At 34.9% G+C, this 115,343-nt stretch carries 122 protein-coding genes and 1 riboswitch (1 of these 123 running past the window's edge); of the genes, 13 read left to right on the plus strand and 109 right to left on the minus strand.

Annotated elements, in window-relative coordinates:
• Nucleotides 1–504, plus strand: the 3' end of a protein-coding gene (locus ACTSKG_RS04750) for a PBP1A family penicillin-binding protein (protein WP_464756997.1). It extends 2,133 nt beyond the left edge of the window; 504 of the gene's 2,637 nt are visible here — the last part of the coding sequence; the start codon falls outside the window, past its left edge; it ends in the stop codon at nucleotides 502–504.
• A gap of 162 nt (nucleotides 505–666) precedes the next feature.
• Here the strand turns inward: ACTSKG_RS04750 and ACTSKG_RS04755 are convergent, their stop codons facing one another.
• From ACTSKG_RS04755 to ACTSKG_RS04765, 3 genes are read right to left on the minus strand one after another with little or no spacing between them, the layout of a single operon-like run.
• Nucleotides 667–1,974: a cyanophycinase gene (locus ACTSKG_RS04755; protein ID WP_464756998.1), complete on the minus strand. Its 1,308-nt coding sequence runs from the start codon at nucleotides 1,972–1,974 to the stop codon at nucleotides 667–669.
• A gap of 18 nt (nucleotides 1,975–1,992) precedes the next feature.
• Nucleotides 1,993–3,165, minus strand: coding sequence for a beta-aspartyl-peptidase (iadA, locus tag ACTSKG_RS04760; protein ID WP_464756999.1), 1,173 nt, complete (start codon nucleotides 3,163–3,165; stop codon nucleotides 1,993–1,995).
• Between the two features lie 46 nt (nucleotides 3,166–3,211).
• The gene (locus ACTSKG_RS04765) at nucleotides 3,212–4,630 is read right to left on the minus strand and encodes a YfcC family protein (RefSeq protein WP_464757000.1); all 1,419 of its coding nucleotides are present in this window, start codon (nucleotides 4,628–4,630) and stop codon (nucleotides 3,212–3,214) included.
• A 181-nt stretch (nucleotides 4,631–4,811) separates the two neighbouring features.
• On the opposite strand from ACTSKG_RS04765, the gene ACTSKG_RS04770 reads away from it, so the two are divergent.
• Entirely contained in the window at nucleotides 4,812–6,857 is a 2,046-nt protein-coding gene (locus ACTSKG_RS04770; RefSeq protein WP_464757001.1) for a sigma 54-interacting transcriptional regulator, read from the plus strand.
• 1,012 nt (nucleotides 6,858–7,869) lie between these two features.
• Here ACTSKG_RS04770 and ACTSKG_RS04775 read toward each other — a convergent pair.
• The 11 genes from ACTSKG_RS04775 to ACTSKG_RS04825 form a co-directional block, all read right to left on the minus strand.
• On the minus strand, nucleotides 7,870–8,172 hold the full coding sequence (locus ACTSKG_RS04775) for a YpoC family protein (RefSeq protein WP_464757002.1): 303 nt from the start codon (nucleotides 8,170–8,172) through the stop codon (nucleotides 7,870–7,872).
• Nucleotides 8,165–8,815, minus strand: a complete 651-nt coding sequence (nth, locus tag ACTSKG_RS04780; protein WP_464757003.1) for an endonuclease III — start codon at nucleotides 8,813–8,815, stop codon at nucleotides 8,165–8,167. Before nth ends, ACTSKG_RS04775 begins: the two co-directional genes overlap by 8 nt.
• Nucleotides 8,816–8,826: 11 nt before the next feature.
• Nucleotides 8,827–9,537, minus strand: a complete 711-nt coding sequence (locus tag ACTSKG_RS04785; protein ID WP_464757004.1) for a DnaD domain protein — start codon at nucleotides 9,535–9,537, stop codon at nucleotides 8,827–8,829.
• Nucleotides 9,538–9,580: 43 nt separating this feature from the next.
• Nucleotides 9,581–10,876, minus strand: a complete 1,296-nt coding sequence (gene asnS / locus ACTSKG_RS04790) for an asparagine--tRNA ligase (RefSeq protein WP_464757005.1) — start codon at nucleotides 10,874–10,876, stop codon at nucleotides 9,581–9,583.
• A 28-nt stretch (nucleotides 10,877–10,904) separates the two neighbouring features.
• Nucleotides 10,905–11,393 carry a cell wall elongation regulator TseB-like domain-containing protein gene (locus ACTSKG_RS04795; protein ID WP_464757006.1) on the minus strand — a complete coding sequence of 163 codons (489 nt, stop codon included), beginning with the start codon at nucleotides 11,391–11,393 and terminating at the stop codon, nucleotides 10,905–10,907.
• Between the two features lie 3 nt (nucleotides 11,394–11,396).
• Nucleotides 11,397–11,567 carry a YpmA family protein gene (locus ACTSKG_RS04800; protein WP_464757007.1) on the minus strand — a complete coding sequence of 57 codons (171 nt, stop codon included), beginning with the start codon at nucleotides 11,565–11,567 and terminating at the stop codon, nucleotides 11,397–11,399.
• 29 nt (nucleotides 11,568–11,596) lie between these two features.
• The gene (gene dinG, locus ACTSKG_RS04805; protein ID WP_464757008.1) at nucleotides 11,597–14,347 is read right to left on the minus strand and encodes an ATP-dependent DNA helicase DinG; all 2,751 of its coding nucleotides are present in this window, start codon (nucleotides 14,345–14,347) and stop codon (nucleotides 11,597–11,599) included.
• 146 nt (nucleotides 14,348–14,493) lie between these two features.
• Nucleotides 14,494–14,877: an aspartate 1-decarboxylase gene (gene panD / locus ACTSKG_RS04810; protein ID WP_387580190.1), complete on the minus strand. Its 384-nt coding sequence runs from the start codon at nucleotides 14,875–14,877 to the stop codon at nucleotides 14,494–14,496.
• A 3-nt stretch (nucleotides 14,878–14,880) separates the two neighbouring features.
• On the minus strand, nucleotides 14,881–15,726 hold the full coding sequence (panC, locus tag ACTSKG_RS04815) for a pantoate--beta-alanine ligase (protein ID WP_464757009.1): 846 nt from the start codon (nucleotides 15,724–15,726) through the stop codon (nucleotides 14,881–14,883).
• Nucleotides 15,704–16,558, minus strand: coding sequence for a 3-methyl-2-oxobutanoate hydroxymethyltransferase (gene panB, locus ACTSKG_RS04820; RefSeq protein ID WP_464757010.1), 855 nt, complete (start codon nucleotides 16,556–16,558; stop codon nucleotides 15,704–15,706). The genes panC and panB overlap by 23 nt, the downstream gene beginning before the upstream one ends.
• 273 nt (nucleotides 16,559–16,831) lie before the next feature.
• Complete coding sequence (locus ACTSKG_RS04825) at nucleotides 16,832–17,806, minus strand: biotin--[acetyl-CoA-carboxylase] ligase (RefSeq protein ID WP_464757011.1); 975 nt, start codon at nucleotides 17,804–17,806, stop codon at nucleotides 16,832–16,834.
• A gap of 560 nt (nucleotides 17,807–18,366) precedes the next feature.
• On the opposite strand from ACTSKG_RS04825, the gene ACTSKG_RS04830 reads away from it, so the two are divergent.
• The gene (locus ACTSKG_RS04830) at nucleotides 18,367–18,711 is read left to right on the plus strand and encodes an ATPase (protein ID WP_464757012.1); all 345 of its coding nucleotides are present in this window, start codon (nucleotides 18,367–18,369) and stop codon (nucleotides 18,709–18,711) included.
• Nucleotides 18,712–19,058: 347 nt separating this feature from the next.
• Nucleotides 19,059–19,208 carry a YjcZ family sporulation protein gene (locus ACTSKG_RS04835; protein WP_464757013.1) on the plus strand — a complete coding sequence of 50 codons (150 nt, stop codon included), beginning with the start codon at nucleotides 19,059–19,061 and terminating at the stop codon, nucleotides 19,206–19,208.
• A 268-nt stretch (nucleotides 19,209–19,476) separates the two neighbouring features.
• On the opposite strand, the gene ACTSKG_RS04840 is transcribed toward ACTSKG_RS04835, so the two are convergent.
• From ACTSKG_RS04840 to ACTSKG_RS04860, 5 genes are read right to left on the minus strand one after another with little or no spacing between them, the layout of a single operon-like run.
• Nucleotides 19,477–20,661 (minus strand): CCA tRNA nucleotidyltransferase, encoded by a 1,185-nt coding sequence (locus ACTSKG_RS04840; RefSeq protein ID WP_464757014.1) that lies wholly within the window; start codon nucleotides 20,659–20,661, stop codon nucleotides 19,477–19,479.
• Nucleotides 20,658–21,791: an N-acetyl-alpha-D-glucosaminyl L-malate synthase BshA gene (gene bshA, locus ACTSKG_RS04845; RefSeq protein ID WP_464757015.1), complete on the minus strand. Its 1,134-nt coding sequence runs from the start codon at nucleotides 21,789–21,791 to the stop codon at nucleotides 20,658–20,660. Before bshA ends, ACTSKG_RS04840 begins: the two co-directional genes overlap by 4 nt.
• Nucleotides 21,792–21,803: 12 nt before the next feature.
• Complete coding sequence (gene mgsA / locus ACTSKG_RS04850) at nucleotides 21,804–22,211, minus strand: methylglyoxal synthase (RefSeq protein WP_464757016.1); 408 nt, start codon at nucleotides 22,209–22,211, stop codon at nucleotides 21,804–21,806.
• 10 nt (nucleotides 22,212–22,221) lie between these two features.
• The gene (dapB, locus tag ACTSKG_RS04855; protein ID WP_464757017.1) at nucleotides 22,222–22,998 is read right to left on the minus strand and encodes a 4-hydroxy-tetrahydrodipicolinate reductase; all 777 of its coding nucleotides are present in this window, start codon (nucleotides 22,996–22,998) and stop codon (nucleotides 22,222–22,224) included.
• Between the two features lie 2 nt (nucleotides 22,999–23,000).
• Nucleotides 23,001–23,333 carry a nucleotide pyrophosphohydrolase gene (locus tag ACTSKG_RS04860; protein WP_464757018.1) on the minus strand — a complete coding sequence of 111 codons (333 nt, stop codon included), beginning with the start codon at nucleotides 23,331–23,333 and terminating at the stop codon, nucleotides 23,001–23,003.
• 108 nt (nucleotides 23,334–23,441) lie between these two features.
• Between ACTSKG_RS04860 and ACTSKG_RS04865 the strand changes: the two genes are divergently transcribed.
• Nucleotides 23,442–24,311 (plus strand): YitT family protein, encoded by an 870-nt coding sequence (locus tag ACTSKG_RS04865; RefSeq protein ID WP_464757019.1) that lies wholly within the window; start codon nucleotides 23,442–23,444, stop codon nucleotides 24,309–24,311.
• Nucleotides 24,312–25,283: 972 nt separating this feature from the next.
• Here the strand turns inward: ACTSKG_RS04865 and ACTSKG_RS04870 are convergent.
• From ACTSKG_RS04870 to prsW, 34 genes are all read right to left on the minus strand, one after another.
• Nucleotides 25,284–25,964, minus strand: a complete 681-nt coding sequence (locus ACTSKG_RS04870; RefSeq protein WP_464757020.1) for a zinc metallopeptidase — start codon at nucleotides 25,962–25,964, stop codon at nucleotides 25,284–25,286.
• 55 nt (nucleotides 25,965–26,019) lie between these two features.
• Nucleotides 26,020–26,616 carry a lipoprotein heptaprenylglyceryl N-acetyltransferase LhaT gene (lhaT, locus tag ACTSKG_RS04875; protein WP_464757021.1) on the minus strand — a complete coding sequence of 199 codons (597 nt, stop codon included), beginning with the start codon at nucleotides 26,614–26,616 and terminating at the stop codon, nucleotides 26,020–26,022.
• Nucleotides 26,617–26,693: 77 nt separating this feature from the next.
• A complete protein-coding gene (locus tag ACTSKG_RS04880; RefSeq protein ID WP_464757022.1) occupies nucleotides 26,694–27,482 on the minus strand; it encodes a c-type cytochrome in 789 nt (262 codons plus the stop codon).
• Between the two features lie 41 nt (nucleotides 27,483–27,523).
• Entirely contained in the window at nucleotides 27,524–28,198 is a 675-nt protein-coding gene (gene qcrB / locus ACTSKG_RS04885; RefSeq protein ID WP_464757023.1) for a menaquinol-cytochrome c reductase cytochrome b subunit, read from the minus strand.
• Between the two features lie 20 nt (nucleotides 28,199–28,218).
• Nucleotides 28,219–28,722 carry a Rieske 2Fe-2S domain-containing protein gene (locus ACTSKG_RS04890; protein WP_464757024.1) on the minus strand — a complete coding sequence of 168 codons (504 nt, stop codon included), beginning with the start codon at nucleotides 28,720–28,722 and terminating at the stop codon, nucleotides 28,219–28,221.
• A 158-nt stretch (nucleotides 28,723–28,880) separates the two neighbouring features.
• A complete protein-coding gene (locus ACTSKG_RS04895; RefSeq protein ID WP_464757025.1) occupies nucleotides 28,881–29,327 on the minus strand; it encodes a YpiF family protein in 447 nt (148 codons plus the stop codon).
• An 11-nt stretch (nucleotides 29,328–29,338) separates the two neighbouring features.
• Nucleotides 29,339–29,890: a ReoY family proteolytic degradation factor gene (locus ACTSKG_RS04900; RefSeq protein ID WP_387580146.1), complete on the minus strand. Its 552-nt coding sequence runs from the start codon at nucleotides 29,888–29,890 to the stop codon at nucleotides 29,339–29,341.
• A gap of 137 nt (nucleotides 29,891–30,027) precedes the next feature.
• A complete protein-coding gene (locus ACTSKG_RS04905; protein ID WP_464757026.1) occupies nucleotides 30,028–31,269 on the minus strand; it encodes a tetratricopeptide repeat protein in 1,242 nt (413 codons plus the stop codon).
• An 89-nt stretch (nucleotides 31,270–31,358) separates the two neighbouring features.
• A complete protein-coding gene (gene aroA / locus ACTSKG_RS04910; RefSeq protein WP_464757027.1) occupies nucleotides 31,359–32,645 on the minus strand; it encodes a 3-phosphoshikimate 1-carboxyvinyltransferase in 1,287 nt (428 codons plus the stop codon).
• Between the two features lie 14 nt (nucleotides 32,646–32,659).
• On the minus strand, nucleotides 32,660–33,760 hold the full coding sequence (locus tag ACTSKG_RS04915; protein WP_464757028.1) for a prephenate dehydrogenase: 1,101 nt from the start codon (nucleotides 33,758–33,760) through the stop codon (nucleotides 32,660–32,662).
• The gene (gene hisC / locus ACTSKG_RS04920; RefSeq protein ID WP_464757029.1) at nucleotides 33,760–34,857 is read right to left on the minus strand and encodes a histidinol-phosphate transaminase; all 1,098 of its coding nucleotides are present in this window, start codon (nucleotides 34,855–34,857) and stop codon (nucleotides 33,760–33,762) included. Before hisC ends, ACTSKG_RS04915 begins: the two co-directional genes overlap by 1 nt.
• Before the next feature lie 21 nt (nucleotides 34,858–34,878).
• Complete coding sequence (aroH, locus tag ACTSKG_RS04925) at nucleotides 34,879–35,244, minus strand: chorismate mutase (RefSeq protein WP_464757030.1); 366 nt, start codon at nucleotides 35,242–35,244, stop codon at nucleotides 34,879–34,881.
• Nucleotides 35,245–36,333: a 3-dehydroquinate synthase gene (gene aroB / locus ACTSKG_RS04930; RefSeq protein WP_464757031.1), complete on the minus strand. Its 1,089-nt coding sequence runs from the start codon at nucleotides 36,331–36,333 to the stop codon at nucleotides 35,245–35,247.
• A gap of 3 nt (nucleotides 36,334–36,336) precedes the next feature.
• A complete protein-coding gene (gene aroC, locus ACTSKG_RS04935) occupies nucleotides 36,337–37,518 on the minus strand; it encodes a chorismate synthase (RefSeq protein WP_464757032.1) in 1,182 nt (393 codons plus the stop codon).
• Between the two features lie 104 nt (nucleotides 37,519–37,622).
• A complete protein-coding gene (locus tag ACTSKG_RS04940; RefSeq protein WP_464757033.1) occupies nucleotides 37,623–38,393 on the minus strand; it encodes a CheR family methyltransferase in 771 nt (256 codons plus the stop codon).
• Between the two features lie 374 nt (nucleotides 38,394–38,767).
• Nucleotides 38,768–39,214: a nucleoside-diphosphate kinase gene (gene ndk, locus ACTSKG_RS04945; protein WP_387580125.1), complete on the minus strand. Its 447-nt coding sequence runs from the start codon at nucleotides 39,212–39,214 to the stop codon at nucleotides 38,768–38,770.
• A gap of 209 nt (nucleotides 39,215–39,423) precedes the next feature.
• The gene (gene hepT / locus ACTSKG_RS04950) at nucleotides 39,424–40,398 is read right to left on the minus strand and encodes a heptaprenyl diphosphate synthase component II (RefSeq protein ID WP_464757034.1); all 975 of its coding nucleotides are present in this window, start codon (nucleotides 40,396–40,398) and stop codon (nucleotides 39,424–39,426) included.
• Nucleotides 40,399–40,417: 19 nt separating this feature from the next.
• On the minus strand, nucleotides 40,418–41,122 hold the full coding sequence (locus ACTSKG_RS04955; protein ID WP_464757035.1) for a demethylmenaquinone methyltransferase: 705 nt from the start codon (nucleotides 41,120–41,122) through the stop codon (nucleotides 40,418–40,420).
• A gap of 3 nt (nucleotides 41,123–41,125) precedes the next feature.
• Nucleotides 41,126–41,887 (minus strand): heptaprenyl diphosphate synthase component 1, encoded by a 762-nt coding sequence (locus ACTSKG_RS04960; protein WP_464757036.1) that lies wholly within the window; start codon nucleotides 41,885–41,887, stop codon nucleotides 41,126–41,128.
• Nucleotides 41,888–41,933: 46 nt separating this feature from the next.
• A complete protein-coding gene (mtrB, locus tag ACTSKG_RS04965; protein WP_464757037.1) occupies nucleotides 41,934–42,158 on the minus strand; it encodes a trp RNA-binding attenuation protein MtrB in 225 nt (74 codons plus the stop codon).
• 67 nt (nucleotides 42,159–42,225) lie between these two features.
• On the minus strand, nucleotides 42,226–42,795 hold the full coding sequence (gene folE, locus ACTSKG_RS04970) for a GTP cyclohydrolase I FolE (RefSeq protein ID WP_464757038.1): 570 nt from the start codon (nucleotides 42,793–42,795) through the stop codon (nucleotides 42,226–42,228).
• Between the two features lie 182 nt (nucleotides 42,796–42,977).
• The gene (locus ACTSKG_RS04975; RefSeq protein ID WP_144536905.1) at nucleotides 42,978–43,250 is read right to left on the minus strand and encodes an HU family DNA-binding protein; all 273 of its coding nucleotides are present in this window, start codon (nucleotides 43,248–43,250) and stop codon (nucleotides 42,978–42,980) included.
• 509 nt (nucleotides 43,251–43,759) lie between these two features.
• Nucleotides 43,760–45,238 carry a stage IV sporulation protein A gene (gene spoIVA, locus ACTSKG_RS04980; RefSeq protein ID WP_464757039.1) on the minus strand — a complete coding sequence of 493 codons (1,479 nt, stop codon included), beginning with the start codon at nucleotides 45,236–45,238 and terminating at the stop codon, nucleotides 43,760–43,762.
• 77 nt (nucleotides 45,239–45,315) lie between these two features.
• Nucleotides 45,316–46,026 (minus strand): hypothetical protein, encoded by a 711-nt coding sequence (locus ACTSKG_RS04985; protein ID WP_464757040.1) that lies wholly within the window; start codon nucleotides 46,024–46,026, stop codon nucleotides 45,316–45,318.
• 13 nt (nucleotides 46,027–46,039) lie between these two features.
• Nucleotides 46,040–46,246, minus strand: coding sequence for a DUF2768 domain-containing protein (locus tag ACTSKG_RS04990; protein WP_464757041.1), 207 nt, complete (start codon nucleotides 46,244–46,246; stop codon nucleotides 46,040–46,042).
• Between the two features lie 218 nt (nucleotides 46,247–46,464).
• Nucleotides 46,465–47,484 carry an NAD(P)H-dependent glycerol-3-phosphate dehydrogenase gene (locus tag ACTSKG_RS04995; protein WP_464757042.1) on the minus strand — a complete coding sequence of 340 codons (1,020 nt, stop codon included), beginning with the start codon at nucleotides 47,482–47,484 and terminating at the stop codon, nucleotides 46,465–46,467.
• A gap of 218 nt (nucleotides 47,485–47,702) precedes the next feature.
• Entirely contained in the window at nucleotides 47,703–49,013 is a 1,311-nt protein-coding gene (der, locus tag ACTSKG_RS05000) for a ribosome biogenesis GTPase Der (protein ID WP_464757043.1), read from the minus strand.
• Nucleotides 49,014–49,468: 455 nt separating this feature from the next.
• Nucleotides 49,469–50,617 carry a 30S ribosomal protein S1 gene (gene rpsA, locus ACTSKG_RS05005; RefSeq protein ID WP_464757044.1) on the minus strand — a complete coding sequence of 383 codons (1,149 nt, stop codon included), beginning with the start codon at nucleotides 50,615–50,617 and terminating at the stop codon, nucleotides 49,469–49,471.
• Between the two features lie 97 nt (nucleotides 50,618–50,714).
• Entirely contained in the window at nucleotides 50,715–51,299 is a 585-nt protein-coding gene (locus tag ACTSKG_RS05010) for a lysophospholipid acyltransferase family protein (RefSeq protein WP_464757045.1), read from the minus strand.
• A 1-nt stretch (nucleotide 51,300) separates the two neighbouring features.
• Nucleotides 51,301–51,975 (minus strand): (d)CMP kinase, encoded by a 675-nt coding sequence (gene cmk, locus ACTSKG_RS05015; RefSeq protein WP_464757046.1) that lies wholly within the window; start codon nucleotides 51,973–51,975, stop codon nucleotides 51,301–51,303.
• A gap of 77 nt (nucleotides 51,976–52,052) precedes the next feature.
• Complete coding sequence (locus tag ACTSKG_RS05020; protein ID WP_464757047.1) at nucleotides 52,053–52,700, minus strand: flagellar brake protein; 648 nt, start codon at nucleotides 52,698–52,700, stop codon at nucleotides 52,053–52,055.
• 146 nt (nucleotides 52,701–52,846) lie between these two features.
• Entirely contained in the window at nucleotides 52,847–54,127 is a 1,281-nt protein-coding gene (locus tag ACTSKG_RS05025; protein WP_464757048.1) for a PepSY1/2 domain-containing protein, read from the minus strand.
• A 9-nt stretch (nucleotides 54,128–54,136) separates the two neighbouring features.
• Nucleotides 54,137–54,925 carry a spore cortex-lytic enzyme gene (gene sleB / locus ACTSKG_RS05030; RefSeq protein ID WP_464757049.1) on the minus strand — a complete coding sequence of 263 codons (789 nt, stop codon included), beginning with the start codon at nucleotides 54,923–54,925 and terminating at the stop codon, nucleotides 54,137–54,139.
• Between the two features lie 66 nt (nucleotides 54,926–54,991).
• Nucleotides 54,992–55,687 (minus strand): glutamic-type intramembrane protease PrsW, encoded by a 696-nt coding sequence (gene prsW / locus ACTSKG_RS05035; protein WP_464757050.1) that lies wholly within the window; start codon nucleotides 55,685–55,687, stop codon nucleotides 54,992–54,994.
• Between the two features lie 178 nt (nucleotides 55,688–55,865).
• Between prsW and ACTSKG_RS05040 the strand changes: the two genes are divergently transcribed.
• A complete protein-coding gene (locus ACTSKG_RS05040; RefSeq protein ID WP_464757051.1) occupies nucleotides 55,866–56,837 on the plus strand; it encodes an asparaginase in 972 nt (323 codons plus the stop codon).
• A 230-nt stretch (nucleotides 56,838–57,067) separates the two neighbouring features.
• Here the strand turns inward: ACTSKG_RS05040 and ACTSKG_RS05045 are convergent, their stop codons facing one another.
• From ACTSKG_RS05045 to ACTSKG_RS05070, 6 genes are all read right to left on the minus strand, one after another.
• A complete protein-coding gene (locus ACTSKG_RS05045; protein ID WP_464757052.1) occupies nucleotides 57,068–58,042 on the minus strand; it encodes a YpdA family putative bacillithiol disulfide reductase in 975 nt (324 codons plus the stop codon).
• Nucleotides 58,043–58,068: 26 nt separating this feature from the next.
• The gene (locus ACTSKG_RS05050; RefSeq protein WP_464757053.1) at nucleotides 58,069–58,845 is read right to left on the minus strand and encodes a metallophosphoesterase; all 777 of its coding nucleotides are present in this window, start codon (nucleotides 58,843–58,845) and stop codon (nucleotides 58,069–58,071) included.
• Nucleotides 58,846–58,919: 74 nt separating this feature from the next.
• Nucleotides 58,920–59,552, minus strand: coding sequence for a CBS domain-containing protein (locus tag ACTSKG_RS05055; protein WP_464757054.1), 633 nt, complete (start codon nucleotides 59,550–59,552; stop codon nucleotides 58,920–58,922).
• Between the two features lie 72 nt (nucleotides 59,553–59,624).
• Nucleotides 59,625–60,221 carry a LysM peptidoglycan-binding domain-containing protein gene (locus ACTSKG_RS05060; RefSeq protein WP_464757055.1) on the minus strand — a complete coding sequence of 199 codons (597 nt, stop codon included), beginning with the start codon at nucleotides 60,219–60,221 and terminating at the stop codon, nucleotides 59,625–59,627.
• An 81-nt stretch (nucleotides 60,222–60,302) separates the two neighbouring features.
• On the minus strand, nucleotides 60,303–61,718 hold the full coding sequence (locus ACTSKG_RS05065) for a RecQ family ATP-dependent DNA helicase (RefSeq protein ID WP_464757056.1): 1,416 nt from the start codon (nucleotides 61,716–61,718) through the stop codon (nucleotides 60,303–60,305).
• Nucleotides 61,711–62,745, minus strand: a complete 1,035-nt coding sequence (locus tag ACTSKG_RS05070) for a YpbB family protein (RefSeq protein ID WP_464757057.1) — start codon at nucleotides 62,743–62,745, stop codon at nucleotides 61,711–61,713. Before ACTSKG_RS05070 ends, ACTSKG_RS05065 begins: the two co-directional genes overlap by 8 nt.
• Before the next feature lie 111 nt (nucleotides 62,746–62,856).
• Between ACTSKG_RS05070 and ACTSKG_RS05075 the strand changes: the two genes are divergently transcribed.
• Nucleotides 62,857–63,105: a ferredoxin gene (locus ACTSKG_RS05075; RefSeq protein ID WP_464757058.1), complete on the plus strand. Its 249-nt coding sequence runs from the start codon at nucleotides 62,857–62,859 to the stop codon at nucleotides 63,103–63,105.
• Between the two features lie 744 nt (nucleotides 63,106–63,849).
• On the opposite strand, the gene ACTSKG_RS05080 is transcribed toward ACTSKG_RS05075, so the two are convergent.
• The 12 genes from ACTSKG_RS05080 to ACTSKG_RS05135 form a co-directional block, all read right to left on the minus strand.
• Entirely contained in the window at nucleotides 63,850–64,443 is a 594-nt protein-coding gene (locus ACTSKG_RS05080; protein ID WP_464757059.1) for an ECF transporter S component, read from the minus strand.
• Nucleotides 64,444–64,602: 159 nt separating this feature from the next.
• Nucleotides 64,603–64,736, minus strand: a riboswitch (FMN riboswitch).
• 144 nt (nucleotides 64,737–64,880) lie between these two features.
• Nucleotides 64,881–66,140, minus strand: a complete 1,260-nt coding sequence (locus ACTSKG_RS05085) for a hypothetical protein (RefSeq protein WP_464757060.1) — start codon at nucleotides 66,138–66,140, stop codon at nucleotides 64,881–64,883.
• Entirely contained in the window at nucleotides 66,133–66,669 is a 537-nt protein-coding gene (sigX, locus tag ACTSKG_RS05090; protein WP_464757061.1) for an RNA polymerase sigma factor SigX, read from the minus strand. Before sigX ends, ACTSKG_RS05085 begins: the two co-directional genes overlap by 8 nt.
• Before the next feature lie 50 nt (nucleotides 66,670–66,719).
• On the minus strand, nucleotides 66,720–68,495 hold the full coding sequence (locus tag ACTSKG_RS05095) for an ATP-binding protein (RefSeq protein ID WP_464757062.1): 1,776 nt from the start codon (nucleotides 68,493–68,495) through the stop codon (nucleotides 66,720–66,722).
• Nucleotides 68,488–69,204, minus strand: coding sequence for a response regulator transcription factor (locus tag ACTSKG_RS05100; RefSeq protein WP_464757063.1), 717 nt, complete (start codon nucleotides 69,202–69,204; stop codon nucleotides 68,488–68,490). Before ACTSKG_RS05100 ends, ACTSKG_RS05095 begins: the two co-directional genes overlap by 8 nt.
• A 106-nt stretch (nucleotides 69,205–69,310) precedes the next feature.
• On the minus strand, nucleotides 69,311–70,495 hold the full coding sequence (gene ccsB / locus ACTSKG_RS05105) for a c-type cytochrome biogenesis protein CcsB (protein ID WP_464757064.1): 1,185 nt from the start codon (nucleotides 70,493–70,495) through the stop codon (nucleotides 69,311–69,313).
• A gap of 4 nt (nucleotides 70,496–70,499) precedes the next feature.
• On the minus strand, nucleotides 70,500–72,149 hold the full coding sequence (resB, locus tag ACTSKG_RS05110; protein WP_464757065.1) for a cytochrome c biogenesis protein ResB: 1,650 nt from the start codon (nucleotides 72,147–72,149) through the stop codon (nucleotides 70,500–70,502).
• A 14-nt stretch (nucleotides 72,150–72,163) separates the two neighbouring features.
• A complete protein-coding gene (resA, locus tag ACTSKG_RS05115) occupies nucleotides 72,164–72,700 on the minus strand; it encodes a thiol-disulfide oxidoreductase ResA (RefSeq protein ID WP_464757066.1) in 537 nt (178 codons plus the stop codon).
• Between the two features lie 98 nt (nucleotides 72,701–72,798).
• Nucleotides 72,799–73,533, minus strand: coding sequence for a pseudouridine synthase (locus tag ACTSKG_RS05120; RefSeq protein ID WP_464757067.1), 735 nt, complete (start codon nucleotides 73,531–73,533; stop codon nucleotides 72,799–72,801).
• A 106-nt stretch (nucleotides 73,534–73,639) separates the two neighbouring features.
• Complete coding sequence (locus tag ACTSKG_RS05125) at nucleotides 73,640–74,602, minus strand: D-alanyl-D-alanine carboxypeptidase family protein (RefSeq protein ID WP_464757068.1); 963 nt, start codon at nucleotides 74,600–74,602, stop codon at nucleotides 73,640–73,642.
• Between the two features lie 44 nt (nucleotides 74,603–74,646).
• Nucleotides 74,647–75,228: an SMC-Scp complex subunit ScpB gene (gene scpB / locus ACTSKG_RS05130; RefSeq protein WP_464757975.1), complete on the minus strand. Its 582-nt coding sequence runs from the start codon at nucleotides 75,226–75,228 to the stop codon at nucleotides 74,647–74,649.
• A complete protein-coding gene (locus ACTSKG_RS05135; RefSeq protein ID WP_464757069.1) occupies nucleotides 75,212–75,991 on the minus strand; it encodes a segregation/condensation protein A in 780 nt (259 codons plus the stop codon). The genes scpB and ACTSKG_RS05135 overlap by 17 nt, the downstream gene beginning before the upstream one ends.
• Before the next feature lie 54 nt (nucleotides 75,992–76,045).
• Here ACTSKG_RS05135 and ACTSKG_RS05140 point away from each other — a divergent pair, with 54 nt between their 5' ends.
• Entirely contained in the window at nucleotides 76,046–76,552 is a 507-nt protein-coding gene (locus tag ACTSKG_RS05140; RefSeq protein ID WP_464757070.1) for a DUF309 domain-containing protein, read from the plus strand.
• 2 nt (nucleotides 76,553–76,554) lie between these two features.
• On the opposite strand, the gene ACTSKG_RS05145 is transcribed toward ACTSKG_RS05140, so the two are convergent.
• The 15 genes from ACTSKG_RS05145 to ACTSKG_RS05215 all read right to left on the minus strand — a co-directional run bounded on the left by ACTSKG_RS05145 (nucleotide 76,555) and on the right by ACTSKG_RS05215 (nucleotide 90,987).
• A complete protein-coding gene (locus tag ACTSKG_RS05145) occupies nucleotides 76,555–76,914 on the minus strand; it encodes a GNAT family N-acetyltransferase (protein ID WP_464757071.1) in 360 nt (119 codons plus the stop codon).
• 172 nt (nucleotides 76,915–77,086) lie between these two features.
• Nucleotides 77,087–78,403: a diaminopimelate decarboxylase gene (lysA, locus tag ACTSKG_RS05150; protein ID WP_464757072.1), complete on the minus strand. Its 1,317-nt coding sequence runs from the start codon at nucleotides 78,401–78,403 to the stop codon at nucleotides 77,087–77,089.
• A gap of 72 nt (nucleotides 78,404–78,475) precedes the next feature.
• Nucleotides 78,476–79,891: a spore germination protein gene (locus ACTSKG_RS05155; RefSeq protein ID WP_464757976.1), complete on the minus strand. Its 1,416-nt coding sequence runs from the start codon at nucleotides 79,889–79,891 to the stop codon at nucleotides 78,476–78,478.
• 32 nt (nucleotides 79,892–79,923) lie between these two features.
• The gene (locus ACTSKG_RS05160) at nucleotides 79,924–80,709 is read right to left on the minus strand and encodes a SigF/SigG family RNA polymerase sporulation sigma factor (protein WP_464757073.1); all 786 of its coding nucleotides are present in this window, start codon (nucleotides 80,707–80,709) and stop codon (nucleotides 79,924–79,926) included.
• Nucleotides 80,709–81,155 carry an anti-sigma F factor gene (spoIIAB, locus tag ACTSKG_RS05165; RefSeq protein ID WP_387580024.1) on the minus strand — a complete coding sequence of 149 codons (447 nt, stop codon included), beginning with the start codon at nucleotides 81,153–81,155 and terminating at the stop codon, nucleotides 80,709–80,711. Before spoIIAB ends, ACTSKG_RS05160 begins: the two co-directional genes overlap by 1 nt.
• Nucleotides 81,145–81,501, minus strand: coding sequence for an STAS domain-containing protein (locus ACTSKG_RS05170; protein ID WP_464757074.1), 357 nt, complete (start codon nucleotides 81,499–81,501; stop codon nucleotides 81,145–81,147). Before ACTSKG_RS05170 ends, spoIIAB begins: the two co-directional genes overlap by 11 nt.
• Before the next feature lie 1,472 nt (nucleotides 81,502–82,973).
• A complete protein-coding gene (locus ACTSKG_RS05175) occupies nucleotides 82,974–83,378 on the minus strand; it encodes a VOC family protein (RefSeq protein ID WP_464757075.1) in 405 nt (134 codons plus the stop codon).
• A gap of 286 nt (nucleotides 83,379–83,664) precedes the next feature.
• Nucleotides 83,665–84,612, minus strand: coding sequence for a helix-turn-helix transcriptional regulator (locus ACTSKG_RS05180; protein ID WP_464757076.1), 948 nt, complete (start codon nucleotides 84,610–84,612; stop codon nucleotides 83,665–83,667).
• Between the two features lie 128 nt (nucleotides 84,613–84,740).
• Nucleotides 84,741–84,965, minus strand: coding sequence for an RNA polymerase sigma factor (locus ACTSKG_RS05185; RefSeq protein WP_464757077.1), 225 nt, complete (start codon nucleotides 84,963–84,965; stop codon nucleotides 84,741–84,743).
• Between the two features lie 760 nt (nucleotides 84,966–85,725).
• Entirely contained in the window at nucleotides 85,726–87,015 is a 1,290-nt protein-coding gene (locus ACTSKG_RS05190; protein ID WP_464757078.1) for a thymidine phosphorylase, read from the minus strand.
• Nucleotides 87,016–87,043: 28 nt separating this feature from the next.
• On the minus strand, nucleotides 87,044–88,222 hold the full coding sequence (gene deoB / locus ACTSKG_RS05195) for a phosphopentomutase (protein WP_464757079.1): 1,179 nt from the start codon (nucleotides 88,220–88,222) through the stop codon (nucleotides 87,044–87,046).
• Nucleotides 88,223–88,351: 129 nt separating this feature from the next.
• Nucleotides 88,352–89,254 carry a site-specific tyrosine recombinase XerD gene (xerD, locus tag ACTSKG_RS05200; protein WP_464757080.1) on the minus strand — a complete coding sequence of 301 codons (903 nt, stop codon included), beginning with the start codon at nucleotides 89,252–89,254 and terminating at the stop codon, nucleotides 88,352–88,354.
• A 136-nt stretch (nucleotides 89,255–89,390) separates the two neighbouring features.
• Nucleotides 89,391–89,834: a ferric iron uptake transcriptional regulator gene (gene fur / locus ACTSKG_RS05205; protein ID WP_387580012.1), complete on the minus strand. Its 444-nt coding sequence runs from the start codon at nucleotides 89,832–89,834 to the stop codon at nucleotides 89,391–89,393.
• Between the two features lie 86 nt (nucleotides 89,835–89,920).
• A complete protein-coding gene (locus ACTSKG_RS05210) occupies nucleotides 89,921–90,388 on the minus strand; it encodes a hypothetical protein (RefSeq protein WP_464757081.1) in 468 nt (155 codons plus the stop codon).
• A gap of 50 nt (nucleotides 90,389–90,438) precedes the next feature.
• Nucleotides 90,439–90,987 (minus strand): NUDIX hydrolase, encoded by a 549-nt coding sequence (locus ACTSKG_RS05215; RefSeq protein ID WP_464757082.1) that lies wholly within the window; start codon nucleotides 90,985–90,987, stop codon nucleotides 90,439–90,441.
• A gap of 69 nt (nucleotides 90,988–91,056) precedes the next feature.
• On the opposite strand from ACTSKG_RS05215, the gene ACTSKG_RS05220 reads away from it, so the two are divergent.
• Nucleotides 91,057–91,959 (plus strand): aldo/keto reductase, encoded by a 903-nt coding sequence (locus tag ACTSKG_RS05220; RefSeq protein WP_464757083.1) that lies wholly within the window; start codon nucleotides 91,057–91,059, stop codon nucleotides 91,957–91,959.
• Nucleotides 91,960–92,394: 435 nt separating this feature from the next.
• Here ACTSKG_RS05220 and ACTSKG_RS05225 read toward each other — a convergent pair whose 3' ends face one another.
• From ACTSKG_RS05225 to ACTSKG_RS05240, 4 genes are all read right to left on the minus strand, one after another.
• Nucleotides 92,395–92,889 (minus strand): hypothetical protein, encoded by a 495-nt coding sequence (locus ACTSKG_RS05225; RefSeq protein ID WP_464757084.1) that lies wholly within the window; start codon nucleotides 92,887–92,889, stop codon nucleotides 92,395–92,397.
• Between the two features lie 24 nt (nucleotides 92,890–92,913).
• The gene (locus tag ACTSKG_RS05230) at nucleotides 92,914–93,594 is read right to left on the minus strand and encodes an HAD family hydrolase (protein ID WP_464757085.1); all 681 of its coding nucleotides are present in this window, start codon (nucleotides 93,592–93,594) and stop codon (nucleotides 92,914–92,916) included.
• Between the two features lie 451 nt (nucleotides 93,595–94,045).
• Nucleotides 94,046–94,297, minus strand: coding sequence for a YqkE family protein (locus ACTSKG_RS05235; RefSeq protein WP_464757086.1), 252 nt, complete (start codon nucleotides 94,295–94,297; stop codon nucleotides 94,046–94,048).
• Between the two features lie 18 nt (nucleotides 94,298–94,315).
• Nucleotides 94,316–95,497, minus strand: a complete 1,182-nt coding sequence (locus tag ACTSKG_RS05240) for an acetyl-CoA C-acetyltransferase (protein ID WP_464757087.1) — start codon at nucleotides 95,495–95,497, stop codon at nucleotides 94,316–94,318.
• Between the two features lie 142 nt (nucleotides 95,498–95,639).
• Between ACTSKG_RS05240 and ACTSKG_RS05245 the strand changes: the two genes are divergently transcribed.
• The gene (locus tag ACTSKG_RS05245) at nucleotides 95,640–96,536 is read left to right on the plus strand and encodes a hydroxymethylglutaryl-CoA lyase (protein ID WP_464757088.1); all 897 of its coding nucleotides are present in this window, start codon (nucleotides 95,640–95,642) and stop codon (nucleotides 96,534–96,536) included.
• Between the two features lie 11 nt (nucleotides 96,537–96,547).
• A complete protein-coding gene (locus tag ACTSKG_RS05250; RefSeq protein ID WP_464757089.1) occupies nucleotides 96,548–97,477 on the plus strand; it encodes an alpha/beta hydrolase in 930 nt (309 codons plus the stop codon).
• Between the two features lie 21 nt (nucleotides 97,478–97,498).
• On the opposite strand, the gene ACTSKG_RS05255 is transcribed toward ACTSKG_RS05250, so the two are convergent.
• The 5 genes from ACTSKG_RS05255 to yneA form a co-directional block, all read right to left on the minus strand.
• A complete protein-coding gene (locus tag ACTSKG_RS05255) occupies nucleotides 97,499–97,720 on the minus strand; it encodes a YneF family protein (RefSeq protein WP_464757090.1) in 222 nt (73 codons plus the stop codon).
• 149 nt (nucleotides 97,721–97,869) lie between these two features.
• Nucleotides 97,870–99,870 (minus strand): transketolase, encoded by a 2,001-nt coding sequence (gene tkt / locus ACTSKG_RS05260; RefSeq protein ID WP_464757091.1) that lies wholly within the window; start codon nucleotides 99,868–99,870, stop codon nucleotides 97,870–97,872.
• Between the two features lie 85 nt (nucleotides 99,871–99,955).
• On the minus strand, nucleotides 99,956–100,189 hold the full coding sequence (locus tag ACTSKG_RS05265) for a DUF896 domain-containing protein (RefSeq protein ID WP_464757092.1): 234 nt from the start codon (nucleotides 100,187–100,189) through the stop codon (nucleotides 99,956–99,958).
• 65 nt (nucleotides 100,190–100,254) lie between these two features.
• A complete protein-coding gene (locus ACTSKG_RS05270) occupies nucleotides 100,255–100,902 on the minus strand; it encodes a YneB family resolvase-like protein (protein WP_464757093.1) in 648 nt (215 codons plus the stop codon).
• Complete coding sequence (yneA, locus tag ACTSKG_RS05275; RefSeq protein WP_464757094.1) at nucleotides 100,899–101,216, minus strand: cell division suppressor protein YneA; 318 nt, start codon at nucleotides 101,214–101,216, stop codon at nucleotides 100,899–100,901. The genes ACTSKG_RS05270 and yneA overlap by 4 nt, the downstream gene beginning before the upstream one ends.
• A 174-nt stretch (nucleotides 101,217–101,390) precedes the next feature.
• Here yneA and lexA point away from each other — a divergent pair, with 174 nt between their 5' ends.
• Nucleotides 101,391–102,011: a transcriptional repressor LexA gene (gene lexA / locus ACTSKG_RS05280; RefSeq protein WP_464757095.1), complete on the plus strand. Its 621-nt coding sequence runs from the start codon at nucleotides 101,391–101,393 to the stop codon at nucleotides 102,009–102,011.
• A gap of 215 nt (nucleotides 102,012–102,226) precedes the next feature.
• On the opposite strand, the gene ACTSKG_RS05285 is transcribed toward lexA, so the two are convergent.
• The 6 genes from ACTSKG_RS05285 to ACTSKG_RS05310 form a co-directional block, all read right to left on the minus strand.
• Nucleotides 102,227–102,796 carry a manganese efflux pump MntP gene (locus ACTSKG_RS05285; RefSeq protein WP_464757096.1) on the minus strand — a complete coding sequence of 190 codons (570 nt, stop codon included), beginning with the start codon at nucleotides 102,794–102,796 and terminating at the stop codon, nucleotides 102,227–102,229.
• A gap of 185 nt (nucleotides 102,797–102,981) precedes the next feature.
• Nucleotides 102,982–103,401, minus strand: a complete 420-nt coding sequence (locus ACTSKG_RS05290) for an OsmC family protein (protein WP_464757097.1) — start codon at nucleotides 103,399–103,401, stop codon at nucleotides 102,982–102,984.
• Nucleotides 103,402–103,421: 20 nt separating this feature from the next.
• Nucleotides 103,422–104,168 (minus strand): amino acid ABC transporter ATP-binding protein, encoded by a 747-nt coding sequence (locus tag ACTSKG_RS05295; RefSeq protein WP_464757098.1) that lies wholly within the window; start codon nucleotides 104,166–104,168, stop codon nucleotides 103,422–103,424.
• A gap of 13 nt (nucleotides 104,169–104,181) precedes the next feature.
• Nucleotides 104,182–104,823 carry an amino acid ABC transporter permease gene (locus ACTSKG_RS05300; RefSeq protein WP_464757099.1) on the minus strand — a complete coding sequence of 214 codons (642 nt, stop codon included), beginning with the start codon at nucleotides 104,821–104,823 and terminating at the stop codon, nucleotides 104,182–104,184.
• Nucleotides 104,824–104,841: 18 nt separating this feature from the next.
• A complete protein-coding gene (locus ACTSKG_RS05305; RefSeq protein ID WP_464757977.1) occupies nucleotides 104,842–105,660 on the minus strand; it encodes a substrate-binding periplasmic protein in 819 nt (272 codons plus the stop codon).
• A 410-nt stretch (nucleotides 105,661–106,070) separates the two neighbouring features.
• Nucleotides 106,071–106,667 (minus strand): peptidoglycan DD-metalloendopeptidase family protein, encoded by a 597-nt coding sequence (locus tag ACTSKG_RS05310; RefSeq protein WP_464757100.1) that lies wholly within the window; start codon nucleotides 106,665–106,667, stop codon nucleotides 106,071–106,073.
• 487 nt (nucleotides 106,668–107,154) lie between these two features.
• Between ACTSKG_RS05310 and ACTSKG_RS05315 the strand changes: the two genes are divergently transcribed.
• Nucleotides 107,155–107,547, plus strand: coding sequence for a DUF1259 domain-containing protein (locus ACTSKG_RS05315; RefSeq protein WP_464757101.1), 393 nt, complete (start codon nucleotides 107,155–107,157; stop codon nucleotides 107,545–107,547).
• Between the two features lie 394 nt (nucleotides 107,548–107,941).
• On the opposite strand, the gene ACTSKG_RS05320 is transcribed toward ACTSKG_RS05315, so the two are convergent.
• The 8 genes from ACTSKG_RS05320 to ACTSKG_RS05355 form a co-directional block, all read right to left on the minus strand.
• A complete protein-coding gene (locus ACTSKG_RS05320) occupies nucleotides 107,942–108,316 on the minus strand; it encodes a hypothetical protein (protein WP_464757102.1) in 375 nt (124 codons plus the stop codon).
• Nucleotides 108,317–108,509: 193 nt separating this feature from the next.
• The gene (gene glnA, locus ACTSKG_RS05325) at nucleotides 108,510–109,844 is read right to left on the minus strand and encodes a type I glutamate--ammonia ligase (RefSeq protein WP_464757103.1); all 1,335 of its coding nucleotides are present in this window, start codon (nucleotides 109,842–109,844) and stop codon (nucleotides 108,510–108,512) included.
• Between the two features lie 22 nt (nucleotides 109,845–109,866).
• The gene (locus tag ACTSKG_RS05330; protein WP_464757104.1) at nucleotides 109,867–110,265 is read right to left on the minus strand and encodes a MerR family transcriptional regulator; all 399 of its coding nucleotides are present in this window, start codon (nucleotides 110,263–110,265) and stop codon (nucleotides 109,867–109,869) included.
• A 1,197-nt stretch (nucleotides 110,266–111,462) separates the two neighbouring features.
• A complete protein-coding gene (locus ACTSKG_RS05335; protein WP_464757105.1) occupies nucleotides 111,463–112,713 on the minus strand; it encodes a methionine gamma-lyase family protein in 1,251 nt (416 codons plus the stop codon).
• A gap of 82 nt (nucleotides 112,714–112,795) precedes the next feature.
• Entirely contained in the window at nucleotides 112,796–113,095 is a 300-nt protein-coding gene (locus tag ACTSKG_RS05340; protein ID WP_464757106.1) for a rhodanese-like domain-containing protein, read from the minus strand.
• Nucleotides 113,096–113,222: 127 nt separating this feature from the next.
• Nucleotides 113,223–113,444: an RNA chaperone Hfq gene (gene hfq, locus ACTSKG_RS05345; protein WP_464757107.1), complete on the minus strand. Its 222-nt coding sequence runs from the start codon at nucleotides 113,442–113,444 to the stop codon at nucleotides 113,223–113,225.
• A gap of 58 nt (nucleotides 113,445–113,502) precedes the next feature.
• Complete coding sequence (miaA, locus tag ACTSKG_RS05350) at nucleotides 113,503–114,426, minus strand: tRNA (adenosine(37)-N6)-dimethylallyltransferase MiaA (RefSeq protein ID WP_464757108.1); 924 nt, start codon at nucleotides 114,424–114,426, stop codon at nucleotides 113,503–113,505.
• A complete protein-coding gene (locus tag ACTSKG_RS05355) occupies nucleotides 114,419–115,339 on the minus strand; it encodes an alpha/beta fold hydrolase (protein ID WP_464757109.1) in 921 nt (306 codons plus the stop codon). Before ACTSKG_RS05355 ends, miaA begins: the two co-directional genes overlap by 8 nt.
• Nucleotides 115,340–115,343: the final 4 nt, after the last annotated feature.

Here is a 115,343-nt window from a genome sequence, read left to right on the forward strand (position 1 = left end):
GCAACATTATCATGGGACTTCGATAAACCAAAAGACAAAGAAGTGAATGTTAAATTTGAAGTATCTGTCTCTATTGACAAAGGAGCAAATCAAGTACTTCAAACAACGGACCAACTCGGTTTAAATGTACAAAGTTTAGTTCCTGGAAGTTCGTATGTATTCACGGTTACTGCCGTTTCTGATGACGTACGCAGTGATCCAACATCTATTTCGCTTACAGTAAATCCAGTTGTGGAAGAACAGCCTGTAGTACCCCCAACTGATGAAACAAATCCCGCTGATAATCCAGGTGACGGGAATAAAAATGGTAACGAAAACAATAATGGAAACAATAATGGAAATGGCAATAACAATGGGAATAACAATGGGAATGGAAATAATAAAGGCAACGGGAACGGAAGTGGAAACAATTCAGGTGGAGACCAATCAGGAACTACCCCTGATGAAACTACAAATCCTGATGGCACCACTGGTTCTGAAGATAGCTCCAATACAAACCCATAGTTTATTTTATAAATGGCCGATCCTAAGTCGAATTTCTCGACATAGGATCGGCCATTTTATTTTTTAAGCAAAATTTTTATGCAAGATACAAGTGCTTCGGGCTTTCCTTTTCGCTTCAGAATCTAACTTCTCGAATGATGAAAGCTCTAATGTTCTAATACACTATTTTTCGATTTGGATCTTAATTGAAATTGGTTCAACATCCATTTGAACATTTAATGCAGCATAAGATCCGACTTGATCAATTCTTCCCCAGAATCCTTCTGTTAAATTTGTTTTTCTGAATGTAAATTTAAATCCATTTCCTTTTTTGTCATCATCCATGTCAAACCATAACGCTTCTGCTTTAGTTGCTTCATTATCAATTAAATCTTCCGTTAGAACCGTTTTCAATTTTTGTTTTCCAAAGATATCCATTGCAATTGGATTTTTACTGTAATATTCGATTCCTTTGGTCGTTTTATGAAGCTTATTTAACGTAAAAGTTCCTTCCTTAACATTGAAACAATCGCCTTTTTCCAAATAATGCATTGTTACATTTTTCATGGCAAAGCGTTTCCCTTTAATAATTGTTGACCCTTGAAGATCAACAATTATTAAACCACTTGCACCAATGACTTCAATATTGTCGTCTTTACTTGTATAAACCATTGCTGAATTTTCATCAATTCCAAATCCATATCGTGCTTTGTTGTATTGAGTTGCGACAAGCAAACGCCCAAAACGGCCGCGTTCTAGAAAATGCTGGTCTACAATCCCATGAGTAAAGAACCCTAAACCTGTCGTAAGAAAAAGTTGATCATCACCAGTATCCTGATCAAAATTTTTAAGAATATGAACCCCATCCGTTAAGGCTCCTACGCTCGTTCCTGATGCAATCATCGGGTTACTCATAACTGCAGCCCCAGCACTTGTTCCACCAAGGACCGCACCGTTTTCATATACTTTTCTAATAGCTTTTAATACAACTGTATCTTTCCCGTCTGCAGTCACTAGTGTTTTAATATGACGTAATTGGTCACCGCCGACAAACCAAATTGCATCAAACTCTTCTATATTTTTTGCAATTTCAGAACTGTTACCGTTATCCTTCCAAGTCGATTCGTCAACCTCGGTTGTTGAAGGGTCATCGATTACTGCAATTGGTGCTGTATAGATGTTATCTATTGGGACGCCGTAGCGGACGAAATCTTCTTTGTATCCATCTGCACTTTCAATCGGAACAGCGCTTGCAGCAGGGATTATCGCAATCTTTACGTCCTTTAATGCTTTTCCTTTGTATTGTTGGGCCAAGGTTAAGAATTTTTTGTAAACTGCCTCATTATCGGAACTTAATGCACCACCTACAATAACAAGAGAACCAGCGGACTTTGACAAACTATTTTGAGTTGCTTCTACTTGAAACGTAAACATGTTTATGGCAAACATCGATAAAACAAGGACAAAAATAAACGAAAGTTTTCTCAACATTAATCCCTCCATTTTTTCTTATTCAAATGTCCCTTTGACAATTGGCACTTTATTTTGAACCATTAATTGCCCCTTAGCCATGACACTATCTATTTCAAGTGTCTTTTTGTCTAATAGTACAATATCAGCGTCTGTTCCTTCTTGAATCCTACCTTTATTTGGCAGCTTCAGCACTTTAGCAGGGTTTAACGTTATGACTTGTAGTGCAACTTCTAATGAAACTCCTTCTTCTAGGACTGCGTCTCTAACCTCTTTATATAAAGAAGAAACAGATCCTACTTGAAGTCCAATTAACTCGCCATTTCGGTTAAATGTAGGCAAACTTCCTTGGCCATCAGAAGAAAAAGTAATTTTTTCGATTGACACTCCTTCTTCAAGCATCTTCTTTAAGCCTGTACTAGACTTTACTTCTCCCTCCTCTAAAAACTCCGGAACAGTACTCGTAGTTAAATCAACATATCCTCCATTCAAGGCATATTGAATTCCGGCAGTAAATAATTCCTCCGTTCGATTTATATGAGTCGGATGAAAATGGGAAATTGGAATATTGGTTTTATTGACAACTTCCTCTAGTAATGAAAGCTTTTCTTCTCCATCACCGACATGAATTTCCAATAGTCCAGCTTTTCCTGATAATATTCCTCCGTTTCGTGCTGCTGATGCAATTTTTGCAATTTCATTAAACGTTGGTTCAGACGATCGATGGTCAGATATGGCAATTTCTCCGACCCCGATTATTTTGTCAATAAGAATGATATCTTCTTGTATCTTGTTTGTTAATGTTCTTACCGGCAACTGATATGAACCTGAATGTATATAACATGTTACACCTTCTTCTTCTAGGCCACGTGCTTTTGCGAGCAGACTTTCCATCCGTCGTGTCGTTCCATCAGTTCCCAGAAGTCCAATAACCGTTGTAATGCCCGCAGTTGTTAAATTAGTTAAGGTCAACTCAGGTGTTCGAGTCTTGAATCCACCTTCCCCACCTCCACCAATGATATGAACATGGGCATCGATAAAACCAGGGACAACCAGCTTTTCAGAAGCATCAATCACCTTAACCGAAACAAAATCTTGTGGATGTTCAATGATCTCTTTAACATAGCCGATTTTACTATCAACTATTAAAATATCTCTCTTTCCTAAATAATGAGGTGCGTACACTTCACCATTTTTAATCAACGTCAGCACAAATTTTCTCCTCCTTGGTTACTCTAACGATGTGTATGTGTTTTTGCTAAAATGGACCGTAATTTATTGCATGAGCAACAATAACTGCAATTAAACCAATCACAAATTGGATAATGACTAGTGGAAAAACCCATTTTGCCCATTTCGTCCAAGGAATCCCCGCAATAGCTAAACCAGCCATTAATGTACCAGCGGTTGGAAAAATAATATTTCCTATCCCGTCGGCAAATGAAAATGATAAAACAGCTGTCTGTCTAGTAATATCAAGCAAATCAGCTAGTGGCGCCATAATTGGCATTGTTAACATTGCATGGCCACTTCCCGATGCTAAAATGAAATGAATTACAGTTTGGAAGCCATACATACCGATTACACTAATCGTTCCTGGTACATGTTTAATCGCTTCTGATACTCCATGAAGCATAGGGTCGACAATATGCCCTTGACTTAATACGACCAATGTCGCTCTCGAGACACCGATAATTAAAGCACCTGCTATTAGCGCAGCAGACCCACTCATAAAATTTTTCACCATATTGTCAATAGAGAGTTTCCCAACAATCCCCACAACAATCGTTAAAATAATAAATAAGGCAGCAATCTCGGAAAGATACCATTCGAATTTAATGACCCCATATGCCAAAACAACATAGTTTAATAGAAACGCCCCAAGAATAAGCTTGTGTTTGGTTGAAAGATTTATATTAGATTTCAACAGTTTATCTGCAGCTGACTTGTCGTAGTTTCCGTAGAAACCTAGTTCGGGGTTTTTCTTCACCTTCATTGCATAGCGATAGACAAATATAACAGAGACAAGGTAAACCACCACAAATAATACTAAGCGTAGTCCTATTCCTGAGAAAAGTGGCAATTCTGCAATCCCCTGAGCAATTCCTACTGTAAATGGATTCATAACAGCTGTTGTAAAACCTGCAGCTGCACCAAGTAATACAATAGCCATACCCGTGATTGTATCAAATCCAAGGGCTAGTGCTAGCGGGATTAATAGGGGAATGTAGGCAAGTCCCTCTTCCGCCATCCCCATTAACGATCCCCCTGCAGCAAAGAATAGCATCATGATAGGAATTAATAGCTTTTCTCGTTTTTGCAGTTTTCTAGCCATTGTAGCAATCAATACATCAATTGTACCTGTTGCTTTAAGGACACCAAAAAACCCACCAATGATTAATACAAAGAAAATAATTCCTCCTGCTTCAACCATCCCCTTATGGAGAGCTTTAAACATATCAAATGGATAGACTGGTGAGGATTCAATCCATTTAAAGGAGTCCGCTTCCACAATAGTCCGACCATCCACTTCTACACGATTGTATTCCCCTGCCGGTAAAATAAATGTTAAAATCATGGCTGCTACTACAACAAAGAATAATAAAGCAAATGCATTGATTTGAACCGGCTTTCTATTTGGTGTAATTGGTTCAACATTTTTACCCAATTGACTCATCTTCTCATCTCCCTTTTTAATTTTAAAGCCACACTCTTAATATATATGCAATTTTCGTGCCAACTTGCAAAACGTAATAATTCTGAAAATTAAATTTATTTAACCGATTAATTGGTCTTTTTTGGTTCTCTTTGGTGGTATAATATAACCTAAAAGAACACCATTCAAAAAGGAGATTTCGATGATCAAACAATCAATTACGTTAATAGCAGGCAGTACCCAAACAAAACAAGTCTTATTTGAGCAGCTTCACCAATTATTGGGAGATTATGTTCAAATAACAAGTTTTGCAACAATGAACGGACTACCCGCGCAATTGACTGCTGATTTTATTCTGTTTTCATCTGAGGTTACGAGAATAGAAGCAAATGAGATGTGTCATATAACGGGTAAAGAAATGATTGTAGGCAAACGAACGGTCCATCATCAATTTATTGATCAGCTATTAAAAATTCCACAAAATTCTAACGTACTAATTGTTAATGATGATGATTTTGCTACGATTGAGCTAATTGAATCTCTTTATCAGCTGGGTATTGATCATTTTAGGTACGAACCATTTAAGAGGGATCAGCTATTTTATAATAATATTGATATCGCTGTTTCCCCGGGAGAGTCTCATCTTTGTCCTCCATATATTAAAAATGTGATTGATATCGGCGTCCGTTTGTTCGATATGGCAACTATTTTAAAGGTAGTAGAATACTTCGGGTTAGGCGAAAAAATTTCCTCATTAATTTCAGAAAGATATATCCGTAACATTATTGATCTACAACGGGAACTATCAGATGCAGAACAAAACGCTAAACAATTGAGTCAACATATTCAAAACGTTGTAGACTCTGTCGATGACGGTATTTTAGCGATTAATCATCAGCAAAAAATCACCGTATTTAACCGTCGTTTAGAAGCGCTTTTTCATTTATCTGTAGAAGAGGTAATCCACAAACAGTTAGGGAAGGTTATTGCTAGTCTGGATATTATTGACTTTATCCTCCATGGTAATGAAGAAAGTAAATTCTTTACGATATACGGGGTAGACCTAGTTATATTCCGACATCAAATGGAAACAGAAAATACAATTGTAGCGACCTTTAAAAGCATTAATCAGGCGTTTGAAGTAAAAAAAATTGCACAGCAGGAGTTAAAAAACAAGGGTTTTTATGCAAAATATAATTTTGATGAGATTGTTGGAGATCATCCAATACTCAAGGATTGTATACAAATAGCCAAAAAACTTGCCCTCTCGGAACATCCAATACTAATACAAGGGGAAACAGGAACTGGGAAAGAATTATTTGCTCACTCCATCCATCTTCATTCAGTGAGAAAAAACGGACCATTTATCGCAATCAACTGCAGCGCTTTAACAGAAAATTTGCTAGAAAGTGAATTGTTCGGGTACGAGGAAGGAACTTTTACAGGAGCTCAAAAAGGCGGGAAAAAAGGCTTATTTGAATTAGCGGAAAATGGAACGATTTTTTTAGATGAGATTGGAGACATTAGTTTAACAGTTCAATCTCATTTATTAAGAGTTCTTCAAGAAAAAGAATTGAGGAGGATCGGTGGAAGAAAAGTAATCCCTGTAAATGTCCGGGTAATTGCTGCAACTAATAAAAATATTCAAATGAAATCACAGGAAGGAACGTTCCGTTCCGATTTGTTTTACCGTTTAAACGTTCTTACCCTCTCTGTTCCGCCTCTTAGAAAGCGGAAAATGGATATACCTTTACTAGTAAAACACTTTATTACAAAAAGCGGAAAGTGGGTTAGGGTCGATGAAGAAGTCCTAGAAAAGCTTCGGAAACAAGAATGGTTAGGTAATATTCGAGAATTAAAAAGTATGATTGATTATATGCTCACCATCTGTAATGGAAACAAAATTGAATTAAAGGACATTCCTCATGACCGGTTTCAAAAAGTAGGAATTCAAGATATTGTAACTAGTTTTCCGATTCCTGAGGATCTATTGGAAATGCATGAATATCTATTCCTTTTAGAAACTATTAAGCAATGTAATGATAATGGCAAGCCTGCAAGTAGGCAACTGATCTCAATAATTAGTGAAAAAAATGGGCATTATTTATCTCCACAGCAGGTTCGACGTAGATTGAATTCTTTGGAAGTTGAAGGTTTCATAACAAAAGGAAGAGGTAGGACTGGTACAAGAATCACCTCAAATGGTGTGGATTATTTGCATTTTCTCGAAGATCATAAAACAAATTAAATCCTAACGAAGGAATATTTTGCATGAATGTTCTGCTACTTTCAACATTAATTAGCAATAACAGCTTTTTCTATTGAAATAGTAATGGAATAACTTCACTTCAAACTCGTCTTACTCTCCTCTGCTCTATTGCTTTGAGAATAAGAAAAGAGCAAGCGGCATTAAAGTAGCATCTTCACTAATTCGAGTGCCCTGGACCAAACATTGCTCCTACGGGTGTTTATAGTACTTTAAAGAAATAAATAATACCAAAGATTTCCGTTTCAGGTGGACGCGTTCCGCGGGGTGAGCGATTAGCCATCACCGCCGCTACCGCGTTCGTTTGTGATGGCTAATCTGTCTCACTCATCCCGCTGGAGTCGCCACCTTTCACTTCAATCCATTAAGTGAGTATTACCTAAGTAAGAGATGCTGCTGATGTAAAGTTTAGTACTTTTTTGCTTATCCATATGGCAAGAGGAACCAGAGAAAAACTAGATAGTATCTAAAGGTAAAGTAGTGAAGAGCTTACGAAATGGCATCTTCGGAATTTTTTAAAAGAGTAGGAAAGTATTTTTCCTCTAATTATCCAAATCAAACCAAAAATTCCTAGTGCTTCTTGTCTTCATTATTTTAGAGTGCTTAGGACGAAATATTTGCTCCTGCGGATCCTCTTTTTTCGTTAATATCGTGGCGGATATGTTGAGACAAAGTCCAATAGGTTGGTTAATGAGAGAATAAATCCCTTATATAAAAGCGGACGAAGAGATAATTTCGTCCGCTCAGCGCTTTTCTAACAATGGATACTATCTATTTTTATTTAGTAACATCTACTCTAATTATCCACCCTGCTTCAAGTATACAAGGTACTGTAAAAGGAAAAACAATCAAGATCTAGCAAGATTCCTAGCATCCAAGATAGATTTATATTGTTTCTTATCTCTACAAAAAGAAGGACATTAAGTTAATGTCCTTCTAAGGTACAATTTTACATTTTCAACCTAACGGAAAAAGATAGAAAACTTCATTTCATCTATTTATTATCCATTATTCTTTTTACTGCATATTTCTTTTTGGTTTCTTTGAATAACTCTTCAAGTTGACGAAAAGAAGTATAGTTATGAGTATTCTTTTTAATAAATTCCAAACGGTCTGAAAAATTAACCGGTCTAGCCTCTTCCATCTCATCTAAAATTTGAGTCAATAGTAAAATACTATGCTTCATCATAATAAGTCGTGATTCGTCTTCAATTCTAAAAAGCAATGCTAATTTCTCTTTTAGTTGATCCCACTCAGCAAATTTGCTTCCGACATCGATGAAATTATCATTAAACAACTTTACTCATCCTTTTCTTTCCCTCGCGGCATACTGCCAATAATGGGCATTCCGGGCAATTCGGATTTTGAGCTTTACAATGATAGCGACCAAAGAATATGAGTTGGTGATGTGCTTTTGACCATGACTCTATCGGTGTTTTTTTCATTAGTGTCTCTTCCACTTGTAGAACTGAATCTTTCCATCTGCATAAACCTAACCTTTTAGTTACACGTTCAACATGTGTATCTACTGCAATCGCCGGGATATTAAATGCAACCGAAACAACGACATTTGCGGTCTTGCGTCCCACCCCAGGAAAAGTTGTAAGCAAGTCCCTATTCGCTGGCACTTTTCCATCATATATTTCAATGAGTTGCTTGCTTAACGCCTGAATATTTTTAGCTTTATTTCGATACAGGCCAATGGAACGAATATCATTTTGCAATTCTTCAATAGATAAGGCCAAATAATCTTTTGGCTGTTTATACTTTTGAAATAGATTTTTTGTTACTTTATTCACCAAAATATCTGTGCATTGTGCTGACAATAATGTAGCTACTAGTAATTCGAATGGATTGTCATGAACGAGCTCACAATGAGCATTAGGAAACATTCGCTCCATCTCATCTAGGCAAAATTGCCATTGTGCTTTTGAAAGCAAATTTTCCCCTCCTACTCTCTCTCTTCTAACCAATTATAAAATGATACCTTCGTTGAAGTAGAAGCATGTTCAACTTGATTTTGTGTTGGGATTTGTTGTCTAAAATTAGATGACTGTTTTTCTGCTGCTTCCACAGTTTTAATATTTTTCTTTTTCCATTCAAATAAAATTCGATCGATGTATCGTAAACTAAGCTTTTGTGACAAAACTGCTTCTTTAAGTGCTAACCGTATTAACGAAGGAGAATGTTGATCTTGATCGAACCACATGCCAATCGTTTCATATTCCATTGGGGATAGCAGTCTACCGAATTCTTGTTCAAATAATTTATAAATATTACCTTCTTCTAATTTTAACAAATCATCATCTACACTATTTTCTTTTTGCTCCGCATAGTTTAAAAGTAAATTCCATAAGTATTGGAAATTATAATATTCAAAACGTATACCGTCCTCATCAATTTGCTGTTCAATTTGAACAAACCCTTTTTGTACAAGACGTTGTAATATACTCGTTACTTTATTTTCATCAAAATGCGTACGTTCGACTAAGTTTTGTGGTGTTGGAAAGTGGTTCCCCGCTTCACCAAAAGCGATTAAGTGTAAAAGTAAAATTGCTTCTTCATCTTTTACATCAATCATTTTATAATAGTTAAAAAAAAGCTGGGAAATGGTTACATTTCCCTGCTCAGTCCAAATACGGAGTCGATCTCGCTTTTGCATACTCGTCTCCCCTTTTTAAGATATTGCAAAGTATAAAAGCTATTTATGGATATAATCTGTTTAATAATCGTGGGAACGGAATGGATTCACGAACATGTTCTGCACCACTCAACCAAGCAACAGTTCTTTCTAATCCAAGACCAAATCCTGAATGCGGCACTGAACCTTGTTTACGAAGTTCTAAATACCAAGCATATGCTGATTCATCTAAATTGTGTTCTGCTAGTCGTTGTTTTAATAAATCATAGTCATGGATACGTTCCGAACCACCAATAATTTCCCCATATCCTTCTGGAGCAATTAAGTCCGCACATAAAACTACATCATCTCTGTCTGGATGAGGTTGCATGTAGAATGGTTTAATACCAATCGGATAATGCGTTATGAAAACTGGTTTGTCAAAGCTTTCAGCAATCGCAGTTTCATGAGGTGAACCAAAATCATCTCCCCATGTAATATCATCAAAGCCTTTTTCATGCAAGAATTTAATCGCATCATCATATGAAATACGTGGGAATGGTGCTTTAATATTTTCAAGTTTTGACAAATCACGGCCTAAACGTTCTAGTTCTAAAGTACAATTTTTCAATACAGCTTGAGCAATAAATTCTACATACTGTTCTTGTACTTCTAAGTTTTCTTCAAATTCCACAAATGCCATTTCCGGTTCAATCATCCAGAACTCGATTAAATGACGACGAGTTTTAGATTTTTCTGCTCGGAATGTTGGACCGAAAGAAAAAACTTTTCCAAGAGCCATTGCAGCTGCTTCCATATATAATTGTCCTGATTGAGAAAGGTAAGCATCTTCTTCAAAATATTTTGTATGGAATAATTCAGAAGTACCCTCAGGAGCAGAACCAGTTAAAATTGGTGGGTCCATTTTTACAAAGCCATTATTATTGTAAAATTCATATGTAGCACGAATTATCTCATTACGGACTTTCATAATTGCATGCTGTTTTCTAGAACGTAACCAAAGATGACGGTTGTCCATTAAAAACTCAGTTCCATGTTCTTTCGGTGTGATTGGAAAGTCAACAGCGGCATGAATAACTTCAATTTCTTTTACTTGTAATTCGTATCCGAAGGAAGAGCGCTCATCTTTTATTACTTCACCAATTACATACATAGAAGTTTCTTGTGTTAATCCTTTAGCAGATTGGAAAATTTCTTCTCCAACTTCCTCTTTTACGACAACACCTTGAACAAATCCAGATCCATCACGTAGTTGTAAAAAAGCTATTTTACCACTTGATCTCTTGTTGGCAAGCCATGCACCAAGTTTAACTGTTTCGCCTATATGGTTTTCCATATCTTTAATCATAATTTTTTTCATTTTATCCTCCAAAAATTCAAAAGTTTCTTTATAAATTAGATATTCGTTTCCACCAATCTCCGTTATCAAATAATAAATATACATAACCGAGCTTATTATCTTTGTTTAAAAACGAAATTTCCCATACTGGTCCTACTTCTTCTACTCCTAGTTTTGCATGTAACAATTTACTGTTTTTTTCATCTTTCATTGCTAGTTCTATTGCCTGTTCTTTTGTAATACCATCTTTCAATTTAACTTCCATAATAGTATCATTTGTTTTCTTTTCAGGAATAAAGAAAGCCTTATCTTCCCCTTTAGCGGTTGTACCAATAACAGTATGATAAGTAGCTGTGCTATTAAAAACATATGAATCATTAATATGGGATAACAAATTATTATGTAATACATAAGTTTCGGCATCCTGACTGGCTGCTTTAAAAGGAGCTTTTGCTTGAAAATAAATAAGTAAACTAAGAATAACCGTAAGACTAATCAAAAAAGTAACGATAAACAGAATCCATCTTTTTAGTGCCATTTGTTAAGTCCTATAAATAGTAAATACAGCTTTTTCTTGATCTTGCTTATCTAGTGCTAATCCAAACATTAAATCCTGTTCTTTTAAAGTACGATTTAATGCATCAACCAATTTATATAAGTCACTTTGATAATTGACCGTCACGGTTGAAAGCACTTCAATTTTGTTTTCCATATTTCTACCCGCTTTCATAAAACTCATACTCATTTATTATACCAATTTTCAAGCTCCAAGACCATATTTTCTAAAGAGACTTTCTTTACAGGAATATTCGGAATGGCTTGTATAAAATCACTACCATAAGATTTTGTTTCAATTCTACGATCTAGTACTATAAAAACACCCTTATCGGATGATGAACGGATTAAACGTCCAAATCCCTGTCTAAATCGAAGAACTGCTTCCGGTAAAGAATATGCGGAAAAAGGATTTTGACCGTTTAGCGTTAGTAACTCTGCTCTCTTTTTAAAAAGAGGATCATCTGGTGAAGAGAATGGAAGTCTTACCATAATAACAACGGAGAGCGCATCCCCTGGAACATCCACTCCTTCCCAAAAACTATTTGTCCCAAATAATACAGATTTCGAGAAGCGTTGGAATGACTTTAATAAACGCATCCTACTTCCTGAAGACATACCTTGTGCAAACAACATATAATCATCTAATAATTTTGTGTCTTGTATCAAGTCCACTGTTTTTCGCAACATATCTTGAGAAGTAAATAATACAAAGCATTTTCCTTCTGTAACGAGTACAGTTTGAACGATAGCCTCTGCTACCGATTCAATATAATCACTTTGAGAAACGTGTTTAATATCTGGCATATCCTCAACAATTAATAATTCTGCACCAATATAAAAATCAGCGGAAGTCTTAAATGAATGTATTGTTATTTTTTCATTTAATCCAAGTTGAGAAGTTATGAAATGGGGATTCGAGGGCACAGAAAGTGTTCCTGATGTCCAAATAACCGCCCCTGTAGCCCTTAACGGATTAAGTGCTTTCTTAATATCATTCTGATAGTTAAGCGGTCTCTTAATAATCGTAAGACTCCCTGGTATACTTCGCGTATCAATTTCTAACCACTTCGCCTCAATTGCTTCCTCTTGTAAAAAGATTTCATCCCACTCAGCTACTTTTATCTCAAGTTCTCTGATCCAATAATCCCATTCATTCAATATAATTGGCGCTAGTTCCTCCACTTGCATGGAATAGGAATGAATGATGGATTTAGAAGATAGGATAAATGTTTGAATGGAAGTTGCAACTCGACGAAATAGTGACTTATTTAAATTTAATTCATCAAGTAAAATGGTTCTTTTTGTGTTCCTTGAACTTTTATTTGTATGGTTAACTGAATTGATAATATAAGAAACGGTATCATCAAAAGTATTTACTACTTCCACATACTCTTTCTCAAGTCGCTCTCGTAAAGGCCGTGGTATATGAATGATTGAAAGCTTATGAAGTAAATGTTCGGTATCTAATGTACCAAACTGTCCAAGAATGTACTTCCAATTTGTGTATGAAAAAATCCGTTCTTTTCTCGACATACTTGCATGAATAAACTGATGAGCCTCATCAATAATTGTTGCACATCCTTTGGATAATAAAGGACTTTCTCGGTCTTGATCTGCCAGAACCATTGCATGATTAGTAACTAAAATATCGCAATTTGCACTTCTTTTAATAGCTCTCTCATAAAAATCAACTACTTCAGTTTCATCTGATTTATATGGTATCGCTCTCCTAATCTTATCTACAAATAATTGTCCGCCACCGGATACATTTAACTCTGTTAAATCCCCTTCATCAGTAAGGGTTAACCAAACTAATATTTGCATAATAGTAAAAGTTTCATCATATGATTCATCTTCTAATTGAAGATGTTGCCAAAATCGGTACAAATCAATGTAATGATGCATTCCTTTTAACTTCGCAACTTTAGTTTCCACGCCTAATACTGCATTAAGTTTAGGTATTTCTTCTTGTACCAACTGGTCTATTAGATGGGTAGTATATGTACTTATTATAACTGGCTTTTGTTTTTCCATCGCATAAATAGTTGCAGGTAACAAATAACCTAAAGTTTTTCCTATCCCTGTTTCAGCTTCACAAACAGTTTCCTTTTTTTCTTGCATAGCAAAATGGATCGTATCCATTAATTCGAACTGTCCCATACGCTCTTCAAACTGTGATATACCTTTTTTGAACATATTTAATTTGTTGACTCTTTCTAAAGGAAAGCTTTGTTGTATAGTAAGTGACTCCATTTCCTCTTTCACAAATTTCAATGGAATATTACGATACAATGGATATTCTTTTTCTTCGTACTTTGTTCTTTTATTAGTTAAAACCTCAAAGAAAAGCAAAGACAAATCAGATTTTAAATGAAAAGATCTTTTATGTAATAATTCAATCGTTCTAAGTGGTAATTGGGATAACTGTTCCATACATTTTAGTAGTAAGTGAGCGGTAGCAAGAGCATCATCATCCGCCCTATGTGCCATTTGCAAGTTAATTTGTAACTCGGATGCAATATCTTGAAGTTTATAGCTATATAAATTTGGAAACATTAATTTTGTAAATTCGACTGTATCCATCTTTTTACAAATCAACTTTGGCAGTCCGACTCTTTTTAACTCACTTTGTAAAAAGGTAAGGTCAAAATGAATATTATGTGCAACAAAAATATGATCTTGTAGCATGTCTAGTATTTCTGATCCAACTTCTTCAAACAATGGTGCAGTCACGACATCTGCATCATGGATCTTTGTTAAGTCCTGAATAAAAAAAGGTATGGACTTCTCTGGATTAATAAAAGTAGAAAAAGTATGTACGACTTTGTAATTATTAATAAATACAATTGCAAGTTGAATAATACGGTCACCATTGGAAGATGAATGGCCTGTTGTTTCAATATCTACAACTGCATATTTATGATTTTCCAACATTCCTCAACTCACAATTCCTATAATCTAAAAAAATTGTACCACATCCATTTACCTTTCACTAAAATTTTACTACCAAAAACATTACTTTCATTACAAAACGGAGCAGCTTTATAAGCTGACTCCGTTTAATGGTGTGTTATAGAGTACTACATTACAGTTGCTTCTGGTTCATAATGAATAATTTGTTTAATTGTATTATCTTCATTCATAATTGCAACAGTTGGTTGATGTGATTTTGCTTCTTCGTTCATAACATATGCATAAGAAAGAATAATGACGATATCGCCACGTTGAACTAAACGAGCAGCTGCTCCATTTACGCAAATAACACCGCTACCTCTTTCTCCTGCAATGATATACGTTTCAAATCGTGCACCATTATTATTATTTACAATATGAACTTTTTCATTTGGTAACATCCCTACAGCATCTAAAATATTTTGATCGATTGTAATACTTCCAACATAATTTAAATCGGCTTCCGTTACTACAGCACGGTGAATCTTACTATTTAACATCATACGTAACATCTATTACACTTCCTTTACATTTACAATAATATTATCAATTAAACGAGCATTTTCGAAAAATACTGCGGTTGCGAATAAGATTTTTTCTGCATGGGTAAATTCTGATTGTAAGTTTGGATACGATAATGTTTCAAAATAATCGATTTTACCAGAAGTATTCTGTTCAATATATTCTTTTCCTGTATTGAGCGCCTTATTTATATCTTTTGTTTCTTTCCAGATCTCAGTTGCGATTGTAAGTCCTTTAAAAAGATGAATAGCTTCTGCTCTTTCTTTAATACTTAAAAACACGTTTCGAGAACTTTTTGCTAATCCATCCGCTTCTCGTACAGTGGAAATTCTTTCAATTTGTACAGGGAAGTTATAGGCTTTCACGAAAGTTTCGATAATTGCAAGTTGTTGCGCGTCTTTTTGACCAAAATATGCTTTAGTCGGCTGTACTAAATGAAATAATTTCGTAATAACTTTTAAAACTCCATCAAAATGGCCAGGTCTGCTCTCCCCACAAAGTTTAGTGGAAAGCTTACCAACTTGAATTGTAATTCCACTTTCGAATGGATACATTTCAGTTACAGAAGGAACAAATAGAAAATCTACCCCTGCTTTTGCAGCTAATTCGGTATCATGCTCAATATCTCTAGGGTAGCGATCTAAATCTTCATTTGGTCCAAATTGTGCTGGATTCACGAATATACTTGACACAACAATATCATTTTCTTCTCTTGCTTTGTTTAGAAGCGCTAAATGACCATCGTGTAAATAACCCATTGTTGGTACTAATCCGATGGTTTTTCCCTTTTTGCTAGATAAAATATTTTGTAATTCATTAATTGTTTGAACTGTTTTCATGATTGCCTCCGTACAATTGTAAAAGTTGATCTTCTTTCATTGTAAATTGATGTTGTTCTGCTGGGAACTTTTTGCTTTTAACATCGTGCACATACTGCGTTATTCCTTCTTCGATGTGAACCCCTACATTTGCATATTCCTTCACAAACTTTGGTATATGATGTGCACCGTATTTTACCATGTCATGGAAGACTAGCACTTGCCCATCAGCTTGAACCCCTGCACCTATTCCGATTGTTGGAATAATCAATTCTCCTGAAACCTTCTCCGTTAGTTGATGAGGAATACACTCTAGCACAACTGCACAAGCCCCTGCTTGTTCACATTTTTTTGCATCATTTATTAATTTTTCTGCTGCTGCTGCAGTTTTGCCTTGTACTTTATAACCGCCTAGCACTCCTGCTGATTGTGGAAGCAACCCAAGATGAGCAACTACAGGTATTCCTGCAGAAGTTAACTTTTGAATAACAGGAATTACTTCATCTGCACCCTCTACTTTAACTGCCTGAGCATTTGTTTGTTGCATAATTTTCACTGCATTTAAAAGCGTTTGATCTAATGAACCATGATAAGTACCAAAAGGCATATCCACTACTAAAAAAGTATTTGGAGCTCCCCTTCTTGCTGCTTTTCCATGATGGATCATATCATCTAATGTCACGAGTACTGTGGAATCATACCCAAGAACAACCATCCCAACTGAGTCTCCAACTAAAATCATATCTACACCAGCATTTTCTGCAAATTTAGCAGATGGAAAATCATAGGCTGTTACCATTGAAATCTTTTCATCATTTTTCTTCATGTCTACAAAATTACTAGTTGATTTCATTTTTACTCCTCCTCTTTTTTGAGAAGAAAACCAATAAAAGCCCTTCAATCCTAAAGTGGACAAAAGGGCAGAAAATGTAAGAAATAGGTTTTCTCCGTCCCTGTCTATCATGATCAAGGCAGACTATTAAATTTGAGTTCCAAATATTTCAGGTGCAGTTCGATTAGGATACTACCCTTCGCATATAGATTAACAGAATACTACATATTAGTCCAAATTATTATTTGTTCTACCCAATGGCATACTTTTTCACTTTTTAAAAATTCAGTGGAGTCATGTTAGGTGAATATCTGCAGAATATATCCCTCTTATTTCCCCATTATCCAACCGAAGTTCAAGTACACCATCATTTGTTATACCGATAGCTATTCCTTCTAGTGTTTCTCTTAAAAGAGTTGCTCTGATTCGCTTTCCTATTGTACAACTATAGCTTTCCCAAAGTAACTTTATAGGCTCAAAACCTTTTTCGATATATATTGTTGAGTACTTCTCTATGTAAAAAAGAATTTTAGCCACTAAAGCAGCCCGATTTATCTCAATTCCTGTTTCTATTTTTAATGAAGTAGCAATTGACTGAATCGATTGCTCAAATGATTCTAGTTCATGATTTACATTAACCCCAATTCCAATAATGATGGATTGAACACGGTCCATGTCTGCTTGAAGTTCAGTTAATATGCCAGTTACTTTTTTCCCGTTCATCAATAAGTCATTCGGCCATTTAATCTCTGGAACACTGCCTGTAACTTCTTCTATCGCTTTTGTAACTGCTACTGCTGAAACAAGTGTAAATTGGGGTGCCATATGTGGACTAATTTCTGGACGAATGATAACACTCATCCATATCCCTTTATTTGCAGATGAGTCCCATGCTCTTTCTAATCTTCCTCTTCCAGCAGTTTGCTGTTCCGTAATAATTACAGTACCATGTGATGCCCCGTCTCTCGCCTTCTCTGCAGCAATATTTTGAGTGGAATCGCATACTGGATAATATAAAATGTTACTTCCTAACTGCATCGTTTGTAAGTAGGGAGTTATTCTTTCTTTAGAAACTATATCTGGAATAGAAATTAAAATATATCCTTTTTTCTTCACGGCCTCAATTACATAGCCTTCCTCTTCTAAGGCTTTCAGATGTTTCCAAATCATTGTGCGGGAAATAGATAATTCATCCGCTAGTTTTTGACCTGATATTGGTTCCCCTTTTGCCACTAGCAATTGGGAAAGAATCTTTTCTTTAATTGTCATTGAAAAAACCATTCCTTTTTTAAGTTTACTATCATGAAAACAAGCACTTTATCATGTTTGATTAGTAATTAATAACAATATTATCACAAACGGTCTAAGATAATCTTAAAAGTAGAATCTAAACTCATAAATTGTTCTAATTTGAACATTTGAAGACTATTTAACAATAATTAAATATTTCTTTGCGAAGAGCTTGAAAAAAAAAGAGATTCACTTCAGATGATGGCACTAAAAACATTCAATTTAATTTTTTCAAGTTACTCATCCATAAAATGATTTAATGCGGCGCGGGAATAGCAAGACACCGCAGGAAGAGTTTGATAGGAAGGAGGCTAAAGCGCCTCTTCCTGAGTAAGCCTGCGAAAAACCGGGAAAAATCTACACTTTTTCAGTGTCCTAATTATAGTTAATCTAAAGTGAAATGTCAGAAAGAAAATAATTTATTAGGAGATTATATTTTATAAAATGATTAAACCGTTTAGAACATTAATAGATTTACTGAATACAATGTTTATATAATCTGCAGATTATGAATCTAATAATGAGAGGAGGTGTGCTTTATGCCTTTAACAACAGGACCAATTGAAAATGTTGGAAATTTACCTGCCAATGCAACTAATGTTCGAGTTAAAATACTCAACCTTACTGGAGGGAGACTTTCTGGAGTAGTTAATCTATACAGATTAAATGGGACAAGAAGATTAGTTTCATCAGCTAATTTTAGTGTAGGTGCAAATGCTTCTACTTTTGTAACACTTAATTTAGTTGGAGGAGCGTTTCAATATGAAACGGAAATTGTTCCAAATCAAACTGGTGGATTATATACAGTTTACGGAAGAACAGCTTCAGGTGTCATCATTGTTGCTCAACGTGTTTTGAACTCAGAATTAGTTCCTATTCTATAATTTTAAAATGGGATCTTAACAACTGAAAACACTTTAAAGGCTGTCCACTAGTCAATTTAATATGACTTTTCGGACAGCCCTTTAATTTTTATTATTGAATATAACTGAAGAGAAATTTGCAATCTGATACCTGCCTCTAAATAAGACACCTCATTCGAAGGGTAACCTCGTCCGCGTAGAAAGCGAATGCAAGAGAGCTAAAATCCAAGGAGAAAACATAATTAGAAATTTTTCGTATAGAGTTTTTAGTGCTAATAACGAGCCTTCAGTGTTTATAGATTTTTTACAAACCTGCAAATGAATCAGACAAAATCCCAGTATTAACATAGAATGAACTATCTTGAATAATGGAGGTGTTTAGTATGGGTAATGCAGTTGGTGGATATGGTACAGGAAATGGATTCGCTTTAGTTGTTGTTCTGTTTATACTGTTGATAATTATTGGCGCAAGCTTTTTAGGCGGCGGATATGGCGGATATGGCGGATATGGCTGCTAACTAATTCCATAGAGGATTTAGGTACTGTCCAATAAGTAAGAAAATCATAGAGACGGCTCACTCTCCGTGTACGTTTCTTCAGCATCCTCGAACTCTAGCGAGGCTTCTGCTAAAGATACTCCTCAGGAATGTCGGTTTATCAAAGATTTTCTTAAAAGCTAAAGTAGAGTGTGGAATTTATTAGTTCCTCCTCTACTTTTTTAGCTTTGAAGTAGTAACAACTTTCCACTCACCAGTCCTAAGTACTTTAAATCCAAGTTATTTACTTTCAAATGTCATACTCACGAAAAAACCATTGTTTTATATGTTCACGCTCATTAAGTACTTGTCCATTTACAATTTCTCTCGTTAACTTCTCCAGGGCCTCTTTTATCCAGGGTCCTCTCTTCTCTTTTTTCCATTCCATAAGTTCATTTCCATTTATGACAATGTCCCTTGCAGATGAAATTGGAATTGCATCTTTCATTTGATACATCTGTTCAATTGAATAAGGTAACTGAATATCTAGAATGGTGTCCGCATAATGAGCAGCTACTCTTAATACCTCTTCTTTAAATTGGAATAAATCATATGTAGTCCATGGCCCTATTTTTAGTTTCTCTACAGCAAGCAAAACTTGCTTCACATAACTTTTTTCTGCATTAGAGCATTTATAATAACTTAATAGAGTATTTATATCTGTTGACTGCTGCATAAGTGCAAAAAAAGCCCAACCATTCGCTACATTTTGAAACATAAAAAATCCATTCCACTTTTCTAGAGAAGACTCCCAATCACCTTGGAAACTTAAAGTTAATTTACTTGTGACTAATAATTTCATTCCTTTTTCTACGTGGTTACTTTTCCAAATTTTTTCTAGTTCAACTTTAACTCTTTCCATTGAAACATGTTTGATAAGATGATGTTTCTCTTGAATGGCTTTTAGTGTTAGAGGATGCAATGAAAAATCTAATTGTGCCGAAAATCGAATAGCTCTAAGCATACGTAATGCATCTTCCGTAAAACGCATGTTTGGATCACCAACAGCTCGAATTAGTTTCTTCTCAATGTCTTCTTTTCCACCAAAATAATCAATCAGTTCATCCGTTTTTTTTAAGGCCATTGCATTCATTGTAAAGTCTCTTCTTTGAAGATCTTCTTGTAATGAACGGACGAAGGTAACATTATCCGGTCTTCTAAAATCAGAATAAGTATCTTCAGACCGAAAAGTAGTCACTTCAATCGTTTCTTTTAATACAACAAGTATCGTTCCATGTTCTATCCCAACATCAATCGTATGTTCAAATAACTGTTTTACTTCATTCGGTGTTGCATTTGTTGTAACGTCCAAATCATTTGCATGAACTGATCTGACAAAATCGCGGACTGCTCCACCTACAACATATGCTTCAAATCCTGCATTCTCAAGTTTCTCAATTACTTGATATGCGACAGGCCACCGACTTCTCATCATTTTTTTCTCGCCACTCTTTCATACATTTCTTCATATTGTCCGACAATTTTAGAAGAACTAAATCTCTCGTGAACAATTCTCAATGATGCTTCGCTTAAGTTTTTATGTAAGATAGGATCTTTTAAAATTTTCACACCGTACTCTGCCACTTTTGAAATATCTCCCAACTCAACTAAAAATCCATTTTCGCCATGAGTGATAACTTCAGGAATACCACCAACATTTGTCCCTATACAAGGCACCTCACATGCCATAGCTTCTAGCAATACTAATCCGAATGACTCTTTTTTAGAGAGAAGTAGCATCAAATCAGAAATTGAATATAGTTCAGATAAGTTGTCTTGTTTGCCTAAAAATAATATATCTTCCTCAATCGGTTTCCCTTTAACATATTCCATTACCGGATGTTTTTCAGGTCCATCCCCCACTAACAATAACTTTGCTGGAATTTCTTCTCGAATAAGTTCAAAACTTTTCACTACATCAGGAACATGTTTTACTTTTCTAAAGTTTGAAACATGTATAATAACTTTTTCATCTGATCTAATTCCTAATAATTCTTTTAGATTTCCCACATCTTTTTGTGAATATTCTTGTTCGTCAACGAAATTATAAATGGTTTCTATTTTTTTTCGAGGAGCGATTAACTCCATCGTTTGACTTACTAATGAATCAGAAACAGCAGTTACAATATCAGATTTTTCAATACCATACCGAATTGCTCCCGATAAAGACGAATCGTCTCCTAGGACGGTAATATCTGTTCCGTGTAGAGTAGTAACAATTCCTATATCGGAATTTGACATATCTTTTGCAAGTATTGCGCATACAGCATGAGGAATTGCATAATGCACATGTAGAACGTCTAGTCCTTCATCTTCTATTACTTCTGCCATTTTGTTTGCTAATGCAATATCATAGGGTGCGTACTGGAAGACAGAATAGCTATTTACTTCAACTTGATGATATGTAATATTTGTATACATTTTATTTAATCGAAAAGGCATACTTGAAGTTATGAAATGTATGTCATGTCCTTTTTCGGCGAGCATTTTTCCAAGTTCCGTAGCAATAACTCCAGAGCCACCTACTGTAGGATAACAAGTAATGCCGATTTTTAGTTTCCTCATCTAATCACTTCCTTATCGTGAACGTCTTTCTTCTAATAACCGCCAATCCAAAAAACCTTCCTCTAATCCTTTTAATAATACTTCAGCTGTTCCCATATTAGTTGCTAGAGGTATTTGATAGACATCACAAAGTCTTATTAATGCTGATACGTCTGGTTCATGTGGCTGAGAAGTAAGAGGATCACGAAAGAAAATAACCATATCCATTTCATTATTAGCAATGGCAGATCCAATCTGTTGATCCCCTCCAAGTGGACCTGATTTATATCTAAAAACAGATAAACCTACTTCATTAATTATTCGCATACCAGTCGTTCCCGTTGCAAATAATTCATGAATTTCTAAAAAAGGTTTATAAGCAGTTACAAATTGGATTAAATCATCCTTTTTTTTATCATGTGCCACTAAAGCGATTCTCATTATTTTCCTCCTATAAAATAAGTTTCTCTAAGCCGTATATAAGTGTATTATGTTTCATTATTTCATTGATTGATAATACGATTCCCGACATAAACGAAGTCCGGTCAAAAGAATCATGACGAATGGTCAATAGCTGTCCTTCTCCTCCTAGAAGCACTTGCTGATGTGCGACTAAACCTGGTAAACGTACACTATGAATATGCATTCCAGAAATATTTGCCCCTCGAGCACCTTCAATTAGTTCTTTTTCGTCTGTATGTCCTTGTTCAAAAGATTCTCTTACATCATTGATCATTTGGGCTGTTTTTAAAGCTGTACCCGAGGGAGCATCCACTTTTTGGTCGTGATGCATCTCTATAATTTCAATATCAGGTAAATATTTAGCAGCCATTTGTGCAAATTTCATCATCAGAACCGCTCCAATTGAAAAATTAGGGGCAATAATACAGCCAATTTCTTTTTCTTCTACTTTCCTCCTAACCTCCTCTAATTGTAAATCAGTGAAGCCAGTTGTACCAATAACTGGTCTTACTCCATTTTCTAAAGCAGTAATTGTATGCTCAAATACACACGATGGCACTGTCAAATCGACTAATACATCTGGTTTGGTATGATAGATTAGTTCTTCCAATGAAGTGAAAACAGGAATATCATGTTCCAAAAATTCCTCTTCATGTCTATGATCCAATACACTCACCAATAAAAACTCATTATTTTTAATCAGTGTTGCTACTGCTTCTTTACCCATTCTTCCTCTTGGTCCTGCTATCGCTACTTTAATAACCATAACTATTCCTCCTTTTTAGTCCAACGATCTTTATCTCTTGTATTGTATTTTTTTAAGACATTTTGTAAAGACTCTTGTAAGTTAATACCTTCAGCATTTGCCATACAAATTAGTACAAAAAAGAAATCTCCAATTTCATCCGCAATTTCCTTTTCTACTTCCGTTTTCTTTTTTTTCTTAGTGCCATATTTATGTTGGACTTCTCTAGAAAGCTCACCTAACTCTTCTGTTAATCTTGCTAACAGTTCCATTGGAGGAAAATAACCTTCCTTAAACTGATTTATATATATATCTACTTCATTTTGTAATTCGTATAATGTTTTATTTTCAGCCATTATTTTCACACTCCTAATCTCATCCTATTAAAAATATACACTGGTTGTCAAAAGCAAACAAATGATTGATAATATTATCTATATTATATTTATATTAGAGGTGAATTTGTGGGAATAGGTTTAAAACTCAAAAATATAATTTTTATTATTATTGGGGCTGCTATCTATAGTTTTGGTTTTATACACTTTAATATGCAAAACGAACTTGGAGAAGGTGGATTTGCAGGTATTACTTTAATATTGTATTTCGTATTTAAATGGGATGTAGCAATTATGAACCTTTTATTGAATATACCTATGTTTATTTTAGGATGGAGACTATTAGGAAAAAAGGTGTTTGCGTATACAGTTATTGGTACAGTTTCTGTATCCATATTTCTGAAAATATTCCACATGTACGAAATTGATATTGGTCTGAAGGATGATATGCTCCTTGTTTCCTTATTTGCCGGTGTTTTTGTTGGAGTAGGTTTAGGTATTATTTTTAGATTTGGTGGCACTACTGGAGGGGTAGATATAATTGCCCGTCTTGTTCATAAGTATGTCGGCTGGAGTATGGGGAAAACGATGTTTATGTTCGATGCTTTCGTTATATTATTATCATGGCTTACTTTTTTAGACGAACGTTCGATGATGTATACTTTAGTTGCAGTTTTTGTGGGGGCTAGAGTAATCGACTTAGTACAAGAAGGTGCTTATGCTGCTCGAGGTGCGTTTATCATCTCCGAATTACAGGACGAAATTGCAACGCGGATTTCTTTAGAAATGGAACGCGGAGTCACTGTATTAAAAGGATATGGTCATTATACAAAAAACGAAAAAGATGTTCTCTTTTGTGTCATTGGAAAAAATGAAATCATCCGTTTGAAATCGATTATCACGTCTATTGATCCACATGCATTTGTTTCTTTGAGTGAAATGCATGATGTAATGGGTGAAGGCTTTACACTTGATGATGAGAAAAGACCAATAGAGTAGCGAACAAGAAAAACGCAAGGGGCCTTTAAGTTCATCTTGTCTTCATATTTCTAGAATGCTTTGGACGAAACACTTGCTCCTGCGGTTACTCGTCGCAAAAATTTGGCTACACTATTAACGAAGTCTTTTATGGAGGATCTGGAAGTGGCTGCTTGCTTCCAGATCCTCTTTTTTCGGTAATCATGTGGTGGATGTTTCCCCGTCGCCCTCTTTAAATAGAATAGACAAGGTGCATTAGGTTTTAATATTGGGAGAATAGATCCTTTCTTATACTTTTAAAGCGGACGAAGATACAATTTCGTCCTCTCAGCGCTTCTTTATCAATGTATACTATCTATTTTTCTCGAGTACCACCTACTCTAATCATTCACCAACTGATTCAAGTATACTTACTTAGGTAATACTCACTTAATGGATTGAAGTGAAAGGTGACGACTCCAGAAGGAGGCCAACAGGATGTTGGTCACGAAGGCGTTGCCACACGATGTGGCGCTCTTAGCCTTCGTTCCTCGGAGACATATTAGCCATCACAAACGAACGCTTTAGCGGCGTTGATGGCTCATCGCTCACCCCGCGGAACGCGTCCACCTGAAACGAAATCCTCGGTATTATTTAATTCTTTGAAGTACTATGAATATTGGTTTCTGCAGGAAGATGATGCTTCTACGTTCTTATCTCTTTAGAAAAGCGCAAGCGTCCTTTAAGTGCTATTACAGCAGGAATTGGATAATCTTGTGGCGATGAGTTTTTAGCAAATTAGAGAAAAATGCTTTCCTACTCTATTAAAATCTTCAGAGGATTTCTACTTTCGTATTTCATACATATTGAAAGATAAAATGTATCAATAAAAAAAGAGTGAATTTAATTCAAATATAAAACTTGCTTTTCCAAAGGTTAGCACAAAACTCATATAAAAAGGATTGTCCTTAGTCTATTCTGACAAAGAACAATCCTTTAAGATTTACTTCTTAATTAATCATTTCTATTCATACCTGTGAAGATTAATACTAAACGTAATAACTCAAGAACTGCAACTGCTGTAGCAGCTACATATGTTAAAGCAGCAGCGCTTAATACTTTCTTCGCATGACGCTCTTCTTCATTTCTAATAATACCTAAGGATACCATTTGGTCCAACGCTCGACTAGAAGCATTGAATTCTACTGGAAGTGTTACGAATTGAAATACAACACCAACTCCAAGTAAAACAATACCTAAAAGTAGCATATTACTTAGGCTCGCAAAAATACCAATCATCACAAAAACCCAAGATGCATTGGAAGAAATATTCGCTAAAGGTACTAATTTATGTCTTAATGTTAAAAACGAATAAGCTTCTTTATGTTGGATTGCATGTCCAACCTCATGAGCTGCAATTGCTGAACCAGCAACAGATGCCTCGTGATAATTATGGGTAGATAACGCAACGACCTTTGTCATTGGATTGTAATGATCACTTAAAAATCCTCTACTCTCGATCACTTTTACATCATGTAATCCATTTGCATCTAAAATGGTTCTCGCAACTTGTGCACCGCTCATACCAGATGTAGAGCGAACCTTAGAATATTTATTATACGTACTTTTCACTTTCATTTGTGCATATAAAGGCAATAATAAAATTATTGCAAAATACACTATATAAGAAACCAACTAAATTTCCCCCTCTCACTCTATACTATTATTGTAATTCGAAAAATAGCATCCATCAACTTATTAGCTTTGACCTTTTTTGATAATTAACAATAGCGATTAATATACATACTATAGACAACCAAAATGTAAAATAACCAATTTGATTTGCATATGAACTTAAGTTACTATAAATAGGCATTTGATCGAATACATAATCGATTATATCATTATGTACAGTCCAAATAGATGCAATCACAATATGAATCCATTTGAATCTATAAAAGGGAATATATAAAATAGCTTGAAGTGCCATGGCGAAATGAGAAATGACCAACATCCAGCCCATCCAACCAATTGAGCCTGTTTCTATATAAGTCCAAATATTCATTACAACTGCCCACAATCCATATTTCACTAGAGTAATTAATGCAAGTACTTCGACTAACTTCCAATTTCTCTTAAACAACCAGCCCAATAAAGCGATCGTAAAAAATAAACTAGCAGTTGGACTGTCTGGAACAAATAGATAAAATATTGGTTCGGTAATGGCAAGCTGTGAACCATACCAGTAATAACCATATACCGTGCCTAATAAGTTAACAATGAACAGTAGCCACATAAATGATTTATTATAGAGTATTACTTTCAAAAACATCATTAGATCTTTCATGAAAACACCCCTAAATATATATAGGTAAAAAAAAAGAGTCAGTTTCCTGACTCTTTTTTATGTTTAGCTTACGCTCTTTATTTTCCTGCAGGTTGTAGAGTTGTAATAAACTCTGCAAGCTTATGAAGTTCTTCTTCTGTACCTTTGAAAGTACCACCTGGCATTCCACCTGGTAATCCTTCATGAGCAATGTTCACAATTTCATCTGCAGTGTATTTTAAACCTATTAAAGGTTTACCAATACCGCCTTCAAAAGCGTTACCATGACATCCGATACAAGAAGAGCCTAGATAAATTTGATATCCTTCTGACTCTTTATCAAATTCTACTTCCGCAACTGGTGCTTTAATTTCCCCTTGAGCTTTAGCAGCAACCCAGTCGTGATTTACTACTGATTCCCAAGTTAAAAAGATCATTGAAGCAAGAGCAAGAAGCATAAATCCAGTTGGTAACGGACGTTTCCAAGGACTTCTTTCTTTGCTTGTATCTAAAAATGGAACTAATAAAAGTGCACCAAATGCTAATCCTGGAATAATGATAGCTCCAATAACATTATATGGTCCTGAAGCAAATTCGTATTTTAATAATTGGTATAAAAATAAGAAATACCAGTCTGGCATTGGAATATATGCAGTGTCAGCTGGATCAGCCGGACGCTCAAGTGGCGATGGATGAGCAACAGTCAACACTAAATAACCTACCAAGAAAACAGCACCGACTAACCATTCTTTTAATAAAAAGTCAGGCCAGAAAGCTTCTGTTTTACCAGGATACTCAGAATAGTCTTTCGGCATTTTCTTTGGTCTGCTTGCTGGATCTGTTACACGAGAGTCCCCAACAAATTTCATACCTTTTCCGCGATGCATAATGTCCCCTCCTTTTAAGAATTATCTGACCCACTTACCCATTATAGTGGTCCAGAAATACCTTGACGACGAATCATGATAAAGTGTGCTGCAAGTAGAGCAAATAATGCAGCTGGTAAGAAGAACACATGAATCGCAAAGAATCTTGTTAATGTTTCTGCTCCGATAATATGTTCATCACCGGCTAATAATGTTTTGATAACTCCACCAATCAGTGGAACAGATGCTGCAATTTGAATACCTACCTTTGTTGCGAACAATGCTTTCATGTCCCAAGGTAGTAAGTAACCCGTAAATCCTAAACCTAACATAACAGCGAAGATTAAAACTCCGACCATCCAGTTTAGTTCACGAGGTTTTTTATAAGAACCAGTAAAGAATACACGTAATGTATGTAAGAACATCATAACTATTACAAGAGATGCTCCCCAGTGATGCATTCCTCGCACGATTTCACCAAATGCTACTTCGTTTTGAAGATAGTATACAGATTCCCATGCATTAACAATATCCGGCACATAATACATCGTTAAAAACATACCTGATAGAATTTGAATAACAGTAATAAAGAACGTTAATCCTCCAAAACAATATACAAATGCAGAGAAATGGTGAGCAGGGTTTACGTGTTCTGGTACTTCGTGGTCTGCGATATCACGCCATATTGGTGTAATATCTAAACGTTCATCCACCCAATCATAGATTTTATTCAGCACTGATGTCGTACCCCCTTACTTTAAACTAATGTGTTAGGTATAGCTTTTCCAATTGCTATGAAACCGTCTTTCTCACGAACTTCATATTGATCCAACGGACCTAGAGGTGGTGTTTTTGGAACATTCTTTCCGTTTTTCTCATAGCGACCACCATGACATGGACAGTAGAATTGATTTTTGTGGGCTGGGTCACCTTCCCAGTTCACAGTACAACCTAAATGCTTACATACTGGAGAAAGAGCGATAATTTGATCTCCTTCTTTGTATACCCATGCAGTATTCGTTACATCAGACTTGTACCATGCATCCACTTGTTCAAAAGTGAAGTCAACGCGAACAGGAACTTTCGTAATGTCTGCAACCTTTTTATCAGTTTGTACAAAGTCTCCACCAGATTTTTTTTGCAAAACTGGATCAATTGCAAAACGTGCCATTGGCATTAGCATTCCAGCTGCCATAAATCCGCCAACACCTGTTAATGTATAACTTAGAAACTGACGTCTTGAAACCTTATTGTTACTCATCCTTTTCCCCCCTCTAACTTAAAGGTCAGTCCAATGGACATACTTGCTTGAATTAATAATACTAGGACATATACATGATATATCAATAAAAAAGGAAGGTCAATATTTCCGAGAGACGAATTATGAACTTTGTGAACAATTAATGAAAGATGTTGTCACTAATTCGCCCATTTTTTTGCAAAAGTAGGAATAAGTTGACGAAGTTGATCTTCTAAGACTGAATTCTTCATTTTTTGATCCATAGATTCTAGAGGTATAGAAGGAATCCAGAAAATATTTATATCTTCTTCCATTGTAGTCCAATCTCGATCAGAAGTAATGTAAAATATATGTTTAAATTGTGCTTTTTTCAATTCTTCCATCCAGTTTTCTAACAATAAGTACTTGTCCTGATTTTTTGTGTAAGAGAAGGAAGGAAATAAAACAATCCTTCCTTTAAACTGATTTTCAATTAAATTTCCTAATGATAAAGTAAAATCTGCAGCCGAGGCCGCAAATTGAAATCCATTTTGAGAACCATCGATTAATGTTAATGGAATTACAGCTGTATCTATATACTCTTTTTGTGCTTGAAATACTACACTATCTTTTCCGTTCCAATGCATAATTATCTCTCCTAAATATCTTTAGCTACTAGTTCTTTCCACAAAGCAGAAAGTTCAAGAAATTTTTCTTTATTATTTTGATCAATTGCTTCATCTATCTTTTTTTGTAACTGCTCTACTTGAAAAAAATGTAGACTCTCCGACAATACATCCTCTACAATTAGCTTATCTTTTTCACTAATATGCAAATATTTCGGCATATAAGGATTTTCTTCTAGTACAGCTAAATATTCGGGACTTGGTGGTACTGTTTGAAAGTTTAGCTGGATGTACATCTCTTCCTCCGGATGCAGTCTTAAATCATGAAACGATTTTTCAGCATCAGCTGTCATAATACTTCCTTTATAAAATCGAAAAGGGATTCCCGACGACGTTGTAACGGACATAACCATTGCTCTCGGACAATAATGCGCTTCCTCCACGAAATGCACATTATTTAGTAATGTTTCATGACTAATTAAATAATTTAATATCCAGACGCACTCTCTTCTTTTCATTTGATATTTTTTCAAAAACCAACGGACAAATTCTTTCTTTTCGCCAACTGAAACAGAAGCAGTCACGTAACCTCTCCTTCCTTTTTTTGTCCACTCAAATCCTCCTTGGCTTATTTGCGTCCAGATATTGCATCGTGCATGCTCTATGCAATATCTGTGGCATACTCCGGAGGCTCACCTTAACTCAGTAACGTATTGCTAAATTAGGTTATTTCAAACCAAGTACTATTTTCAGGTTCTAATTTCTGCAATAGTGCTATTACTTCTGAAGCTTCTTCTCTTTTTCCTTCTTCAAGTAGGAAATAAACGTATTTCTCCAAAAACTGTGCATCGTCCTTAAGTTCAGTATATGCTAACTTATAAAATTCGTATGCTTTTTCGTAAATTTCTAATCGATTATACGCCTCTGCTATAAATGGATACATGGATGACCATTCAAAATGTTCATTTTTCAGCGTTTCATATAATTCGATTAGCTCTTCATCTTTCTCTTCCTTAGAAAATAAAGAAGATAGAATGAAAATAGCATCCATATATTCTGGATCTAATGCGATTGCTTCTCTTAAAAATGTTTCTGCTTCTTTCACTCTTCCCATTTTCAACGAAATTTTACCTGCAAATAAATAATATTCTTTTTCGAATTCATCACGGGCAATTCCATCCGTTATTGCTTTAAATGCTTCTGTATTTTTGTCTAGCATTGCATATGATTCAGCTAACAACATATAACCTGAAAAATAGTCTGGATCTATTTCTACTAGGCTTTCAAGATGGTTTACTGCTGTTTCATAATGCTGAACTTGAAATGAAGCATATGCAGCCTGAAATAATACATCTGGAGTTACTTCCTTTTTCAATGCTTCTGTATAATATGGGATAGCTTCTTCATAAGCTGCTCCAGCACTGTAGATTTGGGCTAGCTTTAAAGGTAAATCAACTGCTTGAATGGAGTCTTGAACTGGAAGAAGATTTTCCAATATTCTAGCAGCCTCTAAATACCGACCTGTTTCAAAGAGCATTTCTCCTTTTGCATATAGTAATAATGGCTCATTTGGCATAATGGTAATAGCTTCATTTAATTTTTGCTCAGCTACTTCATATAATCCAATCATTTGATAATAATCCGCAAGGGTAAGTAGGGCTTGTGGATATGCCTCACTTGTTTTCTCTATACTAGTTAAAAGGTTTAATGCTTCATCTTCTTGGTCCAATTCTAAGAGAAGTTGTGCTTGATCTATCTTTAGCTGATTCTCTTCTGGATATAAAAATTGAAGATGAACTAAAACTTTTAACGCTTCCTCTACAAATCCATATTGGGCCAAAAGATCTGCTAACTTATATTGTGTATCAGCATCTGGTTCTATTAAAAAAGAATCAATCATAACATTTAGCTTTTCTACATTTCCATGCTCTATCGCTTCTAAAAACGGCTCTAATTTATCCAAACTAATCACCTATCCTTCTATTATCTTCTCATCGTACAGGACAGATAAACGTCATACAAGAAAAAAACTCTCCAAATAAGGAGAGTTCACTATTTTATCACAGATAATAGGTGTTCGAAAAAGTTTGGATAAGAAACAGCGATACAATTTTCGTTGTCAATTGTCATTGCTGAAGAAGTAATGAGAGATGCAATTGCAGCCATCATACCAATACGATGATCTCCATAAGTATCTAGATCTCCTCCGTGCAGAGCTGTAGGACCTTCAATAATCATACCATCTGCAGTAGCTGTTATATTAGCTCCTAATTTTTTCAACTCATTGACAACAGCATCTATTCGATTTGTTTCTTTTACTTTCAGTTCTTCCGCATCTTTAATAATTGTTTTACCAGTAGCTTGCGTCGCAAGTAAGGCGATAATTGGAATTTCATCAATTAATCTAGGAATCAAATCCCCGCCGATCTCTGTTCCCTTGAGTTCAGATGTTTCGACCGTTATATCTCCTATTTCTTCGTGGCTAACATTATCTAATTCTCGAATCGATATATTTGCACCCATTTCCTTCAAAACGTCCACAATTCCTGTTCTAGTAGGGTTTAATCCAACGTTTTGGAGAACCAATTTGCTATTAGGTACGATTGAACCGGCTGCTAAAAAGAAAGCAGCCGACGAGATATCCCCTGGTACAACAACATGTGTACCAGTTAACTTTTGTCCGCCTGTCAGATAAATTGTTTTATCGGCGATAGTTAAATCTGCTCCAAAATGGCGAAGCATTTTTTCCGTATGATCGCGGGAGGTTTCCATTTCCGTTAAAATAGTTTCTCCTTCAGCATTTAGAGCAGCGAGTAATATCGCAGATTTTACTTGAGCACTTGCAACAGGCATTTTATAGTGAATCGCTTGAAGCTTTTTACCTTCCACTGCAATAGGGGTAAATTGCGCATCTTCTCGTCCAATAAAGTGTGCGCCCATTTTTTTTAGTGGGGCAGTTACTCGTTTCATTGGACGCTTTTGAATGGACTCATCTCCAATTAAAACAGTCGTAAGATTTGAACCCGCTAAAATGCCAAGCATTAGCCTTGTCGTTGTACCTGAGTTACCAGTGTATAGAATATCACTTGGCTCTTTCCAAGCATCTATTCCATTGCTTTTAACCTGAACGTTTTCACCTTCTATCAGAACTTCTACCCCTAGCTTAGTAAAACAGTCGATTGTTGCTAAACAATCATCGCTTTGAAGGAATCCTTCTATCGTAGTTTCTCCTTTAGCTATGGATCCGAACATTATTGAACGATGTGAGACAGATTTATCTCCGGGTGTTTTTAATGTTCCTTGTAAGGAGGGTTGTCCATAATCTAATATTTTTCTCATAATTATTCTCCTCCCTAAGAAATATATGTTTCAAAAGTTGTATTATTTGCTATGCATTTACTCGCTCTAGCACGATCATCCATCGTTTGAAAACTAATAACTAAAATACCAAAAATATCTTCTCGAGTTTCAACAATTCTTAAATTTGTAATACTTATGTTGTCTTTTGCTAAATAACCCGTAATTTCAGAAATGACCCCAGGATAATCCGGTACATCTACATATAAATCAAACACAGAGAACATGGCTCCTTGAGAACTGATTGGAAGCTCATCACGAATTTGTTTCGCTTTTGAAAAATAAGATTCTATTTCTTCAGCTTCTGCATGAGTCAACAGATTTTGAAGTTTTATCATTTCTTCCGTCCATAATTGTAGTTGATTACTTAACTCTTTACGATTCTGTAATGTAATATCTCGCCACATTATTGGATTTGCTGAAGCAATCCTTGTTAGATCACGAAAACCACCAGCAGCAAGTTGCTTTGTAAAAGGAAATTGTTCATTTTCATCTGCAAGTTGATGCACTAGTGATGCGGCAATTAAATGAGGAAAATGGCTAACAACTGCCGTCATATGATCATGTTCATTTGCATTTACTTGAACAATTTTTGCTTTCGTTACTTGCAGTATATCAGATAGTTTTTTTACTTCTACATGATTTTCGTTTTCAAATGGTGTGAGCATATAAAATGCATTTTCAAATAGGTGGGCACGTGCTGCCTCCACACCACTTTTATGTGAGCCAGCCATCGGATGTCCACCAATGAAAGTAATACCTGCTTCTTTTAACAGGAGAGCTGCTTGCATTATTTCTTTCTTTGTACTACCTGTATCCGTTACAATTACATCTTTTTTAAGGTTCCAATTAGGCAACTCATGCATTAATCGAATCGTTTCATTAACTGGAGTAGCAAATACGATAATATCCGCAAGTTCTGATCCTTCTTTTATATGAATAGCCATTTCATCAATAACACCTATTTTTTTTGCCGTGTTTAGTGTATGACTATTTGCATCATAACCGATAATTAAAATATCTTTATTTCGCTTTATTCCAAGCGCTAAAGATCCTCCAATTAAACCCAGTCCAATGATGAAAATTTTTTGGTTCATTAAAGTACGCCTTCCTCATGTAAAACTTCATCTAGTTTTTGTAATAATTCCGTATTTTCTTCTTGTGTACCAATTGTAATTCTTAGATATCCTGGAACACCTAATGCATTCCCGCTACGAACAATAAAGCCTCGCTTCATTAACCCTTGAAAAACTGCATCACTATCTGCTTTAACTTCCATCAATATAAAGTTTGTGTGAGAAGGATAATAATGAAGATTACGTTCTGTACAGAATGCTTCATATTGCTTTTTACCAACGTAATTTTTTACTCTGCATTCTTCAATAAAGTTTTGATCCTCTAATCCGATAATCGCAACTTCCTGACTTAATACAGTATTATTGAAAGGTTCACGAGTTGGTTCCAACTGACTGATTACTTCTTCTGAACCAATCGCATAACCAACTCGGAAACTTGCTAATCCATAAGCTTTTGAGAAAGTACGCATAATTAATAAATTTGGATGTTTTTCCAACAATCCAATTGAACTTTCATATTTTTCATCTGTAATATATTCTGTATACGCTTCATCAAGCACTACCAATACATCACTAGGTACTTTTTCAAGAAATTCTTTTATTTTGTTTGAAGGAGTTAATGTTCCAGTTGGATTATTCGGATTACAAATCCAAACGATTGCTGTATTTTCATCTATTGCTTCATACATTTTATCTAAATCATGTTCTCCGTTTGTTAGTGGTACTTCTCTAACCTCTGCACCTTCTACAATTGCATTATGCTTATATTGGCCAAATGTGATTGCAGCCATAACTGTGTTTAATCCAGGTTGAAGGATTGCTCTGGAAACAATTAATATATTGTCATCGGATCCATTTCCGAATAATAATTGCTTTTCTGAAACATTTAAATGATTTGCCATAGCGGTTCGTAGCTTAGAAGCATATCCATCTGGGTAAATAGCATAATTCACTTTCGAACTTTCTAAAAATGCTTTAACTTTTGGAGAAGATCCGTATGGATTCTCATTTGAAGCTAGCTTAGTAACTTTATCTAGATTAAATATTTTTTTTACTTCTTCCATCGTTTTACCTGGTTGGTATGCTTCCAGTCCTTTAATTTGTTTTTTGAATTTCATCAAAATGCTCCTCCATTCATTCTATTTCTTAACTAAATCTGGCCTTAGCTGGACAGCATTGTTTAAATAAATATGTTGAATATCTTTTTGTTGTTTCTCTGTATTTACATGCATTAATAATCGAATACATTTTTCTAATGCACCAGGTACATTCATTTCATGCGTACACATAACTGGTACGAATGTCCATCCTTCTAAGCTACGTATTGCTCTAGCGGGAAAAGCAGAGGAGATATCTGTTGTTGTTGATATTAATACGGAAGCAATTGTTTCTGGATTTATATCATTTGCTTTAACCATTTCCGTTACAAGTCTAGTGGTTTCTCGAAGTACTTCTTCATTTGTGTCTTCTGTTACTGTTACTGCACCTCTAACTCCTCTTATCAATTACTTCCCCTCCTCAATCCATATTCTTAATTGTTCATCGCATTTTTTTACATCTTCCATGGGAATAACTTGAACAAAAGGTTCCCCAATGTTGTTTAGTAAAGCGAAATGAAGTTCTCCGTGTGCGTTTTTTTTATCTTTCAACATAAAACTAGCTAACTGTTCAAAAGAGCAATTTAATACATGTTGAAAATGATAACCAAGGTTTTGCGCAAGCATAAATACTTTACGCGCATAGCCAACTTCCACATCACCATAATTTTCACTTAACATTAGTGCAGGAATTATTCCAATCATCACAGCTTCTCCATGTGTAATTTTTCCATAACCAACAGAAGCTTCGATTGCATGGCCATATGTATGCCCAAAATTTAAGTACTTGCGGTAGGAATGTTCCCTTTCATCTAACTCTACTATATGCGCTTTAACTCGTATTCCTTTTTCAAGCCATACAAGTAGTTCTTCTTTTTGTATATCTTTGATACTAGACAAATGTAAAAGTTCATTTACCCAATTCACATCGCTAATAAATGCATGTTTAATTACTTCGGCAAGTCCCGAACGAACTTCTTTTTCAGGCAAAGTTTGTAGAAAATGAAAATCATATAATACTTCCTTCGGTTGATAAAAAGCGCCAATCATATTCTTCCCATTTGGATGATTAATCGCTGTTTTTCCACCTACGGCACTATCATGCGCTAAAATCGTCGTTGGAATTTGATAAAAGGGAATACCTCGCATATAAGTAGACGCTACAAAGCCCGTTAAATCACCAACAGCGCCTCCGCCTAGAGCAAATAAAATGCTATTTCTTGAACAATTTTCTTGAAGTAAATATGTTTGAACATCAAAATAGGATTCAAAAGTTTTACAAGCTTCACCATTTGGTACTAGATGAATTTTATATGCAAACGGAAAATTATGTTGAAAATAACCTTTATGCAAATTCCAAACGTTTTCATCCGAAATAACAACTATTTGATCTGCCTTTTGAAAAACGGCAGCATTTCTTTCACAAAACTCTTGCAAAATATTTTCTCCTAAATGTACTTCATAGAGAGATTCCTTTGTTTTTACTGGGATTATCATTAGTTAAAACCCCTTTGTATATACTCTGTGCCGTTCAATATCTGCTTTTAAAGTTTCTAATTGGTCTCCATTAAATGTATCTAAAACAGCTGCCGCTATTTCCCATGCAATGACTGCTTCTGCTACAACAGATGCTGCTGGTACAGCACAACTATCAGAACGTTCAATACTTGCTTTAAACGGTTCCTTTGTTTCAATATCAACGCTTTGAAGCGGCTTATAGAGTGTTGGAATTGGTTTCATAACTCCTCTTATAACAATTGGCATTCCAGTTGACATACCACCTTCTAATCCACCTAAACGGTTTGTATCCCGAGTATAACCATCTTCTTTTTTCCAAGAAATTTGATCATGAACTTGACTTCCAAATAAATTCGCCATTTCAAATCCTAAACCAACTTCTACACCTTTAAATGCATTTATACTCATCATTGCCATTGCTAATTTCCCATCTAACTTACGATCGTAATGGACGTAGCTTCCTACACCTGCTGGCATTCCAGTAACAATTACTTCTACTACTCCGCCTATTGTATCGCCCGCTTTTTTAGCAAAATCAATTGCTTCGACCATCTTTGCAGAAGCTACTGGGTCCAAACAGTATACCGAATCTGCTTCTACAATCGCTCGAATTTCTTCAATAGTTTTGCCCGTTGCTATATTCAAATCCGCTTCAATCCCACCAATTTTAGTTACATGAGCAACTATTGATATTCCCAACTGTTTAAGTAATTGCTTAGCGACTGCTCCAACTGCAACACGGACAGTTGTTTCCCTAGCTGAAGAACGTTCTAAAACGTTCCGTAAATCACGATGCCCGTATTTCATTCCGCCGACTAAATCTGCGTGACCTGGTCGGGGTCTAGAAATCTGTCTTTTAATATCCTCTGGATCAATCTCTTCTCCAAGGGGCTCAATTCCCATAATATTCGTCCAATGTTTCCAGTCATCATTGTTTACGACAAGACAAACGGGAGATCCTAATGACTTACCATGCCGAACCCCAGAAGTTATAGCAACTGTATCTTTTTCAATTTGCATTCTTCTTCCTCGACCGTGACCACCTTGTCTACGCTTAAGTTCTTTATTAATCTGTTCACTCGTAATTTCTAATTGTGCTGGTAACCCTTCAATAATTGCTGTTAGTTGTGGTCCATGTGACTCACCTGCAGTTAAATAACGCACAACACTTTCCCCCTTCAACTCGCTAAAGTATTTGTTCCACTATATCATAAAATCTATTTCAGTGTATAGAAAAAACTGTCCGATTTTCCTCGGACAGTTTCAAATTATTTTTTTCGATAAAAAAATGTGTCCTCTATCTCAAAACCAAATTTTCCTGGATTAAAGATTTGTTCTGTACTTCCAACGAATAGAATACCACCTGAACGGAGTGAATTACTAAAGTTTTGATAAATTTGATCTTTTGCTTCTTCTGTAAAATAAATCATTACATTTCGGCAAATAATCAAATCGTAATTTTTATCGTATGTATCTTTTAATAAATTATGCTTTTTAAAATTGGTCGTCTTTTTTATCACATCTTCTACTTTATAAAACTGGCCTTGTTTCTCGAAATACTTAGTCTTCATATCATTTGGCACTTCTGCCAGTGAGCGCTCAGGATATATCCCTACTTTGGCCCTATGTATTGCATTTTCATCTAAATCTGTTGCATGAATAGAAATTTGGGAAAGAGGAAGATAATTTGATAATACCATTGCAGTTGTATATGGTTCTTCACCTGTGGAGCAAGCAGCACTCCAGATTTTCAACCGTTTATTTTCAGCTAATAGTTTAGGAAATATTTTATTTTGCAAAACTTCCCAACGCTTCCCATTCCGGTAAAATTCGGACACATTAATTGTCATTCGATCTAAAAACTCATTCAATAAGTCTCTATCATTATCAAGCGCATTAAAAAACTCTACAAAGTTCTTAAATCCCTTTTTTTCATATAACGAAGTAAGTCGGCGTTTCATCTGCGCTTCTTTATACGCTGCAAGATTGATACCTGTTTTAGATTTGATAGCTTCCACAAATTTTATGTAGTCTGGCACAATAACATCGTTCCTTTCAAAATACCTATTATAAAGTATATCGTATTCTGAACATTTAGGACATAAGAAAAACCGGGTAAAAAGACGTCCGGTCCTTTTAATAAAGAGTTACTTAGAAATGCCGAAAATTTCCGCTAATTGTCTGGATGGTCAGAAATTTTCCTTTGTGGACAGAAAAATTATTATCCGGTCACAAAATTATTTATCCGGTCACATTATCTTTTTTCCGATCAAAAATTTCCAGTCGCTATACGAAAGCCCAATTTGTATTATTTTTGTCCTTTTTCTATAAAAAATGACAGTCAAATATGAACAATTTGACTGTCATTTCAGAGATATTTTATTTGCATAATGGCAACGTGCCTGTTTTTAGGTTAGTTAATCCAGTTGTTAGCTTCTTTAGTGTATGCTACTAGTTCTTCTTGTTTGAAGAATAAACCAATTTCACGTTCAGCGCTTTCAGGTGAATCAGAACCATGAATAATATTTTTTCCAACAGTTACTGCAAAGTCTCCACGGATTGTTCCAGGAGCCGATTCTTTTGGATTTGTAGCACCCATCATAAGACGAGCAGTTGAAATAACGTTTTCACCTTCCCAAACCATTGCAAAAACTGGTCCAGAAGTGATGAACTCTACTAATTCACCGAAGAATGGGCGTTCTTTATGTTCGCCATAATGTTGTTCTGCTAATTCAGTTGGAATTTGCATTAATTTTGCTCCAACTAATTGATATCCTTTTTTCTCAAAACGATTTACGATTTCACCGATTAGGTTACGTTGTACGCCATCAGGTTTTACCATTAAAAATGTTTTTTCCATGATTAACACTCCTTCAAATATATAAGGGGATAATTTCTCCACCGTTACAAATAATATCACTATGATGCATTATTTTCAAATTAAATTTAGACTTAACGTAGCGGGTTTAAGTTCATCACATAAAAAATTAACTTTTCCTGCTAATTAGACTATCATCTAAACTTTTAAGAGTCTTTCGGAAGAAATAATCTTATCTTCATTGAATAAGATTAAAACTTACGTTTACTCATAAACAAGGCGATATTTTGTAAAGACTTTTTCGCAGAGTTTGTAGGCAATTGCTTTACTTCATTCAATGCCTTTTGCAAGTACATATTACTTACTTGTTTAGCAAGATTAATTGCGTCGGAATTACGAATTTCTGTTAATAGCTTTTGCTTGTTATCTTCTGAAATAATCCCATCTAACATTTCCTTTAATAATGGCGCGATAGTTGGTTCATTCTTTACATATAGAACAGGTAATGTAATGTTACCTTGTAGTAAATCACTTCCAGCTGGTTTGCCTAGTTGCTCATCTGTCGAAGTAATATCTAAAATATCATCAATGATCTGAAAAGACATACCTATATAATAGCCAAATCGTTTTAAATGTCGAATCGTTTTTTTATCTGCTCCAGAAGCAATAGCACCAAGTTCACAACTTGCCGAGATTAAAATAGCTGTTTTTCTCTTTATTCTTCTTAAATAGTCTCGAACATTTTGTTCCAATATATGTTTATCCTCTATTTGTATAATTTCACCTATACAAAGCTCCACCATCGTATGAGACAAAACTTCATGTGCATATGTATTATCTAATACTGTTATGTATTCTATCGCTCTAGCAAAGAGAAAATCTCCAGTGTACATCGCTACCCGATTATTCCACTGAGTTTTTACCGTTTCTCTTCCTCTTCTTGTTTCCGCGTCGTCTATTACATCATCATGGACAAGTGAGGCCATATGAATGAGTTCAATGGGGACAGCAACATTTTTTATTGATTCAATCGAATAGTTACCAAACTTTGCTGAAAGTAAAACAAAAACAGGACGAATTCGCTTTCCTCCAGCTAGAAGTAAATGAAGAGAAGCTTCATTTAATAAGTGAGATGAAGAATTCACTGCAGTTGCTAGTTCTTTTTCGATGACATCTAAATCCGATTTTAAATCGGAATAAAGTAATTTTAACTTCATCTTATCCACAGATAATACCTTCTCCCACTCAAATATCTTTTTTAAATCCAATATGTCTTGCTGCTGCTCCACCACTATAAGGTTTGCTTGAAACTTTCTGTAAACCTACTCCTTCGAATAATCGAGATAATGCTTCTCTATTTGGAAAGTCCCTTGCTGATTCTTGTAGCCATGAATATTCTTTATAACTTTTAGCAAATAGTTTACCAAACAAAGGCATAATATAACGGAAGTATAGGCGAAAGCCTAAATTAAATAATTTAGAATCTGGTTGCGAAGTTTCTAAACAAACGACCATACCACCCGGTTTAGCTACACGACTCATTTCTTCCAATACTTGTTTATAATCCGGCACATTTCGAAGACCAAAACCAATTGTCACATAATCAAATGAATTATCTTCAAAAGGTAGCTCCATTGCATTTCCCTGTACCAACTCAATTTGTGATATATTTTTTACTTTCTCTTTTCCTACATTCAACATATTTTGACTAAAATCTAATCCGACTACTTTTCCATTAGATCCAATAGCATCTGCTAATGCAATTGTCCAATCTGCAGTACCACAGCAAACGTCGAGTGCTTTACTTCCTCTTTTCACTTGCATTGCTTTCATTGTATCAGAACGCCATTTTATATGTTGTTGAAAACTTATAACAGAATTCATAGAATCATAGTTGCTTGAGATTTTTTCAAAAACTTCATGTACATATTGCTCTTTTGATTTTCCCACTTTTTACCCTTCTCTCAACTGCTTTTCCAGTGAATGTTTGCTCACTCGCTCTAAAATTGCATCTTTTAAGGATTCAGATAATAATTCTGAGGTTCGAACATCCCGCACTAGTGTATACTCGATTTTTTCAATCTCACGGCGTAGAGCACCCATATTCATTTGAAAAGTTTTCGATTTACTTATATAAAATGTTTTTTCATTTTTTTCGAAGGCAGCTAACTCTTTCTTTAAAGCTGCTAGTAATAATGCTTCTTTCATGATAAATACGTATTCATGAAAAGCATAATATTCTAAAAATCGTTCAATTGGTTTACTTTCAATTTGTTGAATAGATTGAATTAATTCTTCCAATGTATAATCCTCTAGATCATAAAATCTAGATTTATGCTCTGTAATAATTGCAACACTATTAGACAATTGTTGGATTAACTCAATTTTATTTTCTTTTGCTAAAAGTTGATAGTATCGACCACTATAATAATCTCCAGCTAATACTTGTAATTGTTGTGTTTTAGCTGTCGCATTTTCTTCTTTTACTAAATCATGTGCAGCAAGAGCAGAAAATATAAGAGACACAGCGATTGCAGATATCTCTACTGATTTGTCCCATATCTCCTCATTAAGTAGTGGTAAGATTGTGAAAAACAAACGATCTTCATCAATTACAGGTTTGCCAGTGTATTTTTGCAAAGTGTTTTGTTGAAGTTGCATAAGAATATTCTTTTTATAAGTTTCCACATGTTGTAATATCAATGCTTCGTTCATACACTTTACTCCATTTCTCAACCGCGGTAATCTTTTATATAGTTTACTACATTTTCTTAGATTCACTTTCAATCACGCCATTAGCCGTTTGAATGGACGCTTTACCTCTAATTTTCATTGCCGAAGTATGTTCCGTAAATTGAGCGATCATCACTTCTCCAGTATCAAGCTTTTCAGAATGATGGAATTTAGTATCTGTTCCTCTAGTTAATCCTATTACATGAACTCCATCTTCTTCTGCTTTGATTACGATAAAATCTGAACTAGACATTTTAAAGTCTCCTTTGTTCACAGTCTTTTTTTATCATACCATATTCTATCCCATTCATCCAAAACTGTTACCTCATCTGAATGAAAGATAATATTTCCGAACGTTTAACTTCATCGTTTTCTAAAATACCTCTCGAAACAGCAGTAACAGTTTTAGCACCCGGTTTTTTTATTCCACGCATTGTCATGCACATATGCTCTGCTTCAATTACTACGTAAACACCGTGAGGGTTTAACATTTCCATGATGTCATCAGCAATTGAGGAAGTTATTCTCTCTTGAAGTTGAGGACGTCTTGCAGTTGTTTCTACCGCTCTCGCTAGTTTACTTAGCCCAGTCACAACTCCATTTCTTGGAATATAAGCAACATGTGCTTTACCGTAAAAAGGAACGAGATGATGCTCACACATCGAAAAGAACGGAATATCTTTTACTAAAACAAGTTCTTCATGTTCTTCGTTAAAAACAGTTTTAAAATATTCTTTTGGGTCCTGATGCAAGCCCTCAAACATTTCAGCATACATTTTAGATACTCTTTTTGGTGTATCAAGTAATCCCTCTCTAGTAGGATCTTCACCGACAGCTTCTAAGATCATTTTAACTGCCTCTTCTATTTTTTTCAGATCGACATTTGTCATCTGTTATCCCCCCTAAACCAAACTTCGTAATATGTCATTAGCATCTTAGCATACCAATCAAATATAATAAATATTTTTCAATTATGTATAAGTATCATGTCTATTATGTTATTTAGTGAATGAAAAGAACGGCTACCGTGAAGATAGCTTCATGGTAGCCGTTCTATGTACTACAACATCAGTTATTTAACTGCGTCTTTAAGCGCTTTACCTGGTTTAAATGCAGGTACCTTGCTTGCAGCGATGTCGATTTCTTTACCAGTTTGAGGATTACGACCTTTACGTGCAGCACGTTCACGAACCTCAAAGTTACCAAAACCGATTAATTGAACTTTTTCACCATCTGCAAGTGCAGTTTGAATTGATTCAAATACAGCTTCAACTGCTTTTGAAGCATCTTTCTTAGAAAGATCTGCCGCTTCAGCAACTGAATTCACTAATTCTGTTTTATTCATAACATTCACCTCCTCTCAAAGGAAGATAGCTTCAATCCTGTAAAAAGAGTATCACAACCAAAAAGGCTACGCAACACTATTTGTACGTCTTTTAGGAACTTTAAGCAAAAAAAAGTGTTTTTGATGAAATAACGGGACTTTTCACATAGACAAGAATAGTCCCGTTACAAGTAAAATGACAAAAGTCCGAGTATTCTATACTCTCGTTACCCGTTATTTACTGTGATTTATGAAAAAAGAAAAACGCAATCACCTTTTAAGTACCAAACCTTTTTCCTGAGGGCTATGGACAGATTTGGCTATATCATTACCGAAAGCTAATGAAAGAGGCAGGTCGTGACTTTAGTCACAACTTACCTCTTTTTGGTAATCTTTTAGCTGTCATCTGCTCGTCGCAGGAAATCAACCTGTTCATGACAAATAAGTTTTTTACGCTCATCTGTTTAAAAGTAATGAACAAAAATAAATGGAGGGATTTCTAAGAGTTGTCTTAGTAACCCTCCATATGCTTATAAAATAAACGTAACTAAGCCTCTATCCCCTTCATTAACCATTCTTTCAATTGTTTCACGCATTCTCTTTTTAGCTATACCGGAAACATTTTCTGTTTTATAACGTAAGCTTTCTTTCATTACTTCTACAAGAGAAGTGCCGAAAACTTGTGTTTGCCATAATGCATCCCGATCATGTAAATAACCATGTTTTAAATCTTTTAGTAACTGCTGACTATGAAACTCGGAACCAATTAATGGAGCAAACTCTGCCTCCATATCTACTCGAATTATATGAAGAGATGCAGCTTTTGCTTTTAGACTAACTCCGTAGAAATTATTTTGCTTTATAATTTCCGGTGCTGAGGGTTGGAAATCTTGAAGCGTTGGGAGCGATACCCCGTATCCATGTGTTCTTGCTGCCTCTAATGCTTCCGAAAATTTATGGTAGGCTTTTTTAGCAGTCGAAGCTTCCTTTACGAATAAGAGCCAATCTTTTTTGGATTGAATAGGCTCTTCTAACCATTCATCACAAACTTCTTGGAAAACTTCTGGTTTTAAGCCAATTTGTATACATGCTGAGCCTCGTCCCGGGTTCGCTTCTACTACATCTGCTGATTGGATGAAGGGAACTTGTTTAAATCTAGATGCAAGCTCTTTCACATCTTTCATTTTTGACACTATTTGAAGCCATTCTTGTAAAGAAGAAGTGATCGCATTGTTTACAAAATGATCTGGTTCTAAGACGTCGGTCCAATCTGGTTTAATGAGTTCAATATCTGTAATTGGGAATTCATAAAGCGCCTGTTGGAGTATGTATTGAATTTCCTCAGCAGTCATTCTATCCACAGCTACTGCAATAACAGGTACTTCATGTTCTTTTTGCAACTCTTCACATAATTGAATTGTATTTGCATGACCAGGCATTTTACTGTTTAACACAATAACAAATGGTTTACCTATTTCTTTTAATTGTGCAATGATTTGTTGCTCTGCACTTTCTGCTGCTTTTCTTGGAATATTATTTACTGAACCATCTGTTGTTACTACAATCCCAATAGTAGAGTGATCTCTAATCACTTTGTCAGTGCCAATTCTTGCAGCTTCTTCAAATGGAATGGCTTCACTATGCCAAGGTGTATGCACAAGTTTTTGCCCTTCTTCTCCAGAATGAGTTTTAATGCCATCAATCATATAACCAACACAATCTACTAATCTAATTTGTAAACGTAATTGTTCTTCTCCAAGATAAATATTGGTTCCATGGGCAGGAACAAACTTTGGTTCAGCGGTCATAATTACGTTACCTGGTGAACTTTGTGGAAGCTCATCTTGTGCTCTCAATCTTTCTGATTCCTCTTTTATATTAGGAATAACTACAAGCTCCATTACTCGTTTCACAAAAGTAGATTTACCAACTCGAACTGGCCCTACAACACCAAGATACACATCTCCATTAGTACGCTCAGCTATTTGTTCATAAAGTTTATTTGACATGGATACTCTCCTTTCTTCGCAGTTTAATATATGCACAAAAAAAACGTTTCATGCATACACATGAAACGTTCATTTGATTATTTGGATAACATAAAAACTGGTTCATTTTTTTCATTTACCGTATAGGGAAGTGAATATGCAGGAACGATTGCAAAGTTATCCGTGAGCAAATGACGGATGTCCTCGCCCGGTATTACTTTTGTTTTGTTTTCTTGTAGAATATGATTTAGTTCGATCGAGTAATCTACATACATTTTCCCATCTCCAGTAGCTACTAATGGTAAATGTGTATCTGAGTATGGACTTTGTACGGACAACTCATTTTTGTAGCCCATCTTGTTGTAATCTAGCTTATATACCCCATCTGCTATTGTTTCTGCAATCGGACCATAACCATTAATGCCTTTACGATAATTAATGTCACGCAGTGTATCTGCTATTCGCAAATCTACCAATTTTACTGTTGGATTATCATCAACATCCATTAAAACATACTGATAAATTCCACCTGCTTCATATGAGTTGGCTGGTGACTTACCCATATATCTTGGAATAATCTTTGTAAAATCGATTGGATATTTGATATATTGATCTGTTTCCATATCTCGAGTTTTAATCGGTAATAGGCCACCAGAATCTTCTCTAAAGCTATTAACTGCGGTTTGAACCGCGGTTAGCTGATCTTCATAAGGCAATAAATTTTCGGGCTGTTGTCCACTTTTAAAGCCACAACCAGTTAAAATAAGCACTCCTAAAAGTAAAATTGCTAAAAATTTTAAGTTTTTCATTCGAATCTCCTTACTAAGCTTTTGTTGGATTAAAGATTATATATACCATTGTAATGAAACCGATAAATAACAATATGTATGCGACTAAACCAAATATAGCTTTAAAGAATTTATTTTGAAATTTTGTTTTAACAAAAAACATAAACAACATGGCTAAAAATAAACTACCCATAGAACCAAATGAAATCCACATTTTTTCCATCGATGTAACTAATAACATTGGCTATCCCTCACCTTTCTAAAAATTAGAAGTATTACACATCAAAAAAGAGTTGCAATTTGTACAACCCAATTTGTTTTTTTATACCTTTATATTTTGGTAGAATTATTCAGACTTATAGTAAACACTTCTCTAAGGAGTATCCCAAGCTAGATACTTTGGATGCAAAGTCTTTTTTCTGAACTAACTTACAATAGATGCTAAGATAATCTATAAAATTAAAACGTCTTATAATCCTCTAACTCATGCTTTTTAGTGCGCATCATAAGATTATCCACAGCTTCTTTCGGATTTACATTTTCAAATAATACCGAATAGAGGGCTTCAGTTATAGGCATACTCACTTGTTGTTTTTGAGCAAGCTGATAAGCAGCTTTTGTTGTACGAACTCCTTCTACTACCATCCCTACTTCTTCAAGGACTGCCTCAAGTGTCGCACCTTTGCCAAGTAAATTACCCGCTTTCCAATTTCGGGAGTGTACACTCGTACATGTGGCAATTAAGTCTCCCATACCTGTTAAACCCGAAAAGGTATAGGCTTCGGCACCTAAACTTATACCAAGTCTTGAAATTTCCGCTAAACCTCTTGTAATAAGTGCAGCTTTTGCATTATCACCATAACCTAATCCATCTACAATACCAGCTGCAAGTCCGATTACATTTTTTAAGGCTGCTCCTATTTCTACACCAATAACATCATCATTTGTATACACTCTAAAAGAGTTATTCATAAATAGGTCTTGGATTTTTTTGGCAGCTTTTAAATTCTCACTCGCAGCAGTAATTGTTGTTGGGTGATGTAATACAACTTCTTCTGCATGACTTGGCCCTGAAAGTACTACAATTGCCTCTACTAATTTAGTAGGTAATTCTTCCTCAATCATCTCAGATATCCGTTTTAATGAATTTGGTTCAATTCCTTTAGACACATGAACCAATAGTTTTTTTTCAGTCAGTAAATCTTTCATTTCCTGACAAACTTCTCTAATAGCTTTTGTTGGTACAGCAATTATTATGGTTGTAGCATGAGTAATAGCTATCCCGAAATCATTTGTAGCACGTAAATTATTTGGAAGTATTGTATTTGGTAAATACTTTTTATTTGTATGTTCAAAATTTATTTCCATCGCTTGGTTTTCTCGATGTGACCACAAAAGACAATCATGATTATTATTAGCTAATACCATAGCAAGCGCTGTACCCCAACTACCCGCCCCTAGCACAGTTATTTTCTCCATCCAATTTACACTCCTATCAATTAAGCCTCGGCGAATTGCCCAAAAATTTCACGAGTATGCTCGGAAAAATCTGTATCAATCGCCGGAGGCTACTTAATTCAGCCGGTGTCAGCCTCAAACCAAAGTGTAGGCATTTCAGCATTCTTTGAAATTGAGAACATTTACCTTCGTTTACTCGTCACTATATATGTTACATAGCTAAATATACACTTATATGATTAAGTTCTTGCACGAGTAATGATTCGGATAGGAGTTCCTTCAAAATCAAATGATTCACGAATACGATTTTCTAAAAATCTTTCGTAGGAGAAATGCATCATTTCAGGTTCATTTACAAAAACAACAAACGTTGGTGGTTTAATAGCCACTTGCGTCGCATAGTAAATACGTAATTTTTTCCCTTTATCTGTTGGAGCTGGGTTACGAGCAACCGAATCTTCAATCACTTCATTTAATACAGATGATTGAACGCGAAGTGAGTGATTCTCACTCACTCTATTTACAACCGGTAAGATAGCTTGAACACGTTGTTTTGTTTTAGCAGAAACAAAAACAATTGGTGCATAATCTAAAAATTGAAAATGCTTTCGTATTGATTTTGTCATTTCATTCATTGTTTTATCATCTTTTTCGATAGCATCCCATTTATTCATCACAATAATTACAGCTTTTCCACCTTCATGTGCATACCCTGCAATTTTCTTATCTTGCTCTTGAATACCTTCTTCGGCATTTAATACAACTAAAACGACATCAGAACGTTCTATTGCTTTCAATGCTCTAAGTACACTATACTTTTCTGTCGTTTCATACACTTTACCTTTTTTACGCATTCCTGCAGTGTCAATCATCACATATTCTTGCCCATCAAATGAATATTCTGTATCAATTGCGTCTCTTGTAGTACCAGCAATATCACTTACTATTACTCGGTCTTGTCCTAAGAATGCATTAATAAGGGAGGATTTCCCTACATTTGGTCTTCCAATTAAAGAAAACTTAATGACCTCTTCCCCATATTCTTGATCATTTGGTTCAGGAAAGTTTTTAGCAACTTCATCTAAGAGGTCTCCAAGCCCAAGTCCATGAGACCCTGAAATAGGAAATGGTTCACCCATTCCAAGAGAATAGAAATCGTAAATCATCTCTCTCATATCGGGATTATCGATTTTATTTACCGCTAATACAATAGGTTTTTTTGTTTTGTATAATATTTTTGCTACATACTCATCAGCACTTGTTATGCCTTCACGACCATTTGTCAAAAATATAATTACATCTGCTTCGTCCATTGCAATTTCTGCTTGTTGCTTAATTTGCTCTAAAAAGGGTTCGTCACTTAATTCAATTCCACCCGTATCGATAATGTTAAATTCGTGTGTCAACCAATCTGCTGAACTATATATACGATCACGCGTAATTCCAGGAATATCTTCAACTATGGATACACGTTCTCCTACGATACGATTAAATATAGTTGATTTGCCAACATTTGGCCTACCAACGATTGCTACTACTGGTTTTGTCATTACTTATTCATCCTTCCAACTTCGTCTATTTTGTATTATACAACAAAATGACAAAAGCAGGCGACTTTATAAAATCGCCTGCAGGGTATTTATTAATATTTGACTCAATTTCATAATTCAAAGTTATAGCATAAAACATGAACAATATTAAAGCGAAATATGAGAATATATATAATATACTCTTCATAAATCAAGTTGATTTCCGCTATCGGCGGACGCTTTCCGCGGGGTGAGCGATGAGCCAACACCGCCGCATTCGCGTCGTTTGTGATGGCTCATCTGTCTCACAGAGGAACAAAGGCTAAGAGCGCCACATCGTGTGGCAACGCCTTCGTGACCAACATCCTGTTGGCCTCCGGCTGGAGTCGCCGCCTGTCGCTCCAATCAATAAAATAATCATTTGTTCTTTTTTAATAATTAAATGCTATTAAATGCTATTTATGAAATTAACTCATTTAGTTTTTATTTGTAAAATCTTTTAGCTTGTCTCCTAGTACATCACTTATGGAGAAACCTTTAGACTCTTCTGGTAGTTGATAATCTTCTAAATTATAATCGTTCTCATTTTCGATTAAATCTTTTATGCTTAAAGATAAACGTTTATCAGTACTATTTACATCTAGTACTTTCACTTGAACCTCTTCGCCTTCTTTAAGTATTTCATGAGGTGTCGTAATATGCTTATGAGCTATTTGTGAAATATGAACAAGTCCTTCTACGCCCGGAAATACTTCTACAAAAGCTCCGTAAGAAACAATACGTTTAATAGTCCCTGTTAACACTGCACCTTTAGATGCTTTATCTTCAATATCTGCCCAAGGTCCTGGTAGCGTATCTTTTATAGATAAAGAAATTCTTTCAGAATCTCTATCTACTGATAAGACTTTTACACTTACTTCTTGTCCCTCTGATAACACATCTCCAACATTCTCTAAGTGATCGTGGGAGATTTGGGAAATATGAACAAGGCCATCTACCCCACCAATATCCACGAAAGCGCCGAAAGAAGCAATTCTCTGTACAGTACCTGTTAATATATCTCCACTATGGATATTTTCAAGTGTTTTTTGTTTGCTTACAGCTTTCTCATCTTCTAAAACTGCTTTATGAGAGAGAATTAGGCGATTTTTATCTTTTTCAAATTCAACGATTTTAAAAGTTAATACTTTACCTTTGTAATCTTCAAACGATTCCACGAAATAATCTTCAATTAAAGACGCTGGGATAAAACCACGCACACCTAAATCTACTACTAATCCACCTTTTACTACTTCTTTTACTTCTGTTTCGATAATTTCACCTGAATGGAATTGTTTCTCTAAATGGTCCCATGCTTTTTCCGCGTCTACTTTTCGTTTAGAAAGTACAAAATTAGCATCTTCCACTTTTGTGATCATTAGTTCTAGTTCATCACCAATGGAAACGGCGTCGGATGCTTTTTCAATATGCAAGCTAGATAGTTCACTTATCGGAACTATACCATCAAAAGGTGCACCTTCAATTGTTACGATTGCTGACTTTTCATCTACTTGCGCAACCGTCGCTTTCACTAGATCTCCTTCTTTAAACTCATGTGTGTCGACTAAGTTCATTTCTTCTGACATATGATATCCTCCTTCACAACGTCTCATTACTATTTTATGCGAACTAGCTTAGAAATACAAAAGGAAGCCCTTATCAAATTTTAAAAAATTGATTATTTCATTTTTTATATTGTTCAAGTAATTGACTGATGTTTGACATAATAACCTCTGTTACTTCATCTGGAGATGCTTTTCGCTCTCGAAATGGTTCTATATCAATCATTTCACCAAAAACAATTTTTAACTTTCTAAAAGGCTTATATGGACCAATAATTGCACAAGGTACTACATTAGCTTCTCCTCTGAGTGCAAAGAAACCTGCTCCACTAAAACCTTTTCCTAACGTTCCATCTTTACTTCTCGTTCCTTCTGGAAAAAGTCCTACTACTTCTCCATCCTTTAAAAGTTTTATAGCGCGTCGAAGAGCATCACGATCACTCATTCCTCTTTTTACAGGAAATGCGTTAACCCCAGGAAGAATGCTTTTTAGAATAGGAATATGAAACAATTCTTCTTTTGCCATAAAATGTACTGGTCTAGGAGCATTGATACCAACAACAGGTGGATCCAGTGCTTCTATATGGTTGGAACATAAGAGAATGCCTCCGTCTTTAGGAAAGTTCTCTGCTCCGATTACTTCAAATCGATAAATTGGTTTTAAAGCTGCATATACTACAGTTTTCGCAAATGAATAGAGGTACATATTAGATCATCCTTTCTTTTGCAAGTTCCATAATTTTCTCTGATACTTGTTCTATAGTAAGAGAAGTTGTATCAATGAATATCGCATCTTCTGCTTTTATTAGCGGAGAAGCTTCCCGTTCACTATCCATTTTGTCTCGAAGTGCTATTTCTTTCATAAGGATTTCTATATTTGTACTGATCCCTCTTTTTTGATTTTCTAGAAAACGTCTTTTTGCTCTTTCTTCTACGCTTGCAGACATGAATACTTTTAGCTCTGCGTTTGTTAATACATGAGTCCCAATATCACGACCATCCATAACTATACCGCCGTTTTTCCCCATTTCTAACTGTCTTAATACCATTTCTTCTCGTAAATTAGCATGTGCTGCAACAATTGAAACAGAAGCAGTTACTTCTTCGGAACGAATTTCCTCAGTTATTTCCTCATTATCCAAAAATACTATTTGTCCTCTTGAAGACGGCTTCAGTTCAATAGATGTTTCATCTAATAATTTCGTTAACTTTTCACCGTCTTGCAAATCTATGTTAAATTGGATTGCTTTATACGTTATTGCTCGATACATTGCCCCTGTATCCACATATGTATATCCTAGTAGTTCTGCAGTTTTTTTGGCAATCGTACTCTTTCCAGCCGCTGCAGGACCATCAATTGCTATTTGTATTTGTTTTGTCATAATGTAGCCCTCCACTCTATTCAAGTTTATTTTATCATAAAACGTTACGTAAAAAAAAAGCCTGTATTCACAGACTTTTAATTCATTTCTCTTTTTCTTAAAAGTAGTTGACGCTCAAAACAAAATCGAACAATCTGTTGTTTATCCATATCATCTGTATCTGTAAATTGTAGAGACGCAAGTTTTTGTTGCCCTCTTTCCCATATTCGTATAGCTGTTGCGGTGGTTGAAACATACTTAATGTCACCATTATTAAATGCAAGCGGAAGTATTAAAGAGATTTCGTCTCCATCTTTAAATTCAACTTCTCGATTTAATATAACAGCTGATCCACCAGCACTGATATCATCGGTTACAAATTGATATCTTTTATCTTCAAACTGGACTGAAATATCCAAAGATGTACTAACACGTACGAAATCTCTTCTTTGGATTTTAATAATTTCCGAATCACCAGGCCAAGAAAGCTTAATCATCGGAATTTGTCCTTTTCTTTTTCCCAATACTTCAGTTTGAAAAGCGAAAGCAGCTTTCGATTCTTCCACATAAGTTGCACGAATTTGAGCACCTTCAGTTAAAAATACAGTTCTATTTGTCGCGATGTCAATTGGATAATCTACATAAACAAAATGTTCATCTAAATCAACTACTTTACAACGATATTTCTCTTCTTTTTCTACAAAAGTCGGTTCTAGTATTAGAATCGTCCCTAGTTTGATTTTCATAAGTAATCCCTCTTTAAGTGTGATTATAGTTCTATTATGACACTTAAAGGAATTAATTTCTATAAAATATTTTAAAGACACTAGTACTTTTTATTCCAATTATCAAAAAAACCTTTTTTGTAACAGGAATGCTACAACTGCTTTAGTTATGGTAGTTTTTCTGCGTTTAAAATCTCATGATTTTCTGTATCAATATAAATTTTGTATGTGCCAATAGAATCATTTTTAGTCAAAATTTCATAGGCCAAGCGTTGTTGTAGTTCCTTGTTTTCTACATATGACAATCTTTCTTCTTCCACAGAAAAATTATTTGAAAATAACTCTTTATAATTTAATGGTTTAATTGCTTGTGGCTCGATTTTTTCTTTTTGAATATATTCCATTGCATTTAATCCTAACAATTCACCATTATCTTTTGCTATTTTTAACTGTATTCCATCAGCATAGATAAGCGCTTTATTATTTGCATCTATTCTTGCAAAGGCTAAATGCCAAGCAATATTATTTTCTCGAAAATCTACCATTTCAGTATCTGCATAATCAAATGACTTCATATAACCCTTCGCCTTTTCTTTCATCTGCTCCACGCTAATAGTTGTTTTTTCAAACGGTCTTTCCATTAAAAAAGATAATAAATGTCCTCCTTTTTTCGTAAAGTCCGCATAACCAATACGTATACCCTTGTGATACTGTATATGATAAAAAGGATATGGAGCGTTGTTTGAGCTTTCCGTAATATGAATTGTTGCATCCTTTAATTCGGGAAATAACTTTGCAAATTTGTTTTTTACTTGATCAATACTTACTTCCGAATCTTGAATATGTTGCAGATCCTTCTTTTTTTGATTATCTGTTTCACTAGCTGTCATTGGAAAGTCGCTTTCCGTATAAGCTTTTACAGAATTACCTAGTGCTTTCCAAGTATTTTCATTATCTTTATTTACTTTATTTAATACAAATTGATTCACAATATAATCTTTTTTTCCTCCATCTTTAGTCGTAAATGCCCATTGATCGGATAGTTCTCTTAAATTTTCACGGGCAGATGTCATATTTTTTTGCCATTCTTCTATTGGTACTTTCCCAGTCTTCACAAGAGATGCACCATTACCTATTCTCGTTAAATAGTTCATCCATACAGTTGAAGTTTCGTGATCTATAGGTAAGGCAGAAATGGATGCTCTTACATCGGAGGATAGTCTCCAAACTTCATCAAGAGGTTTATCAAGTGCCTGTTTGTCTTTGAACATTAGAGTTTGATCAATGGAGTCACTTAGTTTTGTCAGTTTTTCAGATGCTGAAGTTAATTGATTGGAATATTGTATAGCAAGCGCATTTTCTAAACGTGTATTCTTACTTTGGACAGAAAAATGATACACAAGGAATATGACAGCGACAGAAGCAATTATCCATATAAATTTTTTCATTTTATCTCCTTATGAGCAAAAAATATGCTGTCCGATTGTTTTAATTTGTGGTCGTGACCAAATCCATTTACTAGTTGCTGTTTTCGGGTTGAAATAATAGATTGCATTTTCCGAAGGATCCCAACCGTTCAATGCATCTAGAACCGCTTCTTTAGCTCTTTCATTTGGCTCTAACCAAATCTGACCATCAGCTACCGCAGTAAATGCTAATGGTTGAAAAATTACTTCAGAAATTGTATTTGGAAAATCCGGATGCTCTACCCTATTTAAAATTACAGCAGCTACTGCTACTTGCCCTTCATATGGTTCACCTCTTGATTCACCATACACTGCATTTGCTAAAATTTTTAAATCTTTTTCTGAGTATTTCGGTGGAAGTTGCATTTTAGTACTTTCAGCCTTCTTGTTTTTTACTTGTTTTCCTAAGTCTGTGCCACCATAATAGGTAAAACTATTTCCTTTATTTATTTGTTCATGTACCCATGCTTTGTTAAATTCTGAAGCACTAACAAGCTTTTTCTTTGTTGCTTCTCCTAGTAAACCATCAACTGGAAGTCCATATTTTTCTTGGAAGTTCCTTAACGCCCAGTAGGTGCTATATCCAAATTTCCCATCAATCTCGCTTTTATAATATCCGATGAATTGGAGTCTAGCCTGTAATTCAATCACATCATCACCAAAAGCTCCACGCTCTAATATTTGAGTGGAGAAAGCCTGTGTAGATTCTCCTTGATTGATGAATGAATAGCTAATCGTACAAATGACCAAGCTAATAAGGATGTATTTTATTTGTTTCAAACGACATCTCTCCTTTATACATAGCTTGGATAATAAATCCCTAAATATACAAAAAAAATCTAGCATTTAGCTAGATTTCTCTTTTACAAAATATTCATGGTTTTCAAATCTTTTAGTCCGCATAAATATATGGGCTTTCTTTACTCTAGATAAACCAAATATCCATAAAAATAACATGAAAGGAACGATTAAAATCAAGTCAATTCCATTAATAAATAGTATACTATTATAAATACAGTGCAACACAAATGAAGTTAGAAATGAATAAGTAATTTCAAATTTAGCCGTTTTAGAATCGGTAAATTTAGCTCTTCCTAAATAATATCCCATCACTACACCAAATAATGCGTGACTTGAAACCGGTAGTAATGCACGTAAAAAAGCCTGGTCCATTCCATAATTTAATAAAAATAGTATATTCTCTACGGTTGCAAACCCAAGGGAAACACTAGCTCCGTATAAAATTCCATCATAAGGATCATCAAACTCAACATGTTTATAAATAGCAATAATTAAGATTAGCCATTTAAAAAATTCTTCTAACGCACTTGTTACTAAGGCTTGATGAACAAAAATAGAGGATAGTACTTTTTCTTCCTCGATTACATGTTGTATAAATAATATTGGGAAAGTTAATATGGCGCCATATATAAATGTATGTAACAATAATTTTGAAGGTTCTTCTGAAATTTCTCTTCTTAAATAGAAATAACTTAAAAGCGCAAGTGCCGGAGCAATTGCAACGGAAAGTAGTATGAACATATTTTTACTCCTTCCACTTAAATCATTTGCTTCGACGTAATTATTCCGTAAGCGGTACTTGTGCTTGAGGATGAAATATAAAGTAAATCTATTCCATCCATTGATCACATATGAGTGTGGCCAATTTTTATTATACATTACATTTTAGATAATTTGTAAAAATTACGGAGGTATTTTTTTGAAAACTATATTACTAATTCATACTGGTGGAACAATTTCCATGCAGGTACAAGCAGAGACAGGAGCAGTCATACCGACAGATAATAATCCCCTTATATTTGAGGGAGAAAAACTTAAAGAACACGCTAATATTATTGAAATAGAAGCTTTCAACCTACCTTCCCCTCATGTAACGCCAACAGAAATGCTCATTTTAAAGCAGTTAATTGAACGCTATACTAAGGAAATGAAAATTGATGGTGTTGTTATTACCCATGGAACAGACACACTGGAAGAGACGGCATACTTTCTAGACCTTTCTGTGGAAACAGCAATCCCAATCGTTCTTACAGGAGCAATGCGCTCTTCCAATGAAATTGGATCAGATGGGCTATACAATTTATTGTCTGCAGTTAAAGTTGCATGTTCAGATGATGCAAAAGAAAAGGGAGTTCTAGTAGTATTAAATGATGAGATACACACAGCGGAAAACGTGACAAAAACCCATGCCAGCAATGTTAGTACATTCCAGAGTCCACAATATGGACCAATTGGTTTTATTTCAAAATCAATTGTCCATTTTCATCATTCGCCTAATCATCGTGCCGTGTTCCCAATTCAAGCTATCACGAAAAGGGTGGCATTATTTAAAGTATATGCAGGAATGGAGCCAGATTTATTAGAAGCTTCAGTAAAATTAGGTTATGACGGAATTGTTTTAGAAGCATTAGGTCAAGGAAACGTACCGCCAAGCCTCGTTCCAATTATTGAAGAAATTTTGAAAAAAGAGATACCGATTGTGCTTGTTTCTAGATGCTTTAATGGAATCGCACAGGATGTATATGGATACACTGGTGGTGGAAAAGGTTTAAAAGAAAAAGGTGTAATTTTCACAAAAGGTTTAAATGGACAAAAAGCGAGACTCGCGCTACTTATTGCACTTAATCATTCCGATCAAAGCAAAGCAATGGATAATATTTTTTCTATTTAAGAAATGCACAAGCGCCTATGTCTACCTTGACAAGTCGCTCTTTTACGACTTTAGAAATAGGTTTAAACCCTTTTGGATAATAAAAGAAAAGATTGTTTCTTACTCATACAGAGAACTCCCGAAGATACAATCTCGGGAGTTCTTTTAATTCTTTATTTGGTGTAGACTTCCTATTTTTCATGGCCAAAAAATATATATACTTTCTTAGTCTGTTAAAAGTGAAAGGAATTTTAACTGTCTTGTCGATTTCTAGCTATTTCTTGAGCAATTTGCCCACCATGAAAACGTCCGTTCTCAATGAAAATTTCATTTGCATTGTTACCTGCAGCAATAACGCCTGCTATAAAAACACCTTTTACATTCGTTTCCATTGTCACCTCGTTAATTGACGGCCTTCCAGTCACAGGATCGATTTGGACTCCCATTTTTTCTAAAAAAGAATGATTGGGATGATAACCTGTCATTGCAAATACAAAATCATTTTCAATTTGAAATTTACCATTTGATCCCTTTAAATATGCGAACTGTTCATCAACGGAAAGGACTTCTGTATTAAAAAACATGTCAATTTCTCTATTCCGAACAAGCCCCTCAAATTCTGGTAAAATCCAAGGCTTAATACTTGGAGAATAATCACTACCTCGATATGAAACAGTCACATTTGCTCCTGCTTTGTGCAACTCTAGGGCTGCATCAATTGCAGAGTTTTTACCACCGATTACTAAAACATCTTGAGCAAAATAAGGATGACCTTCTTTAAAATAGTGAAATACTTTTGGTAACTCTTCACCAGGGATGTTCATATAATTTGGTTGATCATAATAACCTGTAGCAAATATTACATATTGGGATGTATAGATCGCTTTTGAAGTAGTAATTAGGAAATTATTTTCTATTTTTTCAACAGTTTTTACATGTTCATATTTATTTACTTTAATGTCCTTTAATCTTGCAACTTCTCTATAATAAACTAAGGCTTGATTTCTTTTTGGTTTTCTTTCTTCAACAATAAATGGTACATTACCAATCGCTAATTTCTCACTCGTACTGAAAAAGGTTTGGTGTGTAGGATAGTTATAAATTGCTTCAACAATATTTCCTTTTTCAATAACAACATAATTTAATCCAATTTCTTGTATAGAAATTGCCGCAGCTAATCCGCATGGACCCCCACCAACAATTAGTACGTCAACATTTTGTTCCAACCTTAAAACTTCCTTCCATCTTACTTCTAATTATTTTCGTCTACTTTTCCAAATAAGGTAATAATATGGCATTCTGACTTTGCCCCTAGTCTTAAAGGAACACCTGTTGTACCAAATCCATTACTAATAAGTTCTGAGCTATTTTCTTTTTGCCTAAACGTACCATTTTCATAAATACCAAATGGACCAAATCGTATTTGGCCGCCATGTAAATGGCCTGCCAACAATAGATGTGGGCAAATTATTTTTTTAGCATTATGAAAGAATTCTGGTGCATGAGATACAAAAATAATAATATCATCTTTAGATACATTCTGAAACGCATCATATATTTTAACCCTACCACTAAATCCATCATTAATTCCAACAAGACGAATTATTGATTGACCAATTATTATTCCTGTAGATGTATTGTTTAATATGTGTACATCATATTCGTTTAATATTGAATTTAATTGCTTTTCTCCTATTTCTCGATCGTTATTACCGTATACATAATAAACGATTCCTAGTTTACTTAACTGCATGATGTTTGCCTTTGTTCGTGCTATTGGGACTCCTTTTTCGGTTAAATCCCCTCCAATCACGACTATATCTACTCTCCCTTGAAGAGAATTAATTAGTTTCTCTGGTATTTTTCTTCGATGAATATCTGAGATAAAAAATACATGAAACTGTTCCCCATCCTTCATTTCTTTAATGATGATGGAATGTTTTTTTACGTTAACTTGAAATGCTAAAGTCAGCATATACAAAAGTAAAATAACAATGAAGATTATAAAAAGTAAAATAAGATAATTCACTAAAAAAATCCTCCTACTTAAAAATACAAAAGGACAGGGATATCCCCTGTCCAGTATCACATTTATCGAGCTGATTATGAATCTTTAAAAATGTGTAATACACGAAAACCGGACTTTTCAAAATCTGCTATAATCTTTTCCAGTTTCTCATCATTGTCAATTTTTAAAACAATTCTGCGCGCAAGTTTATCCGTTTCATCAAATGTAACTAATGAAATGACAGGTGTATGATATTTGTGTAATATATCGGATACTTTTAATATTCGCCCTTCTGATTCAACAGAGGTAAATGTTATTCTTGTTCCCTTACTATTCATACCGAATGCGCTACGGAATTGAGTAATTGTATCGTATCTAGTCACTATTCCAAGAAATTTTCCCTCATCTAATACTGCGATGATTGGAAAATCATACAACTTTATTAATGCACTTTCAAAAACATCATCTATATTTACGAAGACATCTTCTCTTACAACTACATCCATTACAGTCGTTTGGTTTAAGAAGATTTCTCTGTCGACATCACTATAGAAATAGGCTTTGTATAAAAGATATTTATTAAACATTCCTTTATACATTCCGTTTTCAATTATCGGTAATGCATCAATTTCTTTCTCATCTAATTGTTGGAGTGCTTCCATCAAAGAAGCATTACCATTTACAGTCAAACATTTTTCTTTCGGAATCATTACACTTTTAACAAACATATAAGCACCTCTTCCATTACAGATTAATGATATATATTCGACAAATGCGCTTAATATCCCTTCTTCTAATTTTTAAGGTAAGATGAGTTTTTGACCAGCTGAAATACTGTTAGATTTTAGTCCATTTGCAGCTCTTATTTTTTCCACTGCGTTAGGATCTTTATAATAATTAATAGCTATTCGATAGAGTGTCTCATTAGCTTGAACTATATGTGTTTTTTGCTGAGAAACCTCTTTTGTTTCTGTTTTTGGCTCTGTTTGTTGTTCTTTTTTTGGTTCCTCTACTTTAGAATTTTCTTTTATTTCAGTTTCTGGTATAGTCTCTTTTGGATTTTGTTCTTCAACAATCTCTGTTTTATTCTCTTCATTATCTTCCTTATTGTCATCTTTACCAGTATTAGAAATCGGTTTTGTTTCAACTGTTATGACACCTGGACTTGCAACGTCTTCAACCTTTCCAGTGTAGAAAAATTGAACATAAATTAAAAAACAAACTGGTATTAAAATAAAGATAAAAAATAATGTAGGTATTAATAGGTTTTTAGTTTTTTTCTTTTTTTTCTTTGTGTAGCTGGATCTTCTACTTCTTCTAGACTCCGTCATATCTTCCTCAACACCAATTGACTGTCTATGCTCATCTATTTTTTTTTGGTAATCATCTTGTTTCATATTGTTCGAACTCCATTCATTTCCTTCTTTTCTAATTCTATTATGACGAATTTTGTAGAAAAAGTAAACTTCCCAACAATATTACTGTGGAAGCAATTCATTTAGCCTGAGTTTCCAATTGAGTTGTCTTTTCTCTTCATCCTGTTCGATTCTTTTTGTGAGCACGCGATGAATGTCAAACGAACAAACACTACAACAGTTTACCGGCCGTTCATTTAATTGTTCTTCGAAGTTGTTTAACAGTTGCTCCCTTATACACTTTTCATTTCGAAATAAGTTAAACAATTGCTGTATTTCGGTCCATTTCTTCGCTTTGATGTCATTAAACAATTTAGTTGTTTCTTGTTCAGTTAAAATCTCTTTCCAATAATTTAAAATACGAAAAGTCGTTTCAGGGAGTTGTATTTGTTTATTTTCCGATTGATAGACAAGTTTTATATCATCTTCCTGGGGAAAGTCCTGCATTGCAACGTAAAAGGCTTGCTCGACGTCTGAATCTGTATATACAAGCGAGGCTACAGATTGTTCACCATCTCTTGCGGCTCTTCCGACTTCTTGCATATAGCTAGCCATTGATGTTGGAATATGATCATGAATTATTTGTCGAATATTATTTTTATGTATACCCATTCCAAAAGCATTTGTTGCACAAATCCATTCCAATTCACCTTGTTGAAACTGTTGCTGAATTAAAACGCGATCATCTTGCTCCATTTTCGCATGATAAAAAGCAACTCTAACTCCTCTATTCCGTAATTCCTCTGCATAAAACTCCGTTTTTTTTCGAGATTGAGTATATAAAATCCCAGGACCATTAGTTGTTTTTATTCGTCCTAAAATCCATGCTAGTTTCTCTTTTTTATTTTCCAATTGTTGTACTTCATACGCAATAGAGGGACGATCTAACGAATGAATAAATTCATATGGTTCTTTCATATGTAAAGTGCTTTTTATATCTTGAATAACATTTTTTGTTGCTGTAGCTGTTAAAGCAAGAACTCGCAAATTAGGATAAGCTTCTAGCCATGTAGAAATTCTCAAATAATCTGGCCGAAAATCAAAACCCCATTGCGAAATACAATGAGCTTCATCCGCTACTATATATGCTATTTCAATATTAGAAAGTGCTTTTTTAAAACGTTCATTTTGAAGCATTTCAGGAGAAGTGAATATAAATTTATAAGCTCGTAAATTTTGAAGGACGAATTTTTTTTGTTCAAAAGTTAAAAACGAATTAATTGCTACAACTCGTTTTTCTCCCAACATTTTTAATTGTTCCACTTGATCCTGCATGAGTGATAATAATGGTGAAACGATAACTACCGTACCTTCCATCAAATAAGCTGGTAATTGAAATAATAACGATTTTCCCATTCCAGTTGGTAAAATAGCTACTACATCTCTTCCTTTTAGGACTTGTTGGATTATTTCTTCTTGCCCTTCTCGAAAAGATGAGTAACCGAATTTTCGTTGAAGTATCTCAATTAACTCATCCATTTACCTCTTCTCCTTTCGTGAGTGCAATTCTTATTTGGAAAAAACTAAGTTCCGGTAACTGCTCTCTAATACTTTTAATTTTTTTGGTTTGTAACTTCCTGGATATATACAATACTTTTCGTATTTGTTCCGCAGAAATAAAAGAAATGTAGGGAAAATCGCGTTTTGCAGAGACTATTTCAACTACATGGTCTTCAATTGTATTTAATTTTAAAGATCGCAATTCTGCAATTTTTTTGATACCATACCCTTTTGCAAATAACTCATAAGTTTTCGTTGCTGAGTCAGTGAGCGGAGTATGCACTTCAATATTTTCAGTAAGTATAAACAAGTCAGGAAACTTTTCGAGAGTTAACTTTTGTAAAATAATATGTAAGCATTCAATAAATAACAGTTTCAAATCGATAATTCTTTTATTGTAATGCCGAGCAAGTTGCTCCCATGTATTCCCACTTTTATCATTTCCACTTAGTCGATAAACAAATAACTCAGGGTGTATATCTTGAAAAATTGGATCTTCAAATAATCGCTCTAATTGTTGCTTAATTGCAACTACAAATGTTTTATCTTGAAAGTTCCTCGTTAATAAATAGTTCTTTACAAATTGATGAATCTCAAGACTTTTTTGATTTGGAATAAACCTTCTTTCATTCGCTTGAAAATTGGACAATGTTTGTACAACTAACTCGACTCTACCCCAAAAAATAAGTTCATTTCCTCTATATAACCAACCATTATATAAAGGCTTTTTCATTGAATTGACTAAAAGTAAACCTTTTTCCGTTAATGAAATGGTTGACTCATTTATATTAATATATCCATTAAATAATAATGTTGAAATTTCTTCATCATATTCTTCTTTTGATATTTTAGGATAAATTGAGAAAAATGGATGTAAGTTAAAATAAGTAACATCCTGAATTGTTTGTCCAGATTTTTTTCCTTTTAACAAATAAAATGGTGCTGTAGATGATCTCTCACCTTGAAATTTATGGATGATTAATAATAACAGTTGTTGAAAATACAATTGAAATACCTCTCATCTTAAATGTATTTTTGTTGAAATGTCGAGTAAACACCTTTAGAATGAATAAGATAGCTTATTCTTGTAAGTAGATATAAAGGAGAGAATATTGTAATGGCTAAATATACAATTGTAGATAAAGATACATGTATCGCATGTGGAGCTTGTGGTGCCGCTGCACCAGATATATACGATTATGATGATGAAGGTATTGCTTTCGTTATCCTAGATAATAACATGGGTACTGCTGAAGTACCAGACGAATTACTAGAAGATATGGAAGATGCATTTGAAGGTTGCCCAACTGATTCTATTAAAGTGGCAGATGAATCATTTGAAGGCGACGCATTAAAGTTTGAATAAAAAAAGCGCAAGAGTCACTTTAAGTGTATTTTGTCTTCACTAATTCCTGAGTACTTTGGACGAAACATAGGCTACATTATTACCATTTACTTTTTGGATCGTGAAGTGACTGAGTCACTTCACGATCCATTTTTTTGGTAATCTTGTGACGGATATTTGTCCGTTGACCTCTTGGAATATGTGTGGACATAATGCGTTTGGTTTTGATAATGAGAGAAAAAATGCTCCCCCTACTCATCTAAGAGCTTCCGAAGATACAATTTCGTAAGCTCTCCCCTTCCTTACCTTTAAAACCTATTTATTTTTTCCCCTAGTTCCGCTTGTCATAGGGATTAGCAAATGAAAGTGCCAAACTTTGCGAAGTTTCTTTCGTATTTGCAAGGTGCAAAAAATTGTTTTCGCTAGCAATAGCATCTCTTACTTAAGTACCACTCACTTTATAGATTGGAGTGAAAGGTGGCGACTCCAGCGGGAGGCCAACTGGATGTTGGTCACGAAGGCGTTGCCACACGATGTGGCGTTCTTAGCCTTTGTTCCTCGGAGACAGATGAGCAATCACAACGAACGCGTAAGCGGCGGTGATGGGCTCACCCCGCGGAAAGCGTCCACCTGAAACGGAAATCCGCGGTATTATTTAATTCTTTAAACTACTCTGAACACTGTTTTTGCAAGAAGATAACCAATAATCCATATTCTTTCTTTAAATAAAAGGTCGTTTCTCTTAAAAAGAGAAACGACCTTATTTTAATTAGTATTTGGAATGCTGAATGTTCTGTTCACCTTATCAAGCAATGGCTTCATTCGCTTAAATAAAACTATCATTACAATCGTCACTAAAATACCCTTTATTAAATTAAACGGTAAAATACCGAAAATAATCGTATTAAATAGCGCAGTACCTGTCTCCATAGGGAAATTCAAAAAATAGGAATACATAGGTAAAAACACAAAATAATTAAGCACGCTCATCCCTATTGCCATAGATATAGTTCCAGAGAATAGACCATACATAATCCCTTTTGAAGATGATGCTTTGCGATAAATTACATATACCGGTGTTAAAAATAAAATACTTGTTACAAAGTTAGCCATATGCCCTACTGGGACACCGGTAGGACTACCAGAAAACAACCAATCTAATACGTTTTTTAGTAATGCTACTAGAATACCTGCAATCGGACCCATTGTAATTGCTGCAATTAATGCAGGTATATCACTAAAATCTACCTTCAAATAGGCTGGTAACACTGGTAATGGAAATGCAAGTAGCATCAATACAAACGAAACACTACTTAACATAGCGATTGCAATAAGCATTCGCGTCTTACTTTTTGACATAATATACTCTCTCCTTTTGCGATTCACTCCACAAGAAGAAAAGTTCAGAACGTATTCCGTACTCAAAAAATCCCTTAAGCTAAAAAAATTGCTTAAGGGAGAAACAAGGCACACTAAAATAAGCGTATCCGTACTTGAGTATACGAAAAACGACTGTACCTTCACCTTCTCCCATCCAGACTATACTGTCGGCTTTGGAATTTAACCAAATCCTGCCTTAACGGCTCGCGGGCTCAAGAAAAAAATCTTCTAATACCGCCGATCGGGAATTACACCCTGCCCCGAAGATGAATCAATATTTTTTTTCTTCAAGATAATATCTTGAATTACTATCATCTTAACAAAAATAAAACAGACGTGCAATACAACTGTTTCAATATAGATGCATAAAAAGAATGCTAACCAATAAGATTACTAATGGCTAGCATTCAAAAAAATTATTTTTCTTCCATAATAAAACCGTTAGGACCTAATGGAATTGGAAGAAATTTTGATAAATCAAATTCTGCCCATTGCTGTTGAACAACATTTTCTAGCTTCACTTCTGTTCCAAAGCTGGCAGCTGTAAGAGCAAATGCTTCAATTAGTCCCGTTGCAGCAAATGAATCCATAGTTTTCAAATCTAGTGGATCGGTAAATCGAATAATTGCTTTACCACCAACATTAGAATAGTCAAACGTAACATTGGATGGAATGACTGAAGTATAGATGTCGTTATTTGACTCTTTCATTGCCAAAAATGCTTCTGAGATAGAATTGTACTTAGCACTAAAATTAGGTGATAAATAGCTTTTTCCACTTTGGGCAACGTAGTAAAAATAATTATGATAACCTAGCTTTCCATCCAATTTAATTGGTTCATTCAGAGTCCCTACCTGATTCCACTCAATTGGTGAACCGTCTTCATTTAATACTTCAATGGAATCGAAATCATTAAATATTTCATTGATTGAACCCCAATACGGACCTAGTGTACCTGAAGCAATGTCGTATCCATGGTTCTCAGGCAAATAATGCTTCAAAATCTTGCCTTCCTCTATGAAGTACCCTTTATATGGATGATATTCATCAAACCCCAATGCTTCTTCGTCAATTCGGCTACCAAAACGTTCATATAATTGAATACTATTCGGATTCATGTTAGGAAAATCTTTTTCCATTTGTTTCTTTGGAATTATTATTGTGATCGGAACAGATAATGCATTCTCTATTAACGAAAAATGAAATACTGTTCCCCCATTTAAACTTTCTTTGTAAACTGAGTTGGTTTTGTCCAATGGTACTAACTCTATATGAGAATCATCAAAACTAGAAATTGTCATCATTGAGTTAGATTGTTCAGTTTCCGTATCATCACTTGTTAGAGTTGCTTTCTCGTTAGTATCCATTGAACGCATATCTGACATTTTATTGCTCTTTTGTTCAATGGATTTGCTTGCAATCAAAGAAGATTCTTTATCATTGAAAAAGGATGAAACTAAAAACGTAAGAATAAGGATGGAGGCAATAGAAACAGCAAAAGGTAGCCACTTTGTTAAAGTTACACGAGTAGTTCGTCTTTTTTCATTAATCTTTTGATTTTCTATTTCCATTTTCACCCGTTTATACACATCTTCTTTTGAACGTTGATCTGTAAATTTGGGCATTTTATTTAAAAGCTCATCTAGTGCTTCTTCATCTTTTTTCCATTCACTCATGATGAACATTACCCTCCTTTTCTGTTACAGACAATCGTTCACGAAGAGCTTTTATCGCTCGATGTTGAGTTGTTTTTACTTTCCCTTCTGTCCAGTTTAAAATTTGAGCTGTTTCAGCAATGGAAAGTTCCTGAAAATAACGCATAATAATAACCATTTTTTGATCCCCTGTACAATCATCCAATGCGATGAGTAAAGACCTCATTTCATCGTTTAATTGCACCGAGTCTTCTGGAAGCATTTCAGTCGAAGCAAGCTGCATTGTTTCCCAATCAAAAGACTCGAACAACCTTTTTTTCCTTACTGTTTGTTTCCTAAAATGATCAATGGCAACATTTTTCGCGATTGAAAATAGCCATGTTTTCTCTGAGCTCTTCCCTTCAAATCTGCTATACGCCCTAAGAACACGCACATATACCTCTTGGACCAAGTCTTCCGCAGTTTGTCTATTTTTAACCAAATAGATGAGAAACTGAAAAACGTCTTGATGATAACTATCATACAAGCGGTGGAAAACGGAGTCATTCATATGCTCCCCCCGTTCTTTCAATTAGTCGTTCATGAACCTTTTTTGTTTCACTAAATCATGGGCAACCTGATAATGAATTTTGTACCTACGCCAAGTTCACTTTCTACGGATAAATTACCATCATGACGCTCTACAATATTTTTAGCGATAGCTAGCCCAAGACCAGTTCCACTTTTCCCCCTTGTTCTTGCTTTGTCTGCTTTATAGAAACGTTCAAATACGTAAGGAAGATCTTCATTTGGAATACCATATCCTGTATCTTCCACTTCAACAATCAATTGATGGTTCCGTTGAAATAATCTCACGGTTACTATGCCGTTTTCTTCCGTGTGTCTCAATGCATTATCGATTAAGTTCGTAAGTACTTGCTCCATACGATCCTCATCTATTTCTAGAAATAGGGGTTCTATAAGTTTTTGTTCAAACTTTAATTGAACACTTTTTTCCTTTGCTATTTGATCAAACTTTTGCGTAATTCGTTCGATCGTTGGAATTATGGAGACTTTCTCTCTGTAAATACTTAAATATCCCGACTCTAGACGTGCTAAGTCTAAAAGCTCTGTTACTAATCTGCCCATACGTTTTGACTCATCATAGATAATACGAATCATTTCTTTTCTATCTTCTTCTGTCGTAACTACATCATCTATTATCGCTTCGCTATACCCTTGAAGCATGGAAATTGGTGTTCTAAGCTCATGTGATACATTGGCAATAAAATCTGAACGCATTTTGTCTAATCGATGCTGTTCGGTCATATCTCTAAGAACAACAACTGCTCCCCTTACCGAGTCTTTACTATAAAGCAAACTAATAGATATATCGAAGTAGAATCCTTTAATCTCAAGCTCTTCTTCTAATTCTTCTTCAAAATTAAATACATGATCGAGTAAATGGTATAACTCTGCTGGTAAGTGAGATTTATCCTTTGTTTCGTTATCAATATTCCATTTTTTAAAGAGTTTATCAGCTTGAGGATTACTGACCAATACATTAAAGTCTTTGTTAAATGTAATAACTGCATCGGTCATAGAAGTTAAGATATTAGAAAGCTGTTCTTTTTCTTGGTTAATTACTTCCACATGATGTTTTAACTGTCTGCCCATTCGATTAAATGCCGATCCTAGCTCGCCTATCTCATCCCTTTGTAGTTGAGGAACTTTCGTCTCAAAATTTCCTTTTGCTAATTCTAAAGCAGCTTCTCGCATCGTTCTTAAGGGAGAGGTAATTCTGGAAGTTAAAAAGAACGAAAACATGGTAGTTAAGAGTAATGCAATAAAACCAGATAAAAAAACTATTCTTGTTGTATGATTAGAAGTTTTGTTTACGACTTCTAAGCTTTGGTAAATAAAGACTGCTCCATGAATTTCCTTATCTGACTCAAAAGGCGAGGCTAAAATAATATAAGATTCCATTTGGTCTTCTTTTGTCATGGATGGCATTAACATTTTTTTAATAATTGTATTATTCGATATATAAACTTTCGTAAGGTCAGGATCTTTCAATAATTTATTCTTTATCACATCTTTGTTTAATCCATCATGAACCGATAAAAAAACAGATTCAGAGTTTCTGACGATTAAAGCGTTTGTCTCTGCTCCTAGAATATCTTTTATGATTTGAAGGGAATCTTCCACTTTATCGTATTGTTCAACTATTTTCCCAATCGTTGCTGCCTCTTGTCTTAATGTTTCTTCTGCTTGCTGAGTATGAAAATTTTCCAAAAATTCTAGCATTAAAACGGTTACAATAAACAACACAAATAAAACGAGAAGCAGTATGGTTCCCCATAGCTTCCCGACAACACTATTCCAAATTCTATTCATTGACAATCTCAAATTTGTAACCAACACCCCAAACGGTTACAATCATTTTCGCAGATTTTTCGGAAACTCTATTTAACTTTTCACGTAAACGTTTTACATGGGTATCTACAGTACGAAGATCACCGAAGAAATCATAATGCCAAACTTCTTTCAGTAATTGTTCCCGATCAAATACTTTATCAGGTGCCTTCGCCAAGAAATAGAGTAATTCATACTCTTTCGGAGTTAAACTAACCTCTACTCCATCCGCTGTTACACGGTGAGCATCGTGGTCAATCGTTAAATGAGGGAATACAACGATATCTTTTGATGCAGACGTTCCTTGCACTGGAGACAACACGGAAGAACGTCTAAGAATAGCTTTAATACGCAAAACTACTTCCCTTGGACTAAAAGGTTTCACTATATAGTCATCTGCTCCTAGTTCAAATCCTTCTACCCGATTTGCCTCCTCACCTTTAGCAGTTAGCATAATAACAGGGGTTTCTTTATGCTCGCGCAATTCAGTAATTACTTCAATACCATCTTTTTCGGGCATCATGATATCTAATAATATGCAACTATATTCATTTTCTAATGCAAGTTGTAAAGCGACTTCACCATTTTCTGCTTCTTCAACTTCATAGCCTTCTCTTTCTAAATACATTTTCAACAGGCGTCGAATTCGATCTTCATCATCCACTACTAAAAGTTTAATCATTTCAGACATATTTATCATACCTCTCTATCAACTTCTACTATTTATTGTACAATTTGTGTTCACAAAATGAAAGAAGCTCACACCTCTTTTATGAAGAGATATGAGCTAAAAAATCTTAAGCATAAGAATGTAGACCTGCAATGATCAGGTTTACGGCAATTAAGTTAAACATAATAATGATAAATCCTATTAATGCTAACCAAGCTGATTTCTCACCTTGCCAACCTTTTGTTAGACGTAGATGTAAGAATACTGCATAAAAAAGCCAAGTAATAAGCGCCCAAACTTCTTTAGGATCCCAACCCCAAAATCTTGACCAAGCTTCATGTGCCCAAATCATCGCGAAAATTAGTGCACCAAGTGTAAAAACTGGGAATCCAATAAGAACCGACCTATAACCTATTTCATCCATAAACTGAGAGTTTGCTTTTCTTGCAAATGGTTGTAGTACTGCTGCAATACGTTTACGTAATATTAAACGCAGTAATATATATAATACGGTTCCAAAAATAACAGACCAAGTTACGATTGTTAGTTTTTTTGCATTTACAAGTGGTGGCATTTCTACTAATGGAACCATAGCATTCTCTGTAATTGCTTCCGATTTATTCATCCCAAAAATAGGAGGCATATCATATTCAATTTTAGCTGTTTTTTCTTCTTTATCTACATAATTATACTCAGCTTTATAATCTGCTAAAGAGAAAGAGGTAGTTGCAACAACAAATCCTAGAACTAACACACCTACGTACATAACTGCTTCTATCCAAAAGCGTTGTTTAGATTTTTTAGTTAAATCAATATTTTTTAATAACCAAATCAAACCTGCTACAGCACTGATTGCTAAAATGGATTCACCAAGTGCTGCTGTTATTACATGGACTGTTAACCAGTAACTTTTAAGAGCAGGTATTAATGGAGTAATGTCTTTTGGAAACATGCTTGCATAAGCAATAATTAAGATAGCGATAGGTAATGCAAAAAGACCTAGGGCTGGAATTCTATAAAGAAAGTAAATTAAGATAAATGCCCCAACGACCATCATACCGAAGGCAGTTGTAAACTCAAACAAATTACTTACTGGAGCATGTCCAGCTGCAATCCATCTAGTAATAAAATAACCAATATTAGCGATAAAACCAAGAATCGTTACACTTATTGCTAATTTACCCCAACGTTCAAAAGACTTTGAAGCCTCAGAGCTAGATCCCCTTACTGCGCCTCCAAATAAAAAGGTTGCTATTAAATAAGCGATAAACGCAACTAACAATAAGGAACTACTAAGTGATACCATATCCATAAAATTATACCCCTTCCGCTTTTTCTACTTTAGAATCTAAATCTGATTGATCTTCATATGGTGGAAGAACAGCAACTGCTGACAGAGCATCTAAATCTTTTCTGATGCTTAGCCAGTTTTTGTTTGTATGTGCGGCAATTACAACTTGTCCATTTTCTAGTAGCTGCAACCAAATACGACGATGGTTCCAATACGAACCTTGGGCTACTCCGATCATGAATATAAGTCCTCCAAGTCCAAGAATAGGAAGTGTTAGGTCTTTTCGAATTGTTAAACCAGAGACGTCTCTTGTTTCAACACTTTGGAAAGCAATTTTATGTTTAGTTTCACCAAGCGGTTCTAGTGTTTCTTTTATCATAACAAAGCTTGTTTCACCCTTTGGAAATTCAGGACTATACATTTTCACTAAAAATGCTGGATTGTTTGGAAGTGGAGACTTTGATTGTGGAACTCCATCTTCAAATCCTGTAAAGTCCGCATAATAATCTAATACTTCTACTTTATAACCATTTTTCAAATCATATTCAGGTTGAGGATTAGCTAAATTAATAGTGAAATCTCCGAAGGATTCTTTAGTAGCTTTGTCCTGCAATTGAAATGTCATAGATTTTAACTCATCCAAACGGAAATCCATTTGAAACACGGAAAAGTTATTAAATTTAAGAGGTTTATTTACTTGAATAGATGCATCTTTTACAAATTTTAAATCCTCTGGTTTTCCAGCAACTGCATTGTCTGAACCTTTGTATAAGGTAACATCCGTCTGATAATTTTTAGCGATAGAACCAACTCGGTCAATAGCTTCACCATAAACAGCTGCAGATTCTTCTTTTGTATAAGTCTCATAAGTAAATTGTTTACTTTCCAAGAAGTACCCATCCGTTTTGGGTATATGTAGAGTTTCCCCTTCTCTAAGCCACATAGTTTCATCGACATAAAAACCTGGGATTGCCCGCAACATGACTCCAAATAAAAATAGAATTAGACCAAGATGATTGATATAAGGTCCCCATCTTGAGAAACGTCCCTTTTCGGCTAAAATAGCATTTCCATCGCGTTTCACTTTATAATGCAATGATTTTAACTTTTCTTCCGCCTTGTTTAGTGATTCACTAGGAACCTCTACTTCCCCAAACCCATAGATTCGTTGTCTACTTAGAAAACTAATATGCCTTTTTGTTTTTTGTTTCTTTAATGATTTATAAAGAGGAATTACTCGGTCTAAACTGGCTATAACTAACGATATTCCTAGCATACCAACTAAAGTTTGGAACCACCAGGAGCTATATAAATCAGATAATCCTAATTCATAATAAAGTTTTCCGAAAGTGCCATAAATTCTTTCATAATATGCTGCTATATCTGCTTCACTAGAAGCTGGAACATAAAAAACTTGGGGAAGTATTGTTCCTATTGCAGCTGCAACTAATATTAGAACAATAATCCACATACCAACTTTTACACTAGAAAAGAAATTCCATATTTTATCGATTATTGTTTTGTTATATGTTTGAGAACGTCTTGCAGAACCTTCATATCGCATATCTACAAGTTTCTTTTCTCTTACATCATTGTTTAAAGGACGTCCACAGCTTTCACATAACTCTGTACCAGCTGGATTTACGTTCCCACATGTACAAACTATTTTGTCCATTTTAACGAACTCCTTTAGGAAGGTTTAACCTGATCCATAAAATTAGCAATATCTTGCTCGGTCATTTGACCTTTTATAATTTTTACAATCCGACCATCTGGATTTATTAAAAAAGTAGTAGGCAATGGGTCAATATTGTATAATTCCATTACACTTTTATTTCGATCGATTGCAATTGGGAATGTTAATCCAAAACGTTTTGCAAAACTATTTACTTTCAAATCAGATTCACCTATATTGATAGCAAGTGTTTGAACACCTTGATCTTTATAAATGTTATATTGATTGTCCATAGCTGGCATTTCAGTGGCACAAGGCTTACACCATGTTCCCCAAAAGTTCAAGAAAACCCCTTTTCCCTTATAATCTGACAGTCTATGCTCATTTCCTGTCATATCAACCAAAACGAAATCTGGAGCTTTGTCGCCTACTTGAAGAACTGTAATCTTATCTTTATTTATGTTTGAATACACAGTAAATACAATTGCTAATGTAAGCACTACCAAAATTACGGTTCTTATATACAACCGCTGTTTTTTAGATTGAGCCATTTCTTTTCCTCCAATTCAAAGCATAACCGTTATTTATTATACCAAAATAAATAACGGTTAAAATTGAGACTTTTGACTGCTTTGTGAACATCTTGGTTTTAGTTGCCTATCTTACCTGTTTCGGCAAGAACTCTTAACTGTTTGACTTCATGCGTAGACAGTTCTCTCCATTCTCCCGCATTTAGACTATGCAATGTTAAAAACCCAAAACGTTCCCTTTTTAGCTTCTGTACTGGGAAACCTATTGCGTCAAACATGCGTCTAACCTGTCTATTTTTCCCCTCATGTATCGTAATCTCTATAATCGCTTTATTTGTTTTACGTTCTGAAGATAATAATTTAACTCGGGCAGGAGCAGTTTTACCATCCTCTAAAACTATTCCCCGTTCTAACGGACGTAATTGCTCCTTTAGTGGAATTCCTTTTACTCTTGCCACATAAGTTTTGTCCACTTTAAATTTTGGATGCGTTAGCGCATATGAAAAATCGCCATCGTTTGTAAGTAATAATAATCCCGATGTTTCGTAATCCAATCTACCTACAGGGTAAAGACGCTCGGTAACATGTGGTAACAAATCCGTTACCGTCTTTCTACCTTTATCATCAGTTACAGCGGATATAACTCCTCTTGGTTTATATAGCAAATAGTAAACTTTTTGTTCTTTTTCTAATTTTACACCCTCTACTTCCACTGTATCCGCATCGGTAACTTTTAAACCAAGTTCTGTCACTACTTTACCGTTAACTTTCACTTTTCCTTGCAAAATCAATTCTTCTGACTTTCTTCTTGATGCTACACCTGCATGCGCAAGTACTTTTTGTAATCTCTCCAAATCGTTCACCTCGTCCATTCTTTCCACTAACATGAGTGAATTATGTCATACTTTCGGATAAATTAAAAGAAGACAGTCTTTTTGTAAAACTGTCTTCTAAAATTATTTATTCAATTTTATCTACATTAAATCGTAAAGCAATTTCATTATTTATATAAACATTCCATAAATAAGCGCTATTTTTATCTTTTTTCCGTGGAATATGTAGTACATTTTGTAATTGTTTTTTTTCATTCTTATTCATCAATAAATGGTAATCCTGATTAACCTCGATCACTTCTTTATTAAACAATTTATATCTACCTTTTTCAACTACCTTCACATCTTCATAGTTCGAAAAGATTTTGTCTGCCAAAGAAGAATGCATTTTCCAATCATTAGAATTGTTTAATGTTACGACAATAACTTCTTTCGATCCTTTTTTAAAATAAGTAACGAGCGTCCTACCAGCTCTTTTGGTGAAACCTGTTTTACCTGCAATTGCATCATCTTCGTAATGCAAAAGCTTATGTTTGTTTCTCCATGTCACATTTCGTTCCTTAGGTTTAAAAGTTTTAGCAGATGCAATTTTATAGAAGTCCTTGTTTTGAATAGCTAATTGAAGCATTGTAGCCATATCAAAAGCAGAAGCATAATGATTATCATCGTGGAGTCCAGAAGGATTAGTAAAATGTGCATGCTCCATCCCTGCAAGTTGAATTTTTTCGTTCATCAATTGAACAAATCCCTCAATTGAACCTCCAGTATGTTCCGCAAGTGCATAAGCAGCATCATTACCTGATTGTAAAAGAAGTCCATGAAGAAGAGAATCTACCGTCCAAACTTCACCAGCTTGCAAATATAAAGAAGACCCTTCTTGCGATGCTGCTTTAGTTGATATAGTTATTTCCTCATCCAAATCACAAGAATCTAACACGATTAAAGCTGTCCATACTTTCGTTAAACTAGCTATTGGAAGTTCCGTATACGCATTATTTCCTTCTAGCAATCTACCAGATTTGGCATCAATCACAACATATGATGATGAAGCTTCTACATTATTTGTTTGCCAAAAAAGAAATAGCAACAAAAAAATAAATGTTTTTTTGAATATAATATATACTCCTCTTTTAGTTATTCCTCTTGAACAAACGCTTCTTGGAACTTCGTCATAAATAAATCAGTGTCTTCCATTTCATCTACTGAAATCTCTTCTGGCAAAGGTGGTAATGCTTTAATATCCTTGAGTCCAAAATATTGAAGAAATTCTGTAGTAGTACCATACAAAATAGCTCTTCCCGTTCCTTCCGCACGACCTACTTCTTGAACAAGACCTTTTGCTGATAATGTATAGATTGGTCTTTCTGATTTCACTCCCCTTATATCTTCTATCTCTACTCTTGTAATTGGTTGTTTATACGCAATTATAGCTAACACTTCTAGGGACGCTTGAGAGAGTGATTGAGAAGTAGGATTTTCTACTAACTTTTGGATACTTTGGACATTATCTAATTTAGTCACAAATTGATAGGCTCCAGCAAGTTGTTTAATGACAATGCCACGTTCCTCATTTTCCTCATAATCTATCATCATCTTTTGGAGCGTTTCTATTACAATATCTTCTGACATATCTGTTAAAAAGGCCAGTTGCTTTTTTGTTAAACCATCGTCTCCACTTACAAAAAGTAGGCTTTCAATTTTACTCTTTAATTTCATCGTCGTATTCACTATCTACAACTTCCTTTCGCAATAGAACAAATAATTCTTCAAAATTACTTTTTTGCTCTATTTGAACAATTTGACGCTTCATAAGTTCGAGTAATGATAAAAACGTGATAACAATTGTCATTTTATCTTTCAACGGGAATAAATCAAAAAAAGATAATTTACCTCCACTTTGTTTTAAAGTTGTGACAACACTCTTCATTTGATCTTTTATCGAAATTTCTTGTTTACTAATTCTAGTATGAAGTGGCACATTTAATTGCTTTCTACGGAGCATTTTTTGAAAAGCTCCTAACATATCATATACATTAACATCTAGTTCGAACAAAGCTAGTTGCTGATTATCTTGATAACTACTTAAATCGGCAGGAGGTCTTGTAAAAAATAAACTTCGAGATTCCTCCATCTCATGCAAACTATTAGCTGCTTCCTTATACTTTTTATACTCAATTAATTTTAATACTAATTCATCTCTAGGATCATTAAACGAAATATCAAAATCGCCTTCCATCTCATCGTCTTGATGGATGGGAAGGAGCATTTTACTTTTAATGGACAATAATGTAGCCGCCATCACCAAGTATTCACTTGCCTCATTAAGCTCTAATACTCGCATAGCATGAATATGCTCCATATATTGAGAAGTGATTTCTGCCATTTTAATATCATATATATCTATTTCCAAACGATTTATTAAATGTAATAATAAATCTAGAGGTCCTTCAAATGCCTCTGTTTTTACTTCATACGACATATAACTCCACCTATTATCGGTTTTTAACATCATTATAGAGGAAAGGTGATTGTATTGCACCCTACATTCCATCCTAAATTTGTACAATTTCTTAAAGAATTTAATGATACCAATGACTATTTTGAATGCCACGAAGTGTTAGAAGATTACTGGAAAGAGATAGCACCAAGACAAAAGAATCATCCCTTAACAGCCTTTATACTAATGTCCACAAGTATGTATCATTGGCGAAGAGGAAATATTCCAGGGGCTATTAAAACAATGAATAAGAGCATTAAGCGGTTTATTGAAACATACGATTCTTCTTTTTTTACAACACTAGACTTTAAAGACATCATGCAAAGTACAACAAACTCTCTCTTACTAATGCAAAAAATAAGTGAATTTCAACCTTTTTCTATTCAAATTATAGATTCTGAATTACTCTCTTTAGTTAACAAACTGAAGATCAAAAATAGTGATGAATTACATTTTCTTATTCATAAGCATATGCTAAGAGATCGTTCAGAAATACTTGAGGAACGAGAAAAAAGCAAAAAAAGAAGAGATGACAAATGGTAACGTCATTCCTCTTCATTTTCTGTCTGACATTTTTCAAAGAAAGACTTAGTGTCTTCTGATGGTTGAATAGATGTTGTATGTAGAATCGATGGTAAATTTTGAATCATTTCTTTCCCTATTCCTTCTCCTCGATGCGAAGGATTAACCGAAATATGCTGAATAATTCCATTTGTATCATCCATTCTAACACCAACTATCCCAACTAAATCCTCATCTCTTTTCCATAAGAACAAGTGCCAATTCGGATTAGTTTCATATTGATGAATTGTTTCCAATAACTTTTTAACATCTTTTTCTTGTGGCATAAAGGATAAAAGCCCCATAGAAATTTTTTCAAATGCTTTTTTATAACGTAGCAACATATTAATGACCCTCTTTTAATTTCTTAAAGAAATTTTTTCTATCTTACACGAAATTTGATTAATTTACAAATTACCATTCGGAGCGAAAAAGAGCCAATATATTAATCCCCAGCCAATTCCAACTAATAAAAGGATAAAGAAGAGGATAATATTTTGTTTTTTCATCTATTCCTCACTCCTTTTCCATTGTAAAAGGAAGGTCTAAATGAACGATGTCTTCTAGCGTTTCTCTTCTAACAGCTAATTGATGATTTCCATTTTCCACGAAAACTACCGCCGGTCTGGTTAAACGATTGTAATTACTCGCCATAGCGTATCCATATGCTCCTGTACAAAACATAGCTAAAATATCTCCTGCTTCAGCTTTTGGCAATGAAATATGTTCAATTAGTTTATCTCCTGATTCACAACATTTACCAGCAATCGTATATTCTTTTTCTTTTTTATTATCGACTTTGTTCGCAATAACCGCGTCGTACAATGCACCATATAGTGCAGGTCTAATATTATCAGACATGCCACCATCTACAGCAAGATAATTTCGAACGCTTGGAACTTCTTTTTCTGATCCGACAGTATACAGAGAAGTACCTGCATCGCCTACTAATGATCTACCAGGCTCAATCCAAATTTCTGGCATTGCAAAATCTGTGTTTGCAACTAAGTCTTTCACAACAATTACCATTTCTTTTACATATGCAGAAGGCTCTAAAGGGGTATCTTCATCCGTATATTTGATACCAAATCCCCCACCAAGATTTAGAACTGTACATTGGAAACTAAATTCATTATACCATGCAATCATTTTTTTAATAAGTTTTTCGGCAGCAACTTTAAATCCAATTGTTTCAAAAATTTGTGATCCAATATGACAATGCAAGCCTAGTAATTGAATATGCTCATCTCTGTAAACTTCTTGAAATGCTCGGTCAGTCTGTCCGTTTAATAAATCAAATCCAAATTTTGAATCCTGTTGACCAGTTGTAATATAATCATGCGTATGCGCCTCTACTCCTGGTGTAACACGTAGTAGAATATTTACTTTTTGGTCAAGTTCACTTGTTAATTCTTTTAATAATTCTATTTCATAAAAATTATCTACGACTATACAACCAATCTTATGCTCTAGAGCAAGTAGAATTTCCTCTTTACTCTTATTGTTACCATGGAAATGAATACGCTCTACAGGAAATCCAGCCTTTATCGCAGTATATAACTCTCCTGCTGATACTACATCTAGTGATAAATTTTCCTGATTCATAACTTGATACATTGCCACACTTGAAAAAGCTTTACTTGCATACGCTACTTGTGCTTGTACTTTTTGTTCTTTAAATGTGTTTATGAATGAACGAGCTCGTTCTCTAATAAGCGACAGATCATATACAAATAGTGGTGTTTCATAAATTTTAGCCAATTCTATACTATCAATTCCACCAATAAGTAAGTGACCTTTTTCATTTACAGCATGCTTAGATACCATCACCATTTGTCGCGCCCCTTTTCCTCTTTTTCTATATGAACTTTAACACAGGAAAAGAGGATATTGCAATTTTATTTATCATCTTTTTCGAACAAGTGCTCTTGTAATAAATGGTCTTTTTGCTTCTGTTGGCATCGGAAACCTTACTAATATGCGTAGAAAAGCTTTTGGAAAGAAAGGTAACGCTGGCCATAAATAAGGTACATTTAAAGGTTTTACAGAACATACATACCAAAGTAAGCATACAATTGCTACAAAAAAACCATTTACTCCAAAGAATGCAGTGCTAAGCAAAATAAATGTCCTAAAAATTTTCGTAGTAATACTCAACTCATAGGACGGAATAGCAAAAGTAAAAATAGCTGTAAGAGCAGCATACAAAATAACCTCTGGAATGAATAATCCTACATCAACAGCCATTTGCCCTATTACTATCGCTGCAATAATACCCATCGCAGTTGATAATGGGGTTGGTGTATGAATAGCCGCCAATCGCAAAAATTCAATACCAATATCCGCAAATAATATTTGTATTATCAGGGGAATTTCACCTATATCTTTTGGACCGAAGAAATCTAATGACATCGGAAGATATTCCGGGTGTTTTGCTATTAAGTACCAAAAAGGGAGTAAAAATAAGCTCAATAATACACCTGAAAAACGTAACCACCTTACAATAGTTCCAATTACCGGTGCTTGTCTATACTCCTCCGCATGCTGAAGATGATGAAATAATGTTGTCGGAACAATTATGACAGAAGGAGAAGTATCAACTATCATTATTATATGTCCTTCAAGTAAATGTGCAGCGGCAATATCTGGCCTTTCTGTAAAACGAACAAAAGGGAGCGGATGAAAACCTTGTTTAAATATCCACTCTTCCAACGCTTTATCAGTCATTGTAAACCCATCATGTTTAATTTGGTTTAGTCTATCCCTTATTTGTGAGAGATTGTCTTCATTTGCAATTCCTTTTATAAAAGATATAGCAATATCCGTTTGACCCATGGAAGAGACCTGATGTAGTTCAAAACGTAGATCGGTATCGCGAATTCTTCTTCTTATAAGAGCTGTATTTTGAACAATATTCTCTGTAAAGCCGTCCCTAGATCCTCTTACTACTTTTTCGTTATCTGGCTCTTCTGGCTGTCTTCCAGGATAGGATCGAACATCAATCGTATAAACTGATCCATTCTCCAATATAAAGGTCACTTGACCGCTAAGAAGTGCTACTATCCATTTTTCTTTAGAATCATATTGAGTAATGGCATGATATGGGAAATAATGTTCCATCACTCTATTTTCATCTAAATCTGTTTCCCATTTGTTTTCTTGCACATTTGCCAATAATTCCGTTAGAACTAGACTGTCTACTAATCCATTTATATAGACAAGAAAAACCGGAAAATCATATAAGTGTGTATGTAAATTACCAACATCATATGATTCATTGACACCAAACTTTTCTTTTAAAAAATCTTCTGCTTCCGCCATATTTGAAAATAATGAATTCGATTTCGTACCAATCACCCATCTTTTACTTTTTGTTTATTAGCAAAACCAGCAGGTACTAGCCATGTTTTTAACTGGGTAAGTATCTTCTTCTCGAGTCTTGATACCTGAACTTGAGATATACCTAGCCGTTCTGCTATATCGCTCTGCGTACAGTCTAGGTAATAACGCAAATAAATAATCATTTGTTCTCTTTTTTCTAATTTTTCTACAAGCTCTCTAAGAGGAATATGATCAAAAGATTTTTCTGAACGCTCATCCCTCATTTGATCCATTAATGTTAGAGCATCGCCACTCTCATTTTCATATAGTTGTTCTTGCAAAGATGCTGGATCTCGTAGGGCATCTGTTGCCATTACAATTTCCTCTCTTGAAACTTCTAAAATACTTGCTAGTTCTAAAATGGTTGGTTGGCGTTCATTCGTTTTTAAAAAATCATCCGTAGCATGTCGAATTTTAAAATTGAGTTCACGAATTGATCGACTAATTTTCACCATACCATCATCTCTTAAAAATCGTTGAATTTCTCCTATAATCATTGGAACTGCATACGTAGAAAACTTTACTTCATAACTTAAATCAAATTTGTCAACGGACTTCATGAGCCCAATACAACCAATTTGAAATAAATCTTCTAAATCAGCACCTCTTGATGCAAATCTTTGTACGATGGACCAAACAAGCCTTGTATTACCTTCTATCATTTGTTGTCTAGCGAGTTTATCCCCTTCTTGCGATAATGCAATTAGCTCTCTCATTTTTTCTTGTGTAAGTAAAATTGATGGCTTATTATTCATCATTAGACGATCCTACAAGATTCATGAATTGGTACAAATTTCTTCGTAATAGTTACAGTAGTCCCCCTATTAGGAATAGAATAAATGTCCACATCATCGCTAAAACTTTCCATAATAGTAAAACCCATTCCGGAACGTTCTTCCTCTGGTTTTGAGGTAAACAGAGGTTCTCTTGCTTGATTTACATCTTGAATTCCTCGACCATAGTCAACGATCGAAACAACTATTTCTCTATCTCTTCTTTGTGCATGAATATCAATTTTACCGATTCCATCCTCTTCATAACCATGTACTATTGCATTTGTTACCGCTTCTGATATTACGGTCTTGAATTCTGATAATTCCTCAATGGTTGGATCAATTGCAGCAATAAAGCTAGACATTACCATTCTAGCTAACGCTTCATTCTCACTCTTAGCGATAAAAGATAAAGTAATCTCATTGTCCATAAACAATGCCCCCTAAATTTGACATAATTTCAATTTCTGACTCATTATAAATATACGGGCTTAACCCAGCAAACTGAAAAATTTTCTTCATAGTTGGAGATGGGTTTACAATAATTGTTTGTCCTTCTAATGGTGCCAATTCCCTCATTCTACCAAGAATTAGTCCAATACCTGAGCTATCCATAAAATGTAAGTCTTTTAAATTCCAAACTATTACTTTAATAGAACCATTTTTGATCATTGGTACTATTTCATTACGTATATCATGTGTACCATGATGATCTAATTCACCTTTTAAACGAATAATAATAATTTCTTCCCCGACTTTTTCTACTTCGTGATACATATAATCGCCTCCTCTGATAGCGCAATTCAACATCAATGGCTAAAATTCCTTTTGCTTGACAAAAGTAGAAAAAATCATCGTTTTTTAGTTGATTTTCGACATAAAATTATTCATTCACAGTATGGGAATATAAACATTTTTTTAATCAAAAAATAGGCATCTCGTAAAAGTTTTTATAAACCTTTACAAGATGCCTATTTATTTTAAAATTAGTTTCTCATTACAGTAAGCTTAAGTGTAAGGGAGCCATACTAATCTTCATCAAAATGACTTTTAAGGAAGCTCAATCCTATTGTTTTCCGAAGAGCTCTACAACGGTATCCGATATCAATTTGAAACTAATAGATAAGAAAAACGCAAGCTCCTATGTTTGCCACAACAGGCAAATGGGGAAGGTGTAGGTCTGCAAGATTCACCACATCCTGTGGCAATGCAGACATGACCCGCGTCCTGCGGGCCTAGGAGGCAGCCTCCAGTCACCACAAACGCCTTTGTTTGCGACGAGCTTGCGCAGGAGCAGCTTTTTCACATTGAACTCGAGGGGCAAGGCGCTGGAGTATGGACTGTTACTAACTAGAAAAGCATAAACTCTCTTATTTTTTTAAGAAAAACGCAAACGTCCTTTAAGGGCATCTTGTTTTCACTATTTCCCGAGTGCTTTGGACGATACATCAGCTACACTATTACCGTTAGTGTTATAATCGAGAATCTTGTGGCGGGTGTTTGTCCGTCGCCCTCTTAAAATAGGTAGAGACAAGGTACATAAGGTTTGAATAACGAGAGAATAAATCCTTTCCTATTCTTTTAAAAGCGGACGAGATGCAATTTCGTCCGCTCAGCGCTTCTTTATCAATTCATGCTATCAATTTTTTTAACTTTCACTAGCTACATTTATCTACCCAATGAAAATACAAATAAAGATCAATTACTAATGAGCGGAAAGGCATCACTTATTAACTCCTACCTTTATGCATCTCCGTCCATGCAATCGTTCTAAAAACCACCTGCTGTCTATTTCGGTGAAGCATCATCTTTCATTACGAATTATCCTTTCTTAAAAGGGTTTTTACTAAACTAAGGGGCTTTTGGTGGCTAACCAGTCCTGATAGCGCCTTAAATGGCGAGATCGTAACGACTTGCACATCCCCCGAAAAAGGGGAATAAGCGATTACCGAAAACTAATCCCATACCTACCATCCAATGTAAAATAGGCGCTTCTTTATTCAAGAAAAGCGCCCTTTTATGGAAAACTTGATTTCAAGGTAATTTCAGGATATTAGAGAGATAATGCAACGATTTCTGTTTTAACGGATTATTTTAAACCAGTCGATAATACTTCATACGCTCTTTAATGAATCATTGTCATACCGGGAAAGACCGGAGAAATGTTATCGGCGCATTCGGCCGAATTTCTATACATTTTACGAATCGATGCCACTCCCCCAAAATCGAGGCCTCACTTCAACTGTCCGTCAATCCCTGCCATTGAACCGTTTGATTGCTTCCTCGGTCACTGGCTCGAAGAGGTTAACGAGGTTGCCGTCGGGATCACGGAACAGTATAGCACGGTTCCCCCACGGCATCGTGGTTGGTTCCTTTACCCATTCTTCGATAAACGGCTTCAAACGCTCGTATTCGGCATCGACATCGTGGACTCGGAACTCTATGATGACAGAGTGATTGTCGGCCGCCACTGCTGAACCTTCACCGAACAGTGGCACAGTCTGGGAGTGGCCAATGGCCAAGGTGCACGATGGCACAACGAACTCTGCAAAAACTGGCGCAGGGCGTTGTGCTGAAACACCCATGACTTTCTCATAGAACTTGACAAGACGATCCAAGTCGTCAGTAATGATACGTACAGAAGCAAAATTCATCAGATATCATCCTTCCTATAAACAAATGATACAATATCGTATCATTTCATTTTGTCATAAATTTCCCTGTAATGGTCAGAGTTATTAAAAACCTGAACCGCTTGGTTCTTCAAACATCCTTGTATACCTGGATGCTGATCGATTGATCCATGTAAAATGGATGGGCTGTGAATGCTGATTGGAGTTCTCTCCTTAAACAATGCGAGGCATACTTCGCATTTCCCACTAAACCCCCTTTATGATAACTTATTTCCGATTATAAAATAACGCTACTGACAACAGTATGTCAGTAGCGTTTCAACATTTTTTGGGCTTCTTCCAGGATACGATTTTTGAATGATTCAGGTTCTAAAACAATCACACTTGCTCCCCAGCCAAGCACCCATTGCAGCAATTCGTCCAGCTGATGAACGCGTAAGACCACATGCAATCCATCTTGATGCTCTTCCATCCCCTCAATGTAATGATAGTTAGATTCCTTCACCTTATCTGCGATGTCATGGTTAAATCGGAGAAGCACCCTTAACTTCCGATCATCAGGAGGGGTATACTCCCTTAAGTCGAAATGCGCCGGCAGTTCGAATTGTTCCTCCAGATTAATAATCTGTGTCATTCGGGACAGGCGGAAATGACGAATGTCCTGGCGCATATCACACCGGGCGACAAGCATCCACGATCCCTGAATGAGCACTAATCCATAGGGAGCAGCGGTACGAACACTATGGCGATTCCCCTCGGAATCCGCAATTTTTTTTACATAATGAAAGCAGATCTTTCGCTTGTCTAATATGGCTTGACGGATCTTTTCCAGATATTCCTTTTCTTTGGAGTGCGTGACCTGTCTATCAGAAATGAGCAAACGCATAGTCTTGCTTACTTGAGATGTTTCATTGCGAATATACTTAGGGAGAATGGTCTCTATTTTTTTCCGGGCAGTTTGGGCTCCGACGCGATAACTATCATCAAATTGCTGTTCGATAAAGTCTGTTCCAATCAGCAAGCTCACGGCTTCCGGTACCGTGAAACTAATCGGAGGCAAAAAATAGCCTTCTGTCAGGGAATATCCTGTTCCAGGGGCTCCTATGACCGGTACGCCCGCTTCACTCAACGCTTGAATGTCCCGATAGATGGTCCGCACATTCATTTCAAATAGGGCTGCCAAATCTTCGGCCCGTACAATCTCTTTACGCTGCAGTTCCAGCACGATGGCTAACAAACGGTCTGTTTTGTTCATTGGTTGCCCACCTTCATGTTTATTGCAAAATAATAGTACCACATCTTAATGGAGAAGATGATTTAGTGAATCTGGGGCTGGCATCTATCGGGAATCTCTACAAAATAAGGGCAATGTTTCTGTTGGCGTTATTCCATTAACGGATGTTTTGCTATGGAAAAAATCCAAGTTTTCAAATTATTGTTGCCATTAAAATTTGATATATTATTTAAGACACGAATAAACACTTCTTGCGTAAAGTCCTCCGCGTCATTTTGATCTCCTGAAAAACAAATCAGGAACCTATATACATCCAAATAGTATTGTCTGTAGATTTTACTGATGCTGTCTTCTAAGTTATCTAAATCAATCATGTTTCTCTCCTCTCTTTTATGTATTCAATTATTATTCGTTTGAAACGTCTAAAAGGTTACAAGAAATCTTCACTAAAAACACAGTCTAACTTTTACTCTGCTGTTTTTAATGAATTCATATATCCAAACTAATATCTTTTGTGTCCCACTTAATGCGATATTAGCTAGAAAGTCCTTATTAATTAAAATTACCTGAGTTAATTTCATAAATAGCATGTAATTATTAAAACACGAACAATGATTATTTGTTGATTGGAGCGACAGGCGGCGACTCCAGCGGGAGGCCAACAGGATGTTGGTCACGAAGGCGTTGCCACACGATGTGGCGCTCTTAGCCTTTGTTCCTCTGTGAGACAGATGAGCCATCACAATGCGGCTGTGATGGCTCATCGCTCACCCCGCGGAAAGCGTCCGCCGATAGCGGAAATCATGCTGATCTATGAAGAGTATATGATACATGTTCTAACATTTCATTTAAATAAATATTTTTCGTGTTTTATGCTCTAACTTTGAATTATGAAATTGATTCAGCTGTGTAACTAACTTGTCCATTCACCGAAGAACCTATGTCAAATATTGATACGTTCTTAACAAGTACTTGCATTTAACGGAAAGTGAATGCGTCCTATAAGCGGAAATTTATTGGAATTGCACTTTCTCACTACCTAAAAAATGCCAGAGGGGCGCTAGTATTATCAGCGCCCCTCTGGCATTTAGAAATCACAGTATTGGTGTTGAATTAATCAACACACATGTGCTTTTACATTATTTTTAAGATAGAATTTTTCTTTACAGGTTCAACATCTGTGAAAGTGTAAGCATTTTCGATTAATTGTATCGATTCAGCAACTTCATCTTTATTTGAATACAAAATAGCTAAAGTATCACCTTTTTTAACTTGTTGCCCTGTTAATGCTACTAATTTAACTCCAGCATCGAAATCAAGAATATCTGCTTTTGTTAATCTTCCAGCTCCAATTAATAAAGAAGACTTTCCAATCATTTCAGCATCAATCAACTGAATATAACCATCATTTAATGCTTTAACTTCAATCTGATGCTTCGTATTTTTAGCAACAATATCAGTTGAATCCCCACCTTGAGCAGTAATGAATTCTTTGAATTTATCTAATGCTGCACCATTTGAAAGTGTTTCTAATACTTTTCGTTCTGCTTCTTCATCATTTACTCCAGTTGCTAACTGATACATTTTGGATGAAATAGCTATTGTAACATCTAGTAAACCTTGTTCACTTTCTTTATAGTTACTTAGAAAATCATGTGCTTCTGCAACTTCTAGTTTATTTCCGATATTATGGCCTAATGGTTGATTCATATCAGTAATAACTACTGCTACTTTTCTGCCTAGACTTTCACCAATACTAATCATTGTGGAAGCTAATTCAGAAGCATGTTCTAAATCTTTCATAAATGCCCCTTTACCACATTTAACATCTAAAACAATTCCATCTGCACCACTTGCAATCTTTTTACTCATAATAGATGAAGCGATTAATGGAATTGAGTCCACTGTACCAGTAACATCTCTTAATGCATATAATTTTTTGTCTGCTGGTGTTAAGTTTCCTGATTGCCCTACTATTGCTATTTTATGTTCGTTCACTTGCTTGATAAATTGATCGGATGACAATTCAACATGGAAACCATTTATTGATTCAAGCTTGTCTACTGTACCACCGGTAATGCCTAGTCCTCTTCCACTCATTTTAGCTACCGGAATATTTAAAGATGCTAAAATTGGTGCAACTAGTAAGCTAATTTTGTCTCCAATTCCTCCAGTACTATGTTTATCAACCTTGAAACCTTCGATAGATGATAAATCAATTACATCACCCGAATCAACCATTGCTTTTGTTAACCAAGACGTTTCCTTATCATTCATCCCATTTATTAAGATTGCCATGAGCATGGAACTCATTTGATAGTCTGGAATTTCATCATTTGTATACTTCTTGATCAAATATTGTATTTCATCCTCAGTTAGTGGATTGTTTCTTTTTTTCTTATCAATTAGTTCTAGTGTGTTCATGTAACTACACCTCTTCCAACTTATTATGTTATTTAAGTAAAGATAAAAAACTCTCACCGAATGCTGTTTTAGCTACACCAAAATTCTCGGCAATTGTTGCACCAATATCTGCAAATGTCATACGTAGCGGTAATTCTTTGATATCATTCAATGCAGGAGAGTAAACTGTTAACGGAACAAATTCTCTTGTATGGTCTGTTCCAGGCATTGTAGGGTCGTTTCCATGGTCTGCTGTAATAATCAATAAATCTTCTTCTGTTATCTTTGGTAAAACTTCTGTTAATCGAGCATCAAATTCTTCTAAAGCTTTTCCGTATCCAATTGGATCACGCCGATGTCCAAATGAGGCATCAAAATCTACTAGATTTATAAAGCTAATCCCAGTAAAATCTTTGTCTAATGTGGCAATGAATTTATCCATTCCATCCATGTTATCTTTCGTACGTTCAGTAGAAGTTATTCCTTCTCCATTAAATATGTCATATATTTTGCCCAATGCCATTACATCTAACCCAGCGTCTTGTAATTCATTCATCGCAGTACGACCAAATGGTTTTAGTGCATAGTCATGTCTGTTCGAAGTTCGAACAAAATTTCCTGGTTCTCCTATAAAAGGACGAGCAATAATACGACCTACTAAAAATTCCGGTGAAAGAGTAAGCTCTCTTGCAACTTCACAAATATGATATAGTTCTTCAAGCGGAATTATTTCTTCATGTGCAGCAATTTGCAGTACAGGGTCAGCAGATGTATACACAATTATTGCCCCAGTTTTCATATGTTCTTCGCCAAGTTCATCTAAAATTGCAGTTCCACTTGCTGGTTTATTTCCAATTACTTTTCGACCTATTTTAGTTTCCAATGCAGAAATTAATTCCTCGGGAAAACCTTCAGGATATACTTTAAATGGTTTATCGATATTCAACCCCATCATTTCCCAATGTCCGGTCATCGTGTCCTTACCTACAGAAGCTTCCTGCATTTTTCCAAAGTAAGCAGAAGGTTGTTCTACAGGATCAATCCCTTTAATAGTTTCAATATTGCCTAGCCCTAGTTTTTGCATTTCAGGCATTTTAAGTCCATTCATTTGTTCCGCTATATGTCCTAATGTATACGATCCTACATCCCCAAAGTCTGCCGCATCTGGAGCTTCTCCAATACCAACAGAGTCCATAACAATCACATGAATACGTTTAAATTTGTTCATCTTTTTCCCTCCCACTATTTCCTTCTAGTTTACCAAAAATTTTAATAAAGTACAGGTCAGACCTCTGACATTTTCGAATACTTCAAAATAATTACCATTTTCTACAGACCAATTCTACTTACATTAATCTTAAGCTCTTGGATGAAATTGTTTATAAACTTCTTTTAAACGAGTTTTACTTACATGAGTATAAATTTGTGTAGTAGAAATATCCGCATGACCAAGCATTTCTTGCACTGCTCGCAAATCTGCTCCATTTTCGATTAAATGGGTCGCAAATGAATGACGCAATACGTGGGGTGTAATTTCTTTTTTTATGTCTGCGTTCATAGCATGCATTTTTAGCAGCTTCCATATTCCTTGTCGAGTTAATCTTTTTCCCCTTTGATTTATAAAAATTGCATCTGTCTTCTCACCTATTTTTAGTAATTTGGGTCTAGCCTCATCCATATATTTCTGGCAAGCTTTAATTGCAGCACCACCAAGTGGAATAATACGCTCCTTACCACCTTTACCAAAGCAACGTACGAATCCCATAGTTAAATGTATATCTTCTAAATTTAAATTCAAACATTCACTTATACGCATCCCACTAGCATACATTAGTTCAAACATCGCTAAATCACGAACTCCTTGAGGTTTCGATATATTTATACTAGCTAATAAATTGTTTAACTCCTCTACCGAAAGGAAGTTTGGTAACTTCTGTTCCATCTGAGGAATTTCTAAATGTATAGTTGGATCCTGACGAGTCACTTGTTCTCGCAAAAGGAATTGATGAAAAGAGCGAATGGAGGAAATATGCCTTGCGATGGACCTCGGACTTTTTCCATCCGCTTTTAACTTTCTAAGATGCGCAATAATATGCTGACGATCTACTTCACTTAAACTAGTCAATTGTTGTATGTCAAAGATATGTATTAAATAATCGGTTAAGTCCTTTTTATAAGAAATCAGCGTGTTATCTGCTAATTGTCGTTCAATACGCAAAAAATGCAAATAATCTTCTAACTGAAACAATCCATTTTTCATTTTTAACTACTCCCTATTAAAAAAAGGATAGCAAATAGCTACCCTTCAGTCTGATGACAACGATTTTCAACTTAGTCCCTCGAATGACTGGTACTTTAGTTCAAACGAAGATTTCGTAATTAAAATTTTACTTTGTTTATTTATCTTCCTGGCAACGATGACAAATTCCGTGAAAAGTTAATCGATGGTCTTTAATAATAAAATTCCATTTCCTTTCGACGATAGCCTCTACGTCCTCGAGTAAATCTTCCTGTATTTCATCCACAGCACCGCATTCAATACAAACAAGATGATGATGGAAATGAGCTGCTCCTTCTTGTCTTAAATCATAGCGTGATACGCCATCTCCAAATTGAATTTTATCGACAACATTCAATTCGTTTAATAATTCTAATGTGCGATAAACTGTTGCAAGTCCAATGTCAGGAGATATCTCTCTAACTAGTAAAAATACATCTTCTGCACTTAAATGATCTTCTTCATTTTCAAGCAAAACTCGGACTGTCGCTTCACGCTGTGGCGTCAGTTTATAGCTCGCACCAGATAATTGTTTTTTAATTCGATCAATACGGCTTTCCATGTGACGCCTCCTTAAACTTCTTCTATTATACCAAATAGTGAATTCTTATGACAAGGGATTCACTTAATAATAATTATTAATAAAAACTAATTATTATATAATATAAATGGTAGTATGAAGTATTCTATTATTACGATAATAATATAAAAGGATAGCGCAAACAAATTGACCCGATTTGCTAAGGCAAGAAGCAGAAGACAATATACTAACTGAAAAGGAAACCACCAAAAAACATATGGAAACGTAGAATCCTGTGTTTGAAGCAAATAACTGGAACAAAACCCGTAAAAAGTAATTTTGAAAGCACAGATTATTAAAATGAGTTTTCGTAAATAAGGATGTTGATAAAATAAGAAGAACACAACAGCAATCATTAAATGAGGGAAAATAGTTTCTAGAAACGTAGGTTGTTCTACTAATAGAACACGAGCGTCCAAGAGATGAATAATCCATTGCTGCTGTTCTGCTGTGCTTTTTTCAAATAGAATTAAACCCCCAATAAAGCTAAAAACTAGTACGCATAATGAAATGAAAATAGTATAAGCTTGGTTCAAATTGGAACACCTCCCTATCTATTTTCATCATATGCTTGTACAAAGTTACTTCATGCTTCTTTTAAATAATCTTTTAACCAAAGATAGGCAAAAGCTGTTTTGGCATCATATATTTTATTGTCTTCTATTAAAGTTTTCATTTCTTTTAAAGATACATACAACAATTCAACAAATTCATCTTCATCTAGCAAAGCTTTTTCAGTCATTTTTTCAATATTTTCGGCAAAATAAAGATGAATAATTTCATCTGCAAAACCTGGGGAAGTAGCAAAGGATTGAATATATTGTAGGCTTTTTGTTGTGTACCCTGTCTCCTCTTCTAATTCTCTTCGTGCAGTTACCTCTGGGAGCTCACCTGGTTCTATTTTACCAGCAGGAATTTCTATAATGGAGCGTTCTAATGCCTTTCGATATTGTTCCACTAATATAATCTTCTTGTCTTCTGTAATAGCCATTACAGCCACTGCTCCTGGATGTTTTACAATCTCTCTGTTGCTCGTTTTGCCATTTGGAAGCATAACTTTATCAACTTGCAACGTAATTACTCTTCCTTCGTATTTAAGATCAGATGCAATTGTTTTTTCCTCGAATTTTTTCATATTATATCTTCCTTTCATTTGTAACTGATTAATACACATTGTAACATGTAGAAAAGGACGTGATGAAAATTGAGAAAAAGGCAATTAGGTAAAAGTGATTTATTTGTTTCTGAAATTGGACTTGGCTGTATGTCGCTACCTACCAATCAACAAGATTCCAATGAGATTATACAGTATGCCATAGATAACGGTATTAATTATTTTGATACTGCTGATTTATATGATAAAGGGGAAAATGAAAAGATTGTTGGCAATGCTTTAAAAGATAATCGCAAGGATATTATTCTCGCAACAAAGGTCGGCAATCGTTTGCATGCATCTGGTGAGGGTTGGTCATGGGATCCATCTAAAAAGTGGATAACCTCCGCAGTTCACAAATCTTTGAAACGTCTTCAAACAGATTATATAGATATTTATCAATTACACGGAGGAACAATGGAAGATGATGTCGATGAAGTGATTGATACGATGGAATCTTTGAAAAAAGAAGGGCTAATTCGAGAATATGGCATTTCTTCTATCCGACCAAATGTAATTAAACGATTTATAGAAAATAGCAATGCGGTTTCCGTTATGATGCAATATAGTTTACTTGATAGAAGACCTGAGGAATGGCTTTCATTGTTAGAAAAAAATGATGTATCGTTGTTGAGTCGTGGTACTTTAGCAAAAGGGTTATTAACTTCTGAGGGTACTGATAGAGCCAATAAAACGTCGGAATATTTATCCTATACTAACGAAGAATTAATTTCCGTAATTGAACAGCTGAAATCATTATATACACCTATTACTTCCGTTGCACTTCAGTATGTTTTACAACAAAAAGCGACAGGTTCAATGATTATTGGTGCGAGTAATTCGGAGCAGCTTTTGCAATCAATCGAAGCTTACAACCAACCAGTTTCTGATGATATTCTCCTAAAAGCTAGTGAGATTACAAAGCGGGATGTGTATAAAGAACATCGATTATAAGAAAAACGCAAAAGCCCTTTAAGTGCATCTTTTCTTTTCTATTTCTCGAGTGCTTTGGACGAAACATCAACTACACTATTACCGTTGGAATTTTTGTGGATCGTGAAGTGACTTCGCCACTTCACGATCCATTTCTTCGATATTCTTGTGGCGAAATGTTTGGTTGCCTCATGAAATATGCAGCGACCTAGTGTATTAGATTTGGTTAATGAGAGATAAGATACTTCCCTATTCTTTTAAAGGCGGACGAAGATTCAATTTTGTCTGCTCAGCGCTTCTTTAACATTAGCAGCTGCCTATTTTTTCTACTCCCACTTACCCTAACTGTTAGAAGACAGTGTTAATTGAACAAATAATACAGCAGTATATTTATCTTATTCCAATGCAGATTTATTGTAATTGAACAACTGCAGCATTACCACAACATAATAAGGGTTACATTTTTTTCTTTTTCATTTTTTTTAGTTTCTCGGTGTATGACAAAACATGATTTTTCACCTGTCCCTTTTCTTCCTCAGTCATATTATCTAATCTAAAACTATCTTTCCCATTATTAGGTAATAGGATTGTGGAAGGCTTTTGAACTTCTTCTTTCAAGTTATCACCATGTACTACATTAGTTACGTATGAGGTGGTATCATAAAAATGCGTTATTTCTGTCTTTATATAATTACCTTCCGTATCATAAAAATCTTCGATAGATTTAATATCTGATTTTAAATAATTTTTTCCTTCCTGCATGTTGGTTATTGCATTCACTTTTTTGTATCCAGTATTTTCAAAAAAACCTGGACCTGGACCTACTTTATTTTCGCCAAATGTGTCTACTATAAAAACCTCAACATGCTCAATTTTTTCGACATGGCCGCATGCAAATAAAAGGAAAACTGGAATTGTAAATAAATTTATTTTCAATATACGAAAGATCAATATACCCACCATTCCCTTCTATCTTTATCTAAAGCTGCTTTCGATATCCATTTTCATGATAATTGTTGGTAGTTCTGCTAAATCGTCCACAATATAATCTGTCTCAAATGCATCCCATTGAGAGTCTTTTTTCCAAATTGCTTTCATCCCTACATATTCGGATGCTTTCACATCGTTTTCTGGATGATCTCCAACAAATATGGTTTCTTTTGGTGTTACATTTAGGCGCTCTAATGCTAGCTCAAATATTTCAGGGTTAGGTTTTTTGATTCCTTCTGTTTCTGAAACTAGAATGGTATCAAAATACTTCTCGATTTTTAAAGCCACTATATTATCCATTTGAAACTGCCCAAATCCATTTGTAATCATCCCTAAAACTAGGTTGTTCCTTTTCAACTCTACTAACATACTATGGAGATTAGAAAAAGGAACACAAAAGTTTCTAAATCCATTTACATAATCTTCTAATAAATATTCCCAATTTATAGCTTGTATTTTGAATTCTTCTACTAGTTGCTGATACACTTTATCTTTCCAAACATAACCATGACAGTCTAACTCTATGAATCTTGTTATAAACTTTTCTTTTGGTATATGACCTATGCCTTTTTTCAAACGTTCGTATTGATCATCAATAAATCTTCTTACCGATTCATTACGATCAAGTAAAGTTCCATCTAAATCAAATAAAACAGCCTTAATCATTTTTCTTCTCTCCCCTCAATTGTCTATCGAAACAACGAAGCTTTGCTAATTAGTTCATCATTAGATACTGACTTTTGTGTGTATTCGCTTCCCGATGGAGAGTTATACCGACGCGCTAAGTCCATTCATTTGAAGAAAAAATTGTTCAAATAATAACAATTATAAATACTAATTTAGAGTCTTCAGTACACTCAAAAAATCAGTATTTTAATATATAGATTTTACCATTATTGATAAGAAGTTGTATACAATGGGGTATATTAGTTCTCATTGCAACTGCAGACTCACATCAATCGCTATTATTAATAAGGATATTTTCATTAAATTTAAAGCTAATATATAGAAAAACCCTGATCTGAACCTCATAGAATATCAAACTTTTTATGGCATAGTACTATTTTCTCCTTTAAAAATAGACCTATCCGCAATTTAACTGCGAATAGGTCTTTCATTAAAATTTTGAACCGCCAAATCCATATTCATCGAGTAGTTCTTCAAACGTTTTGTTTTTTTCTTTTTGCTTTTTCTCAAAAAGAAGTTGAGCTTGTCTTTCTTCCTCTTTCTCCTGCTCTGCAGCCACTAGTTGTTTCTTTGTTTCCTTTAGTTTAGCAAGCACATCAGATGAAAGTTGATCGAAAAGACCATTTCCCTCTTCTTTTGCAACAGCAGGTTTTACTGGTTGTCTTTGTTTTTTCTTTGCCACAAATTTCACCTTCTTTAATTATCTTTTAACAATAGTTGCTACTCCTTGGCCACCACCGATACAAAGTGTCGCAAGTCCTGTTTTTACATTCTGTTTTTCCATTTCATGAAGTAGAGAAACAAAAATACGTGCTCCACTTGCACCGATTGGATGACCTAAAGCAATAGCCCCACCATTTACGTTTAGTTTATCATGATCAAATGAAAGCTCACGATCTACTGCAATCGATTGAGCAGCGAAAGCTTCATTTGCTTCAATTAAATCAATGTCCGCAAGTGAAATGTTTGATTTGTTTAATACTTTTTTCACTGCTTCAACTGGCCCAATACCCATTACACTCGGATCGACTCCAGCTGATGCATTTGCAACGATTGTAGCTAAAGGTTTTAAACCTAACTCATCTGCTTTTGCTTTTGACATAACAACTACAGCGGCTGCTCCGTCATTAATACCAGAAGCATTTCCTGCAGTAACGGACCCTTCCTTCTTAAAAGCTGGACGAAGTGCACTCAATTTTTCTTGTGTTGAGCCTTTTTTCGGATATTCGTCTATATCAAAAACGATTGGATCGCCTTTTCGTTGTGGAATTTCTACAGGTACGATTTCATCCACAAATTTTCCATCTTCGATTGCTTTTGCTGCACGAGCTTGAGAACGAGCTGAAAATGCATCTTGCTCTTCTCTTGAGATGCTATATTGATCGCATAAGTTTTCCGCAGTAATTCCCATATGATAATCATTAAATGCACACCATAGTCCATCGGAAATCATACTATCCACTACTTTTTGGTCTCCCATTCGAAAGCCATCTCTAGCATTCTTCAATAGATAAGGAGCTTGACTCATATTTTCCATTCCACCAGCGACAATAATTTCTGCATCCCCAGCAATGATTGCTTGTGTTGCAAGATGGATTGCTTTAAGACCAGATCCACATACCTTGTTGATAGTTAGTGCCGGAATAGCAACTGGTAATCCTGCTTGGATAGATGCTTGTCTAGCGGGATTTTGCCCTAATCCTGCTTGAAGTACATTCCCCATAATGACTTCATCCACTAAATCTTTTGAGACCCCTGCCTTTTCTAACGCTTTATCAATTACAATTGCACCTAGTTTAGTAGCTGGTACATCTTTTAACGCCCCTTGAAATGACCCAATTGCAGTTCTAACTGCACTAACGATAACAACTTCGTTTGACAAGTTATTTCCTCCTCATAATCCCCTGATATAATATTCCTCTTGCTGATTGTACCCGACTTATTTTTTATTTCTTTCTTTGAAATAAAATTAAAGTTTGCTTGTTTAACCATCCATTACTTACAATATAGTTGGAGGGATGATTATGTTTAGTTTACCAAAAAAAGTGACAATTATCGAGGTCGGTCCGAGAGACGGATTACAAAATGAAAAAAACGAAGTACCAACAGGGGTAAAATTAGAATTTATTGAAAAGCTTCAATTAGCTGGTGTGGAAGAGATGGAGTTGACTTCTTTTGTATCACCAAAATGGGTACCACAAATGAAAGATGCTAAAGAGATTGTTGAGAGGACCAACCAAATAGGTAGACAATTTGTATTAACACCTAACGAAAAGGGTGTAGAACTTGCAAAACAAGCAGGGGCCAATAGTTTTGCCGTTTTTGTTGGTGTATCAAATAGCTTTAATAAAAATAATATTAATAAAACAACAGAAGAAAGTATGCATGGGCTTAAACCTATCGTGGAATCACTAATAAAAGAAGGTAATTTTGTTCGTGCTTGCATTTCAACCGCTTTCTATTGCCCATATGAAGGAGCTATTGATCCTCATGAAACAATTGAATTATGTAGAGAATTTGTCTCTTGGGGAGTAAATGAATTAAGTGTAGCAGACACTATAGGTATGGCTAATCCACAAGAAAGTTATTTACTGTTCGAATTAATTAAAAATGAGTTTCCAACAACTCTAATTACAGCACATTTCCACGATACAAGAAAAATGGGCTTGGCAAATATCTTTGCAGCTCTTCAAGCAGGAGTTGATCGTTTCGATAGCTCTGCAGGTGGCTTAGGTGGTTGCCCTTTCGCACCAGGAGCAACAGGAAATGTAGCAACTGAAGATGTTGTGAATATGCTACACCAAATGGATATTGAAACAAATATTAATCTTGAATTATTAGTGAAAGCTATTGATATAATTGCGCCTTATGTTTCAAGACCAATTGAGACCGGGATGTATAAACTTATTAAAAATAATTAGGGGTTGATGCGATGAAAAAACGTGTAATTATTTGGACGAGTTTATTAACAAGTATTTTAACAGCTGCTACTACGATCTTTGGCTATTTAGTTACCAATCGGCTCATGTATATGAAGAAAAAAGAAGATGACTTTATATTAAATCGCGAGATAACTTCTAAACGCTTAGACGAAGCTTGGTTTCGTGAAGTCAACAAAACCGAAAAATGGATTGAATCGAAAAACGGTTATTCGCTTAAAGCAATCTTTGTCGAACCATTACAGACAAATAATTATGTTGTTATTTGCCATGGAGTAACTGAAAATAAAATTAATTCACTTCGATTTGTTCGAATGTTTGAACGTTTAGGGTTTAACAGTGTTGTGTATGATCACCGAAGACATGGAGATTCCGGTGGAAAAACAACTAGTTTTGGCTTTTATGAAAAAGTTGATTTGCAATCTATTTTAGAAGTTGTTCGTCAGCGTGCTGGAGAAAATGCTATCATTGGAATTCACGGAGAATCAATGGGTGCAGCAACGACACTACTGTATGCAGGATCTATTAAAGATGATGCTGATTTTTATATTTCTGATTGCTCATTTTCAGATTTCGAAGACCAAGTGTTAAATATTATGCGACAAACTACTCCACTTCGTTCAAGTTTAGCTATTCGTTTTGCTAATTTATTTTTAAAAATGCGAGATGGGTATACTTTAAATTTAGTATCTCCTATTGATGTAGTCGATCATATAGAAAAGCCCGTACTTTTCATCCATAGTTTACAAGATGACTTTATTCTCCCTAAAATGACGGAGGAATTGTATGAGAAGAAAAAAGGACCAAAATCATTAAAACTATTTGAATTAGGGGCTCATGCCAAATCTTTTAATGAAAATAGTGAGGAATACGAACAAGTAGTTGCAGACTTCTTACAACAAAATAATTTACTAAATAAATAAAAGCACTCAAAAGTGAGTGCTTTATTTATTTTGCATTTTATTCATTTGATTCATCATTTGTTTTACTTGTTTTTCAGAAGGCTTACGTCCCATTTGAGCCATCATCATTCGAAGCATTTGTTCATTGATAGGTGGATTTTCTTTTAAATATTTCATCATATATTTACGTGCTGCAAAAAATCCTATTGCTGCACCACCGATTAAAGCAACGATTACAATAATAATCCAAATCCAATCTTGCATACTTTCTCCTCCTTTACGTTCTTGTCTACGTGTACAAGACACCACTAGAAATTATACTATAGATTCTTAAAGCATACTATATAATTTCAAATAAAAAAGCAATTCGAATACTTTTGTTTACAAGTATTCGAATTGCCTTTATACATTTCTTATTTTTGTAGTAAGTTTTTCATTTTTGAAACGACATTTTCAACAGAGAAACCGTATTCTTTCATTACAATTTCGCCAGGAGCACTAGCACCAAATTTGTCGATTGCGATAACATCTCCCTCAAATCCAACATAACGATGCCATCCTAGAGAAGATCCCATTTCGACAGCTAAACGTTTTGTTAAGTGTGACGGAAGTACGGATTTTTTATAAGCATCATCTTGTTGCTCAAAAAGATCCCAAGATGGCATGGATACTACTGAAACTTGAATTCCTTCATTTGCAAGAGCTTTTTGAGCTTCAACTGCAAGACTTACTTCTGAGCCAGTTGCTAATAGAATTGCTTCCGCGTTTTCATTTGGTGAAACTATATAAGCTCCTTTTGAAACGCCTTCACTTGCTTGTTCTACTGATCCTGTAAGTGTCGGTAGGTTTTGTCTTGAAAGTACAAGTACCGTCGGATGATCTTTCGAAGAAACTGCAAGCTTCCAAGCTTCATTTGTTTCAATAGCATCTGCCGGACGGATTACAGACAATCCTGGCATTGCACGTAAAGAAGCTAAATGTTCTATTGGTTCATGAGTTGGCCCATCTTCACCAACAGCAATACTATCATGTGTAAATACGTACGTTACAGGAAGTCCCATAAGAGCAGATAATCGAATCGCTGGTCTTACATAATCACTAAATACAAAGAAAGTACCACCGAACACATGCAAACCACCATGTAATGCCATACCGTTAAGAGCAGTCCCCATGGCAAATTCACGTACACCAAACCAAATGTTTTTACCTTCGTAGTTTTCTGCAGAAAAATCTCCTGCATTCTTCATCGTCGTTTTGTTAGAACCAGCTAAATCAGCACTACCTCCAAAGAATGAAGGTAGGTTTTGAGCTAATGCGTTAATTGCATCACCTGACGCAGATCGAGTTGCATGAGAAGTACCTTCTTCGTAAGGTTTCATAGCAGCATCAAAGTTTTCTGGAAGCTCTCCTTTAATCGCTTGTTGCAATGTTGTTGCAAGCTCTGGGAATTCAGAAGAATACTTATTAAACTTCTCATTCCAAGATGCTTCCTCCTCAACACCTAAACGATTAGATGCTGCTTTAAAAGTTTCATACACTTCTGCTGGAACATAAAAATCCTCCTCAGATGACCATTGATATGCTTCTTTTGCTAAAAGTGATTCTTCTTTTCCAAGTGGCATACCATGTGCATCTGATTTACCAGCTCTATTTGGAGAACCAAATCCAATTACAGTTTTAACTTCAATAATTGTTGGTTTACTGTTTTGAGCTTTTGCTTTTTCAATAGCAGATGAAATTTCCTCAATGTCATTTCCGTCTTTAACAAAAATATAGTTCCAGCCATAAGACTCAAAACGTTTCTCTGTATTTTCTGAGAAGGATTTATGCAGATCTCCATCTAAAGAAATATCGTTGCTATCATAAAGGACAATTAATTTATCTAATTGCAAGTGTCCAGCAAGAGAAATTGCTTCTCCCGCTACACCTTCCATTAAATCTCCATCACCACAAAGAGCAAATGTGTAATGATCCACAACATTATATTCTGAACGATTATATGTAGCAGCTAAGTGTGCCTCTGCCATCGCCATTCCAACAGCCATTCCAATACCTTGTCCAAGAGGTCCAGTTGTTGCTTCTACTCCTGCAGTATGACCAAACTCTGGGTGTCCCGGTGTTTTTGAATTCCATTGACGGAAATTTTTAATCTCTTCCATTGGTAAATCGTACCCACCAAGATGAAGTAAACTATACAAAAGCATAGAACCATGACCAGCTGATAAAACAAAACGGTCACGATTGAACCAGTTTGGATTATTTGGGTTATGGCGTAAATGTTTTGTCCAAAGCGTATAAGCCATTGGTGCCGCTCCCATTGGGAGACCTGGATGACCAGAGTTCGCTTTATCTATTGCATCAATTGATAAAGTACGGATAGTATTAATTGCAAGTAAATCTGTTTTTAATGACATTAGTGACATCCTCTCGAGCTAATTTTTTCTATACTTCTAGTTTAGACAACAATGTTTGCATTATCAATGGTTTCGTAATGATTAGTTAATTCAGAAATTTCCCCTTTTTAGCTTGCTGTACTTTAAGTGGAGTCACATCATTACCTTCAGGGTCAACAACTTTTACACTCTCAATTGTATCTCTCATTGTTGTTCGAAATGTCTCTAAATATTCCTTTCTTAATGCACTTTGTTCCTTTGCTTCCTCAATAGACAAGCCATTCGACTTTGATTTTCTTGAAAGTTCACTTATTCGTTCAAGTTTCTCTTTACTTAACATATTATTCACCCTTTAAATTTTATTCTTATTTAAAGGTAAGGAAAAAACACACAGAGTGCAAGCCTTTACCCTCCGTGTGCTCCAATAAATTCAATATATCTTCTATGAACTGTTGCTTTACTTATTTCAAAACCTAATCCTTTTAATGTAGAGGTAATTTCTTCATATGTTAAACCAGCATTGCGCAGTCTTACTATTTCTTGAACTGGGATCTCTATCCGCTCCCTGCCTTCAGGGTTACCCAGAGTCTTTAAATTCCTTTCAGGACGAAATCCTTGAGAAACTGCTCGCTTCATTCCCCGTTTAATTTTGGCATTGTGTAGTTTCCGTTGATACTCTTCTACTAGGGCAAGAATTTCTAATAACATAGAGTCCATCTCATTTAAATTTAATACACCTTTATCCTGTAAAGTAAAAACAGAAGTATTTGTTTTTTGAAGAAGATGTAATACCGCCATTCGTCCATTTCCGCGTCCAATACGAGTCTCATCTTGTACAAAAACAGCATCTATTGGCTGTTCTTTGATAAATGATAATAAATCAAGCAATCCATCTCTCTCGATATCATAGCCACTATGTTTATCAATAAATACTCTTTTTACTTCATATCCTTGAAGAACAGCAAATTGAGTTAGTTCTTCTTCTTGCCTTGCTAATGACGTTTCTTGTGATTCTTTTTCTGTGCTGACACGACAATAAATGACTGCTTTCATTGGCTTATACCTGCTAGCTCTGTAGAATGATCTAGATTTACCTGATTTGACCTATTTGGGATAATAAGAATGTCTCCTGCTTTAATATGCGCTGAATGTAAGTTATTTAATGCAATTACTTCATTAATCCAATCTTCTTTTGAATTATCTGAGTCAAACTTATCAGCCAACTTCCATAAAGAATCTCCATGTTCAATTATAATAGGATAGTCTCGTCTTTCACCATTAGAATTTATAAAAGCAATTACCATTATAAAAGAAAAACTTAATCCCAAAAATATAGTTAGAAAATAATTTTTTTTAAGTAGTTTCATCATAATACCCCCATTTTAGAATATCTGTTCGCTTTATATGTTTTTATATTAAAACGAACACATGTTTTTGTCAACACCTTTTAGAACCTATGTTTGCATATTGTATAAGAGACTGATATACTATAAATAAGAATAAGAACAACACTTAAATAATATTTAAAAGAGGTGAAGGTATTGAAGAAAGCATCTAAAAGACAAGAAGATATTTTAGCGTTTATTAAAGAGGAAGTAAGAAAAAAAGGTTATCCACCCTCCGTACGTGAAATAGGCGAAGCAGTTGGACTAGCCTCAAGCTCAACTGTACATGGTCACTTGGCTAGACTGGAAAGTAAAGGCTTAATTAGACGAGATCCTACTAAACCACGTGCAATTGAAATACTTGATGGTACCAATTCAGTAATAGAAAAACAAGGAGTTGTTCACGTACCTTTAGTTGGTAAAGTAACAGCCGGTCTTCCTATTACGGCAATTGAAAATGTGGAAGAGTTCTTCCCTCTTCCTGAAACGTTTGGCACATCTGATGATAACCTGTTCATGCTTGAAATTATGGGTGATAGCATGATTGAAGCTGGTATATTAAACGGTGATTATGTTGTTGTAAAACAGCAACAGTCCGCAAATAACGGTGAAATAGTTGTTGCAATGACTGAAGATGATGAAGCAACAGTAAAACGTTTCTTTAAAGAAAAGACTTACTTCCGCTTACAACCTGAAAATTCCTCTATGGAGCCGATTATTGTCAATCAAGTATCTATTTTAGGAAAAGTAGTTGGAGTTTATCGTCATATTCAATAAACTCCTTGTATCTTGACATAATCTACTATTATATATAATATGTAATAGAGCCGATATCATATCTAAACGAAAAGTGGACATTTTCGTTTAGATTATCGAAAAAACCCCTTTACCTTTATGGTTGAGGGGTTTTTATTTGTTATATTATTAATATTTGTTGTAAAAAACGTATATCATTGGAATGATAGATTTTTCTTTGATGGATAATACAAATCCTAATCAAACAGCTCGTATATACCAATAAAAATTAGTAAACCGCCTGAAATAGAAATAGAATATTTACCAAGAAAAGTTTTATTTAGTATTAAACCAAAACGACTTCCAATACTAACAGTCAAAATTGAAAAAAAACCTATAGAAAATACTGTCCAAATGGCTGAAATTCCACTTGCTCCAATTGCAATTCCACTTACTAAACAGTTTACTGATAAAATAAATCCTAACGTTATTGCTTCTTTAACGGAAATAATATTATTTCCATCTTTATCTATTTGTTCTGTCTTTTTGGTGGTATCCTCATTAGAAAGTATACTTGATAAAATAGTCCATAGACCGACAATGCATAGTAAAGAACTCCCCAAAAAATTTGCATGTAAAATTGGAATATAGTTAGTAATAATTCCTCCACTTACGACTGCAACATAAGCAACTATCATCGAAATAATTGCTATTGTTACATTTGAAAAAATAGGGATCTTAGTTTGTTTTATTCCGTAGGCCAAACTTATTCCTAAATTGTCTAAATTAGCTGCTATCCCTATAAGGATAATAGTTATCCAATGCATTTTATCCTCCCCAAGACCTTTGATCTCTATTTATAAGGATATGCAGGATTTTCGATTTTGTTAAAATGAATTTATTTTAGATGCTTTGATTGCATTAAAAACTCCTTCAACCCTATGGATGAAGGAGTACTTTAATTCTTAAAACAAATTAAAAGGTTTTTGCATTTATTGTTGTACAGAAATCTTTAAACTTCAATTTCATTACCATTTAAGATTAAACGATAGGATATTTCTGCCTTCAAGGATGCGGATACAGCACAATATTTTTCTTCTCCCAATTTAATTGCTCGTACTACTTTTTTTGCGTCGATATCCCCTCTTACATCGAATAATAAGGAAGCTGCAGTAAATGCAGTTGGCAATTCTTCTCTGCGTGAGCCGTTTACTATAATTTCAATGGACTCAATTTTATCTAAATGTGGCTTTAAAATCATCGTAACATCGATTCCAATGCAACCTACTAGAGAGCTAAGTAACATTTCTGTTGGTGTTGGAGCATTGCCTTCTCCTCCGTAATTTGGTGTTGCGTCCATATACATTGGGTATCCTGAAGGGCCTTGCGCTTCAAAAGCACGTCCACCTTGCCATTTTGCTCTTACTTCCATTTTTATCAACCTTTCTTTCCTCAGAATTCCTTTACTTTTGCTAAAAATTTTTGTGCTCGTTCTGTATCAGGATGGGCAAAAAACGCCTTTGGTTCTGCATCTTCTATTATTTGTCCATCCGCCATAAACAAAATACGATCTGCTACATCTTGGGCAAAATTCATTTCATGGGTTACAATAATCATTGTCATTCCTTCATCTGCTAATTCTTTCATCACTTTTAACACTTCCCCAACAAGTTCAGGATCTAACGCTGACGTTGGTTCATCAAATAGCATGATTTGTGGTTCCATTGCTAATGCACGAGCAATTGCGACGCGTTGTTGTTGACCTCCTGATAGCTTAGATGGATAGACTCCCTCTTTTTCTTGCAAGTCAACACGTTTTAATAATTGGCTAGCTTTTGTCTTCGCTTGTTCCTTATTTTGTTTCTTAACGACAAGTAATGCTTCCATTACATTTTCAATTACTGTTTTATGTGGATATAAGTTAAACTGCTGAAAGACCATACCAGTATCTTGACGAATCTCATGAATCGTTTTTTGGCGTATCTTTTTCTTATCTGTTGCTCTAAGTTGATGATTATTTATAGTTATAGTTCCACTAGTGATAGCTTCTAAGCCGTTTAAGCAACGCAAAAGAGTACTTTTTCCAGAACCGCTTGGACCAACGATTGCGACAACTTGATGAGCTGGTATATTTATTGAAATATGCTTTAATACCTCCTGCTCACCAAAGCTTTTAGATAAATCATTAGCTTGTATCACAAATTTCCTCTCCTTAATAAATCGATAATCGGTTCTCTATTTTATTCAATATAAATGTAAAGATTGTACTCATTATCCAGTACATAACAGCTATAGATAAATAAAAAGGCATGTATACGTAATATTGAGCGACTAATAACTGAGCTGACCGTAATAACTCTGTTACAGTTATAACCGATACTAATGACGTTTCTTTTAGCATACCTACAAATGTATTCCCAAGAGGTGGAATGGCAATACGAATTGCTTGTGGAATCACAATACGCCGAACAGCCTGGGATTCAGTCATACCTGTCGCAAGAGCAGCTTCAGTTTGCCCAACTGGCACAGCTTGAATTGCTCCACGAAACGCTTCTGAAACATATGCTCCAATATTAATACTTAGAGCAATATACGCGGCTGTGAGCGGTCCTAATTCAATGCCATAATCAACAAGACCATAATATACAATTACGATTTGGACAAGTGGCGGCGTTCCTCGAATAATCGATACATACACTCTCGCTACAGTACGAAAGAAACGATTGCCCTTTAGACGAGCAATCGCTGTAATTAAACCGATTATCAAGCCAAAAAACATAGATACCACTGTAATCAATAAAGTATAATACGCACCTTTAAGTAAAAAGGGCAAATTATCAATTACTACTTGCATGGAAACTACCTACTTTCTCTATTCAGCCTTTGGTTCTTCACCAAACCATTTTATAAAAATTTTTTTATACGTACCGTCTTTTTTTATATCATCTAATGCCTTATTTAAATTATTCACTAAATCTGTATTACCTTTTTTAACAGCAACTGCAGCTATATCCGATTTTATTGGTTCACCAACAGCTTTCACTTTAAATCCATTTTCCTCAATTATAGGTTTTAAAGCGTATGCGTTATTTATTGTAGCGTCCGCACGACCTGCATCTAAATCTTTTAATGTTGTGATGACATCATCGTACGTATTTATTTTGAAGTCGCCTACTTTGGGCATTAAGTCATTGCGTAAAAATGCTTCATCATTCGTCCCTAGCCCTACTGCAATTTTCTTTCCTTTAAAATCATTTACTGATTGTATAGTTGTATTATCCTCTTTTACAATTACTCTCACATCATTTGTAATGTAAGGTTCCGTAAAATCAATTTGTTTTTTACGGTCCTCTGTAATCGTTACTTGGCTAACCAAAATATCAAATTTACCTTTTTGCAAGCCAGGTATAAGTCCAGAAAAGTCTTGTGCTACAAATTTTGGTTCTACCCCTAAACGTTTTGCTAATTCTTTCGCAATATCAACATCAAAACCATCGTATTCTTGATTTTTATTCATGAAATTATAAGGTGCATAGGTACCCATAATCCCTATTGTTATTTCTCCTTTATCTTGAATAGCTGATAATGAATTTTTATTATTTTCTTTTGTAGAATTATTACCACATGCTCCTAATAATACAGCTGCTGTAGTTAATATAGACAATAAAATTTTACTTTTTTTCACTTTAATTTCCCCCTAAATTTATATTTCAAACAAACTAAAAAGATTAAACTGAACAGTTCTTAAAACAAGTTAGTTTAAGTAAATATTTTCTGATAGAACTTGCAATCGTATTGTTAGTTCTATCCAACCGAACAACTTGGGCTGTAATTTCATATCTACTATTCGGTTACCTTAGCCTTATTCTGCATTTACAGAATACCTAAAGGATTAAATATTATTACTCTTTATATGATTATTCCCAAGAACATTCAGTAAAAAACATCAATTAGTATCAAAGCCATTAAAATGTATATTTTCATTCATTCAAACATATAAAAAAAGACCTATACAAGGAAAATAGGCCTTATTTATAACTTTTTATATTATTCGATTATTGTTGCCTAATTTTGAAGTTTCATCTTTAGCGCTATTCTCATTCAACTTTTATTTTGGCTTTTTAGAGCAGCAAGCGTAACTGGCCCTATTATTCCGTCTGGAGTTAATCCCTTTGCTTTTTGAAATGCTTTAATAGCTGATTCAGTTTCAGGTCCTTCAATTCCATCTACAACAATCTGATATCCTGCTACTACTAAAAGTTTCTGTATTTCTACTACTTCAGAAACAACGATATAGTTTAAAGGATTTACAGCATTTGGTTGACCTGCTTCATACCTAGGAATATGAATCTCAAAATGCAAATTTACTCCAGTAGCATTTCCTGTATCGCCTTTTATACCTACTTGTTGGCTCTGTTTAACTATTTGTCCAACTTTTACTGAGATTGATTTAAGGTGAGCATATAAAGTTTCATATTTATTACCATTTATAACATGTGCAATCGTTACTGTATTTCCATATCCTTCGATAGCTTTCGCTCGAGTAATAATACCACTTGCCGCTGCTATAATTTTTGTACTTCCATCATTACCAAAATCAACTCCCTTATGCAATCTCAAAGTGTTCGTACCAGAGTTCTTTCTTATTTGCCCATATCGCGAGGTTATTCTTCCCTCACATGGTTTAATAAATAACATATAATCCCTCCTTTCAATTCTTTTAAAATTCTACTTACAAAATCTTTAACTTACTTTACTATCAAATGCAAAGAACTGGTAGGTATCTTAGTCAAAAGTGATTACTTTTAAAAAATATTATTCTCACTTTTTTATATGTACAAGAAGTTGGGTATGAATTTAGCTTAATTGTGAATCTTGTAAAAGCAATTTATTCAAGAATCTAACTCCATGTATTGAACAATGCCAATCTATCACAAAATAATGAGGATTATATTCTAGAAATAAGAAATGAGGAGATTAAATATTATTTATCAAAAAGTAGCCCCGAAACTCCTATGATTTATTTATTTAAATATATTTCCTGAGCAATTTGAGCAATCTCCTATGATGGACGAAATGAAAGAATGTTTGGTTTTTGGTTATTGGTTTTTATGAAATTGGTGGTAACTGCCAACTAATTATGTTGGATTTTTTTCTTATTAAAATAATAAGGAGTGTGTTATTCTTGGAGAATTTTCAAGCTATTTGCCACCAATATGCACAAATTGTTAACGGGAGAGCTAGCTTTAAGCAAGGATTTTGTTCAGTAGAAAAGGAACGAAATCTCCATGTTACTATTCAAGGTCGTCCTAGTCGAAGTGCACTTCCAGCGGGAATAACATTTGAGTCATTAGATTATGAAGGAAATGCCCTTAACCTAGGTGAAGTAGCGGTACTTCAAGAAGAATTACCTGAATTTATTAAGATTTTAGTGAAAAACAACCTAATAGTTAGTGCTATCCATAATCACTGGATATTCATGAATCCTTCTATTCTATATGTACATTTCCAATCTATTGAGCCACCGTTATCATTTGCGAAAAAATTTACAGAAGCATTTAACATTTTAAATCATTAACAATATGGTATTACTTAATGATTAGCATGAGAGGGTATAAAACACTATATCTTTATTAAATGACAGAATTTTTTTCATTTGATTATTTCTTTTTAACTAAAAATAGTAGATAATAAAATAAATTATTAAGATTTAGAGAAAGGATAAATGGTTTATGTCTATACTTAAAAATGAGCTTAGTAATTTAATTTATGATTATAATAAATGTGATAATTCAAGTATCAAAGAACAAATACTTTCAGATATAAACCTTTTACGTCAGGCTTTGACTATCTTGCAAAAAGACGAGCAAAAAATTTACAATCAAAATAGTAAATTCGACTACTAGATTAGCCCAACTAAAAAAAGAACGCCTTAAAAGACGTTCACGTTCTCATCTATTTATTTACAGCACCTATTTTTCATCGATATAGAGAGCATTCATTCCAATTAATAAAGTTTTCGCATCTTCGTTTAAATAGTGCTTTATATCATTTCTTATCAAAAGTTCCGAATTATTTTTAACCGACATTTTTAATCCTCTAATATCAAATTTTGTAGCATACGCATTTATGGCATGTATCACATTTATCTCTTTTCGATTTAATGGGTTAACTTCTGAGTTAGTATTTTCTTTCAATATTTCAAATAACGATCTAGCATTACTTCTTAGAAGATGTCTATTCTCATCAATTAATTCAATATTTTCTTCTATAAACTTTCTTGCAGAAACCAAATCGAAATTTTCCATACCTTCATTAATTTTTTTCATTAATTCATTTATATCCATAATAACTCCTCTAACCTCTTTATATATTTATCGGTTTTACAAAGGTGTTATCCATAGTTAATAAGATAGAACACAGCCCTCTCTTTAGTCCTGGTATTTTTAAATGAAAATATCACTTGCTAAGTACTTTTTCTAAAATAGACTCATAAAAATAAAAAAGCGTCGGAAGCCCAGGGCTCCAACGCTTTCTTTATTAATACATTTTTAGATATTGTTCACGTTCCCAAGGGTGTACAGTTGTTCTAAACATATCCCATTCTATCTCTTTTGCTTCTACGAAGTTTGCATAAATATGCTCACCAAGCGCACCACGAATTATTTTACTTTTACCAAGTTCTTTAATTGCTGAATGAAGAGAAGATGGCAAATTATAAACACCATGTTCATTTCTTTCTTCTTCGGTCATCACATAAATATTGCGATCGACTGCAGGTGGTGGTGTTAATTTGTTTTTAATACCATCCAGTCCAGCTTGTAAAATAACCGCCATAGCAAGGTATGGATTTGCAGAAGGATCTACAGAACGAACTTCAATTCGAGTGCTTAAGCCTCTTGAAGAAGGAATACGAATTAAAGGACTTCTATTTTGACCTGACCAAGCAACGTAACAAGGAGCTTCATAACCTGGTATTAATCGTTTATATGAGTTTACTGTAGGATTTGTAATAGCTGTAAAACTTTGTACATGCTTTAATACTCCTGCCATAAACTGCATAGAAGTTTCACTCATTTTATTTTCAGCGGATTCATCAAAAAATGCATTTTCTTCACCTTTAAATAGGGAAACGTTAAAGTGCATTCCAGATCCAGCTACACCAAAAAGTGGTTTTGGCATAAACGTTGCATGTAAGCCATGTTTACGAGCAATTGTTTTAACTACTAACTTGAATGTTTGGATGTTATCACAAGCAGTTAATGCATCTGCATATTTAAAGTCGATCTCGTGTTGTCCAGGAGCTTCTTCATGGTGAGATGCTTCAATTTCAAAACCCATCTCCTCTAGCTCAAGTACGATATCACGTCTGCAGTTTTCACCTAAATCCATTGGCGCTAAGTCAAAGTAACCACCATGGTCATTTAGTTCAAGTGTTGGCTCTCCTTGTGCATCTAATTTAAATAAGAAAAATTCAGGTTCTGGACCTAAGTTAAAACTTGTAAATCCTAACTCTTCCATCTCTTTTAGAATTCGTTTTAAGTTATTACGTGGGTCTCCTGCAAATGGAGTTCCATCTGCCTTATTAACGTCACAGATTAATCGAGCTACTTTACCTTTACCTGTAATCCAAGGAAACACTACCCATGAATTTAAATCTGGCACTAAGTACATATCCGATTCCTCAATGCGAACAAATCCTTCAATAGATGATCCATCAAACATCATTTTATTATCGAGAGCTTTATCGAGCTGACTCACTGGAATTTCAACGTTTTTAATCGTACCAAGGATGTCAGTAAACTGAAGACGAATAAAATTCACCTCATTTTCTTGAACGAATTTTTTAATGTCTTCTTTTGTATACTTGCTCATTATTTCACTCTCCTATTGATTTTTATTTAAACCTCGCTTTAAGGTTAAAAGCGAGAGAATTACCTTGTCTTAGTGATGCTCGTTGGTGTCTTTGAGCAATTTCCATTTCTTCCCTGAAAATTGCTCGTAATTGTGCATCAGAAATAACTTCTTGCACTTTTCCCTTGGAAGTTGGGATGTTCTTCATTTCAAAAATTTGTTTAATACCCGCAATATTGACTCCAGAAGATATCATATCTTTTATTTCTAATAAAACATCAACATCATCCAGAGAGAACATACGTTGCTTTCCTTCCGTTCGTGCAGGTTGGACTAGCTTATGCTCTTCATAATAACGAATTTGCCTTGCCGTTAATCCTGTTAACTGCATCACGATATTCATGGATAACAACGGCATCGAACGTCTCCATTCCTTTTCCATCACTGCACCCCCAGTTGGATATGCTAATACTATACTCCATGTCAGCTTTGTTGTCAAATCCATGTCAGATAAACTGACATGGCATAAAAAACAATAAGAAAAACGCCAGCATCCTTTAAGTGTATCCTGTCTTCTCTATTTCTAGAGTGCTTTGGACAAAACATTAGCTACACTATTACCAGGGAACTTTGTGGATGGAGAAGTGACTGCGTCACTTCTCCATCTATTTTTCCGGTAATCTTGTGGCGGATGTTTGTCCGTCGCCCTCTTGGAATTTGTGAAGATATGATAAGTTTGGTTTGGATAATTAGAGAAAAAATACTTTCCTACTCTTTTAAAAGCGGACGAAGATACAATTTCGTCCGCTCAAGCCTTCTCAAACAATGGATACTATCTATTTTTTCTCGACTAATACCACTCTAATCATGCACCAACTAATTCAAGTATTCTATAAAGCCTTACTACTACTGGATTCCAAAAATCATATACTCTTTCAGTATGAAAAACCGTGCAAAAGCCGCCTAGTCCTTGTTAGAAGAGAAGCATAATATCGTTTCTTTCAGCTATGGCAGACGCTTTTCGCGAGCATGGTTTCATTCTCAAAGGCCAACAGGATGTTGGTGGTCATGAAAGGCATTGCCTCAGAGAAGAGGAGTCATTAGCCTTCCATCCCTCTCTTGCGTTCCTGCTAGGCCAGCCGCTTCGCTTTCGGTGCAGAATACATCTGCTATTCCCGCTGAAGTCGCCGTCTGCTCCTATCAATTAGAATGTATGGGATGATTTATAATTACTTAGTAAGATAGATGACATTTAATCCTATAAACAGTAGTTAGAGAACTGCATTTTATCCTCTCATTGAATGCTGGGTTAAGTCTTTCTGTTAGGTATTACTCACTTAATGGATTGTAGTGAAAGGTGGCGACTCCAGCCGGAGGCCAACAGGATGTTGGTCACGAAGGCGTTGCCACACGATGTGGCGCTCTTAGCCTTTGTTCCTCAGTGAGACAGATGAACCATCACAACGAACGCGTAAGCGGCGGTGATGGTTCATCGCTCACCTCGCGGAAAGCGTCCACCTGAAACGGAAATCCACAGTAATTCTTTAAAGTACTATGAACTTGGGTTGGCAGGAGATAAATCCAAATACTTTCTTATTCATTAAGAAAAGCCACTTCCAATTGAAAGTGGCTTAAATACTTATTTATTCAACGTTTGTACTGCTCCTAATATAGCATATTTAACATGTTCGTATGTTAATCCACCTTGAATAAAAGCAGTGTATGGAGGACGAATTGGTCCATCTGCTGTTAATTCCATACTAGATCCTTGTATGAAAGTTCCTGCAGCCATAATAACATCATCCTCATAACCCGGCATATACGCAGGCTCTGGTGCAAATTGAGCATTAACAGGCGAATGTAATTGAATAGCTCTACAAAATTGAATCATTTGTTGTGACGTCTTGAATGAAACAGATTGAATAAGGTCCGTTCTATTCTCGGTATAATGTGGTTCTGTTATCATCCCGACCTCCTCTAGTACTGCGGAAGTAAAAATGGCGCCTTTAACAGCTTGTGAAACTATGTGAGGTGCCATAAAAAATCCTTGATACATATCTAGAAGAGTATTAAGTGAAGCACCTGCTTCTGCACCAATTCCTGGTGAAGTCATTCGGTAAGCGCATTTCGTCACAAATTCACTTTTTCCTGCAATATAACCTCCCGTTTTAGCTATCCCCCCTCCAGGATTTTTTATAAGTGATCCTGCCATCAAATCTACTCCGACATTCGTTGGTTCTAGTTCTTCGACAAACTCCCCGTAGCAATTATCTACAAAAATGATTGCATCTTCTTTTATAGCTCTTATTTTTTTAACCATTTCCTTAATCTGTTCCACTGTAAAAGAAGGACGAACTGCATACCCTTTCGATCGTTGTATGGCAATTACTTTTGTATTTTCTCTTACTGCACTTTCTACGTTTTCCCAATCTACTGCGCCAGTTTCCAATAAATCAATATGCTTGTAAGTTATTCCAAAGTCAGCTAGAGATCCAGTATCTTCCCCTTCTCCACTCACAATCGATTGAAGCGTATCGTATGGCTTCCCAGTTATGTATAGTAATTCATCACTCGGTCTCAATAAACCAAATAAACTTATAGAAATCGCATGTGTACCTGAAATGATTTGTGGTCTAACAAGAGCTGCTTCTGCACCGAATGTAGATGCATATACTTTTTCCAATGTATCACGACCCTCATCATCGTATCCGTAACCAGTAGAAGGATGAAAGTGATGATCACTTACATGATGTAATTTAAATGCGTTTATGACTTTTTGTTGATTAATAAATGCAATGTTTTCAACATCTTTTTTAAAACATGCGATTTTAGCCTCTGTATTATCAGCTAACTCTAATATTTCTTTTGATAATGTAGTTTTAAAATTCATTTCAATCTCTCCTGCGCTCTTGTTTTCATATACAAATAGAAAAGACTAATTCCATAATGAAATTAGCCTTTCTATTCAAAACTTAAAACTGTAATTCCCCATCCCATTCGAGCATTCCGCCAACTACATTCGTTACTGTAAATCCATTTTCTTCTAGAATTTCACAAGCCATTGCACTGCGGCCGCCGGCTTTACAAATAATATAGTGAGGTACAGACTTATCCATTTGATCTACACTTGAATCTACTTGTCCAAGTGGAATATGTTTCGCCCCTGGTATCATACCATTTGCTACTTCTTCATTTTCACGTACGTCTATAATGCTTAATTGTTCTCCAGCATCTAATTTTTGTAATAGTTCTTCAGTCGTTATAAAATTCATTTTTTATCGCCACTTTCCATGTATATTCCTACAAATAGTAATAGGAACATTTCTCGATGTCAACTAAACCATTTCCAACTCACCGAGAATTATCATTCAGCTCTTGAGTAATACATACGGTAACTCTCTATTCCACATTAATATTAATTGATTTAGAGGGAGCAAAAGTTGAAATTGCATGCTTATAAATTAACTGTTGTTTACCTTCGGATTCCAGCAACACAGTAAAATTATCGTATGATTTAATAATACCTTTCAACTGAAAACCGTTTAATAAAAATACGGTTACAAAAATATCATTCTTTCTTAATTGATTTAAAAAATTATCTTGAATATTTACTGGTTTCATCCCAATACCCCCATTTTACATTTTGCGTTAAAAGATTCTTCATAACTACTATTCGATATTATTCACTTATCTCCTGCAAAATTGATTGAATTTCTTTTATAATTCTTTCCGAGTCTGTAAATGGATTATACCAATGGATATCCATTTTATTTCGAAAATAAGTTAATTGGCGTTTGGCATACCTTCTAGAATTTTGCTTCAAGTTATCAATTGCTTCCTCAAAAGTTATATGCCCATCTAGAAAATCATAAATCTCTTTATACCCGATAGCTTGAATGGATTGAACATGTCGGATATTTTGCTTATAAAGCCCTTTTACTTCTTGAAGTAACCCTTTTTCCATCATTATTTCCACTCTTTTATTTATTCTTTCATATAGAATTGCTCGATCTATAGAAAGTCCAATGATGTAATGTGGATATACCTTTTCATTGCCCTGATTTTGTTCAATCTCATCTTTTCTTTTTCCACTTAACTCAACACGCTCAATCGCTCTCATTACTCGTTGAACATTGTTCGGATGAATTTCAGTTGCAGCAATAGGATCTAACTTGCTTAACCTTTCGAATAACTCTTCTGGTGACAACTGTTCTAATTCCTTTAATAAGTTACTATTTGTTTTAGAATGTTCAGTAAATCTAAAGTCATATAGTACAGATTGTATATAAAGCCCAGTTCCACCTACAATAATTGGCACATGACCACGTGAAGCAATTTCCTCTATTTTAAGTCGTACCAGTTTTTGATATTCAGCTACTGAGAAACTTTCTGTTGGATCTTTAATATCTAATAAATGATGGGGAACTCCTTCCATCTCATCGGAATTAATCTTAGCAGTTCCAATAGACAATCCACGATATACCTGCATAGAATCCCCGTTAATAATTTCACCATTACAAGCTTTTGCTAATTCTATACTTAGCGCTGTTTTTCCGACAGCTGTCGGACCTACAATTGCTATGACAAAAGGTCTTTCACTCATTATTCATCATCCATTTTACAATAACATTAAATGTATCTTCTTTATTTTTTTCTAATAAAATTTCATGTCTTGCATTTTCCACTAAATGTACAGTCACATTTTCCATCCCTGCATTCGTCAAACCTTTCGCTACTTTAAATATATCTTCTCCATTTTTACCAACTGAATCTTCTTCTCCACTTAAGAGTAAAACCTGCAAGTCTTTTCTAATTCGTGCAATCTCTCCAGTTTTATGAATTATTTTAAGGCCATAAAACAAATCAATATAAAACTGATTGGTTGATATAAACCCACACATTGGATCTTCTATATATTTTTTAACTTCTGTTTTATCAGTATTTAACCAATCAAATGTTGTTTCGGCATCATTAATTTTTTTATTAAACCCACCGAAAGATAAATTATTGAGTAATTTACTTTCCGTTGTTGGTGTCTGAAGTTTAGAAGCAATTTTTCCAATGATCGATCCAACATCTCCAAGAATCCCTGGACTATATGAAGTGCCACAAATAATTACTTTAGACAGTGAATCACTGTATTTTTGCATATATCTTCGTGCAACGAAAGATCCCATACTATGTCCAAATAATATAAGTGGTATCTCTACCATATCTTCTCGAACTTTCAACAATACTTCTCGAACATCTTCTGTTACGCGCTCAAAACCATTAGTTTCAGCAAAATAACCTTGTTGTCCATTTTTCTCGACAGTTCTACCATGCCCTCTATGGTCATGCCCACTCACTATATATCCTTTTCCTACAAGAAAAAGAGCAAATTCATCATATCGCTCAATATGCTCTGCCATACCGTGTAATAAATGTATATGGCCTATAGGTGATTGTTCTGGGGAATATTTCACTACATGTATATGATGACCATCTGACATTTCTACTTCTAAAATTGATTTCATTACG

Source organism: Psychrobacillus syltrankelensis (assembly GCF_055454035.1).

Excerpts from the sequence above, each read along its gene's own strand:
- sigX (WP_464757061.1), bottom strand. The coding sequence starts at position 66,669 with ATGAATGACTCCGTTTTCCACCGCTTGTATGATAGTTATCATCAAGAC.
- ACTSKG_RS05245 (WP_464757088.1), top strand. The coding sequence starts at position 95,640 with ATGTTTAGTTTACCAAAAAAAGTGACAATTATCGAGGTCGGTCCGAGA.
- aroB (WP_464757031.1), bottom strand. The coding sequence starts at position 36,333 with ATGATAATCCCAGTAAAAACAAAGGAATCTCTCTATGAAGTACATTTA.
- ACTSKG_RS04995 (WP_464757042.1), bottom strand. The coding sequence starts at position 47,484 with ATGGAGAAAATAACTGTGCTAGGGGCGGGTAGTTGGGGTACAGCGCTT.
- ACTSKG_RS05250 (WP_464757089.1), top strand. The coding sequence starts at position 96,548 with ATGAAAAAACGTGTAATTATTTGGACGAGTTTATTAACAAGTATTTTA.
- hisC (WP_464757029.1), bottom strand. The coding sequence starts at position 34,857 with ATGAAATTCAAAAAACAAATTAAAGGACTGGAAGCATACCAACCAGGT.
- panB (WP_464757010.1), bottom strand. The coding sequence starts at position 16,558 with ATGAAATCAACTAGTAATTTTGTAGACATGAAGAAAAATGATGAAAAG.
- prsW (WP_464757050.1), bottom strand. The coding sequence starts at position 55,687 with ATGTTCATACTACTTTCCGTTGCAATTGCTCCGGCACTTGCGCTTTTA.
- ACTSKG_RS05020 (WP_464757047.1), bottom strand. The coding sequence starts at position 52,700 with ATGAAAATCAAACTAGGGACGATTCTAATACTAGAACCGACTTTTGTA.
- xerD (WP_464757080.1), bottom strand. The coding sequence starts at position 89,254 with ATGAAAAATGGATTGTTTCAGTTAGAAGATTATTTGCATTTTTTGCGT.
- ACTSKG_RS04975 (WP_144536905.1), bottom strand. The coding sequence starts at position 43,250 with ATGAATAAAACAGAATTAGTGAATTCAGTTGCTGAAGCGGCAGATCTT.
- ACTSKG_RS04840 (WP_464757014.1), bottom strand. The coding sequence starts at position 20,661 with ATGATGAGAAGTCGGTGGCCTGTCGCATATCAAGTAATTGAGAAACTT.
- miaA (WP_464757108.1), bottom strand. The coding sequence starts at position 114,426 with ATGAGTGAAAGACCTTTTGTCATAGCAATTGTAGGTCCGACAGCTGTC.
- ACTSKG_RS05155 (WP_464757976.1), bottom strand. The coding sequence starts at position 79,891 with ATGGCGGAAGCAGAAGATTTTTTAAAAGAAAAGTTTGGTGTCAATGAA.
- dapB (WP_464757017.1), bottom strand. The coding sequence starts at position 22,998 with ATGGTTATTAAAGTAGCGATAGCAGGACCAAGAGGAAGAATGGGTAAA.
- resB (WP_464757065.1), bottom strand. The coding sequence starts at position 72,149 with ATGGACAAAATAGTTTGTACATGTGGGAACGTAAATCCAGCTGGTACA.
- ACTSKG_RS05320 (WP_464757102.1), bottom strand. The coding sequence starts at position 108,316 with ATGGATATAAATGAATTAATGAAAAAAATTAATGAAGGTATGGAAAAT.
- dinG (WP_464757008.1), bottom strand. The coding sequence starts at position 14,347 with ATGTTGGAAAATCATAAATATGCAGTTGTAGATATTGAAACAACAGGC.
- yneA (WP_464757094.1), bottom strand. The coding sequence starts at position 101,216 with ATGAAACTACTTAAAAAAAATTATTTTCTAACTATATTTTTGGGATTA.
- spoIIAB (WP_387580024.1), bottom strand. The coding sequence starts at position 81,155 with ATGGACAATGAGATTACTTTATCTTTTATCGCTAAGAGTGAGAATGAA.
- ACTSKG_RS05175 (WP_464757075.1), bottom strand. The coding sequence starts at position 83,378 with ATGAATTTTGCTTCTGTACGTATCATTACTGACGACTTGGATCGTCTT.
- ACTSKG_RS05255 (WP_464757090.1), bottom strand. The coding sequence starts at position 97,720 with ATGCAAGATTGGATTTGGATTATTATTGTAATCGTTGCTTTAATCGGT.
- ACTSKG_RS04835 (WP_464757013.1), top strand. The coding sequence starts at position 19,059 with ATGGAGGTGTTTAGTATGGGTAATGCAGTTGGTGGATATGGTACAGGA.
- ACTSKG_RS05190 (WP_464757078.1), bottom strand. The coding sequence starts at position 87,015 with ATGAACACACTAGAACTAATTGATAAGAAAAAAAGAAACAATCCACTA.
- ACTSKG_RS05080 (WP_464757059.1), bottom strand. The coding sequence starts at position 64,443 with ATGTCAAAAAGTAAGACGCGAATGCTTATTGCAATCGCTATGTTAAGT.
- ACTSKG_RS04785 (WP_464757004.1), bottom strand. The coding sequence starts at position 9,537 with ATGCAAAAGCGAGATCGACTCCGTATTTGGACTGAGCAGGGAAATGTA.
- ACTSKG_RS04795 (WP_464757006.1), bottom strand. The coding sequence starts at position 11,393 with ATGGCACTAAAAAGATGGATTCTGTTTATCGTTACTTTTTTGATTAGT.
- ndk (WP_387580125.1), bottom strand. The coding sequence starts at position 39,214 with ATGGAAAAAACATTTTTAATGGTAAAACCTGATGGCGTACAACGTAAC.
- ACTSKG_RS05215 (WP_464757082.1), bottom strand. The coding sequence starts at position 90,987 with ATGAAAAAATTCGAGGAAAAAACAATTGCATCTGATCTTAAATACGAA.
- aroA (WP_464757027.1), bottom strand. The coding sequence starts at position 32,645 with ATGAGAAAAATATTAGATTATGGACAACCCTCCTTACAAGGAACATTA.
- ACTSKG_RS05025 (WP_464757048.1), bottom strand. The coding sequence starts at position 54,127 with ATGAAAAAATTTATATGGATAATTGCTTCTGTCGCTGTCATATTCCTT.
- scpB (WP_464757975.1), bottom strand. The coding sequence starts at position 75,228 with ATGAAATTAAAGAGTAAAATTGAAAGCCTACTTTTTGTAAGTGGAGAC.
- ACTSKG_RS05340 (WP_464757106.1), bottom strand. The coding sequence starts at position 113,095 with ATGAATTTTATAACGACTGAAGAACTATTACAAAAATTAGATGCTGGA.
- ccsB (WP_464757064.1), bottom strand. The coding sequence starts at position 70,495 with ATGGATATGGTATCACTTAGTAGTTCCTTATTGTTAGTTGCGTTTATC.
- ACTSKG_RS05100 (WP_464757063.1), bottom strand. The coding sequence starts at position 69,204 with ATGTCTGAAATGATTAAACTTTTAGTAGTGGATGATGAAGATCGAATT.
- ACTSKG_RS04960 (WP_464757036.1), bottom strand. The coding sequence starts at position 41,887 with ATGAACGAAGCATTGATATTACAACATGTGGAAACTTATAAAAAGAAT.
- panD (WP_387580190.1), bottom strand. The coding sequence starts at position 14,877 with ATGTTACGTATGATGTTAAATAGTAAGATTCACCGTGCTGTAGTAACG.
- ACTSKG_RS04830 (WP_464757012.1), top strand. The coding sequence starts at position 18,367 with ATGCCTTTAACAACAGGACCAATTGAAAATGTTGGAAATTTACCTGCC.
- ACTSKG_RS05075 (WP_464757058.1), top strand. The coding sequence starts at position 62,857 with ATGGCTAAATATACAATTGTAGATAAAGATACATGTATCGCATGTGGA.
- ACTSKG_RS05160 (WP_464757073.1), bottom strand. The coding sequence starts at position 80,709 with ATGATGAATAATAAGCCATCAATTTTACTTACACAAGAAAAAATGAGA.
- ACTSKG_RS05330 (WP_464757104.1), bottom strand. The coding sequence starts at position 110,265 with ATGGAAAAGGAATGGAGACGTTCGATGCCGTTGTTATCCATGAATATC.
- folE (WP_464757038.1), bottom strand. The coding sequence starts at position 42,795 with ATGACAAATGTCGATCTGAAAAAAATAGAAGAGGCAGTTAAAATGATC.
- ACTSKG_RS05060 (WP_464757055.1), bottom strand. The coding sequence starts at position 60,221 with ATGAAACAAGATGATTACCAAAAAAAAATAGATGAGCATAGACAGTCA.
- ACTSKG_RS05290 (WP_464757097.1), bottom strand. The coding sequence starts at position 103,401 with ATGGAAGTAAGAGCAAAATGGCAAGGTGGACGTGCTTTTGAAGCGCAA.
- panC (WP_464757009.1), bottom strand. The coding sequence starts at position 15,726 with ATGAAAACAGTTCAAACAATTAATGAATTACAAAATATTTTATCTAGC.
- ACTSKG_RS05085 (WP_464757060.1), bottom strand. The coding sequence starts at position 66,140 with ATGAGTGAATGGAAAAAAGATGAAGAAGCACTAGATGAGCTTTTAAAT.
- ACTSKG_RS04765 (WP_464757000.1), bottom strand. The coding sequence starts at position 4,630 with ATGAGTCAATTGGGTAAAAATGTTGAACCAATTACACCAAATAGAAAG.
- spoIVA (WP_464757039.1), bottom strand. The coding sequence starts at position 45,238 with ATGTCAAATAAACTTTATGAACAAATAGCTGAGCGTACTAATGGAGAT.
- ACTSKG_RS04990 (WP_464757041.1), bottom strand. The coding sequence starts at position 46,246 with ATGTTATTAGTTACATCGATGGAAAAAATGTGGATTTCATTTGGTTCT.
- ACTSKG_RS05265 (WP_464757092.1), bottom strand. The coding sequence starts at position 100,189 with ATGTTAAGTAAAGAGAAACTTGAACGAATAAGTGAACTTTCAAGAAAA.
- ACTSKG_RS05180 (WP_464757076.1), bottom strand. The coding sequence starts at position 84,612 with ATGAACAAAACAGACCGTTTGTTAGCCATCGTGCTGGAACTGCAGCGT.
- rpsA (WP_464757044.1), bottom strand. The coding sequence starts at position 50,617 with ATGTCAGAAGAAATGAACTTAGTCGACACACATGAGTTTAAAGAAGGA.
- ACTSKG_RS04800 (WP_464757007.1), bottom strand. The coding sequence starts at position 11,567 with ATGGAAAACAAAATTGAAGTGCTTTCAACCGTGACGGTCAATTATCAA.
- ACTSKG_RS04985 (WP_464757040.1), bottom strand. The coding sequence starts at position 46,026 with ATGAAAAACTTAAAATTTTTAGCAATTTTACTTTTAGGAGTGCTTATT.
- hfq (WP_464757107.1), bottom strand. The coding sequence starts at position 113,444 with ATGAAACCAGTAAATATTCAAGATAATTTTTTAAATCAATTAAGAAAG.
- ACTSKG_RS05300 (WP_464757099.1), bottom strand. The coding sequence starts at position 104,823 with ATGCAAGTAGTAATTGATAATTTGCCCTTTTTACTTAAAGGTGCGTAT.
- ACTSKG_RS05170 (WP_464757074.1), bottom strand. The coding sequence starts at position 81,501 with ATGTATCACGAAGTAGAAAAAGTCGGGGAAGAAATTATTATTATTCGT.
- ACTSKG_RS05270 (WP_464757093.1), bottom strand. The coding sequence starts at position 100,902 with ATGAAAGCAGTCATTTATTGTCGTGTCAGCACAGAAAAAGAATCACAA.
- ACTSKG_RS05010 (WP_464757045.1), bottom strand. The coding sequence starts at position 51,299 with ATGTACCTCTATTCATTTGCGAAAACTGTAGTATATGCAGCTTTAAAA.
- ACTSKG_RS04770 (WP_464757001.1), top strand. The coding sequence starts at position 4,812 with ATGATCAAACAATCAATTACGTTAATAGCAGGCAGTACCCAAACAAAA.
- ACTSKG_RS04895 (WP_464757025.1), bottom strand. The coding sequence starts at position 29,327 with ATGCATTGGAACGGAAAAGATAGTGTAGTATTTCAAGCACAAAAAGAG.
- ACTSKG_RS05055 (WP_464757054.1), bottom strand. The coding sequence starts at position 59,552 with ATGTTTGTTAAAAGTGTAATGATTCCGAAAGAAAAATGTTTGACTGTA.
- fur (WP_387580012.1), bottom strand. The coding sequence starts at position 89,834 with ATGGAAAGCCGTATTGATCGAATTAAAAAACAATTATCTGGTGCGAGC.
- ACTSKG_RS05355 (WP_464757109.1), bottom strand. The coding sequence starts at position 115,339 with ATGAAATCAATTTTAGAAGTAGAAATGTCAGATGGTCATCATATACAT.
- ACTSKG_RS05230 (WP_464757085.1), bottom strand. The coding sequence starts at position 93,594 with ATGATTAAGGCTGTTTTATTTGATTTAGATGGAACTTTACTTGATCGT.
- ACTSKG_RS05285 (WP_464757096.1), bottom strand. The coding sequence starts at position 102,796 with ATGCATTGGATAACTATTATCCTTATAGGGATAGCAGCTAATTTAGAC.
- tkt (WP_464757091.1), bottom strand. The coding sequence starts at position 99,870 with ATGTCATTAAAAACAGATTTACTTGCAATTAATACTATCCGTACTTTA.
- ACTSKG_RS05095 (WP_464757062.1), bottom strand. The coding sequence starts at position 68,495 with ATGAATAGAATTTGGAATAGTGTTGTCGGGAAGCTATGGGGAACCATA.
- cmk (WP_464757046.1), bottom strand. The coding sequence starts at position 51,975 with ATGACAAAACAAATACAAATAGCAATTGATGGTCCTGCAGCGGCTGGA.
- deoB (WP_464757079.1), bottom strand. The coding sequence starts at position 88,222 with ATGAACAAATTTAAACGTATTCATGTGATTGTTATGGACTCTGTTGGT.
- ACTSKG_RS04860 (WP_464757018.1), bottom strand. The coding sequence starts at position 23,333 with ATGGCTGAAAATAAAACATTATACGAATTACAAAATGAAGTAGATATA.
- asnS (WP_464757005.1), bottom strand. The coding sequence starts at position 10,876 with ATGAAAAAAATTATGATTAAAGATATGGAAAACCATATAGGCGAAACA.
- glnA (WP_464757103.1), bottom strand. The coding sequence starts at position 109,844 with ATGAGCAAGTATACAAAAGAAGACATTAAAAAATTCGTTCAAGAAAAT.
- mtrB (WP_464757037.1), bottom strand. The coding sequence starts at position 42,158 with ATGTCTAGTTCAGATTTTATCGTAATCAAAGCAGAAGAAGATGGAGTT.
- ACTSKG_RS05310 (WP_464757100.1), bottom strand. The coding sequence starts at position 106,667 with ATGTTATTTATTAAACCATGTGAGGGAAGAATAACCTCGCGATATGGG.
- bshA (WP_464757015.1), bottom strand. The coding sequence starts at position 21,791 with ATGAGGAAACTAAAAATCGGCATTACTTGTTATCCTACAGTAGGTGGC.
- ACTSKG_RS05335 (WP_464757105.1), bottom strand. The coding sequence starts at position 112,713 with ATGAATTTTAAAACTACATTATCAAAAGAAATATTAGAGTTAGCTGAT.
- resA (WP_464757066.1), bottom strand. The coding sequence starts at position 72,700 with ATGGCTCAATCTAAAAAACAGCGGTTGTATATAAGAACCGTAATTTTG.
- ACTSKG_RS05145 (WP_464757071.1), bottom strand. The coding sequence starts at position 76,914 with ATGTTGCTACGTTATAAAAAAGCATTTGAAAAAATTTCTATGGGGCTT.
- ACTSKG_RS05185 (WP_464757077.1), bottom strand. The coding sequence starts at position 84,965 with ATGATTGATTTAGATAACTTAGAAGACAGCATCAGTAAAATCTACAGA.
- ACTSKG_RS04825 (WP_464757011.1), bottom strand. The coding sequence starts at position 17,806 with ATGACAATTAAAGAAAAGATTCTTTCCCAATTGCTAGTGGCAAAAGGG.
- ACTSKG_RS04755 (WP_464756998.1), bottom strand. The coding sequence starts at position 1,974 with ATGTTGAGAAAACTTTCGTTTATTTTTGTCCTTGTTTTATCGATGTTT.
- mgsA (WP_464757016.1), bottom strand. The coding sequence starts at position 22,211 with ATGAGAATCGCTTTAGTGGCACATGATAAAAAAAAGGATGATTTAATC.
- ACTSKG_RS05065 (WP_464757056.1), bottom strand. The coding sequence starts at position 61,718 with ATGGATGAGTTAATTGAGATACTTCAACGAAAATTCGGTTACTCATCT.
- lysA (WP_464757072.1), bottom strand. The coding sequence starts at position 78,403 with ATGGTGATGGTATCTAAGCATGCTGTAAATGAAAAAGGTCACTTACTT.
- ACTSKG_RS04890 (WP_464757024.1), bottom strand. The coding sequence starts at position 28,722 with ATGAGTAACAATAAGGTTTCAAGACGTCAGTTTCTAAGTTATACATTA.
- lhaT (WP_464757021.1), bottom strand. The coding sequence starts at position 26,616 with ATGAAAGATCTAATGATGTTTTTGAAAGTAATACTCTATAATAAATCA.
- ACTSKG_RS05135 (WP_464757069.1), bottom strand. The coding sequence starts at position 75,991 with ATGTCGTATGAAGTAAAAACAGAGGCATTTGAAGGACCTCTAGATTTA.
- der (WP_464757043.1), bottom strand. The coding sequence starts at position 49,013 with ATGACAAAACCAGTAGTAGCAATCGTTGGTAGGCCAAATGTTGGCAAA.
- ACTSKG_RS04915 (WP_464757028.1), bottom strand. The coding sequence starts at position 33,760 with ATGAACCAAAAAATTTTCATCATTGGACTGGGTTTAATTGGAGGATCT.
- ACTSKG_RS04880 (WP_464757022.1), bottom strand. The coding sequence starts at position 27,482 with ATGCATCGCGGAAAAGGTATGAAATTTGTTGGGGACTCTCGTGTAACA.